We start from the raw sequence: 115,343 nt of genomic DNA, 5'->3' as shown, positions 1-115,343 counted from the left end.
CGCATCCGTCATCAGCGCTGAGGTCAATACCATGAGCACTCCAACATCCTCAGTAGCCACCGCCACGCCCGTCGTGGATCAGAGCCTGCTGTACCCGTCGCCGTACAAAGAATTCTGGCAAGCGTTCTCCAAGAACAAGGGCGCCGTCGCCGGCCTGATGTTCATGCTGCTGGTGATTTTCTGCGCCATCTTCGCCCCGTGGGTTGCGCCCCATGATCCGAGCGAGCAATACCGCGACTTCCTGCTGACCCCGCCGGCCTGGCTGGAAGGTGGGCAGATCCAGTTCCTGCTCGGCACCGATGAGCTGGGCCGCGATTTGCTGTCGCGCCTGATCCAGGGTTCGCGGTTGTCCTTGATGATCGGCTTGTCCTCGGTGGTCATGTCGCTGATCCCGGGCATCCTGATGGGCTTGCTCGCCGGGTTCTTCCCGCGCGTACTCGGCCCGACCATCATGCGTTTGATGGACATCATGCTGGCCCTGCCCTCCTTGCTGCTGGCTGTGGCGATCGTCGCCATCCTCGGCCCTGGCCTGATCAACACCGTAATCGCCATCGCCGTGGTGTCCCTGCCGTCCTACGTTCGTCTGACCCGCGCGGCGGTGATGGGCGAACTGAACCGCGACTACGTGACTGCCGCCCGCTTGGCCGGTGCCGGTCTGCCGCGCCTGATGTTCATCACCGTGCTGCCCAACTGCATGGCACCGCTGATCGTTCAAGCGACCCTGAGCTTCTCCTCGGCGATTCTCGATGCCGCCGCCCTGGGCTTCCTCGGCCTTGGCGTACAACCGCCAACCCCTGAGTGGGGCACCATGCTGGCTTCGGCCCGCGACTACATCGAACGCGCGTGGTGGGTCGTGAGCCTGCCGGGTTTGACCATTTTGCTCAGCGTGCTGGCAATCAACTTGATGGGTGACGGCCTGCGCGATGCGCTGGACCCGAAACTCAAGAACGCCGCCTGAGGAGATTCCCATGTCACTGCTAGAAATCAAGAATCTCAACGTTCGCTTCGGCGACAAGAACGCCGTGCCGGTGGTCGACGGTCTCGACCTGAAAGTGGACAAGGGCGAAGTGCTGGCCATCGTTGGCGAGTCGGGTTCGGGCAAGTCCGTGACCATGATGGCGCTGATGGGCCTGATCGAGCATCCCGGCATCGTCACCGCCGACTCGCTCAGCTTTGACGGCAAGGACATGCTCAAGTTGAGCAACCGTCAGCGTCGGCAAATCGTCGGCAAAGACCTGTCGATGGTTTTCCAGGACCCGATGACCGCGCTGAACCCGAGCTACACCGTGGGTTTCCAGATCGAAGAAGTGCTGCGCCTGCACCTGAAAATGTCCGGCAAGGCCGCCCGCAAACGCGCCATCGAACTGCTGGAAAAAGTTGAAATCCCGGGTGCCGCGAGCCGCATGGACGCTTACCCGCATCAACTCTCCGGCGGTATGAGCCAGCGTGTCGCCATTGCCATGGCGATTGCCGGTGAACCGAAACTGCTGATCGCCGACGAACCGACCACCGCCCTCGACGTGACCATCCAGGCGCAGATCATGGACCTGCTGCTGGCGTTGCAGAAAGAGCAGGACATGGGCCTGGTGCTGATCACCCACGACCTCGCCGTCGTGGCTGAAACCGCCCAGCGCGTGTGTGTGATGTACGCCGGTCAAGCCGTCGAAGTCGGCCAGGTGCCGCAACTGTTCGACATCCCGGCACACCCGTACAGCGAAGCGCTGCTCAAGGCGATTCCGGAACACAGCCTCGGCGCCGCGCGCTTGTCGACGTTGCCAGGCATCGTGCCCGGTCGCTACGACCGTCCGCAGGGTTGCCTGCTGTCGCCGCGCTGCCCGTATGTGCAGGACAACTGCCGTGCGCAGCGTCCGAGCCTTGATCCGAAAAGCCACAGCCTCGCCCGCTGCTTCTACCCGCTGAACCAGGAGGTGGCGTAATGGCCGTCGTTCTTACCGCCCGCGACCTGACCCGTCACTACGAAGTGTCCCGTGGCCTGTTCAAGGGACACGCGACCGTACGCGCCCTCAACGGTGTGTCGTTCGAACTGGAAGCCGGCAAGACCCTCGCCGTCGTCGGTGAATCGGGCTGCGGCAAGTCCACCCTCGCCCGTGCCCTGACCCTGATCGAAGAGCCGTCCTCCGGTTCCTTGAAAATCGCCGGACAGGAAGTCGCCGGCGCCGATAAGGCCCAGCGCAAGCAACTGCGCAAAGACGTGCAGATGGTGTTCCAGAGCCCGTACGCCTCGTTGAACCCGCGGCAGAAAGTCGGTGATCAATTGGCCGAGCCATTGCTGATCAACACCAACCTCAGCGCCTCGGAACGCCGCGACAAAGTCCAGGCGATGATGAAGCAGGTGGGTTTGCGGCCTGAGCATTACCAGCGCTATCCGCACATGTTCTCCGGCGGTCAGCGCCAGCGGATTGCGCTCGCCCGGGCGATGATGCTGCAACCGAAAGTGCTGGTGGCGGACGAACCGACCTCGGCGCTCGACGTGTCGATTCAGGCACAGGTGCTGAACCTGTTCATGGATTTGCAGCAGGAATTCAACACGGCCTACGTGTTCATCTCGCACAACCTGGCGGTGGTGCGTCACGTCGCCGATCACGTGATGGTGATGTACCTCGGCCGCCCCGTGGAAATGGGCCCGAAAGAGGACATCTACACCCGCCCTCTGCACCCGTACACCCAAGCCCTGTTGTCGGCCACGCCGACCATCCACCCGGATCCGGACAAGCCGAAAATCAAGATCGTCGGCGAACTGCCCAACCCGCTGAACCCACCGTCCGGCTGTGCTTTCCACAAGCGCTGCCCGTACGCCACCGAGCGTTGCAGCACTGAAGAACCGGCCCTGCGCCTGCTCGACAGCCGGCAGGTGGCTTGCCATTACGCCGAGCAATTCCTCGACGGCGCGGCGTAAAAAATGCGGGAGCTAGCCTGCTAGCGATTGCGGTGTGCCAGTAACCACAAATGTTGACTGGTATGCCGCTATCGCCAGCAGGCTAGCTCCCACAGGGTTTCTGTTGACCAAACCCCTTCCACTTCACTGGAAGGGGTTTTATTTTGTCTGTGATTTACGTCTGGCTGTCGCCCTCTTCCTCTTCATCGGAGTCCGGCTCGTCGGTGGTCGAATCGTCATCGCTCGCAGCACCACCCTGCCCCTGATCGCCCGGTTCGGACTCGGACTTGGCGATCATCAGCTCGCCATGCGCCCCCTGCCCGCTCGATGCCTGTGTCTCGTGCTCCTCACACTCAGCCCAAACCGCCGAACTGCCCAAGGTCAACATCACCAGCACCTTCAACATCAATAAAACGCGTAGCCATCTGTTCATAGTCGAATCCCTCCTTCATAGAGTGCCTTTCTGGCGCTGATTAAAATCTAGTTCCGATCAGCCGGGTTCTCCAGATAGGACGCTAACAGATGAGAGAAAATGCCAATGCCTGGCAGATTGGTTTTGAATAATAGTTATGCCGAAAAGGTCAAAGCGTGTTCCGCCTTCCAGAACGCTTGTGCACCCACAGAATCCCTCGCAGGATTCGCGGGATTCGCGGGATGTACGCAGGACAGGACTTCCCGTGATCGACACGTTTAATCAAAGGACACAGCATGATCAGCAACGCCTTCGCACCGATGCAATCACTCGCCACCACCCTGCTACCTCACGCCCTGGAACCCTCGGAAGACGGCGCTCACGACCTTTCGCACCTGCAACGGGTTTGGCACAACGCCCACTTGATTCAGGCACAGGAAGGTGGCGATCTAGAGGTGCTGCTGGCGGCGGTGTTGTTGCATGATTGTGTAGCAGTGGAAAAGAACTCGCCGTTGCGCTCGCAGGCATCGCAATTGGCAGCGCGCAAAGCGTCAGGGGTATTGGCGAAGTTGGATTGGCGCGAGACAAAAATCGCCGCCGTCGCCCACGCCATCGAAGCCCATAGCTTTTCCGCCAACATCTCGCCGACCTCGCTGGAAGCGAAAATCGTGCAGGACGCCGACCGCCTCGACTCCCTGGGTATGCTCGGCGTCGCCCGCACCTTTTACGTTGCCGGGCGCATGGGCAGCGCCCTCTACGACCCGCAGGACCCGCAGGCCAATGACCGCGACTATGACGACACTCGCTTCTGCATCGACCATTTCCAGACCAAGCTGCTGCACTTGGCAGACGGCTTCCAGACTGCGACAGGGCAACGTCTGGCACAGGTTCGTCATGAGCGTTTGAAGGGGTTTCTGGAACAGTTCAAGGAAGAGATCGGGATTGGCTGATACGCCAGGAGCACTGAACCGGCATAACTCAGGAAAGGACAAGCGCCATGGATCTGTCGCAAACACTGCTGCAACTTGAACGACGCCTCCTGTCACACACGACTCGACGGAATGCTGAAGAAATCTCACGCCTACTCGCGGATGACTTTATCGAGTTCAGCGCCAGTGGCGGCATCTGGAGCAAGGCCGAAGTGGTCGAGCAGTTGCCCCATGAGTCGTTTATCCAACGGAGCATCAGCCACTTTGCCATCAAGCCATTGTCAGAAGAGACCGCCTTGGTGACTTATCATTGTTACGTCGACAGCCACGACCATCCCGGCGCAGTCCACAGTCTGCGCAGTTCCATCTGGCGTAATCGGGGCGAGCAGTGGCAGATGGTTTTCCACCAGGGGACATTGATTCCCAGTGAACAATGACGCAGGCATTCATGGCGAATCCGGATCCCTCGCGAGCAAGCTCGCTCCTACAGTGCCCGCGGCGAGTCAGAGAATGTTGTGAACGTCCCGGATTACTGTAGGAGCGAGCCTGCTCGCGATGGACGTCAACGATGACGTGCGCAGCCTGGATAAACGCGGTGCGCTTGAAATCACCGTCGGAACGCCGCCCGGAGCAGGCTCGCGCCTACAGAGGGTTGCGTCAGGCAACAAAAAACCCCGCAGCTTTCGCGACGGGGTTTCTGGCCTTTCAGCTCAGCGCTTAATGATGCTCACGCGTCGCACGGAATTTCACGTCCGGCCAGCGCTCTTCCATCAGTGCCAGGTTGACCCGCGTAGGCGCGAGGTAGGTCAGGTGACCACCGCCGTCCAGTGCCAGGTTTTCCACAGCCTTGTTGGAGAATTCCTCAAGCTTCTTCTTGTCGCCGCATTCGATCCAGCGTGCCGAATACACAGTGATCGGCTCGTAGGAGCACTCGACCTTGTATTCCTCTTTCAGGCGGCTGGCGACCACATCGAACTGCAGCACACCAACGGCGCCGAGGATGATGTCGTTGCTGCGTTCCGGGAAGAACACCTGGGTCGCGCCTTCTTCGGCGAGCTGTTGCAGGCCCTGACGCAGTTGCTTGGATTTCAGCGGATCCTTCAGGCGAACGCGGCGGAACAGTTCCGGGGCGAAGTGCGGGATACCGGTGAAGCCCAGGACTTCGCCTTCGGTGAAGGTGTCGCCGATCTGGATGGTGCCGTGGTTGTGCAGACCGATGATGTCGCCAGCGAAGGCTTCTTCCAGTTGCTCACGTTCGGAGGAGAAGAAGGTCAGCGCGTCGCCGATTCGCACGTCCTTACCGGTGCGCACGTGGCGCATCTTCATGCCTTTTTCGTACTTGCCGGAGCAGATACGCATGAAGGCGATGCGGTCGCGGTGTTTCGGGTCCATGTTTGCCTGGATCTTGAAGATGAAGCCCGAGAACTTCTCTTCCACCGGCTCCACGGTGCGCTCGTTGGCCACGCGGGCCAGTGGGCGCGGTGCCCAATCGACGACGGCGTCGAGCACGTGATCGACACCGAAGTTGCCCAGTGCCGTACCGAAGAACACCGGGGTCAGCTGACCGTCGAGGAACTCCTGCTGATTGAACTCGTGGCAGGCGCCCTGCACCAGTTCCAGCTGTTCGATGAAGCGCTCGTACTCGTCGCCCAGGTGCGCACGCGCCTCATCGGAATCGAGCTTCTCGATGATCTTGGTTTCGGTGCGCTCGTGGCCGTGACCGGCGGTGTACACGATGATGTAGTCATCGGCGAGGTGATACACGCCTTTGAAATCACGGTAGCAACCAATCGGCCAGGTGATCGGCGCTGCCTTGATCTTCAGGACGGCTTCGATTTCGTCGAGCAGTTCGATCGGGTCGCGGATGTCACGGTCGAGTTTGTTGATGAAGCTGACAATCGGCGTGTCACGCAGACGGCAGACGTCCATCAGGGCGATGGTCCGTGGCTCTACACCCTTACCGCCATCGAGGACCATCAAGGCCGAGTCGACCGCCGTCAGGGTACGGTAGGTATCTTCGGAGAAGTCTTCGTGGCCCGGGGTGTCGAGCAGGTTGATCATGTGCTCGCGATACGGGAACTGCATGACCGACGTGGTAATGGAAATACCACGCTGCTTTTCCATTTCCATCCAGTCGGAGGTGGCATGGCGGTCGGATTTACGCGATTTCACCGTGCCGGCCACCGCAATCGCCTTGCCCATCAGCAAGAGCTTTTCGGTGATGGTGGTCTTACCGGCATCGGGGTGGGAAATAATGGCGAAAGTGCGGCGTTTCGCGACTTCGGCGGCCTGTTTGGTCATGGGAAATCGCCTGGCAGGTGATTCAAAAAAGGGCGGCGAGTATAGCTTAAAAAGTAACCGACGGACCACCGTCCGTAGGGGGTGAGCACCTGCAGGAACTGCCGAAGGCTGCGATATTTTGGCGATTCAAACCACGCCAAAGATCAAAGGATCGCAGCCTTCGGCAGCTCCTACGGGTGGCAAAATGGTGTCGAACGTGGGAACCTTTTAAAGCACGGAGACGTCCACTCCCCCGTTACGACCACTCGTCGGGGGCCAGAAACACCTGCAAATCGGCCTGACGAGGCTGTGCTCATGGCTCGATTGCTGCGCGCCTAACCCCTGTAGGAGCGAGCCTGCTCGCGATGGACGTCAACAATAACGCTGGGTACCTGAAGGTACGCGTTGTCTGGACGTTTTTCGCGAGCAGGCTCGCTCCTACAGTGGAACGCGCTCGGCATGAGCTGCTTATCGCGATCATTTTTTCGGCAGCCAGGAATGGCGTTGCCACACGAGAAAGTGTTCGCCGACTGAAAAAAGGAGTCCGCCTGTGGCTATCCACTATGGCAAAGGGCTGATAGGAGGCGCGCTGGTAATCGCCCTTCTGGCCCTGCTGATCCACTGGATCGGCATCAATACGATCGAACTTTACCGCGACGATTTATTGTTTTACCTGCAAGCTCATCTGATTCTCGTCCTCGCTTCCATGCTGGCCGCCCTTGTCGTGGGCATTCCTGCCGGTATCCTCCTCAGCCGCCCGTCCATGGTCGGCCGCGCCGAACGCTTCATGCAGTTCTTCAACATCGGCAACACCGTTCCGCCCCTCGCCGTCCTGGCCATCGCCCTCGGCTTCCTCGGCATCGGCAGCGGCCCTGCCATCTTCGCCCTGTTCCTCGCCTCGCTGCTGCCCATCGTGCGCAACACCTACGAAGGCCTGAAAAACGTTCAGGGCTCGCTCAAGGAAGCCGCCGTCGGCATCGGCATGACCCCGCGCCAGGTGCTGTGGAAAGTCGAGTTGCCCAACGCCGTGCCGATCATCATCGGCGGTGTGCGCGTGGCCCTGGCGATCAATGTCGGGACGGCGCCGCTGGCGTTCCTGATCGGCGCCAACAGTCTCGGCAGCCTGATCTTCCCCGGCATCGCCTTGAACAATCAGCCGCAATTGCTGCTCGGCGCCGCTTGCACCGCCCTGCTGGCCTTGTTGCTCGACGGCCTGGTGACACTCGCCAGCCGCCTCTGGCTCGAACGCGGCTTGCGCCCGTCTTAAGCCTCGGCAAAGGAATCGTCATGAAAACTTCTAGCTTTTTACTAGGCTGCGTCCTGCTGTTCGCAGGATTTGCCCAAGCCGCGGAAAAACCCTTGATCCGCATCGGCGCCCGGGTGTTCACCGAACAAACCCTGCTCGCGGAAATCACCGCTCAATACCTGCGCACCAAAGGCTACGACGCCAAGGTCACCGGTGGCTTGGGCAGTAACCTGGCCCGTAGTGCCCAGGAAAGCGGACAACTGGACATGGTCTGGGAGTACACCGGCGTATCGCTGGTTTCCTACAACCACGTCACGGAAAAACTCGACAGCCAGCAGTCACTGGCACGAGTCACCGAGCTGGATGCGAAGAAAGGCCTGACCTGGCTCTCACCGTCGAAATTCAGCAACACCTACGCCTTGGCACTGCCGGAAAAAATCGCAGCCAAGTACCCGCAGATCCAAACCATCAGTGACCTTGACCGGGCCTTGCGCGACGAAGCCAAAGACAATCCACTGGTGGCGCTGGACACCGAGTTCGCCAACCGTTCCGACGGCCTGGCCGGCATGGTCAAGCTCTACGACATGGACCTGACCCGCCGCAATATCCGTCAAATGGACGCGGGACTGGTCTACACCGCCCTGCGCAATGGCCAGGTGTTTGCCGGTCTGGTCTACACAACCGACGGACGCTTGAGCGCCTTCAAGCTCAAGTTGCTGGAAGACGACAAACACTACTTCCCCGACTACACCGCCGCACCGGTGGTGCGCCAAGAGTATCTCGACGCGCACCCGCAACTGGCCGCGCAACTCAAGCCGCTAGCCGACCTGTTCGATGACGAAACCATGCGCCAGCTCAATGCACGGGTCGATGTCGATCACCAAAGTCCTTCATCCGTTGCCGCCGATTTCCTGCGCCAACACCCACTGAACTGAGAAGGAGACGACATGGATTTTCTCAATGCCTTTTCCCATCTCGACTGGGCCCAAGTGCTTCACCTGACCTGGCAACACATCACGCTGGTCGGTGTCGCCGTGACCCTGGCGATTCTGGTTGGCGTGCCGCTGGGTATCCTGATGACACGCTTCCCGAGCCTCGCCGGTCCGTTGCAAGCCAGCGCCACCGTATTGCTGACCGTGCCGTCGATTGCCCTGTTCGGCCTGCTGCTGCCGCTCTACTCCAAGTTCGGCCAGGGTCTGGGGCCGATGCCGGCGATTACTGCGGTGTTCCTGTACTCGCTGCTGCCGATCATGCGTAACACCTACCTGGCGCTGACCAACGTCGAACCGGGCATTCGCGAAGCCGCACGCGGTATCGGCATGACCTTCGGCCAGCGCCTGCGCATGGTCGAGTTGCCCATCGCCGTACCGGTGATCCTCGCCGGCGTGCGCACCGCCGTGGTGATGAACATCGGCGTCATGACCATCGCCGCCACCATCGGCGCCGGTGGCCTCGGTGTGCTCATCCTCGCTTCCGTCAGCCGCAGCGACATGTCGATGCTGATCGTCGGCGCTGTGGTGGTCAGTGTGCTGGCCATCTTCGCCGACCTGCTTTTGCAATGGCTGCAACGTTCGCTGACTCCAAAAGGATTACTCAAATGATCGAACTTCAAAACCTCAGCAAGACCTTCCAAAGCAACGGCAAAGACGTCAAAGCCGTGGACTCGGTAAGCCTGACCGTCAATGAAGGCGAAATCTGCGTGTTCCTCGGGCCATCGGGTTGCGGCAAAAGCACCACGCTGAAAATGATCAACCGCCTGATCAAACCGACCTCGGGCAAGATCCTGATCAACGGCGAAGACACCACCGAGCTCGACGAAGTGACCCTGCGTCGCAACATTGGCTACGTCATCCAGCAGATCGGCCTGTTCCCCAACATGACCATCGAAGAGAACATCGTGGTCGTACCGAAACTGCTCGGCTGGGACAAGCAGAAATGCCACGACCGTGCCCGCGAATTGATGAGCATGATCAAGCTTGAACCCAAGCAATACCTGCATCGTTATCCACGGGAATTGTCCGGTGGCCAACAACAGCGGATCGGCGTAATTCGCGCACTCGCGGCGGATGCGCCGTTGCTGCTGATGGACGAACCCTTCGGCGCGGTCGACCCGATCAACCGCGAAATGATCCAGAACGAATTTTTCGAAATGCAGCGGGCGCTGAACAAGACGGTGATCATGGTCAGCCACGACATCGACGAGGCGATCAAGCTCGGCGACAAGATCGCGATCTTCCGCGCCGGCAAGCTGTTGCAGATCGATCACCCGGACACGTTGCTCGCGCACCCGGCGGATGAGTTTGTCAGCAACTTCGTCGGCCAGGACAGCACGCTCAAGCGTCTGCTGCTGGTGAAGGCCGAAGATGCAGCGGACAACGCGCCATCCGCAAGCCCGGAAACGTCGGTGGCCGATGCGCTGGAATTGATGGACGAGCATGACCGCCGCTATGTGGTGGTCACTTGTACCGAGAATAAAGCCCTGGGTTATGTAAGACGTCGCGACCTGCACCGTCAGACCGGCACCTGCGCGCAGTACCTTCGCGAGTTCAACGCCACCGCGGCGTACGACGAGCATTTGCGTATCCTGCTGTCGCGGATGTACGAGTTCAACCGGGCGTGGCTGCCGGTGATGGATGCCGAGCGGGTGTTTCTGGGCGAGGTGACGCAGGAGTCGATTGCGGCTTATTTGAGTTCGGGTCGTTCGCGGGGGATGAAGACCAGCATCGTTTCGCCTGCCGAGGCAGTGGTCGCCTGATCACACCAATCGCCCGGTAAAAACGCAAAACCCTGTGGCAGCTAGCCTGCTAGCGATAGGGAAATACCAGTCAACACTGTGGTGATGATGAAATTGTCATCGCCAGCAGGCTGGCTCCCACAGGTTCGGTGCGAAAGCTGAATACTTTCAAGGCCGGAAAAAAATATCAACAGCTGCGCCTGTAACAGCGCCTCAAAAACACCTACTGCAACAGCCAAAATCCCCCACAACAAACCTTTTCGCAGCCAACGTCGCCGATGTTGACGCTATCGTACTTCCAAGGGACTTGGCGCACAAAAGCGTCGAACGTGCAGGTATTTTTAACACTTCAAAATTTCAAGGGAACATCTGTCCGTCATCTCGGTCGGCTACAAAGAGTGATGCGCACGACGCACGTCAGAAGCGTGCAAAAACGCGACATTTTTTGTTGATCTCAAGCCCCTCACGCCCTAAAGTTCGCGCCGAACGTCCATGCTGGAAACGATCCATCCGGCTCAAGTACTGACGACGAGACAGCAAGGCCAAGGGAAAAGCAGCACTTCCCATGGCCTTTTTGCTTTCGGCGACATGCCTTGGGAAGTAGGCGAACCAAAGTGGGGATACGGAGGACGTTCATTTGCACCCATTGATTAACGACGTTTGCCACTAGGAGTCCCAAGTATGTCGATTCAGGTCGAAGATTATTTCGCGCGCGCCACTTTTGACAAAATGAAGGCGTTCGCCGACAAGCACGAAACCCCGTTCGTGGTGATCGACACCGCGATGATCAGCCAGGCCTACGACGACCTGCGCGCCGGTTTCGAATTCGCCAAGGTCTACTACGCGGTCAAGGCCAACCCGGCCGTTGAAATCATCGACCTGCTCAAAGAGAAAGGCTCGAGCTTCGACATCGCCTCGATCTATGAGCTGGACAAAGTAATGGATCGCGGCGTCAGCGCCGACCGTATCAGCTACGGCAACACCATCAAGAAATCCAAGGACATTCGCTACTTCTACGAGAAGGGCGTGCGCCTGTTTTCCACCGACTCCGAAGCCGACCTGCGCAACATCGCCAAGGCCGCGCCGGGCTCGAAAGTCTACGTGCGCATCCTGACCGAAGGCTCGACCACCGCTGACTGGCCGTTGTCGCGCAAATTCGGTTGCCAGACCGACATGGCCATGGACCTGCTGATCCTCGCCCGCGACCTGGGCCTGGTGCCTTACGGCATCTCGTTCCACGTTGGCTCGCAGCAGCGCGACATCAGCGTCTGGGACGCGGCGATTGCCAAGGTCAAAGTGATCTTCGAACGCCTGAAGGAAGAAGACGGCATCCACCTGAAGCTGATCAACATGGGCGGCGGCTTCCCGGCCAACTACATCACCCGCACCAACAGCCTGGAAACCTACGCCGAAGAAATCATCCGCTTCCTCAAGGAAGACTTCGGTGACGACCTGCCGGAAATCATCCTGGAACCAGGCCGTTCGCTGATCGCCAACGCCGGCATCCTGGTCAGCGAAGTGGTACTGGTTGCACGTAAATCCCGTACGGCCGTCGAGCGTTGGGTGTACACGGATGTGGGCAAGTTCTCCGGCCTGATCGAAACCATGGACGAAGCCATCAAGTTCCCGATCTGGACCGAGAAGAAAGGCGAGATGGAAGAAGTGGTCATCGCCGGCCCGACCTGCGACAGCGCCGACATCATGTACGAAAACTACAAGTACGGCCTGCCGCTGAACCTGGCCATCGGTGATCGCCTGTACTGGCTGTCGACCGGTGCCTACACCACCAGCTACAGCGCTGTTGAATTCAACGGCTTCCCGCCGCTGAAGTCGTTCTACGTGTAAAAACTGCGTAGAAAACAAAAAGCCCATGACCTGTCATGGGCTTTTTTGTGGGTGACCCTGTAGGAGCCGGTTTGCTGGCGATCCAGGCACCGCCGTTAACCAGATGCACCGCGCCGCGTGACCGTTAATCGCCAGCAAGCCGGCACCTACAGAGGTTTGATGCCCTGTTCGAGTTCGGCGGAGCGCTGGGCGTACGCCGGTGCCAACGCTCGAATTTGCGGATCGGTTGCGTTTAACAACGCTTTGCTCGCGACCCGCAGGAAATTCAGATTGCCGCCGGTCAGCGCCCTGCGCAGCCATTGCAATGCCTCGTCGATATTCCCTTGATCCGCCAACACTGCTGCAAAACTGAACTGGCCACGAAAGTCACCACCCTCGGCCGAACGCCGATACCAGTCATGCGCGGCTTTCAAATCCTTCGGGCAGACCCGCCCTTCTTCCAGATACCGTCCCAACAGATTCATCGATTTTGCATGGCCCAACTCGGCAGCGCGGCGATAGAGACTCAGCGCTTGAAGCTGATCCTCAACCACCCCGCGCCCGGTCGCCAGCAGATTGGCGTAGTTGTACATCGCCCAATCCAGCCCGGCGGTGACGGCCAGTCGATAATGCCTGGCCGCTGACGATACATCAGCCGCACAGCCCCAACCATGCTCATGACAACGGCCGAGCATGTTGCGCGCCATCACATGCCCACGACGCGCAGCGATGTCGAACCAGCGCACCGCCAGCGGCTGATCCTGAGCGATGCCCTGCCCGTCCAGCAGAATCTGCCCGAGCAGCGCCTGGGCATCGAGGACGTCTTCGCGAGCCGCGATCAGAATCGCCTGGGCTGCACGCGCCGGGCTTTCGTCGAGCATGGATTTGAGCCGCTCACCGTCGAGCACTTCCTCGCGGCGTAACCGAAAGTCCGCCACTTACACCTCGACCCAGCGACGCAACAGGTTGTGATAAGTGCCGGTGAGGCGGATCAGCGAGGGGTGATCCGGCAGGTCCCGGGTCAGTTGCTGGATCGCGCCGTCCATCTCGAACAACAGTGCACGCTGGCTGTCTTCACGCACCAGGCTTTGGGTCCAGAAGAACGAGGCGTATCGCGTTCCGTGCGTGACGGCATTGACCTTGTGCAGACTGGTGCCGGGGTACAGAACCATGTCACCCGCCGGCAACTTCACCCGCTGGGTGCCGAAAGTGTCCTGGATTTCCAGTTCGCCGCCGTCGTAGTCCTCGGGCTCGCTGAAGAACAACGTGGCCGAGAGGTCGGTGCGCACCCGCTCCATACTGCCCTTGGGCTGACGCACGGCGTTATCGATGTGGAAGTCGAAACTGCCGCCGGCTGTGTAACAGTTCAGCAACGGAGGAAAGACTTTGTGTGGCAGCGCCGCTGACATGAACAGCGGACTTTTCCACAGCCGCTCCAGCATGGCCGCACCGATTTCCTTGGCCAGAGGGTGGTTTTCCGGCAACTGGAGATTGTGCTTGGCCTTGGCCGACTGAAAGCCCGCCGTGATCTTGCCATCCGCCCAATCAGCCTGCTCCAGCGCTTCGCGAATGCGCTGTACTTCGTCTTTTTCGAACAGGCCGGGTATGTGCAGCAACATGACAACGACACCAGATGGCAAAGGGACGGCAATGGTATTGATTCTTATTGCCCGTGTAAAACCCGCCAGACGAATGAAGTAGTAAAAACCGTAAGGGTAAATTGTAAAGAATGTAAATTCAGTACGAATAGTAATGTTTCGCAATTGATACAAATACGTGTTTACCCTATATTCCGCCGCCTCAAATCCTTGGGGAGGGGAAGTCCAAATGTCACGTTCACAACCACAAGTACCGGTCAGTTCACCACGTTTGCTCGCATCGGCCATCGGCATGGCAATTACTGCCGGTTCGGCGGGACACATGGTTTTCGCGGCGGAAAAGGCCGACGAAAAAGCTCCGGATAACGTGATTTCCCTGGGCGCTACCGCCATCACCGGCGAAGCTCAGGACGAGACTTCCTACAACGTTGAGAAAGCCTCCTCGCCCAAGTACACCGCACCGCTGGTGGACACACCGCGCTCGGTCACTGTCATTCCGCAACAAGTGTTGAAAGACACCGGCGCCATGAACATGCAGGACGCCCTGCGCACCATTCCAGGCATCACCTTCGGCGCCGGTGAAGGCGGTAACCCACAGGGCGACCGTCCGTTCATTCGCGGCTTCGACGCCCAGGGCGATACTTATCTGGACGGCGTGCGCGATACCGGTTCGCAGAGCCGCGAGATCTTCGCCGTGGAATCGATCGAAGTCAGCAAAGGCCCGAACTCCGCTATCGGCGGTCGTGGCGCTGCTGGCGGCAGCATCAACCTGGTGAGCAAAAAAGCGCACCTGGGCGATTCGCTTGACGGTGGCTTCACCTGGGGTTCCGACCAGACCCAGCGCTACACCTTCGACGGCAACTACCAGTTCACCGACACCGCCGCTGGCCGTCTGAACCTGATGAGCCACGAAAGCAACGTCGCCGGCCGTGAAAGCGTCGATTACGACCGCTGGGGCATCGCGCCATCCCTGGCCTTCGGCCTGGGCACCGCCACCCGCGTCAACCTCGATTACTACCATCTCGAGAGCAACGACACCCCGGACTCGGGCATTCCGTACTCGATCCCGACTGCAGGTTCGGCAGCGCGCACCAAGTCCAACCCGGACAAGCCGAACGACGGTGGCGACAGCAGCAACTTCTACGGCTTGAACGACCGCGATTTCCGCAAGGGCCGCACCGACACCGCGACCATCGCCGTCGAGCACGACCTGAACGACGCGCTGACCGTCAAGAACACCCTGCGTCACGGCAACAGCATGCAGGACTACATCCTGACCCAGCCGGACGACAGCAAGGGCAACGTCAACAACGGCAGCGTCTGGCGCCGGGCCAACACCCGTGTCAGCAACACCGAAACGACGACCAACCAGACCGACCTGTTTGGTGACGTCTACATCGCCGGGTTCAAGAACAGCTTCGCCACCGGTATCGAGTTGAGCCGCGAGGAAAGCCAGAAGTCTTCGTACACCGTCAACACCGACACCACGCCAAGAACCGCTGCGGCGACCAATACCTGCAATCCGGCGCAGATCGGTGCGCCAAGCGGTTACAACTGCACCTCGCTGTCCAACCCGAACCCGAACGACCCATGGAACGGTTCGATTACACGCAACTACGCCGGCACCGACACCACGGGTAAAACCTACGCGCTGTACGTGTTCGACACCCTGACCTTGTCCGAACAGTGGCTGGTGAACATGGGCCTGCGCTACGACCATTTCGACACCGACTACAAGACCTACAACGCCGCAGGCACCACGACCTCCAAGGGCGATGACGTCAGCGAGTTCGTCACCGGTCAATTCGGTGTGGTCTACAAACCAGCCGAAAACGGCAGCATCTATGCGTCCTACGCGACGTCGGCAACGCCACCGGGCGCAACCCTCGGCGAAGGCCAGGACGGCAACCCGCTGGGCGGCACCCCTGATCGCAACGGCAACTTGCTGGGCAGCGACATGGAGCCGGAAACCACCAAGAACTACGAAATCGGTACCAAGTGGGATCTGCTGAATGATCGTCTGTCGCTGACCGCTGACATCTTCCGCACCGAGAAAGACAACGCTCGTGTGCAAACCAACACCACCACGTACGAAAACGTCGGCAAAACCCGCGTTCAAGGTTTCGAACTGTCGGCCAGCGGCAAGCTCACCGACAAATGGCAGGTCTTCGCCGGTTACGCCTACATGGACAGCGAGCAAGTTGACGGCGGCGACATGCCGGCCAACAAAGCCAACGACGGTAACGAACTGCCGAACACACCGAAAAACAGCGCCAGCCTGTGGACGACTTATCAAGTCACGCCGAAGCTGACCCTCGGTGGCGGTGCGTTCTATGTCGACGACGTATTCGGCAGTGCCGCCAACACCACCATGGTCGAATCCTACGTTCGCTACGACGCGATGGCGGCTTACAAGCTGACCAAAAACGTCGACCTGCAACTGAACGTGCAGAACCTGACCGACGAAACCTACTACGACAAGGCGTTCTCGACTCACTTCGCCAACCAGGCGGCCGGTCGTACCGCGCTGCTGAGCACCAACTTCCACTTCTGATCAATGTAGGAGCGAGCCTGCTCGCGATGGTCGTCAACGATAACGCGCCTAGCCTGACACCCCGCGTCGTTCTCGAGTTTTTCGCGAGCAAGCTCGCTCCTACATAGTTGGTGTTGGACCAGGCCCCGTTCATCCAGATGAGCGGGGCTTTTGTACGTAAAAAAGAATGCTTCTCGACAACCCCACGGCATAATGCGCGCCGTGATGACAATTTCGAACGAACAAGGCGAGTGACGTGTTGAAGAAAACCCTGTTCCAGTTGCACTGGTTTTTCGGCATCAGCGCCGGGTTGGTCCTGGCCCTGATGGGTATCACCGGGGCGAGCGTGTCGTTTCAGGATGAAATCCTGAGCGTACTCAACCCCTCTGTGTTGCAGGTCGAAAAAACGGTGGCTGGCGTACTGCCGCCCGCCGAACTGGTAGAGAGAATCGAAGCCGCCTCCGGCAAGAAAGTCTCGATGCTCACGGTGGAAACCGACAGTGGCAATGCCGCCAAAGTGTTCTTCACCCCGCCACCGGGTGAACGCCGCGGCGAGATGCGCTACTTCAACCCGTACACCGCCGAGTTCCTGGGCGATGCCACCGGCCAGGACTTCTTCGGCCTGATGCTGCGCCTGCACCGCTTCCTCGCCATGGGTGACACCGGGCGGCAGATCACCGGTGCCTGCACGCTGATTCTGGTGTTTTTCTGCCTGTCCGGTCTCTACCTGCGCTGGCCGCGCCAGTGGAAAAGCTGGCGCACCTGGCTGACCCTGGACTGGAAGAAAAAGGGCCGCAGCTTCAACTGGGACCTGCACTCGGTCGCCGGTACGTGGTGCCTGGTGTTTTACCTTCTGGCGGCGCTGACCGGGTTGACCTGGTCTTATGAGTGGTACAACAAGGGCCTGACCCGCTTGCTCTCCGATTCGCCGCAGAACGAACGCGTTCGCGGCGGACGCGGTCCCGGGCCAAGCGGTCCGGCACCGACCGCCGATTACGCAGCAATGTGGAGCAGCATCTACAGCGCCGCCGGTCCGCAACTCAGTTCCTACAACGTGCGCATGCCACCCGTGGCCGGCCAACCTGCGACGGTTTACTACCTGCTGAGCACTTCGCCTCATGACCGTGCGCTCAACCAGATCACCCTCGACCCGGCCACCGGCGTGGTCAAGCGAGTGGAGCGCTACAGCGACAAGAGTTTCAAGGCACAACTGCTGACCAGCATCTACGCGCTGCACGTCGGCAGCTACTTCGGCATTGTCGGGCGCATCCTCCTGATGATCACCTCCCTGACCATGCCGCTGTTCTTCGTCACTGGCTGGCTGTTGTACCTCGATCGCCGCCGCAAGAAACGCCAGATCAAGGACGCTCGCAGCGGTCTCGTGCAAACGGGCAGCGATGGGCCGGCCTGGCTGATCGGTTTCGCCAGCCAGAGCGGTTTTGCCGAACAACTGGCGTGGCAAACCGCCGGGCAATTGCAGGCCGCCGGTTTACCGGTGAAGGTGCAGCCACTGGCCGACATCAGCGAGCAGGATTTGCATGATTCGGACAATGCGCTGTTCGTGGTCAGCACCTTCGGCGACGGCGAAGCACCGGACAGCGCCCGCGGGTTCGAACGCAAAGTGCTGGGCCGCACGCCTAGCCTTGGCCGCCTTAACTATGCCGTCCTCGGACTGGGCGACCGTCAATATCAGCACTTCTGCGGTTTCGCCAAACGCTTGCACAGCTGGCTCGGTGAACACGGCGGCAAGACGCTGTTCGCCCCGGTGGAAGTCGACAGCGGCGATCCTTACGCCCTGCGTCACTGGCAGCAGCAACTGGGCCAACTGACCGGTCAGGCACCGGTGGATACCTGGCAAGCGCCAAGCTACGACAACTGGACCCTGACCCGCCGCGATCTGCTCAACCCGGACAGCAGTGGTTCGCCGGTGTACCTGCTGGGCCTCAAACCGCCCTCCACCAGCAGCTGGCTGGCGGGCGACCTCGTCGAAGTGATGCCGCGCAATTGCCTGTGGGCCATCGAGCACTTCCTTGATGGTCTGGGCATTCACGGTGAAACCAAGGTGCGGATCAACGGCCTGGAGGAAACCCTCGAACAGGCTCTGGCCAGTCGCCAACTGCCGGAAAACCGCACCCATCTGGTCGGCCTGCACGCGCAAGCGCTGGCCGATGCCCTGGTGCCGCTGGCCATGCGCGAATACTCAATCGCCTCGATCCCGGCCGATGGTGTGCTGGAGTTGATCGTGCGTCAGGAAGTGCATGCCGATGGCAACCTCGGCGTCGGCTCGGGCTGGCTGACCGAACACGCTCCGGTAGGCAGCGCGATCAGCCTGCGCGTGCGCCGCAACAGCGGCTTCCATCTGCCGGCCGAACCGGTGCCGATGATTCTGCTGGGCAATGGCACCGGACTCGCCGGGTTGCGCAGCCTGCTCAAGGCGCGGATTGCCGATGGTCAGCAGCGCCAGTGGCTGCTGTTTGGAGAGCGCCATCGCGAACACGATTACCTGTGCCGCGATGAGCTGGAAGAATGGTTGATTGCCGGGGACATCGAACGCCTCGACCTGGCGTTTTCCCGCGACCAGGCCGAAAAAATCTACGTACAGGATCGCCTGCGCGAGTCGGCCGACGAGTTGAAACAATGGCTGGCGGACGGTGCGGTGATCTACATCTGCGGCAGCCTTCAGGGCATGGCGTCAGGCGTGGATCAGGTGCTCAACGACCTACTTGGCGCCGCCGAAGTCGAACGGCTGATAGAACAAGGCCGCTACCGCCGCGACGTCTACTGATTCACCGCATCCCACTGTAGGAGCGAGCCTGCTCGCGAAAGCGGAATGTCAGCAACGATGATGTTGACTGACACGACGCCTTCGCGAGCAGGCTCGCGCCTACAGGGATTCAAGGGTTAATCAAACCGGTTGTAGCTTCTGCTCGAACACCGACACCCCATCCAGATCCCGCAACACCACACTCAACTCCCCTGTTTGCCCGTCAATGTTCACCTCGCCAAAAAACTGAAACCCGGCAAACGGCGAGGCGTTTTGCACTGGCGCCGCCTTCTCGAACACGACCTCCGGGCCGAAGGTTTTATCCAGCGCATCAGGCCCGAAACTGCCGGCATTCAGCGGTCCGGCAACGAACTCCCAGAACGGTTCGAAATCCTGAAACGCGGCCCTGTCCGGATGGTAATGATGCGCCGCGCAGTAATGCACATCCGCCGTAATGAACACAAAATTGCGCACTTGCTGCGCCCGCAGAAAACCGAGCAGTTCAGCGACCTCCAGCTCTCGTCCCTGGGCCGGTCCGGGATCACCATTGGCCACCGCTTCCCAGCGCGGCACACCGGGGCTGACTTCTCCGTCGCCCACACCCAGGCCAATCGGCATGTCGGCGGCGATGATTTTCCATTGGGCTTTCGACGCTTTGAGCGACGTCTTCAGCCAGTCCAGTTGCTCGCGCCCAAGGAACGGTTTTGCAGCACCGAGATTGTCGTCATTGGCACCGCGATAACTGCGCATGTCGAGCACGAACACATCAAGCAGCGGCCCGTAACCGAGCTGACGATACATCCGCCCGCCACCATCGGCACTCTGCAACCGCATCGGTGCATATTCGAGCCAGGCCTGACGTGCACGGCCCACCAGGCTGTGGATATCTTTACTCAGGTAGCGCGCGTCCAGTTGTTTTCCCGGCGACCAGTTGTTCACCACTTCATGGTCATCCCACTGCCAGATCTGCGGGACCTCGGCGTTGAAACGACGGATGTTTTCGTCCATCAGGTTGTAGCGATAATTGCCACGGTAATCATCCACGGTCTCAGCCACTTTGCTCTTGGCCTCGGTGGTGATGTTGCGCCACACCCGGCCGCTTTCGGTGGTGAGCTGAGCTGGCACGGGACCGTCGGCGTAAATGCTGTCACCGCTGTGGATAAAAAAGTCCGGCAGGCGCCGACGCATGGCTTCATAAATGCGCATGCCGCCAATGTCCGGGTTGATGCCGAAGCCTTGGCCGACGGTATCGCCGCTCCAGACAAAACGGATGTCGCGGCGGGTCTGCGGCACACTGCGCAAGTGACCGAACCAGGGCTCACTGGTCACGCCGGTCTGGGCATCTTCAAACTGCACACGATAGAAAATCGCCTGATCGGCGGGCAGCCCGGTGAGTTCGACCCGGGCGGTGAAATCAGTGCGGGCATCGGCCAGGGGAGAGACGAATCGTCGGGGGTTGGTGAACACGCTGCGGGTGTCCCACTCGACCACCATCCGCGCAGGACGGTCGCTGCGACTCCAGATAATCGCCCGGTCGCCCAAAAGGTCACCGGACTGCACGCCATCCGTGAGTTGCGGCCGATCCTTGACCGACGCAATCACCGCCGGCGCCAGCCCCGGCAACAGCAATCCGGCACCAACCGCTTGCATGACCCGGCGACGCCCGGGATCGAATTCGCTCATGGTGTTCTCCCTGAAATGGAAAAACTAAAGCATGGCTGGATGAAGTAGAGGTGACAGGAACCGAACTCTGTGGCGAGGGAGCTTGCTCCCGTTGGACTGCGCAGCAGTCCCATTCTTTTGATAAAGAGGGGCCGCTTCGCGACCCAACGGGAGCAAGCTCCCTCGCCACAGATCACTCCACCTGAGAGATCAGGCTTTGACAGGCTCCAGCGCCAGCTCCACCGTCTCCGGCCGTTTGACCACGGCATACGCCACCGCCGTCAACAGACTCCCCGCGACAATCGCCAGCAAATACAACAAGGCATGATTGATCGCATTCGGAATCGCCAGCACAAACAAACCGCCGTGGGGCGCCATCAGTTTGCAGCCGAAATACATCGACAACGCACCGGTCAGCGCACCGCCGGCAATGCTCGCGGGAATCACTCGCAGCGGGTCTTTCGCCGCGAACGGAATAGCCCCTTCGGAGATGAAACACAGCCCCAACACAAACGCCGCTTTACCGGCCTCGCGCTCGGTCTGGGCGAACTTGTGCCGGGCGATGAAGGTGGCGATGCCCAGGCCAATCGGCGGCACCATGCCAGCGGCCATGGTCGCCGCCATCGGTGCATAACTCTGCGACGCCAGCAGCCCGACCGAAAACGCATACGCGGCTTTGTTGATCGGTCCGCCGAGGTCGACGCACATCATGCCGCCCAGCAACACACCGAGCAGGATCGCGTTGGTGGTGCCCATGCTGTCGAGAAAATGCGTCAGCCCGGCGAGCATTCCGGCCACCGGTTTGCCGACCACGTAAATCATCACCAGACCGGTGAACAGGCTCGCCAGCAACGGGATGATCAGGATCGGTTTCAGCGCCTCAAGGCTTTGCGGCAACCGTGCATAACGGTTGATCGCCTTGGCTGCATAACCGGCGAGAAAACCGGCAATGATCCCGCCGATAAAACCGGCGCCCAGGGTACTCGCTAGCAAGCCGCCGATCATCCCCGGCGCCAGGCCCGGACGGTCGGCAATGGAATAGGCGATGTAACCCGCCAGCAACGGCACCATCAATTTGAACGCGGTGTCGCCGCCAATCTGCATCAGCGCCGCCGCCAGCGTGCCCTCCTCTTTGAACGCCGTGATGCCGAACACGAACGACAGCGCAATCATAAGACCGCCCGCCACCACCATCGGCAGCATGAACGACACACCGGTCAACAGGTGTTTGTAGACGCCGGTTTTCTCAGACTTGGCCGGCGCGCTGGTCCCAGTGGACGCGCTTTCCTGCTTGCCTTCGGCCAAGGCTTTTTTCAGGGTCGCTTCGGCTTGCTTAAGTGCAATCCCGGTGCCGCAACGGTAAATCTTTTTGCCGGCGAATCGCTCGGTGGCGACTTCGATGTCCGCCGCCAGCAACACCACATCCGCCTCGGCAATCGCCGCGGCGCTCAGCGGATTGCGCGCACCGACCGAGCCCTGGGTTTCCACTTGCAGGTCATAACCCAAGCGTTTGGCCGCTTGCTGCAAGGCTTCGGCGGCCATGAAGGTGTGCGCCACGCCGGTTGGGCAGGCGGTGACCGCGACCAGTCGCGGGATGCTGTGGGCAACGGCAACGGATTCGACAATTGCTTCGGGCGCCGCGTACACCTGCGCTTCCTGGGCTCCGCGTCGCAGCAGCGCATCAACATCTTGCAGGGCCTGGGCCGGCGCGCTCTGGAACACCCGCTTGCCAACAAATCGGGACATGTCCACTGGCGCGCTGGTCACCAGCAATACCCACTCGGCATCGTCGATAGTCGCGGCCGACAATTGGCGTTCAGGGTGTGCGGCATCGCTGACTTCGACGCTGGTGCTCCAGCCCTGACGCTGGGCCGCGGCATCCAGCAACCGGGCGCACAGCACACTGGTGACCATGCCGTTCGGGCAGGCCGTAACAATGGCTAATTTCATGACAAACCCTCTTATTGTTCTGTCAGGGGACGCACGCGCACACCCTGTTCGAGCCGCGCCAGCTGCGCCGCATCGTCAATGCCGAAACCGATCTGGGTCACCGCCATCGCGGCAATCGCCGTGGCCGTGCGCAAGGTTTGCTCGGGCGTGTCGGCACTGAGCAAACCGTGAAGCATCCCCGCGAGCAACGAATCGCCTGCGCCCACCGTGCTGGCGACGCGGACCTTGGGCGGCGTGGCATGCAGCGCCGAGCCAACACTGAACCAGTTCACACCTTCGGCACCGTGGGAAATCACCACATGCTCGATGCCCTGGGCGTGCAAACGCTCCGCCGCTTCAGCCTGGGCAACGACCGACACCACGTCGCAGCCCAACACTTCTGCCAGTTCTTCAGTGTTGGGCTTGATCAGCCACGGCGCCGCGTTGAGCCCGGCACGCAGCGCATCGCCGCTGGTGTCGAGGGCAACGTTCAAACCCAGGCTTTTCAATCGCACAATCAGCGCCTGCAACCATTCAGGGCTGACACCCTGCGGCAGGCTACCGGCGACAACGACCGCGTCATGCCCCGGTGCGATCTGCTCCAGTCTTTCGATCAACGCCTGCTGCGCCGCTGCATCGACGTGTGGGCCGGGGCCGTTGATGTCAGTGATGCGTCCATCGCTTTCCGCCAGTTTGATGTTGCTGCGAATCTCGCCGGGAACACGGATGAAAGCATCGACAAAGCCGCGTTTGGCGAACAGGGTTTCGAACGCTTGCAGGTTGTCTTCGCCGAGAAAACCGCTGACGGTCAGTTGATGCCCGAGGTCGGCCAACACCTGTGCCACGTTCACGCCTTTACCGGCCGCGTGGGTGTGCATGACGTCGCTGCGGTTGACCTGACCAGCGTCCAGGCGTGGCAGCTGGACGGTGAGGTCCAGCGCCGGGTTGAGGGTCAGGGTGAGAATCCGGGCCATTACAGGGCCTCCACTAATGCGCGCACTTCATCGGCGCTGCCCACGGCCAGGGCCTGTTGGGCGAGGGTTTGAGTCTGAGTGAAGCTGAGTTCGCGAATCCGCGCCTTGACCTCGGCGATGCTGCGACCGCCGACACTGAGTTCATCCACACCCAGCCCGACCAGCACCGGCACCGCCAGCGGATCAGCCGCCAACTCACCGCACACACCCACCCATTTGCCATTGGCATGGGCTGCTCGCACGGTGATGTCGATCAGTTGCAGCACGGCTGGATGCAAGCCATCCGCCTGGCCTGACAGGGTCGGATGGCCGCGATCGATGGCCAGGGTGTATTGCGTCAGGTCGTTGGTGCCGACGCTGAAGAAGTCGACCTCTTTGGCCAAAACAGGCGCCAGCAATGCGGCGGACGGAACTTCGATCATGATCCCCAGTTGCAGGTCGGCGACCGGGATTTCCAGGCGCAGGCGCTCCGTCATGTCTCGGGCCTGCCGCCACTCGTCAACGCTGCCGACCATCGGGAACATGATCCGCAATGGACGGTTGTCGGCCGACCGCAGCAAGGCGCGCAACTGCGCTTCCATGATCTTCGGGCGCTGCAAGGTCAGGCGAATGCCGCGCACGCCGAGGAACGGGTTTTCTTCCTTGGCGATCGGCCAGTACGGCAGCGGTTTGTCACCGCCGACGTCGAGGGTGCGCACCACCAGCGGGCGCCCGGCCAAACCATCGAGAACACGGCGGTACTCGGCTTCCTGGGTCGCTTCGTCCGGCGCTTGCGGATGCGCCATGAAAATCAGTTCGGTGCGCAGCAGGCCGATACCTTCGGCGCCCTGCTCCACCGCGCGGGTGACACCGGCGCTTTCACCGAGATTGGCGAACACTTCGACAGCGTGGCCATCGCTGGTCAGCGCCGGTAGATGACGTTGTTCGGCGGCGGCCGTCAGGCGTTGTTCACGTGAGTCACGTTCGGCGGTGGCGCGTTGCAAGGTCGCGGCATCGGCATCCACATGCAGGCGACCGCGCTGTCCATCGAGCAACAACGGCGTGCCCGGCGCCAGTAGCAACACCGCCGGCCCGGCGCCCACCAGCGCCGGAATCCCCAGCGCCCGGGCAACAATCGCGCTGTGCGCTGTCGCACCGCCGCGGGCCGTGAGAATCCCGGCCACACGCGCCGGATCCAGACGTGCCACATCGGACGGGCCGACTTCATCCATCACCAGAATGTAGGGCTGATCGGGTTCGCTCGGAGTTTCGATGCCGCACAGTTGCGCCAGCACGCGGCGACCGATGTCGCGCAAATCAGCGGCGCGCTCGGCGAGCAACGCATCGTGCAGCGCTTCCTGTTGCCTGGCGGCCGCTTCAATCACGGCCATCCACGCAGCTTCGGCGCTTTCGCCCTGCTTGAGACGGGTGTCGACTTCGTCGGTCAGTTCCGGATCGTCGAGCATTTCCTGGTGGGTGATGAAGATCTCGCGGATCGCCTTGGCCTGGCTGCGCTCGATCAAGCCCTGAATGTCCTGGCGTACTTGCGCCAATGCGTGCTTGAGTCGCTCGCGCTCGATGGCGGCGGACTCACCGCGCAGCGGGTAATCGATGGTTTGCAGCACTTGGATGTGAGCCGGGCCGATGGCGATGCCCGGCGCGGCGGCGATGGCCTGGACCTGGCTGCCGGAGGCCGGTGCGAGCAGTACCTCGGCGATATCGGCCGGCACTTCGGAGGGCGCAATCACTGCCGGCAATGGCTCGACCTCTTCACCCAGGCCTTCTTCGATGGCGGCCAGCAATGCGGGCAATGCATCGGCAGCGATGCTCGGCTCGGCGATGATTTCCAGCACCTGACCGCGGCGGGCGCCGAGGCTGAGCAACTTGCTCAAACTCTTCACCGACACGGCGCTGTCCTGACCATCGACAATGCGCACGCGGATTTCACCGTCAAAACTTTTCGCCAGTTGCGCGAGGATCTTCGCCGGGCGTGCATGCAGACCGTGGGCGTTGGCCAGCGCGATGCGTGCGCTCGGCCAATCGGCCGGCAATTCACCGCCGAGCACTTCCAACACCTTGCGACTGCTGGTGGCGCGGCCCAGTTCGTGGCCACGGCCTTCAATCAGCAACGCGCACAAACGCTCGAGCAACGCCTGATGGGCTTCACCCAGGCTGGCCAGGCAGAACAAACCATTGAGCGGCTGGCCGAGATAGCGCAGCGGTTTGTCCGGCGTCACGAAAGCCAGGCCCGGACGCTTCACCGTTTGCTCGCTGTGCAACCACCACAGCCCCTCGCCCAGCGGCAGCGCTTCGACCTGCTGCAACACGGCGGCAAAACCGTTGCTCACGCAGTCGGCGTGGCGCAACAGACGTGCGCCACGCCAGACCAACTCTTCGAAGTCTTCAGCGGCCACACCGAGGCCGATCATCTGCGCATCCAGCGCCAGTTCCTGCGGCGCGCCCTGGAGCAATTTCAGCAACGCTTCAGCAGAGCTGGCGCGGCGCAGGGCCTGGCCCAGATCCGTCTCACCGAGCGCGCGGGTCAGCAGTTGCAAGAGACGCAGGTGCTCGTCGGACTTGGCGGCAATTCCAATCGCCAGATAGACGATATGACCATCGCCCCAATCCACCCCTTCAGGGAACTGCATCAGCCGCACGCCTGTGGTGAACACCTGATCGCGGGTTTGTGGCGTGCCGTGGGGGATGGCAATGCCTTGACCGAGAAAGGTCGAGCCCTGGGCCTCCCGCGCCTGCAATCCGGCGAGATAACCTTCGGCAACCAGGCCGTCGGCGACCAGATGCCCGGCCAGCAACTGCAACGCTGCGGACTTATCCACAGCCGATTGGCCCATGGATATCTGCTCTACAGTGAGCTCGAGCATGCGTTCTCCTTTTTGGCGCCTTGGGGCACCAGGTATTGTTTTGAATGGATCAGCTTAGGCGCTTGGTCGTTACATTTGGCGGTTTTACGGCAGCACCGGCCAAAGGCGCTTAAAGCGTAGAAAATACGCTTGCTGAAACGTTTAATCTAGAATAAATGGCACGTTACTCGATAATGACCCATCCTTGAAGCTCAACTTGTCGGATGCATTGCAACCGGGTCGCCTGGCTGAATCGGTTAGGATTGACGAAAATCTCGAGGCTAGCTCGAAAAAACAAGGAAACAGCGGGTTGAAACTCAGTGATATTGCCCAGTTGGCCGGTGTGTCCGTTACCACCGCCAGCTACGTCATCAATGGCAAGGCCGAACAGCAGCGCATCAGCCGTGCCACCGTTGATCGCGTGCGCGCCGTCGTCGAACAACACGGCTTCACGCCCAATCCTCAAGCGGCCGGTTTGCGCAGCCGACACACCCGAACATTGGGCTTCATTCTGCCGGATCTGGAAAACCCCAGTTACGCGCGCATCGCCAAATTGCTGGAACAAGGTGCACGGGCTCGGGGCTATCAGTTGCTGATCGCCAGTTCCGATGATGCACCAGACAGCGAACGGCAATTACTGCAACTGTTCCGTGCCCGGCGCTGCGATGCCTTGATTGTCGCCAGTTGCCTGCCGGCCGGTGACGACAGCTATCGTCAGTTGCAAGCCAAGGGCATTCCGATCATCGCCATCGACCGGGTCATGGATCCTGAGCACTTTTGCTCGGTGATCAGCGACGACCGCGAGGCCAGCCTGCAATTGACCCGCAGCCTGCTCGATCCTTTGCCCAAACAGATCGTGCTGATCGGTGCCCGCCCTGAGCTGAGCATCAGTCAGGAACGCGCCGCCGGGTTCAAAGAGGCTCTGGCCGGTTTCAACGGTGAGGTGCTGATCGAAGAAGGCGAGTCCTTCAGCCGCGAGTGCGGCAAGCAACTGATGGAAGATCTGCTGCAGCGCCTGGGGCACTTGCCCGATGCGTTGGTGACGACTTCCTACGTGCTGCTCCAGGGTGTGTTCGACGCCTTGCACGACTTCCCGCTGAAAAACCGTCCGCTACGCCTCGGCACGTTCGGTGACACGCAACTGCTGGACTTCCTGCCGCTGCCGGTCAACGCCATGTCCCAACAACATCAGCTGATTGCCGACAAGGCCCTCGCGCTGGCACTGGCCGCCATCGAACAGTCCGATTACCAGCCTGGCGTGCAAGCCATCGGGCGGACGTTCAAGCAGCGGATTCGTCAGGACTGAGCCGTGGAACTGATCGACACCCACACCCATCTGGATTTTCCGGATTTTGACGCTGACCGCCAGGCGCTGATGGCCGAAAGCCGCGCACTCGGGGTGCGGCGAATGGTGGTGCTGGGGGTTTATCAAGGCAATTGGCAACGGGTCTGGGAGCGGGTGCAAAGCGATCCCGACCTGTATGCGGCGTTCGGTTTGCATCCGGTGTATCTGAACGATCATCGCCCTGAAGACTTGAGCGAACTCGGCGATTGGCTGACCCGTCTGGCCGGCCATCGGCAACTGTGCGCTGTGGGCGAAATCGGTCTGGACTATTTCATCGAAACCCTCGACCGCGAACGCCAGCAGGCATTGTTCGACGCACAGCTACAACTGGCGGCGGACTTCAATCTTCCAGCACTGATCCATGTACGGCGCAGTCATGCCGCGGTGATTGCCACGCTCAAACGCTTCAAGCTCAAACGCGCCGGCATCATCCACGCCTTTGCCGGCAGCAAGGAAGAAGCCCGGGAATACATCAAGCTGGGTTTCAAGCTGGGGCTCGGCGGTGCCGCGACCTGGCCTCAAGCACTGCGCATGCACCGCGTGCTCGCCGAGCTGCCGCTGGATGCTGTGGTATTGGAAACCGATGCCCCGGACATGGCGCCCGCCATGTTCCCCGGCCAACGCAACAGCCCGGCGCATTTGCCGGCGATCTGCGCGGCACTGGCCGACATCATGGCGATCACCCCCGAGCAATTGGCCGTAGCCAGTACGGCCAATGCTTGCGAGTTGTTTAACTGGTCATAACTGCCAGCACCAGCCAACTGTGGGAGCAACTGTCTTAACCATGTCCTTCGTCGCCTGACACGCCACCATCGCTGGCAAGCCAGCTCCCACAGGGTCCCGGGACACTTTTCAAACCCTAAACGCGCTGATCAACTGCTTCAACTCCACCACCTGCGCCGATAACGCTCGGCTGGCATCTTCGGTCTGGTGCGCGCCTTCAGCAGTACGCTCGCCGGCGCGGTTGATCTCGACGATGTTCTGGTCGATGTCGTGAGCCACAGCGGTTTGCTGTTCCACCGCCGCTGCGATTTGCTGGTTCTGGTCGACGATCATGCCGACTGCACCGAGGATATTTTCAAGCGCCTGCTGGACCTTCTCTGACTGGCTCACCGTGCCATTGGCCATCTGATGGCTGGTGCCCATGGCCTTGACTGCTGCGCCGACGCCACCGTGGAGCTTGGTGATCATCTGCTCGATTTCTTCGGTCGATTGCTGGGTGCGTTTGGCCAGGGTCCGGACTTCGTCCGCCACCACCGCAAAACCACGGCCCTGCTCACCGGCCCGTGCGGCTTCAATCGCCGCGTTGAGCGCCAACAGGTTGGTCTGCTCGGCGATGCTCTTGATCACTTCCAGCACGCGGCTGATGGACTGACTGTCACTGGCCAGTTGATTGATCACCACCACCGATTGATCGATTTCACTGGCGAGCGCCGCAATACTGCCTTGCTGGGACTCGACCAGGCCGCGCCCGCTGATGGTCTCGTCATTGACGCTGTGGGCGCTGCTCACCGCCGCGGCGGCACTGCGCGCAACCTCTTGGGAGGTCGCCGACATCTGGTTCATCGCCGTCGCTACTTGCTCGATCTGCGTGCGCTGGCCGGCGACGGCCTGGTTGCTCTGCGCGGATACGTTTTCCACCTGCCCGGCCTGACGCTCGACTTCGCTGACGGTGTGTCCGACCCGCTCGATCAGGTCATGGATTTTTTTCACCGTGCCGTTGAACACCTCGCCCAACTCGCCCAGTTCATCGCGACTGTTGGCACTGAAGGTCACGGTCATGTCGCCCGCCGCCACTTTGTCCATCACCGCCCCCAAGCGTTTGAGCGTGGTGCGGGTCGAGGCATAGAACGCGCCGTAGAGATAAAAAATCAACACGAACACCACCGACAGCGCCACGGCCTGCAGGATCATGTGCGTGCGGTTCTGCTCCAGCCGTTGCTGCAATTGAGGGCCGAGAAACTTCAGGGTCGCTTCGTTGAGCTGGTAGGTCTGATCGATCAAGACCGTCACTTGATCGTAAAAGCCCTGCCATGGCGTATCGAGGGTGTCGGCCATGACCACCTGTTCTTCGAACAGCTCACTGGCCTTCTTCAAGGATGCCCGGCTGCTATCGGCCTGGGCGGCCAGGGTCGCGCGCGCCGCCGGGCTGGAGCTCAAAGCGTCCTGCAACTTCAGGCCATACTCGGCCTGGAGCTTTTCAATCTGCGCCAGTAACTCATCGAAACGGGTACTCGAAGCCGAGTTGATAAACCCCTGCCCCAGCGAATAAGAACCCATCGCCCGACCTTCTCCCAGAATCTGAGTGACGCGCGGGGTGACGAGGGTAACGAGTTCGCTGAGTTGACGAATGTCGCTCTGGTTATCGCGGCTCAGACCGGCCTGACCGGTGATGACCTGGCTGAAAACCTGGGCATTGCTCACCAGTTTGCCGATCAGCGCACTTTTGCTTTGCAGGGAGCTTTCCGCTTGCTGGGTCTTGAATGCGGCGATCATTTCATCGCGTTTGCCATCAAACACCGCGACCTGCTCGGGGTCGGTGGTCATCGCCGTCAGCCCTTGCAGGCGCGTCAGAATATTTTGTTCAAGGGCACTGATTTTCGACTCGACGTTACTGGCCTTGCCGGACTGACCCAGCGTGACGTTGATCTGCACCAGATTGTTCAGGGTTTCCAGATCGCGACGCAATGTCAGGCTGCTGCCCAACAGGTCCAGGCTTTGCAGTTCGACCTGCGTACCCTGGAATTCGCGATAGGAGTCACGCACCAGATAAAAGTTGGTCACCAGCATCGGCACCAGGAACAGTACGCTGATCAGACTGAACTTCATGCCGAAACTCAGCCGATTCATCAGCGCGACAGCGGGATAGAGCAAGCTCTTCACTGGGTGTCTCCCTTCGATTTCTTATTTTTTTTATAAGCAGGCGCAGAACGACAGCAGATAGCCACTATGCGGCGCTATCTCTGTATAACTTAAATCGGCGGAAGGTTTTGTAACTTAAGGTAAACGGCAAAAGATCGCAGACACCGGCAGCGCCAGATGAATGCGATCTTTTATTTCCAGGCGCAAATCAGGGCCGAAAAACAGTCCATAGCGCAAATCCGGCATACCACAGCACGGCGGCACGCAGCAGCAGTTCCCAGAGCCGGTCCAGGTTGTTGATGCCCTCAGGCCCCACCACCGGAGCCGGGATTTCACCCGCTACCAGCCCAACCTTTTCGATCAGCTGCGCGGCGCTGATGTTCCAGTTCAGCAACTCATGCAACATCACCCGGCTGACCGCCACGAAATTGCCGACCAGGGCAACGCTCGCCGCCAGCAGGCGTACCGGCACCCAATCGAACGCATGACGCAGCTGGGCCGCACGCTCGACGACGGCCGGGTTCCGGGAATGCTCTTGCGCCAGTGCCAGCAATCGATAACTCAGCGCCGCCACCGGGCCGAGCAGGAAATACCAGAAAATCACCGCAAAGAAGCTCTGGTACGCCTCCCAGAGCAAATGCCCCTCGACCTTTTCCAGCAGTTGCTCGGCACTGTCTGCGCAAATGCCGAGATCTCGATTGGCCACATGAGCCGCGCCTTGCAGATCCTCTCGACGCCAGGCATCGCGAAACGGTCCAAGATCCGCCAGCAAATCACCCCGCCCCAGGCTGTAGATAACCACCAGCAGGTGAATCGGCAACGCCAGCAATCCATAGGCCACCGGTTCCAGTACCACCAGCAACAAGCCCAGCAACGCGACCGGCAGCAGCACCAAGACCGTCAATACCAGCCACGGGCGGTTCTCCAGTCGCGGGTTGGTTTCAAGCTTGTTCAGCTCGCGTACCCAGCCACCATCGTGCTGAATCCTGTGGCGCAGGGCCGAGAACTTCTCGATCCAGACCGCCAACAGCAACACCAGAAAACTCATTGTCCTTCCTCTTGTGCCAGGGCGGTACGATAGCGTGCCCAGTCGAACGCCGGCCCCGGATCGGTTTTGCGCCCGGGTGCAATGTCGCTATGCCCGCAGATGCGCTGTGTCGTAATGGCCGTGTAGGTCTTTTGCAGTTGTCGGGTCAGGGCGGTCAATGCGCGGTATTGCGCATCGGTGAATGGCAGATCATCCGTGCCTTCAAGCTCGATGCCCACCGAAAAATCGTTACAGGTTTCCCGCCCTTCGAAACACGAGATACCCGCGTGCCATGCCCGCTCAAGGCAAGAGACAAACTGGGTGACGGCCCCATCACGCTCGATCAAAAAGTGCGCAGACACACGCAGGTCAGCAATCCCCTCAAAGTAGGGATGTTCCGTGACATCCAGACGATTCTGGAAAAACTCCTGCACCTTGCCGGTGGCGAACTGCGCTGGCGGCAGGCTGATGTTATGGATCACCAACAGGGAAACTTCGCCCTCAGGGCGCGCATTGAAGTTGGGCGAGGGGCATAACTTCGCGCCCTGACACCAACCGCTCGCGGGGTCCAACTGCATACCGGTTCCTTCTACGACGACAGTGTTGGCAACAGTATGCCGCGATAGACCCTCCGGGCGCGATCACTTGCCGCGATTGAGGTGTTTGAGAGGCCTGTCACCACAAGCGATTGGTCACGCATTCGACCAAATGCAGAACTTGAGCCCATCGGGTGTCTTGGGTCGAGGCCCGCCATGCCCCTATAATCGAGCCACTTTGTTTGTGGAGTCCGTTATGCCGAATCTACGTCTCGCCGATCTGACCGCCGAAATCGAAGCCAACGTACGCCGTGCGTTGCGTGAAGACATCGGCAGCGGCGACATCACCGCGCAGTTGATCCCGGCCGAACGCCTGGCTAAAGCCACCATCATTACCCGGGACGCGGCCGTCATCAGCGGTACTGCCTGGGTAGATACCGTGTTTCGGCAACTGGACCCTCGGGTGGCGGTGCACTGGCAAGTCGCTGATGGCGAACGGGTGGTACCCAATCAGGTGCTGTTCCACCTCGAAGGTCCGGCGCGCTCACTGCTGACGGGCGAACGCAGTGCCCTGAACTTCCTGCAAATGCTCTCGGGCGTGGCCACTCGCGCGCAATACCTGGCGGATTTCGTCGCCGAAACCCAGGTCAAGCTGCTCGATACCCGCAAGACCCTGCCGGGGCTGCGCCTGGCGCAAAAGTACGCCGTGACCTGCGGCGGGTGCCACAACCACCGCATCGGCCTGTATGACGCCTTCCTGATCAAGGAAAACCATATTGCTGCCAGCGGTGGCATCCCTGAAGCCATCGCTGCCGCACACAAGATCGCACCGGGCAAACCGGTAGAGATTGAAGTTGAAAGCCTGGACGAACTGAAGGAAGCGCTGGCGGCCGGTGCCGACATCATCATGCTCGACGAACTGAGCCTGGATGACATGCGCGAAGCCGTACGCTTGAACGCAGGCAAGGCAAAACTGGAGGCCAGCGGCGGAATCAACGAAAGCACGTTGCTGCCGATTGCGCAGACCGGGGTGGACTACATCTCGATTGGTGCGATGACCAAGGACGTGAAGGCGGTAGACCTGTCGATGCGCCTGAGTATCTGAATGCTTCTTGCGAAATGAAAAACGCCAGCCCTTTCGAGGCTGGCGTTTTTGTCAGACCACCAGATTGTTCATCTCGCAGTACTCTTCCCACGCGACACCCAGGACTTCGGCCGCTTCCTTGTGCAGAGCAAGGCGTTTGGCTTCGAACTCTTCAGGGGTTGAGGTGTACTTGAGTGTCAGCTCCCACGGCTGCAAGCCCTGAGCCTCCGCTTCGTCCTCGAACGCCCACTGGATCTGGTCTTTCTGATCGTCGGCAGGCAAGTCCTTGATCTCTTCCATCAACTCGGGCGCGTCCAGCACATACTTTTTCAGCGCTTCTTCGTGACGGGCTTCTTGGGTCAATTCTTTAACGGTCATGGCGTTCTCGCTGATCTGGGGAATGGAAGATGGATCTGGATCATCAAGGATCTCTCTGACGCAAAAAACCGTATGAAGCGCGGTTGTCTGGCCTTCAGAACCATTCGGGATCATCTGAAAACAAGTGTTGCTGGTGCCGAGACAGGAACCAAACCAACCCACTCAACACCCTATATTTGCTGACAACAGAATCGTTCAATTACAAAATGGGTACTCACTTGGGAACTCAGTTGCAAAAAAACAGACGCCTCCCAGCCATCACGACAATAGTTCCGATCAGCGCGGATAACAATCATGACCGACACAAATACAGAGCATCGCCCGAACGCGACAAGCGACGCCAGCCAAAAACCACTCAGCGGCTTTGATGGGTTGGTGCACAGGCTTGGGGCCGACAAAGCGCTTGGATTGGTTGAGAGGCTGGGTGGGACCACATCAGGGTGCCCGTGGGATTACAGCAGCGCCCGCTGGAACAATTCGCAAAGACCGTTGGAAACATGCATCTGGCAAAGCTGCTGGTGCAGCATTACGGCGGCACGTCGCTGTATCTCTCGTCGCGCACCGCTGCCAGAAAGCTGTTACGCAATAGGTCCATATGTCTGGCCGTCGAAAACGGCGTTGCCCAGGGGCGTTCAATTGGTTCAATCGTGACGGGAATAGCGCTCGAGTACGCCCTGTCTGAGCGTCAAGTTTGGGTAATCCTGGGGACGGCGCCAAGCGACTAACAACCCGAAGCCATCCCGCCTCCCCCCACTTTAAAAACCGTAAATACACTACAGAAGCCGGTGCATTTCATCCCGGCCAGCGCATTTAGTGTGCTTGATGCCCGCTCATGATCGGCGTTGCTATGCTCGTACTCCGATGAATAGGTCCAGACTCGTCGGCAATTGCTCATTGATTGCTACGGCAATCTGCTGCACTTGCGTTCTGGTTAGCGGAAGCTCGCCATCAGCCTCTGCCGCTAAATCCTGCCAGCCCAGCACCGCCATAACTGCTTGCTCAAACTCAGGACTTATATCGAGTTCAAATTTGATGGAATCATCTTCGTCGTGTTCCGCCAGAAAACCCGTAATCTCTAAAAACATTTTTGCTCTCCGATATCACTTTGATGTAGTGCGCCCCGGTTCAGCATCTTTGGTTTGCACCCCCGTGTCAGGGTCGAATTCTCCCAAATGCTTACCTTGCTTGTCGTATAGCTCAACCCTGCCGTTTTCATAATCCCATTCATAAATTTTGCCCTTACGATCTTTCCAACGACTTCGTTTTTTGCCTCCACCTTGGACGCTCGACATCTGTTTTGCGCGTGTTGCGTCTGGAAACGCAGTCAGTCCCTTGGGCGCGGGGTGATAGCTGTGATCGCCGCCAATAGGTCGAGCGAATACCACATACAGCGACTTCAGGCCGGTCTCAACAGGGAACACCAGAATGCAGTCATCAGTGGTGATGTTCTCGCCTGGCAAGCCTTCAACCTGACTGTCAACACCATCAGCAATCGGGTGTACTAGGATGGTGCCCAGGTGCGCGCCGCTGTTGTCGGGATAGGTCAACGGCGGCATCAAACCCAATGGCCCGCGCTGAGGCGTCCAGAGAATGGTGAGGCCATTGAGCGTGGCTTCCATTGCGGTTTTGGTGGCGTTCCATTTGACCTGCACGGTACGCACGGAATCATCACCTGATGCGCCAGTGTGGATGCCATACACCTGTAGCACGCCCTCGGCATCACGACGGAACTGGAAACGTACACGGGTGGTGGCTTGAGTCATGGTGCGCAGCTGCTCATCAGTGTGCAGCGTGCCGTCTCCCATTTTGCTGGGGAGCATGCCCAAAATAAAAACACTGGCCGGACCGGCTGCCCCGCGCAACACCCAATTCATGCGGTTTTGCATGATGCCACCACCGGCCATTCGACCTAGCCCGGCGTCGGCGCCGATGGCCATTGCAATCGCCGTAGAAGCATCAGGCAGCAGCATCGAAGCTGCCACCATGACCGTCCCAAAATTGGAGGCAGGCTCCGGGGTCGCGCCTGCCTCGGTGCGACACCAGTTTTCAGAGGTGCAGGACTTCGCAAAAACTTGGTCGGTGCGTGCTTTCGGACGCGCCAATCTTCCTTGGCTGACCGTCAGGTTTGGGTAATCCTTGGGGTGGCGCCAAGCGATTAACACCAGGCGCCATCCCGCCTCATCCCGTTTTATCCCGGCTCATCCCACTTTGACAGCCGCCAGTACCATACGAACGCCGGAGCACAGCAGTGCACTTCATCCCGGTTCAATGCACATCAGTGCAGTTGTTTGAGGTACTGATCCAGGTCTCAACAGGCGCCCGCAATGCGACTTAAGCCTCTACAGCGATGAATAGATCTAGATCGCTTGGTAGCAGCTCATCAACCGCAACCGCAATTCTTTGAGATTGCTCGTCCGTTAGCAGCCACTCGCCATCAGGGCTTTCTGCAAGGCTTTTCCACCCCATTACCTCCAGTACAGCTTGTTCAGAGCCTAGCCCTACGTCTAACTCATACTTCAGCGCGGTGTCGTCGCTGTCGCCCTTCAAAAAACCAGTGATGCATAGATGCATGATTTTCCCCTTTAATTACTTCGGTGTTTTTCGGCCAGGCTCGGCGTCTTTTGTTCGCTCTCCCGTTTCAGGGTTGAACTCTCCGAGATGCTTGCCTTGCTTGTCGTATAGCTCAACCCTTCCATTCTCGGAGTCCCATTCATAGATCCGGCCCTTGCGATCTCTCCAGCGTCTGCGCAGGCCGCCGCCGCCCTTTACCGAGTTTTTTGACTTGTCCCTCACTGCATCTGGGAAAGCCGTCAGCCCTTTGGGGGCTGGGTGATAGCTGTGGTCGCCGCCAATAGGTCGTGCGAACACCACATACAGCGACTTCAGGCCTGTATGAACAGGGAACACTAGAATGCAGTCATCAGTGGTGATGTTCTCGCCTGGCAAGCCTTCAATCTGACTGTCGATACCATCGGCAATCGGGTGTACCAGGATCGTGCCCAGGTGCGCGCCGCTGTTGTCGGGATAGGTCAACGGCGGCATCAAACCCAATGGCCCGCGCTGAGGCGTCCAGAGAATGGTGAGGCCATTGAGCGTGGCTTCCATTGCGGTTTTGGTGGCGTTCCATTTGACCTGCACGGTACGCACGGAATCATCACCTGATGCGCCAGTGTGGATGCCATACACCTGTAGCACGCCCTCGGCATCACGACGGAACTGGAAACGTACACGGGTGGTGGCTTGAGTCATGGTGCGCAGTTGCTCATCAGTGTGCAGCGTACCGTCCCCCATTTTGCTGGGGAGCATCCCCATAACAAAAATGCTGGCTGGCCCAGCCGCCCCGCGCAACACCCAATTCATGCGGTTTTGCATGATGCCACCACCGGCCATTCGACCTAGCCCAGCATCGGCGCCGATGGCCATTGCAATCGCCGTAGAAGCGTCAGGCAGCAGCATCGAAGCTGCCACCATGACCGTCCCAAAATTGGAGGCAGGCTCCGGGGTCGCGCCTGCCTCGGTGCGACACCAGTTTTCAGTGGTGCAGGACTTCGCAAAAACTTGGTCGGTGCGTGCTTTCGGACGCGGCCAATCTTCCTTGGCTGCCAGGTAAATGGGTTCTGGCTCTGGCTCCGGTCTGGCGTAATAGCCGCCGCTACCCCCGCCACCTCTGGGGGGATCGTCGACCAACAGAAAATCCCCACGACGGACGGCCTCAATGATTTCGTCTTTGCTGGCGAAACGAGATCCAATCCGTACATTACTCAGCCCGTCAATGGTGAGGCCGCCCCGATCCAAACCGTCACGCACCATTTTGGCGGCGGTGTCTGGATCGACGGTGCGTTGCAGGCCTCCATCTGATTTATTTATCAAACGCATTGCAGTCCCTTTGATTTTGTCCCGTCGGCGACTTTGCGGGCGAAGGACAGACGCCATCAATGAAAGGACTATTGCGGCGCGTTACTGGCGGACGCCACGAAAACCACACCATAGCCACCGTGCAGAAAATCGCGCTCCTTTTTTGGATTGAAGCCATACGAATTCAGCGCGGCCATTGCACTTCACCCCGGCTCATTGCGGCTCATTGCATTTAAACGCGCCCCCAGTCGACCGAATCGACTAGGAGCCGCTCAACACGTCATAGCCGCGGCGCAAGACGGTCCGGGCTTCGCAATGGATGGTGTTGTGCAACCGATGGGCAATGCAATCAGGACACTTCATCAGATGCCCCAGGTACGCGTCACGGGCGGCGCACCAGGTCGCGGAAAATCTCGGCGCGCTGGGCGGTGCTGGCTGCTCTAGGCGTGGGCCTCGCTCAATTGGCGGCGGTGAGGTCCAGCCATTGGAGCGGATCAGTTCAACTGCCAGGTACGGCGCGGCAATTGAGCACTGTTCGGCGTCTTCGTTGGTGAGTTTGCCGGTTGCCGCCAGTTGCTCTGGCGAGCATTCCAGCAGCCACGCTACGCGGGCCAGTGACATCCCAGCTTGAGGCGAATACCGCGGGATCGCCCCATACCGTGGCGCTGATGAGTTACGCCAGGGACTTGCCCTTGGAGCTATCACCGACCAGGTGCACGCCGCCACCGTTGACACCGACCAGGCTCAACAGCGGGCCAGCCAGGGCGCAACCGATGGCCAGGGTTAACACCGGATTGCCCAAACACTTGGTGGCAATCCGTGCCTGCCACTGCACCAAGTCGCCCTTGGCCGTGAACAGTGCCGGAGCCTGGCCGCTGGATTGAAAGCGCACAGTGTCGCTGCCAATGGTGCGCCCTGGCAGCACAAACGCGCCGGACTCATGCCAACCTGGCCGGGTGGTGGTGGCCAGTGTTAACGGCGGCTCTTGCTCCATCAGATACTCCATGAACGCGCCGCGCTTTTTAAGCGCGATCAGTACGCCCATGGCAAACAGGCTGCGCCTGGCGTCTTCACCGCTGCGCGCTGTTCGCCCCGTCGGGCTAGGCTGGCCGTGATTGATTCTATCCTGTTGGCTGCCTTTCCTGGCGGCTTGTCAGGCGCGCCGCCCAAAGTTTCCTGGCACGACGTTGCTGCCGCTTTCCAGGGTGTCCAGGTAGTCCGCGTACCACTGGAGCATTTTTTGACGCCCTTCCAGGTACTGCGCATGGTTGTAGGTGCCGCGCACTGTGTTTTTGTCGGTGTGTGCGAGCTGAGTTTCAATCCAGGCGCTTAAGTAGCCTTGGTCGTGCAGGATGGTTGACATGGAGTGTCGGAAGCCATGGCCGGTGGCCTTTCCGTCATACCCGCACGCTTTCAAAAGCTGATTGATTGCGGCCTCGCTCATTGGCTTGGCCGGATCGTTTCGGCCAGGGAAAGCCAACGTATATCCGCCTGAAATAGTCTGCAATTCACGCAAGGTTTCGAGCGCCTGGCGAGACAACGGCACGAGGTGCGTGCGACGTTTTTTCATGCGCTCGGCGGGTATCGTCCAAGTCGCGGCTTCAAGGTCGAATTCGGCCCACGGTGCGGCGCGAAGCTCGGACGTGCGGACCCCTGTCAACATAAGCAGGCGCGCGGCGAGTCTTACCAACTTGCTCCCGGCATAAGCGTTGATTGCTTTCAGAAGCGGGGGCAACTCGTTGGCGCGTAGGAACGGGTAGTGCTCGGCGGTGGGGGCTTGTAGCGCGCCGCCAATGTCGCCTACGGCGTTATATGTGGCCCGCCCCGTGGCGATGGCGTACCGATAAACCTCGGCGCATCGCTGGCGAACTTTTCGCAGTTTCTCCAGCGCGCCACGGGCCTCAATCTTGCGAAACACTGCCAGCCATTCAAGCGGCTTTATTTCGTCGATTGGCCTGGCGCCGATGTGAGGGAACACGTCGTTTTCAAATGCGGTCATTGTGTCCGCCGCGTATCCCTCGGACCAATTGGCCGACTTGTGCTGGTGCCATTCCTTGGCTAGCGCTTTGAAGGTGTTTGCACGGGATGCGGTGACTCCCAGGCGTGCGAGCTTGCGTTCTTGTCCGGGGTGTTTGCCTTGCTTGACCAGTTGGCGAGCATCGGCTGCCATTTGGCGCGCCTGAGCAAGTGTCACATGGGCCAGGGTGCCTAGTGATATGTGGGCCTGTTTGCCGTCCAGCCGAAAGCGGAACCGCCAAGACTTTCCACCGGCTGGGCGTATCCATAGAAAAAGGCCGTCACCATCAGGCAGGCCGTAATCAGTTGCGCGTGGCGTTGCCGCCTTCACTTGCAAGATGGTCAGGGGCAACCAGTGAGTACCTATAAACATTATTGAACAGGCAACGTGCTCACTAGAGCACTCATTTAGCAAGCGCACGCTATGCACCGCTATGAACCCCCAGAAACAACAAACCCCGCACTAGGCGGGGTTTTGCGTGGTGCTTGGAGCCGCTGGAGCCTTCCAAAAACACTTGATTGGTGCCCGAGACAGGAATCGAACCTGCGACCTTCGCGTTACGAGTGCGCTGCTCTACCGGCTGAGCTACACGGGCGGTGGGCTAAACCTAGCACTGACCATAGAGTCAGGCAACTTCGCTCGCTGTAAAAACAAAAAGATCGCAGCCTTCGGCAGCTCCTGCATGAGACCGCGCGTAGGCGCTGCCGAAGGCTGCGATCTTTTGATCTTCCCGCACACATAAAAAAATGCCCCGCAGCTTTCACTGCGGGGCATTTTTTACAACGTTGAAGCGGTCAGGCTGGGGGTCGATTAAACGCCCGAAGCCTTGGCTGCTGCTACGTCTTTGATGGACAGCTTGATACGGCCGCGGTTGTCCACGTCCAGTACCAGTACTTCCACTTCCTGGCCTTCTTTCAGGATGTCGGTCACTTTCTCAACGCGAGCGTCGCTCAGCATGGAGATGTGAACCAGACCGTCCTTGCCCGGCAGAATGTTGACGAATGCGCCGAAGTCGACGATGCGCTCAACCTTACCGACGTAGATCTTGCCGATCTCGGCCTCGGCGGTGATACCCAGAACGCGCTGACGAGCAGCTTCTGCCGCTTCCTTGGTTTCGCCGAAGATCTTGATCGAACCGTCGTCTTCGATGTCGATCGAAGCCTTGGTTTCTTCACAGATCGCACGAATGGTCGCGCCGCCTTTACCGATGACATCACGGATTTTGTCGGTGTCGATCTTCATCGCGATCATGGTCGGAGCGTTGGCCGACAGTTCGGTACGCGACTGGCCAATGATCTGGTTCATCTGGCCGAGGATGTTCAGGCGCGCTTCCAGGGCTTGGCCCAGAGCGATCTCCATGATCTCTTCGGTGATGCCCTTGATCTTGATGTCCATCTGCAGTGCGGTGACGCCTTTGGCGGTACCGGCTACCTTGAAGTCCATGTCACCCAGGTGGTCTTCGTCACCCAGGATGTCGGTCAGGACGGCGAATTTCTCGCCTTCTTTAACCAGACCCATGGCGATACCGGCAACCGGCGCCTTCATCGGTACACCAGCGTCCATCAGGGCCAGGGAAGCGCCGCAAACGGAAGCCATCGAGCTCGAACCGTTGGATTCGGTGATTTCCGATACCACGCGGATGGTGTACGGGAACACGTCAGCGGCAGGCAGCATGGCCGAAACCGAACGACGGGCCAGACGACCGTGACCGATTTCGCGACGACCAGCACCACCCATGCGACCACACTCGCCTACCGAGAACGGAGGGAAGTTGTAGTGCAGCATGAACGGGTCTTTTTTCTCGCCTTCCAGGGTGTCCAGCAGTTGTGCGTCACGGGCGGTGCCCAGTGTTGCAACGACCAGAGCCTGGGTTTCGCCACGGGTGAACAGGGCCGAACCGTGGGTCTTTGGCAGAACGCCGACTTCGATGTTCAGCGGACGTACGGTCTTGGTGTCGCGACCATCGATACGTGGCTTGCCGTTTACGATGTTTTCGCGAACGGTGCGGTATTCGATTTCGCCGAATGCCGCTTTGACTTCGCTGGAAGAAGGCTGGCCTTCTTCACCGGACAGCTTGGCAACCACCTGATCCTTCAACTCACCCAGGCGAGCATAACGGTCGGCCTTGATGGTGATGGTGTAAGCCTGGGAGATAGCGTCGCCGAACTCGGCGCGGATAGCGCCCAGCAGTTCGGTGGCTTCTGGAGCCGGAGCCCAGTTCCAGGTTGGCTTGGCAGCTTCAGCAGCCAGTTCTTTAACGGCGTTGATCACAACCTGGAACTCGTCGTGAGCAAACAGTACCGCACCCAGCATCTGGTCTTCGGTCAGCTCTTTGGCTTCCGATTCAACCATCAACACAGCGTCCGAAGTACCGGCAACGACCATGTCCAGGCTCGAAGCAGCTTGCTGCTCGTAAGTCGGGTTCAGCAGGTAGCCGGTGCTTTCGTGGAACGCAACGCGGGCAGCGCCGATCGGGCCATCGAAAGGAATGCCGGAGATAGCCAGGGCTGCCGAGGTACCGATCATCGCAGCGATGTCCGGATCGGTCTTCTTGCTGGTCGAAACGACGGTGCAGACTACCTGCACTTCGTTCATGAAACCTTCCGGGAACAGCGGACGGATCGGACGGTCGATCAGTCGGGAAGTCAGGGTTTCTTTCTCGGAAGGACGGCCTTCGCGCTTGAAGAAACCGCCAGGGATCTTACCGGCAGCGTAAGTCTTTTCCTGGTAGTGAACAGACAGAGGGAAGAAGCCCTTGCCTGGATCGGCTTGTTTTGCACCGACTACAGTCACCAATACGCTGACGTCGTCGTCAACGGTGACCAATACTGCGCCGGAGGCCTGACGGGCGATACGGCCAGTCTCGAGGGTAACGGTCGACTGACCGAACTGGAATTTTTTGATTACCGGGTTCACGGTGTCCTACCTTCTTTGTGGCTCTTGGGGAACTGGTTTCTTGCGAAATTCTTGGGCAACGCCGGGAATCGGCCCGACTGGATTGTCCAGGTGTTACTCGGGTAAAGCAGGTATCCAGATAAAACTTGAGGCTGGGAGCCTGCCATGCGCCAGCGGGAAACCCACTGGTGCACGACAGACAACCAACCTCTAGCGCAATCGCTTATTAGCGACGCAGACCCAGGCGACCGATCAGAGTCTGATAGCGACCCAGATCCTTGCCTTTCAGGTAGTCCAGCAGCTTACGACGCTGGTTAACCATGCGGATCAGACCACGACGGGAGTGGTGATCTTTACCGTTGGCCTTGAAGTGACCTTGCAGCTTGTTGATGTTGTGGGTCAGCAGTGCAACTTGCACTTCTGGCGAACCAGTGTCACCAACAGCTTGCTGGTAGTCAGCTACGATTTGAGCTTTTTCTTGAACGTCGAGAGCCATGAGGCAATCCTTTTATCAGGAAACTGTTTCAGAAAAACAGTTTCAACAGGCCAGGGACAAATCCCTGTATCTAAAAATGAGTAGTGACCGTGCCTGTTAACAGCCACCCTCGCCAGCCCGCTGTTACACAGGCTGGTTCCGGTCATTCTGACCGAATCAGTCGACGCGGCGCGATGCGCCCGTCTTCGCTCACTTCACCGATACCGATGAAGCGACCATTGTGATCCTGTACCCGTACCATGCCGAACTTCGGAGCATCCGGGGCACGTACCGGCTGGCCGTTGAGCCAGTAGAACGCGCTCGCTTCCGAGAACTGCAGCAGTGGCCAATCCAGCAGGCCGCTGTCCGATGGCATCAGGAAGCGATCGACCGCTTCATTGCCGCCTTCGGCATGTACCGCTTCCAGCTCTTCGAGAGTCACCGTCTGCGCCAGGGTGAATGGCCCGGCCTGGGTACGTCGCAGTTCTGCAACGTAAGCGCCACAACCGAGTTGCTCACCGATATCCTCCACCAGGGTGCGGATATAGGTGCCTTTAGTGCAATCCACCGCCAGCCGCGCAGTATCACCTTCGAAGGCCAGCAATTCCAAGCGCGTAATAGTAACAGAACGCGGTTCGCGCTCCACTACTTCGCCTGCACGAGCCAGCTTGTACAGCGGCTGGCCATCACGCTTGAGTGCCGAGTACATCGGCGGTATCTGACTGATTTGCCCACGAAATTTCGGCAATACAGCCTCGACATCGGTGCGACCAACGGTCACCGGGCGCTCCTGCAAAACTTCGCCCTCGGCATCCGCCGTGGTCGTGGTCTTGCCCAGTTGCGCCAGGGTTTCGTAACCCTTGTCGGAATCAAGCAGGTACTGCGAGAACTTGGTGGCCTCACCGAAGCACAACGGCAGCACGCCGGTGGCCAAGGGATCGAGACTGCCGGTGTGGCCTGCTTTCTCGGCATTGAGCAGCCAGCGAACCTTCTGCAAAGCCGCGTTGGAGGTAAACCCCAGCGGCTTGTCGAGCAGGATGATGCCGCTGACGTTACGACGGATACGTTTGACCTGAGCCACCGATTACTCCTTGGTGTCTTCGGGTTCTGCGGCAACCAGGTTCTGGTTGTCTTCAGCCACTGCGCGCTCGATCAACGCCGACAGATGCGCACCACGCACGACGCTTTCGTCGTAGTGGAAGTGCAACTGTGGAACGCTGCGCAGCTTCATCTCACGGGCCAACTGCATGCGCAGGAAACCGGCGGCGGAGTTGAGCACCTTGATGCTTTGTGCAATTTCTTCAGCGCTGTCCTGGCCCATCACAGTGATGAAAATCTTGGCGTGACCAACGTCACGGCTGACTTCCACAGCGGTAATGGTGACCAGGCCGACGCGCGGGTCTTTGACTTCACGACGGATCAGTTGTGCCAGCTCGCGCTGCATCTGATCGCCGATACGTTGGGTACGGCTATATTCTTTTGCCATGTCTTGTTACCTGTTACTGCCCCACGGTGAAACCCGTGTGGTCTGAAAGCGGCAAACGCCCGGCCTGACAGAAGCCAGACCGGGCGTTGCGTTTAGAGTCCGGGTGACGAACTGCGCATTTGCATGCGCATGCCCATCACGGCTCTTGAAGTGCGCGAGTTAGAGGCTGCGAGCAACCTGCACCTTCTCGAAGACTTCGATCTTGTCACCGACTTTAACGTCGTTGTAGCTCTTCACGCCGATACCGCATTCCATGCCGGCACGTACTTCGGAAGCGTCATCCTTGAAGCGGCGCAGGGATTCCAGCTCGCCTTCGAAGATAACGATGTCTTCACGCAGTACACGGATTGGACGGTTACGGTGCACAACACCTTCGATAACCATGCAACCGGCGATCGCACCAAACTTCGGCGAACGGAACACGTCACGCACTTCGGCGATACCCAGGATGTTCTCGCGAACATCGCTGCCGAGCATACCGGTCAGGGCTTTCTTGACGTCTTCGATGATGTCGTAGATCACGTTGTAGTAACGCATATCCAGACCTTCCTGCTCGACGATCTTGCGCGCGCCGGCATCGGCACGCACGTTGAAGCCGAACAGTACAGCGTTGGAGGCCAGTGCCAGGTTGGCGTCGGACTCGGTGATACCACCGACACCGCCACCCACTACACGCACTTGCACTTCGTCGTTACCCAGGCCGTTCAAGGCACCGTTCAACGCTTCCAACGAACCACGGACATCGGATTTGAGGACGATGTTGAGCGTCTTCTTCTCCTCCTGACCCATGTTTTCGAAGATGTTTTCCAGCTTGCCTGCGTGAGCACGGGCCAGCTTGACTTCGCGGAACTTGCCTTGACGGAACAGAGCCACTTCACGGGCTTTCTTCTCGTCGGCAACCACGCTCATCTCGTCGCCAGCGTCCGGGGTACCGTCCAGGCCGAGGATCTCGACAGGGATGGCCGGACCGGCTTCCTTGATTGGCTTGCCGTTCTCGTCGAGCATGGCACGTACACGACCATAGTTCGAACCGACCAGGACCATGTCGCCTTGGCGCAGGGTACCGTCTTGAACCAGCACGGTAGCCACCGGGCCACGGCCCTTGTCCAGACGGGACTCAACCACGACACCACGGCCAGGAGCCGATGGCGTTGCGGTCAGTTCCAGGACTTCGGCTTGCAGCAATACAGCTTCGAGCAGCTCGTCGACGCCAGTACCCATCTTCGCCGAAACCGGTACGAACGGCGTGTCACCACCCCACTCTTCCGACGTCACGCCGTGAACCGACAGTTCGCTACGGATGCGATCGAGGTCAGCACCAGGCTTGTCGATCTTGTTCACTGCAACAACCAGTGGAACACCGGCCGCTACTGCGTGCTGGACAGCTTCAATGGTCTGCGGCATCACGCCGTCGTCCGCTGCAACCACCAGGATCACGATGTCGGTCGCCTTGGCACCACGGGCACGCATTGCGGTAAACGCGGCGTGACCCGGGGTGTCGAGGAACGTCACCATGCCACGGTCGGTTTCAACGTGGTAAGCGCCGATGTGCTGGGTGATACCACCGGCTTCGCCAGCAGCAACCTTGGCACGACGGATGTAGTCGAGCAGGGAAGTCTTACCGTGGTCAACGTGGCCCATTACGGTCACGACTGGCGCACGGGAAACGGCCTCGCCTTCAAACTTCAGGGACTCGGCCAGGGAATCTTCCAGGGCGGTGTCGCTGACCAGGGTCACTTTGTGGCCCAGCTCTTCCGCAACCAGTTGGGCAGTTTCCTGATCCAGTACCTGGTTGATGGTCGCTGGAGTACCCAGTTTGAACATGAACTTGATGATTTCAGCAGCCTTGACCGACATCTGCTGAGCGAGATCGCCAACAGTGATGGTCTCGCCGATCTTCACTTCGCGCACAACAGGGCCGGTTGGGCTCTGGAAACCGTGGGCGTTGCGTTTCTTCAGCTTGGCCTTGCCGCGACCACCACGACGGAAGCTATCGCTTTCTTCGTCGGTAGTACGTGGGGCAACGCGTGGAGCCGGAGCCTTTTCCTTGACCGAAGCACGATGCGGAGCGTTTTTGCGCTCGCCATCGCCGCTACCGCGACGACTGTTATCGTCGGCACGTGGCTTGTCCGGGCGACGCTGTTCGTCACGCTTGCGGGCATCGGCCGCAGGTGCCGGAGCGGCTGCCGCAACCGGCGCGCTGTCACGCACTGGCTCGGCCACCGCAGCAGGCGCTGCAACAGGTTCGGCTTGAGCGTTTGACGCACCAGCAGGCTGGCGACGCGCTTCTTCTTCGGCGCGACGCTTGGCTTCTTCTTCAGCCTTCTGACGTGCAGCATTTTCTACTGCGCGACGTTCGTCCATTTCACGCTTGCGCTCGGCTTCGATTTCTTCCGGGCTGCGCTGCACGAAGACTTTCTTCTTGCGCACTTCAACGCTGATGCTTTTGCTGCCAGCAACACGCAGGGTGCTGGTGGTTTTACGCTGCAGCGTAATCTTGCGTGGTTCTTCCACTTTCGCCTTGTGGCTGCTTTTCAAGTGAGTCAGCAACGATTGCTTCTCACTGTCAGTCACATTTTCTTCGGCGGCGGTGTGCGGCAGACCTGCCTCACGCATCTGCTGCAACAGGCGCTCTACCGGTGTTTTGACCTCATCGGCCAGTTGTTTCACCGTGACTTGCGTCATGCACTTCTCTCCTCAGGCCGCGCCTAATTACTCGAACCAGTGGGCTCGGGCGGCCATGATCAACTTGCCGGCACGATCATCGTCAATGCCGTCGATGTCGAGCAGGTCGTCAATAGACTGCTCGGCCAGGTCTTCGCGGGTAATTACGCCGCGCACCGCCAGTTCCATCGCCAAATCCTTGTCCATACCCTCAAGCGAGAGCAGGTCTTCGGCCGGATGGGCGTCTGCCAGCTTTTCCTCAGTAGCGATGGCTTTGGTCAACAAACGATCCTTGGCACGAGCGCGAAGCTCGTTGACGATATCTTCGTCAAAGCCGTCGATGTTGAGCATTTCTTCCAACGGTACGTAGGCAATCTCTTCCAGGCTGGTGAAGCCTTCATCAACCAGAACCTGAGCCAGTTCTTCGTCGACTTCCAGCTCGTCGATGAAGTTGCGCAGGATGTCGCCGGTTTCTGCTTGCTGCTTAGCCTGGATGTCCGATTCGGTCATCACGTTCAGGGTCCAGCCAGTCAACTGGCTAGCCAGACGCACGTTCTGACCACCGCGACCGATGGCCTGAGCCAGATTGTCTGCGCCAACGGCGATGTCCATTGCATGGGCATCTTCGTCAACGATAATTGCCGCAACCTCCGCCGGGGACATGGCGTTGATCACGAACTGAGCCGGGTTGTCGTCCCACAGGACGATGTCCACACGCTCACCGCCCAACTCGCCCGACACTGCCTGGACGCGCGAACCGCGCATACCAATACAAGCGCCCTGCGGGTCGATGCGTTTGTCCTTGGAGCGGACGGCGATCTTGGCGCGCGAACCCGGATCACGGGAGGCAGCCATTACTTCGATCAGGCCTTCAGCAATTTCCGGCACTTCGATACGGAACAGCTCGATCAGCATTTCCGGCGCGGTACGCGACAGGATCAGCTGCGGGCCGCGGTTCTCGGTGCGGATTTCCTTGAGCAGCGCACGCAGACGCACGCCAACCCGGAAGGTTTCACGAGAAATGATGTCTTCACGGGCCAGCAACGCTTCGGCGTTGTTGCCCAGATCGACGATCACGTTGTCGCGGGTCACTTTCTTCACGGTGCCAGAGATGATCTCACCCAGGCGCTCGCGATAAGCGTCAACAACCTGGGCGCGCTCGGCTTCGCGAACCTTCTGCACGATGACTTGCTTGGCAGTCTGTGCAGCGATGCGACCGAATTCGATGGACTCGATTTTCTCTTCGACGACATCACCCACCTTGGCGCCAGGATGCGTTTCAGCAACCTTGCTCGGCCAGGTTTCGATAGCTGGATCGTCCAGGTCGTCTTCTTCGACGACTGTCCAGCGACGGAAAGTCTCATAAGCACCGGTGTGGCGATTGATTTCCACACGCAGATCGACTTCGTCCTCAAAACGCTTTTTGGTAGCGGTGGCCAGAGCCAGCTCCAGCGCTTCAAAAATCACGTTTGCCGGTACACCCTTTTCATTGGATACCGACTCAACAACCAGCAGTACTTCTTTGCTCATCGTACGCCTCGCCTTTCGCAAGCCATTGGATCCGCGGGATCCGCAGTATCTGGCACGCCTCAGTCAAAACTGGGAATAATGTTGGCCTTGTCGATCATATCGATCGGCAACAGGAACTCATGGTCTTCCACCTGCACCACGACATCCTGCTCTTCTACGCCGCGCAGAAGGCCCTGAAAGTTGCGTCGTCCTTCAAAAGGCGAGCGCAGCTTGATCTTCACTTGTTCACCGGCAAATTTTGCAAACTGCTCAATAGTGAACAGAGGGCGTTCCATGCCAGGCGAGGAAACTTCAAGGGTGTACTCAACGGAGATTGGATCTTCAACATCCAGTACACCGCTGATCTGACGGCTGACAATGGCGCAATCGTCCACCAGCACACCGCCCTCTTTATCGATATAAACGCGCAACATCGAGTGACGACCCTGAGCCGAAAACTCGATACCCCAGCATTCATAGCCTAGGGCCACGACCACCGGGGCCAGCAAGGCCTGCAACTCTTCTAGCTTGCTCGACACCTGAACCCCCTAGTGCATGTATGTGCATGCTATGCAAAATAAAAAAATGGGCGAAACGCCCATCCTTGAAACGCCGTCGAACAGCGGCGTTGAAAGTGTCCAGCTAACAAAAAGCCCCTTAAAAGGGGCTCCTTAAACTGGTTGCGGGGGCCGGATTTGAACCGACGACCTTCGGGTTATGAGCCCGACGAGCTACCAGACTGCTCCACCCCGCGACAAAGCTGGGGCGGAAGTATACGACCGATCCCCTACAGGGTCAATGTAACCTTCCACCTGCAAGAAAGCCCGCAACAGCGGGCTCTCCTGACTAATTGGTACCGAGAAGGGGACTCGAACCCCTACACCCTATGGGCACAACCACCTCAAGGTTGCGTGTCTACCAATTCCACCACCTCGGCAAAACTACGTTTGAAACCCTTCTTACTTCTGCTCTTGAGCTGGAGGTACGTCAGTCGCTGGAGTAGCCGACTTTTGCTCTTGAAGCACCGGGACATCATCAGAAGCCGGTTGTTGCTTTGGAACTTCCAACACTGCTGGATTTGGGAGACCTACTTGAGTCAGCTGGTGAGCTTTCTCTTTAGCAAAGTAACCTAACCCTAAGCTGGTTATGAAAAAACCTGCGGCAAGTATAGCAGTAAACTTACTAAGAAAGGTAGAGGAACCTTGGCTTCCGAACACAGTATTTGAAGCACCTGCTCCGAAAGACGCGCCAGCATCCGCACCTTTACCCTGCTGCAGCAAAACCAGAGCAACTACGCCCAATGCACCCAGCAGATGAAAAACGACTACGACTGTTTCCAGCATTTTTTCAGTTTCCCGCGGCGCGACAGATCGCACCGAACTCATCTGCATTCAGGGAAGCCCCACCAATGAGACCCCCATCGATATCCGGCATGCCGAACAGTTCGACCGCATTGGCCGCCTTCACGCTGCCGCCGTATAGAAGCCGCACACCTTGTGCGACTTCAGAATTCTCTGCCGCCAACTGAGCGCGGATGGCTGCGTGCACATCCTGCGCCTGTTGCGGCGAAGCAGTCAGCCCGGTGCCAATGGCCCAGACCGGCTCGTAAGCGATTACTGCCTTTGCAAACACACCGACACCCAGCTCCTCGATGATGCTGCCAAGCTGACGCGAGACAACCTCTAGAGTTTTTCCGGCTTCACGCTGCTCCAGGGTCTCCCCTATGCACAGCACCGGAATCAAGCCACTTGCCTGTGCCGCTGCGAACTTGCGAATCAGCATTCCGTCCTGCTCGCCCATAATCTGGCGGCGCTCGGAGTGCCCAACAAGCACCAGGGAACAACCTGCATCCACTAACTGACTCGGCGCAATCTCACCGGTCAACGCACCTTGCATGGCTTCCACCGCAGCATTCTGCGCGCCGACCGAAATCGACTTTCCTTCCAAACCATCAATCACTTGATTGATATGCAGGCAAGGCGGGAATACCGCTACATCAACATCGCTCGGCAAGGCCAATTGACGAAGGCCATTGATCAGCTCAGCGACGCTGGCGCGGGTACCGTGCATCTTCCAGTTACCAGCTACCATAGGGCGACGCATGCTGTACCTCGTCGGTCAAAGTGGGCGCAGATGTTACCCAACACAATCAAGACTGGCAAGCCGAATTCAGGCAGAAACTTCAGCAACCAGTTTCGCCAGCTCTTCGGCATAGCCACGAACCTGTGTTTCGTCTTCGCCTTCGACCATGACACGCACCAGCGGTTCGGTCCCGGACTTGCGCAACAGTACTCGCCCACGCCCCGCCATGGATTTCGTCACTCGCTCACTGGCCTCTTTGACCAATGAATGCTCAAGGGGGTTTGCACCGCCATCGAAACGCACATTGATCAGCACTTGGGGACACTTGCGCAGTGTCTGGCGGGATTGCGCCAGACCTTCTTCGCGAGTCTTCAACGCCATCAATACCTGCAACGCTGCAATGATCGCGTCACCGGTGGTTGTATGACTGAAGCACACGACATGCCCCGAGTTTTCGCCACCCAAAATCCAGTTACGCTCAAGCAGCTCGGCAATCACATACCGGTCACCGACATTCGCGCGCACGAATGGAACACCCAGATCCGCCAGGGCCAGCTCCAGCCCCAGATTACTCATCAGCGTTCCAACCACGCCACCTTGCAGCTTGTCGCGCTCATGAAGATCACGGGCAATGATAAACAGCAACTCATCGCCATCCACTACAGCACCTGTGTGATCAACCATCTGCACTCGATCGCCGTCACCATCGAACGCAATACCCAGATCAGCCTGCTCAGCCACGACAGCAGCCTGCAATTGACCCATATGGGTCGATCCGCAGTTTTCGTTGATATTCAGACCATTTGGTTGCGCGGACAGGACGACAACTTCGGCCCCCAGCTCACGAAAAACACTCGGCGCCACTTTGTAGGTTGCACCGTGCGCACAATCGATCACGATTTTAAGGCCGGTAAAACTGGTACCGGTTGGCACGCTGCTCTTGCAGAACTCAATGTATCGACCGGACGCGTCGTTGATTCGCGAAACCTTGCCGATCTTGCTCGACTCCACAACGGTCATTGGAGTGTCGAGTAGTTCTTCGATCATATGCTCGATTTCATCCGGCAGCTTTGTGCCCTTGCCGGAGAAAAATTTGATGCCATTGTCATCATGCGGGTTGTGCGACGCACTGATCACGATGCCGGCTTCGGCATGAAAAGTACGTGTGAGGTATGCAATCGCCGGCGTCGGCATCGGACCCAGCAGCAACACATCAGCGCCAGCCGACGTAAGACCGGCCTCAAGCGCGGATTCAAACATGTAACCGGAGATCCGCGTGTCCTTACCTACCAAGACCTTGCAGGCACCCATTTTCCGGAATGCCATGCCGGCAGCCCAGCCGAGCTTAAGCATGAAGTCAGGAGTAATCGGATACTCGCCGACACGGCCACGAATACCATCGGTGCCAAAGTATTTTTTGCTCATAAGGACTCCATCATTCTTATTCGGCTGATTCCACTGCGGCAATCATCCGCACCACATCCACTGTTTCGGCGACATCATGGACGCGCAATATACACGCCCCCTTTGTTGTAGCCAGCGCCGCGAGCGCCAGACTACCAAACAGTCGCTCTCCTACCGGACGACCCAACGCCTGCCCAATCATGCTCTTTCGCGAAACCCCGACCAACAGGGGCCGCCCCAAGGCATGCAAGGCCTCCATATGCTTGAACAAGCTTAGATTGTGCTGCAACGTCTTGGCGAAGCCAAAGCCAGGATCGAGGATGATCCGCTCTGGAGGAATACCCACCAAAGAGCACTGCACCATGCGCTCGGCGAGAAACGCACCCACGTCTTTCGTAACGTCCTGATAATGCGGATTGTCCTGCATATCGCCAGGCTCACCGAGCATATGCATCAGGCAAACCGGCAGTCCGGTGGCTGCCGCGGCATCCAGCGCGCCATCACGACGCAACGAACGCACATCATTGATCAAACCGGCACCCAAGCGTGCCGTTTCGCGCATGACCGAAGGCGTGGACGTGTCGACCGAGATGATCACATCCAATTCGCGACTGATGCGCTCAACGATAGGCGCTACGCGCTCAAGCTCCTCAAGTAGCGATACCGTCTTCGCACCTGGACGCGTGGACTCGCCCCCGACGTCGATCAGCGTTGCCCCAGCTAAAACCATGGCTTCAGCGTGACGCAGCGCCGCGTCGAGCTGGCTGTACCGCCCACCGTCGGAGAAGGAATCGGGAGTGACATTGAGAATGCCCATGACATGCGTCTGGGCCAAATCAAGAACCCGGTTGCCGCAAGGCAACCGGGTCGAGGACTGAACAGAAGTCATTTCAAACCTTAAACGTCAGCAGCCGGACCGCCAATAGGTGTTTCCGGACGCTCGTCTTGCACGACCGGAGGGGTTCCGGAAGTGCCAGTGCCACCCGACCAGTCGCGAGGTTCGCGAGGTGGTCGACCTGCCATGATGTCGTTGATCTGCTCAGCATCGATCGTTTCATACTTCATCAGGGCATCGGCCATGGCATCAAGCTTGTCACGGTTGTCCGTGAGGATCTGCTTGGCAGTGCCGTAACACTGATCGATGATGCTGCGCACTTCGGAGTCGATCAACTTGGCGGTCTCACCGGAGAAGCTCGCGCCCTGACCACCACCGCCACGACCGAGGAACACCTCGCCCTCTTCTTCGGCGTACATCAGCGGACCGAGTTTTTCCGATAGACCCCACTTGGTCACCATGTTCCGCGCAATCTGGCTGGCGCGCATGATGTCGTTGGAAGCACCGGTGGTAACACCATCGACGCCCAAGGTCATTTCTTCAGCGATACGCCCCCCGTACAACGAGCAGATCTGGCTGATCAGTGCACGCTTGGACAGGCTGTAACGATCTTCTTCCGGCAGGAACATGGTCACACCCAGCGCGCGACCGCGCGGAATGATCGACACCTTGTAAACCGGATCATGCTCTGGCACGACGCGACCGACAATGGCATGGCCTGCCTCGTGATAAGCGGTGTTCTGCTTTTCTTTCTCGGACATGACCATGGACTTGCGCTCAGCGCCCATCATGATCTTGTCTTTGGCCAGTTCGAACTCTTTCATCTCGACGATGCGCTTGCCGGCACGGGCAGCGAACAACGACGCCTCGTTCACCAGATTGGCCAGATCGGCACCGGAGAAACCAGGCGTACCACGAGCGATCACTGCCGGAGCGACGTCGTCACCCATTGGCACTTTGCGCATGTGGACTTTGAGAATCTGCTCACGACCACGGATATCCGGCAAACCGACCACGACCTGACGGTCGAAACGGCCCGGACGCAGCAATGCAGGGTCGAGTACGTCAGGACGGTTGGTCGCTGCGATCACGATGATGCCGTCATTCATTTCGAAGCCGTCCATCTCTACCAGCAACTGGTTGAGTGTCTGCTCCCGTTCGTCGTGACCGCCGCCCATACCGGCACCACGGTGGCGACCAACAGCGTCGATTTCATCGATGAAGATGATGCATGGCGCGTGTTTCTTGGCCTGTTCGAACATGTCGCGAACGCGGCTGGCACCAACACCGACGAACATTTCGACGAAGTCGGAACCGGAAATGGTGAAGAACGGCACTTTGGCTTCGCCGGCGATGGCCTTGGCAAGCAAGGTTTTACCGGTACCCGGAGGACCGACCATCAGTACGCCACGAGGAATCCGGCCGCCCAGACGCTGGAACTTGCCCGGATCACGCAGGAACTCGACCAGTTCACCTACTTCTTCCTTGGCTTCGTCGCAACCGGCAACGTCAGCCAGGGTAGTTTTCACCTGATCTTCGGAGAGCAGGCGTGCCTTGCTTTTGCCGAAACTCATCGGCCCGCCCTTGCCACCAGCGCCACCCTGCATCTGGCGCATGAAGAACATGAACACGGCGATGATCACCAGGATCGGGAAGCTTGCGACCAGGAGCTGGGTCCAGATGCTTTGCTGTTCAGGCTGCTTGCCTTCGACCACGACATGGTTATCCACCAGGTCGCCGATCAGGCCATTGTCCTGGATCGCCGGACGAATGGTCTTGAAGCTGTCGCCATCGCTGCGCTTGCCGGTAATCACGTAGCCGTCAACCGCTACGCGCTCGACCTTGCCATCCTTGACCTGCTGGATGAAGTCGGAATAGTTGAGGGTCTGCGGCTCATTAGGGCTGGAGAAGTTGTTCATCACTGTCACCAGGACAGCCGCGATGATCAACCACAGGATCAGATTCTTTGCCATATCGTTCAATTAACTACCCTCTGAAGCAAGCGCCGCTGATGGCGCGCGCTTCGCATGATATTCACCGGCCTAACTTACTACATTACCTACAACTTGGCAGGCGCCGTCTGTAACCCTTTGTGAAACACTTCCTACACAATATTCGCTAATTCTTACAAGGCGAAATACGAAAATCCTATCGCCCCGGTCGAAAAACCTCGTTTTACTCGCTACGACCGCGGTAACCCCAAGCCAGCATGTATTGCTCGCGGGAACTGCCACGGGAAGAGTCTGGCTTGATCATCTGGACCTTGTCGAATTTCTGACGAGTGCCTTTCACGTAAGCATCGAACCCTTCGCCCTGAAAAACCTTGATCACGAAATTGCCACCCGGCTTGAGTATCCGCTCCGCCAAATCAAGCGCCAGCTCGCAAAGAAACATGGCTTTTGGCATGTCTACTGCAGGCGTACCACTCATATTGGGGGCCATATCGGAAATCACAAGGTCCACCTGCGAATTACCCACGGCCTCAAGGATCTGGGCGAGCACTTCATCCTGAGTGAAGTCACCCTGGATGAAAGTGACGTCCGGAATGCTGTCCATTTCCAGTATGTCCGAGGCGATCAAACGCCCCTGGCCACCAATCAGCCGGCTAGTGACCTGCGACCAGCCACCGGGGGCCGCACCCAGGTCGACAACGCTCATACCTGGACGGATCAGCTTGTATTTCTCCTGGACCTCCAGGAGTTTGTAACTCGCACGCGAGCGGTAGCCATCCTTCTGCGCCTGCTTCACATAAGGATCATTGACATGTCTTTTCAGCCAACCAAGGCTTGTCTTGGAACGCGCCATTGGGCACCTCGATAATAAGGGTCGTGATTAATTGGGCGGATCCACGAGCCCTCGGGTAAAATGGCCGCCATTTTACAGAATCCAGACGAAAGGGTCAGATTATGCCGCTCACTCAAGAGCAGAAGAAACAGTACAAATCCATTGGCCACCATCTGAAACCAGTTTTGATTGTGGCTGACAACGGTTTGACTGAAGGTGTGTTAGCCGAACTTGAACGCGCTTTGGCGGATCACGAGCTGATTAAAATCAAGCTCAACATCCTCGATCGCGAATCGCGCCTGGCGTCCATTGCAGAACTCTGCAAGGTCGGCAAAGCGGATCTGGTTCAAGTCATCGGCAAGATGGCACTGATTTACCGCAAGAACTTCAGCGTCAACAAGCAGCTGTCGAACGTTCATCGCTTCAAGTGATGGCAAGGGTCAAGGGTGTGCTTCGCGCACCCTGCCACTCCACCCACGAAAATCCCGCCATAGACTGACAAGGCCCTCGGCCTCGATCAGCACCAAAGCCTGAAAAATCACGCACGCTGCGGCTAACCTCACCATCAGCGCCTTCAGCATGCCGTAAATTCGTCGATCAGCAGCGGCGCCAGGCCAATTCGGCCCAGCACCGGTAGCAAACCGATGTGCAACAACCATAAGCCGCCGACCCACAACATCTGGGCCAGCTGCCAAAGCATGGCACCCGCAAGAAGCGAGCGCCGGCCTTCAGATGTGGCGAACTTCGACAATCTCGTACTCGATAACGCCACCAGGCGTCTTCACCGCCACGACATCACCCTCTTCCTTGGCAATCAAGGCGCGAGCCAATGGCGAACCGACCGAAATCTTGCCGAGTTTGAAGTCAGCCTCGTCCTCACCCACGATGTGGTAAGTGACGCGCTCATCCGTCTCAACATTGGCGATCTCGACGGTCGTGCCAAAAATCACTTTGCCGGTGTGAGGAATGGTCGTGACATCGATGACAACCTGATTCTGAATCCGGCCTTCAATGTCACGGATCCGCGCCTCGACCATGCCCTGCTGTTCGCGAGCAGCGTGGTATTCGGCGTTTTCCTTCAAGTCACCCAACTCGCGGGCCGTACCGATGTCTTGGCTGAGCTTCGGACGGACGACCTTGGTCAGGTGAGCATGTTCTTCTTCCAGGGCGCGAGCGCCCTGAACAGTCATTGGGTACTTGGTTATGCTCATGCCTTCAATCCTGCGTGTAGATCCTGCAAGCGACGCACGGTCTTCTCTGGACCGAACTTGAGCGCTTCGCAGATGGCTTCGCCAGCAGCAATGGTGGTGGTGCAGTAGATCTTGTGCTGCAGGGCATTTCGACGAATGGAGTACGAATCAGCGATCGACTGACGACCTTCGGTGGTGTTGATGATCAGCGTGACTTCGTCATTCTTGATCATGTCGACCACGTGCGGACGCCCTTCCGTCACCTTGTTCACACGACGCACTTTCAGGCCTGCGGCTTCGATCAGCTTGGCAGTACCGGCAGTGGCAACCACTTCGAAACCCAAGTTGATCAGATCACGGGCTACGCCTGCAACCAGTGGCTTGTCGTCATCACGTACGCTGATGAACGCAGTGCCGCCAGTTGGCAGTACTTCGCTGGCACCCATCTGGGCCTTGGCGAATGCTTCACCGAAAGTGTCGCCCACGCCCATCACTTCGCCGGTCGACTTCATCTCTGGGCCGAGGATCGGGTCAACGCCAGGGAATTTGGCGAATGGGAACACCGCCTCTTTCACGCTGTAGAAGTTCGGAATGATTTCCTTGGTGAAGCCGATTTCCTTCAGGGTCTTACCGGCCATGACGCGAGCCGCGATCATTGCCAGGGAAACACCGATACACTTGGACACGAACGGCACAGTACGGGAAGCACGCGGATTGACTTCGATGACGTAGATGTCGTCGCCTTGCAGCGCCAGCTGTACGTTCATCAGGCCGACCACGCCCAACTCCAGGGCCATTTTCTTGACCTGGTCACGCATCTCGTCCTGGATGTGCGCAGGCAGCGAGTACGGCGGCAGCGAGCATGCGGAGTCACCGGAGTGAACGCCGGCCTGCTCGATGTGCTGCATGATCGCGCCGATCACGACGTCTTTACCGTCGCAGACCGCATCCACGTCCATTTCGATGGCGCAGTTGAGGAAGTGGTCGAGCAGCACCGGGCTGTCGTTGGACACTTTCACCGCGTCACGCAGGTAGCGCTTGAGCTCTTCTTCTTCGTAAACGATTTCCATCGCGCGTCCACCCAGTACGTAGGATGGGCGTACGACCAGCGGGTAACCGATCTTGCTGGCGGCACGAATTGCTTCGTCTTCGCTGCGCACGGTGGCGTTTGGCGGCTGACGCAGGTTCAGACGTTCAACCATTTGCTGGAAACGCTCACGGTCTTCGGCACGGTCGATCGCGTCAGGGCTGGTGCCGATAATTGGCACGCCAGCGGCTTCCAGGGCACGAGCCAGTTTCAGCGGAGTCTGGCCGCCGTACTGGACGATCACGCCTTTCGGCTTCTCGACGCGGCAGATTTCCAGCACGTCTTCCAGGGTTACCGATTCGAAGTACAGACGGTCGGACGTGTCGTAGTCAGTGGAAACAGTTTCCGGGTTGCAGTTGACCATGATGGTTTCGTAGCCGTCTTCGCGCAGTGCGAGGGCAGCGTGTACGCAGCAGTAGTCGAACTCGATACCTTGACCGATACGGTTCGGGCCACCGCCCAGAATCATGATCTTGTCGCGACCCGACGGCGCGGCTTCGCACTCTTCTTCGTAAGTCGAATAGAGGTAAGCGGTGTCGGTGGCGAACTCGGCGGCGCAGGTGTCAACGCGCTTGTAGACCGGGAACACTTCCAGCTTGTGACGGTGAGTCCGCAGGTTCTTCTCGGTCACGCCCAGCAGCTTGGCCAGACGCTGATCGGAGAAGCCTTTGCGCTTGAGGCGGAACATCAGGTCTTTGTCGATAGCCGACAGACCCAGGGTCTTGACCTTCTCTTCGTCCTTGATCAGATCTTCGATCTGCACCAGGAACCAAGGGTCGATCATGTTCATGCCGAAGATTTCTTCGACAGTCATACCGGCGCGGAAGGCGTCAGCCACGTACCAGATACGCTCGGCGCCCGGCACGGTCAGTTCGCGCTTGAGCACGCTCATGCTTTCCGGATTGCTCAGGTCGAGCTTCTCGTCCAGACCGCAAACACCGACTTCCAGGCCGCGCAGGGCTTTCTGCAGGGATTCCTGGAAGGTACGGCCGATGGCCATGACTTCACCAACCGACTTCATCTGAGTGGTCAGGCGCGCGTCAGCTTTGGCGAACTTCTCGAAAGCGAAGCGCGGCAGCTTGGTGACGACGTAGTCGATGGATGGCTCGAAGGACGCCGGGGTCTTGCCGCCGGTGATGTCGTTCGACAGCTCGTCGAGGGTGTAACCCACGGCCAGCTTGGCCGCGACCTTGGCGATCGGGAAACCGGTGGCTTTCGAGGCCAGCGCCGAGGAGCGGGATACACGCGGGTTCATCTCGATCACGACCATGCGGCCGGTATCCGGGCAGATACCGAACTGCACGTTGGAACCGCCGGTTTCAACGCCGATCTCGCGCAGTACCGCCAGGGAGGCGTTACGCAGGATCTGGTATTCCTTGTCAGTCAGGGTTTGCGCTGGAGCCACGGTGATCGAGTCACCGGTGTGCACACCCATCGGGTCGAAGTTTTCGATCGAGCAGACGATGATGCAGTTGTCCTTCTTATCGCGGACAACCTCCATCTCGTACTCTTTCCAGCCGATCAGCGATTCGTCGATCAGCAGCTCTTTGGTCGGCGACAGGTCCAGACCACGGGCGCAGATTTCTTCGAACTCTTCACGGTTGTAAGCGATACCGCCACCGGTGCCGCCCATGGTGAAGGACGGACGGATGATGCACGGGAAGCCGAGCTTCTCGAGGACCGCATTGGCCTCTTCCATGCTATGGGCGATACCGGACCGCGGGCAGTCCAGGCCGATGGATTTCATCGCCTTGTCGAAACGCGAACGGTCTTCAGCCTTGTCGATGGTGTCGGCGTTGGCACCGATCATTTCTACGCCGAACTTCTCCAGAACGCCTTCGCGCTCCAGGTCCAGGGCGCAGTTCAGAGCGGTCTGGCCGCCCATGGTCGGCAGCAGCGCGTCCGGACGTTCTTTCTCGATGATCTTGGCGACGGTCTGCCACTTGATCGGCTCGATGTAGGTGGCGTCAGCCATGGCCGGGTCGGTCATGATGGTGGCCGGGTTGGAGTTCACCAGGATGACGCGATAGCCCTCTTCGCGCAGGGCTTTACAGGCCTGGGCGCCGGAGTAGTCGAATTCGCAGGCCTGGCCGATTACGATCGGGCCAGCGCCGAGAATCAGGATGCTTTTAATGTCTGTACGTTTTGGCATGGGTTTGTCACTCAAATCCGCAGGTCAGTCGGCAAGCCGTCTTGTTCAATCTCTGAAGCCTTGAGGGGGCCACCGGTGTCGGGACCACCCTCAAGCTTTGCTACATCAGGGCGAGCGATCAGCGTCGCTTGGCCATCTCGTTGATGAAGCGATCAAACAATGGCGCTACGTCGTTCGGGCCAGGGCTGGCTTCCGGGTGCCCCTGGAAGCTGAAGGCGCTCTTGTCGGTACGCTCGATCCCTTGCAGGGTGCCGTCGAACAGCGATTTGTGGATCGCGCGAACGTTGGCTGGCAGGGTCGTTTCGTCTACGGCAAAACCGTGGTTCTGGCTGGTGATCATCACCACACCGCTGTCCAGATCCTGGACCGGGTGGTTGGCACCGTGGTGACCATGACCCATTTTCAAGGTCTTGGCGCCGGAGGCCAGGGCCAGCAGTTGGTGACCGAGGCAGATACCGAAGACCGGAATCTCGGTTTCCAGCACATCCTTGATCGCCTGGATCGCGTAGTCGCAAGGCTCCGGATCGCCAGGGCCGTTGGACAGGAACACGCCGTCCGGCTTCAGCGCCAGCACATCGGCGGCAGGGGTTTGCGCAGGCACGACGGTCACACGGCAACCTCGCTCAACCAGCATGCGCAGGATGTTCACCTTGACGCCGTAGTCGTAGGCCACCACGTGGTACGGCAGCTCGGAGGCTTCGATAGTCGCGTGGCTGTCGGTTTTCAGATCCCAGACAGTCGAGCGCCACTCGTAGCTTTCCTTGGTGCTGACGACTTTCGCCAGGTCCATGCCTTTGAGGCCTGGGAAACCTTGGGCGGCGGCGATCGCAGCGGCTTCGGAAATGTTGTCACCGGCCATGATGCAGCCGTTCTGCGCGCCTTTTTCACGCAGGATGCGCGTCAGGCGGCGGGTGTCGATACCGGCGATGGCCACAACGTTGTTGGCCTTCAGGTAATCGGACAGGGACATCGTGCTACGCCAGTTGCTCGCAACCAGTGGCAGGTCACGGATGACCAGGCCGGCAGACCAGACGCGGTTCGACTCGGCGTCTTCCGGCGTGGTGCCGGTGTTGCCGATGTGCGGGTAAGTCAGGGTAACGATCTGTTGGGCGTAGGAAGGATCGGTAAGGATTTCCTGATAGCCGGTCATTGCGGTGTTGAACACCACCTCACCAACGGTTTGACCGTCGGCTCCAATGGCTTCGCCGCGAAAAATGCTGCCATCAGCAAGGGCGAGTATGGCTGGCTTAGTCAAGAAGACCTCCCGTAAATAAAGCCTGAAAGGGCGATCGCAGGTTGTAAAAAAGCGGAGTGACGTATGGACACGTCACCCCGCTTCTTCACTGAATTATTCTGCGCGCTTTTAGTGGACACACTAAAGCTGTAGCTTACAGAAAAAGGCCTTTTTGGTCTACCGCCAATGAGCCTTAAAGGCTGGAGAATGCGACAGGACGTCGCTGGCGGAGTAAAACCGGGCTCAAACGCTGTGCGCGAGCCCGATTTCGGGTGCATCTTAACGCAGGTCGAGCACGTCTTGCATGTCATAAAGACCAGGCTCGCGCCCATCCAGCCACAACGCGGCGCGCACCGCGCCCTTGGCGAAGGTCATGCGACTGGACGCCTTGTGCGTGATTTCGACACGCTCGCCGTCAGCGGCGAACAGCACGGTGTGATCACCGACGATGTCACCTGCGCGCACGGTGGCGAAACCAATGGTCTCGCGTTCGCGAGCGCCGGTTTGCCCTTCGCGACCGTAGACGGCCACTTTCTTCAAATCACGACCCAACGCATCGGCAATCACCTCGCCCATGCGCACGGCAGTGCCGGACGGGGCATCGACCTTGTGACGATGGTGAGCCTCGGTGATTTCGATATCGACATCGTCACCCAGTACCCGGGCAGCCGTGTCGAGCAGCTTCAGACACAGGTTGACGCCTACACTGAAGTTGGCCGCAAAAACAATCGGAATGTCCTTGCCCGCTTCCGCCAGCAACTGCTTTTCTTCCACGCTGAAACCGGTGGTACCGATGATCATGGCCTTGCCGTACTTACGGCAGAAAGCCAGGTTCTTCAGGGTTACGGTCGGGTGCGTGAAATCGATCAGCACGTCGAACTCGTCGACCACCCGATCCAGATCACCGGACAACGGCACGCCGATGCGACCGATAGCCGCCAGCTCGCCGGCATCCGCACCGACCAGCGTGCTGTCAGGGCGATCCACCGCCGCCGTCAGACCCGCGCCCGGTGCTTGCTGTACCGCTTCAATCAGGGTTTTACCCATGCGCCCGGCGGCGCCCATCACTGCAATACGTCGCATGCCCGTCTCCTTACAAATCGCCGAAGAAGCGCTTCACGCCTTCGAACCAACCAGTGGTTTTCGGCGAATGGCTGTTGTCATCAGCCAGGGAACTGCGGAATTCTTCGAGCAGTTCGCGCTGACGACGACCCAGATTGACCGGCGTCTCAACCGCCACACGGCACATCAGATCACCGGCACCGCCGCCACGCACGGGCGCAACACCCTTGCCGCGAACTCGGAACTGCTTGCCGGTCTGAGTCCCCTCAGGGATCTTCAGCTTGACCCGACCATCAAGGGTCGGAATCTCCAGCTCGCCACCCAACGCCGCATCAACGAAGCTGATCGGCACTTCACAGAACAGATGCTTGCCATCGCGCTGGAAAATCGAGTGCTCGCGCACATTGATGACCACGTACAGGTCGCCGGTCGGCCCACCTTGGGCACCCGCCTCGCCTTCGCCGGACAGACGAATGCGGTCGCCAGTATCGACACCGGCCGGCACTTTCACCGACAGGGTCTTGTACTCTTCGACACGACCTTCGCCGTGACAGGAGTCGCACGGATCGGAAATGATCTTGCCCTGGCCATGGCAGCGCGGACAGGTCTGCTGCACCGAGAAGAAGCCCTGCTGCATGCGCACCTGGCCGATACCGCCGCACGTCGGGCAGGTCACCGGCGCAGAACCTTTCTTGGCACCGGAGCCGTCGCAAGGCTTGCAGTTGACCAGCGTCGGAACGCGGATATTCACGGTCGTACCACGTACCGCTTCTTCAAGGTCCAGTTCCAGGGTGTAGCGCAAGTCACTGCCGCGCTGAGCGCCGCCACGGGAACCGCCGCGACCACCACCGAAGAAGTCACTGAAAACATCACCAAAGATGTCAGAGAAATTCTGCCCGCCGAAACCGGCACCGCCGCCACCCATGCTCGGGTCGACACCGGCATGGCCGTACTGGTCGTACGCCGCACGCTTGCTGGAGTCGGACAGCACTTCGTAGGCCTCATTGGCCTCTTTGAACATTTCTTCCGACGCTTTGTCATCGGGATTACGGTCCGGGTGATGCTTCATCGCCAGGCGACGGTAGGCCTTTTTCAGGTCCGCTTCGCTTGAGCCACGCTCAACACCCAATACTTCGTAATAGTCACGCTTTGCCATAAGTCTTTGCACTCTTAAGGACGTCCGACAAACCCCTCCTGAGCCTTGCCGAACTCGTTGAGCCCCAATACAGGCCCGGACCCAACTCACGTCAATTCAACGATCCTGGTCTTTGTTTCGATTTGGCACTTTCAGCTCGGAAAGCAGGAGCATTCCCGGCCATGCCAACAACGCGCGAACCTTGTCGCATGCTGTAAAAATTCGCGTATTCCAGATACGCCAACGCGGGAGCAAGCTCCCGCGCGGCGACATCCTACCAGTCACCGCCTGAAGGCAGTCAACCGGCCGACCAACAACTTACTTGTGGTCTTTGACTTCTTCGAACTCGGCATCGACAACGTCGTCAGCCTTTTCAGCCGATTCGCCCTGCGGTGCAGCGCCTTCAGCAGGCTGAGCCTGTTCGGCGTACATCTTCTGCGCCACTGGAGCGGAGACTTTCGACAGCTCTTCAACCTTGGCGTCGATAGCAGCCTTGTCGTCGCCTTTAACGGCGGCTTCCAGGGCAACTACGGCCGCTTCAATTGCAGTCTTCTCTTCAGCGCTCACTTTATCGCCGGCATCGGCAACCATTTTGCGCGTCGAATGAACCAGTGCATCACCCTGGTTACGGGCAGCGGCCAGCTCTTCGAACTTGCGGTCTTCCTCGGCGTTCGCCTCGGCATCACGCACCATGCGCTCGATTTCTTCGTCGGACAGACCGGAGTTGGCCTTGATCACGATCGACTGAGTCTTGCCGGTGGCCTTGTCCTTGGCGCCTACGTGCAGAATGCCGTTGGCGTCGATGTCGAAGGTCACTTCGATTTGTGGCACGCCACGTGGTGCTGGTGGAATCTCGGCCAGGTCGAACTTGCCCAAGGACTTGTTCTGCGCCGCTTGCTTACGCTCACCTTGCAGCACGTGAATGGTCACGGCGCCCTGGTTGTCGTCGGCAGTCGAGAACACTTGCGATTTCTTGGTAGGAATCGTGGTGTTTTTCTCGATCAGCGCGGTCATCACGCCACCCATGGTTTCGATACCCAGGGTCAGCGGGCTAACGTCCAGCAGCAGAACGTCTTTCACGTCGCCAGCCAGTACGGCGCCCTGGATAGCAGCACCCATGGCAACCGCTTCGTCCGGGTTAACGTCTTTACGAGCTTCTTTGCCGAAGAACTCGGTTACCAGCTTCTGAACCAGTGGCATACGGGTCTGACCGCCTACCAGGATCACGTCGTTGATAGCGCCAACGTCGATACCGGAGTCTTTCAGAGCGATGCGGCAAGGCTCGATGGTGCGTTGAACCAGGTCTTCAACCAGCGCTTCCAGCTTGGCGCGCGAGATTTTCACGTTCAAGTGCTTAGGACCGGTGGCGTCTGCAGTGATGTACGGCAGATTCACGTCGGTCGACTGAGCGGAAGACAGCTCGATCTTGGCTTTTTCAGCGGCTTCTTTCAGGCGCTGCATGGCCAGCGGGTCGCCCTTGAGGTTCATGCCGCTTTCTTTCTTGAATTCGTCGACGAGGTAGTCGATCAGACGAATGTCAAAGTCTTCACCGCCCAGGAACGTGTCACCGTTGGTGGCCAGTACTTCGAACTGGTGCTCGCCATCGACTTCAGCGATCTCGATCACGGAAACGTCGAAAGTACCACCGCCCAAGTCGTAAACGATCACGGTGTGATCGCCCTTGGCCTTGTCCATACCGTAAGCCAGAGCGGCTGCGGTTGGTTCGTTGATGATACGTTTTACGTCCAGGCCCGCGATGCGGCCGGCGTCTTTGGTCGCTTGACGCTGGCTGTCGTTGAAGTAGGCCGGAACGGTGATCACCGCTTCGGTCACGGTCTCGCCGAGGTAGTCTTCGGCGGTCTTCTTCATTTTCTTCAGGATTTCAGCCGAGATTTGTGGCGGCGCCATTTTCTGGCCGTTCACTTCAACCCAGGCGTCGCTGTTGTCAGCCTTGACGATCTTGTAAGGGACCATCTGGATGTCTTTCTGTACGACTTCTTCGTCGAAACGACGACCGATCAGACGCTTCACCGCGTACAGGGTGTTATGCGGATTGGTCACAGCCTGACGCTTGGCCGACTGGCCAACCAGAATTTCGCCATCGTTGGCGTAAGCGATGATCGACGGCGTGGTACGCGCGCCTTCAGCGTTTTCAATAACTTTTGCCTTGCCGTTTTCCAGCACGGAGACGCAGGAGTTGGTAGTCCCCAGGTCGATACCGATAATTTTGCCCATGTTCACTCTCCCGAAACTTTGGATTTGGTTGCCGCAGCAGTGGTGGCTAACTGCGGTAGCACTTAAACGCTTGACTTATAAATGGGGGCCTTGCGGCGGATTTCAAGCCTGCTCATCAATCGAAGGCGAAACCGGCGCAGGCGCCTTGCTGACCACGACCATCGCCGGGCGCAGCAGGCGACCATTGAGCTGATAGCCCTTCTGGAACACCTTCAAAACACTGTTCGGCTCGACATCAGCGCTTTCCTGCATGGCCATCGCCTGATGGTGAACGGCGTTGAACGGTTCGCCATGCGGATCGATCGCTTCAAGCTGATAACGCTTGAGGGTGTCGTGGAACATTTTCAGGGTCAGCTCGATGCCTTCGCGCATCGGACGGATGCTTTCGTCATCCGGGCTGGACAATTCCAGACCACGCTCCAGGCTGTCGACGATCGGCAGCAGGTCGCTGGCGAATTTTTCCAGCGCGAACTTGTGAGCCTTTTCCACATCCTGTTCGGCGCGACGGCGGACGTTCTGCAGATCGGCGGCTACACGCAAAGCCTGATCCTGAGCGCCTGCCAGTTGCTCTTCGAGCACTTGTACACGAGCCGCCAGGTCATCACCCGAAGCCTCGGGCGCCTGGTTGGCGTCTGGGTTTTGCGTATCCACTGTCTGTTCGTCAGCCATAGATTTCTCCTTTCAATTTCTTCCGCGAGCTCAACTCGCGCTTCTGCCCAGCTATATGGGGCCGCAAAATCGGGCTTCAAGGGGTACCTATCATTAACCCCACAAAAATTAACTGCATTGTCATTCCCCTGCGCGCCAGGGCTTTCGTCGGATCGAGCAAATCGAGCTAACGAGGGGCATTGTCAGCCAGAAACAAAACACTGTATAAATAACCAGACCTAACACCTGGGAGCGGCCCACATGCTGGTGCACCTGTCCGTACACAACTACGCCATCGTTGAACATCTCGACCTCGAACTTGATCGCGGAATGAGCGTGATCACAGGGGAAACCGGTGCGGGCAAGTCGATCATGCTCGATGCATTGGGCCTGACCCTGGGTGATCGCGCCGACAGCGGCGTGGTGCGCCCCGGCGCCGACAAGGCCGACATCCTGGCCACGTTCGATCTGGCCGACATTCCGGAAGCCAGCGCCTGGCTGGCCGAGCGCGATCTCGAGAACGACGGCCCGTGCATCCTGCGCCGGGTCATCACCTCCGAAGGGCGCTCTCGCGGCTACATCAATGGCACGCCCTGCCCCCTGGGCGACCTCAAGGCGCTGGGCGAGCTGCTGATCGACATCCACAGCCAGCACGAACACCAATCCCTGCTCAAGACCGACACCCACCGTCGCCTGCTCGACGAGTACGCCGGCGCTACTGACCTTGCCCGACAGGTTCAACTTGCCGCCCAGCGCTGGCGCCAAACCCGCCAGGAACTGGAGCGTCTCTCCAATTCCGGTGACGAACAGCGCGCCCGCCATCAACTCTTGAGTTATCAGCTCGAAGAGCTGGAAAACCTTGGCCTAGGCGACAATGAGCTGGAGAACCTGGAACAGGAACACAAGAACCTGACCAATGCAGAAACCCTGCTGGGAATCTGCCGCCAAGTTGTCGAGCAATGCAGCGAAAGTGATTCAGGAAATGTGCTGAACGCCCTTACTGCCAGCCTCAATCGACTGTCGAGCGTGAACAACTCCATCGGCGCACTGGGCGAAGCCAGCAGCTTGCTGACCAGCGCGCAGATTCAGGTCGAAGAAGCGGTCGGCGAGCTGAACCGCTTCCTGGACAACTTCGACGCCGATCCGTCGCGACTTCAATACCTCGAAGAGCGGCTTGATGCGATCTACACCCTGGCCCGCAAGCATCGAATCCAGCCAACTGAACTCGCCGAGATGCAGCAGAAGCTGCTGGATGAAATCGAAACCCTGAATGCCAATGACGAATCCATCGAGCGATTGAGCGACGAATTGTCGTCCTACGCCCGCCACTATCAGGAAAAGGCTCGGGAGCTGAGCGATCTGCGCCATCAAGCCTCAAGCAGCCTGGCCAGTGCCGTGGAGCAGGAAATCCAAAGACTGGGTATGCCAGGCGGACGCTTCACCATCGAGCTTCGCCCCAACACCAGTGCCGAATTGCTGCCGAATGGCCTGGAACAGGTCGAATTACTGGTCAGCGCCAACCCCGGCCAACCACTGAAAGCCCTGGCGAAAGTGGCATCCGGAGGCGAGCTGTCGCGGATCAGCCTGGCGATTCAGGTGATTACTGCACAGACCTCCCGCATACCGACCCTGGTGTTCGACGAAGTGGACGTCGGTATCGGCGGCCCGACGGCGGAAATTGTCGGCCAGTTACTGCGTCGACTCGGCGAGCGCGGACAGGTGCTGACCGTGACCCACTTGCCGCAAGTGGCGGCGCAGGGCCATCAACATTTGTTTGTGCACAAGGTTCGCGGCGAGGATGCGACCCGCACAGCCGTGTCGAAGCTGAGCAAGAACGATCGTATCGAAGAAGTCGCGCGGATGCTGGGAGGCATCGACCTCACCAAGGAATCCCTGGCTCACGCGAAAAAGATGGTCGTTACCGCAAAGGCATAACGCGGACAAGGACCACGTACAATCCGTACAGCAGAAAGCACGAAGGCGACCCTGGGGTCGCCTTCGTTCGTTTCGCGAACTGAATGTTCGCGCGACATGCTTACTTTTTCTTGCGTACGTACAGCACCAGATTGTGATCAACCATCTCGAAGCCATACTTGTCGACGATTGCTTTCTGAAGCCGCTCGATTTCTTCGTCGAAGAATTCGATCACTTCGCTGGTTTCGACGTTGACCATATGGTCGTGATGCTTGCCGTCGTCCAGCTCGAAGACCGCATGGCCTCCATCGAAGTTATGTCGCACCACAAGGCCAGCTGCCTCGAACTGGGTCAGAACACGGTAAACCGTGGCCAGACCGACGTCCTCACCAGCCTCCATAAGGGCCTTGTAGACATCCTCGGCACTCATGTGGCGTTGCTCGGCGGAATCGAGCATTTGCAGAATTTTGACCCGTGGCAGGGTCACTTTGAGGCCGGCTTTGCGTAGTTCGCTATTTTCAACCATGGTCAGCTTTCTCGCGATGCTGCTTCGCAGCTTCTCTTAATGCGGGTATGATCGGCGTTTACGTTGTCCCAGCCAAGATAGTGGAAGTCGCCCACCGATGCAAAACACCAAGCTCTTGCTAACCAGTTTCACCTTTGTGGGACTGCTCGCACTCGCCGGTTGTTCATTCCCCGGGGTTTACAAAATCGACATCCAGCAGGGCAATGTCGTCACGCAGGACATGATAGACCAGTTACGCCCGGGAATGACCCGTAAGCAAGTACGGTTTATCATGGGCAACCCTCTGCTGACCGACACGTTCCATGCCGATCGCTGGGATTATCTGTACAGCCTGCAACCGGGTGGCGGTGAACGCCAACAGGAACGCATTAGCGTTATCTTCAACCCAAATGATCAGCTTGTCAGCCTCTCTGGCGATTTCATGCCGGGCGTGAGCCGCGACGAAGCCATTCTCGGCAAAGACGCTGACACGAGCGTCAGCGCGCCGGCAGAAGTCGTCGAGAAGCCAAAACCGGAAAAACCGGTCAAGCCAGGCTCGTTGCTGGATCAGATCCAGAAGGACGTCGACGGTGTAGAAACCGTTCCGGTCCCGACACCAGAGCCTCTGGACACCACGCCGCAATAATTTGCGACGCAATAAAAAACCCGGTTAATCCGGGTTTTTTATTGCCTGCGATTTGAGCGGCTCACTGATTCCGGGATTTGGCCTCGGCAGCCTTGGCGGCACGCAGTCGACGGACCTCTTTGGGATCGGCCAACAACGGTCGATAGATCTCGATGCGATCCCCCGCTTGCACCATGCGGCTATCAGGGTCCGCAATCACTTTGCCGAAAATCCCCACGGGACAATCGGCCAGATCCAATTTCGGAAACTCGCCACCTACCCCGGACTTGAGTAAAGCCGCCCGCAGCGTCGTCCCGGCGGGCACCGTCACCGTGATCAAAATCTGCCGGTCAACAGCGGCATACACCACTTCGACCTCGATCATGGCATTAACCATAGATCTGTTTGGCCCGCTGGCAGAACGCATCCACCAGGGTATTGGTCGCCTGATTGAACAACGGCCCCAAAGTCGCGCGAACCAGCGGCCCGGCGTAGTCGAACGACAAATCCAGGCTGATCTTGCAGGCCTTTTCACCCAAAGGCTTGAACGTCCACACACCATGTAACTGGTTGAATGGACCCTCCTCAAGATTCATCTCGATCGACTGCCCCGGCACCAGCGTATTGCGCGTCACAAAATGCTGGCTAAGACCGCCCTTCGCCACGCCTACACTGGCGCGCATGTGTTCAGGAGAGCTTTCCAGAACTTCTGCCGTCGAGCACCACGGCAGAAACTCCGGATAACGCGCCACGTCGTTGACCAGGTCATACAGCGCTTGCGCCGGATACGGCAGCAAGGCCGAACGTGAAATATGTGTCGTCATGTCAGCGTCATTTCCACAACTGGGCGGCAAACACTACGAGAATGCCGATGGGCGCCACATAGCGCATCAAGAACAAGGACAGGGCAAACAGCGCAGGGTTGCGAATCGACAACTCGTCACGCACCGCTTCACGCCCCATGATCCAGCCTGCGAACACCACGAAACACAAACCGCCAAGCGGCAACATGAGTCGCGAGGTGAAGAAATCGATCACACCGAAGAAGTCGAGACCACCGGCCGCGCCCCATTGGTAGAGGTGGAACATGCCGCCTTCGTTCACGAAGAACTTGGCTTCCTTCCAGATATTGAAGGAGAACACCGTGCCCAGTCCCACAAACCAGCAACTGAAGGCCAACCAGAAAGTCACCCACGCTCGACTGACTTTAGTGCGCTCAACCAGGTAAGCCACCATGGGTTCGAGCAGGGAAATTGCCGAACTCCAGGCCGCCACCGCCACCAGCACGAAGAACACCACGCCCATCAACTGTCCGAACGCGACGTTACCGAAGGCAAAAGGCAGGCTGACGAACATCAGGCCCGGCCCTTCGCTCGGATTCAGGCCCGCAGCGAACACAATCGGAAACAATGCCAGACCGGCAACCAGAGAAACGAATGTATCCAGCAGCGCCACACCGACGACGGTCCCGGAAATCGAAGAGTTCTTCGGCATGTAGGCGCCGTAGATCATGATCGAACCGACACCTACGCTCAGGGAGAAGAAGGCATGCCCCATCGCGGGCAGCAAGCCGTCCATGACCTTTTCCGGGTGGAAGTCGAACATGAAATGCACGCCCTCCATGAAATGCCCGGTGGTCATGCTGTAACCCAGCAATACAAGAATCATCACGAACAGCAGCGGCATCATGATGCGCAAACTGCGCTCAAGCCCGGCAACCACGCCCTTGGCGATCACCACCGCGGACAACAGCATGAAAATCGTGTGCCAAAGTGTCAGGCGCCACGGATCGGCGATCACATTGCCGAAGTAAGCCCCCACCTGATCTGGCGTCGCGCCCTGAAAATCGCCACGCCCCATGTCGATGATGTAGTCCAGCGACCAGCCGCCGACCACACTATAGAAAGACAGGATCAGCAACGCCGTGATCATCCCGGCAAAAGCCCCCCACGACCACTTCGCCGAATGCCCTGCCTCGGTCGCCAGGATCTTCAAGGCGTTGGCCGGGCTCTGCCGCGCACGCCGGCCGATCAGGGTTTCCGCCAACATGACTGGCACACCGATCAGCGCAATGCAGGCCAGAAACATCAGCACAAAAGCACCACCGCCATAGACGCCGACCATGTAGGGGAATTTCCAGATACTACCCAGACCCACGGCCGAACCGGTCGCGGCGAGTATGAAGACCCAGCGGCTAGCCCAACTGCCGTGGACAGAAACCTTGTCTGTCGACATCGTTATCACGCCCAAGCGTTCAAAAAAGAGGCCGCATTGTCCGGGATTCAATCAACCTGCTCAAGCACGTAGCGATACCGTAGCCGACTCGCGTGCAACTCCCTATAATGCCGCCCCTATGGCTAAACAGAAGAAACACCCAACAGGGACCATCGCGCAAAACAAAAAGGCGCGACACGATTACTTCATCGAGCATAAGTTCGAGGCTGGTCTGGTCCTGGCCGGCTGGGAAGTAAAAAGTCTGCGGGCGAGCAAGTTGCAGCTGGTGGACAGTTACGTGCTGCTCAAGGATGGCGAAGCCTGGCTGCTCGGCAGTCACATCACGCCCCTGACGACCGCCAGCACCCACGTCATCGCGGATCCGACCCGCACCCGAAAATTGCTGCTCAACCGGCGCGAGCTGGAAAAGCTGGCCACGGCCGTACAGCAAAAGGGTTACGCCTGCGTGTGCCTGTCCTGGTACTGGAGCAAGCACATGGTCAAGTGCGAGATCGCTCTGGGCAAGGGCAAGAAGGAATACGACAAGCGTGATACCGAGCGCGAACGCGATGCCGGTCGCGAGTTGCAGCGTGCGGTGCGCAACAAGGGCAAGGAAGACTGATTTTTCTGCCTGAGTTTCGCGGCGCCATCGAAAAGATCGCAGCCTGCGGCAGCTCCTACGTTAGGGTTTTTGTTTCCCTGTAGGAGCTGCCGCAGGCCGCGATCTTTTGCTTTAACGATCAAGTCCCCTTGCGCCGCTCCGCCCGGGCCATGCGTTGCACTTCCTGACGCACTTCTTCCAGCACTTCCTGCACATACAAAATGTGTCGGCTGGAGACTTCCCGCGCCTGCTCTGCCCGCCCTTCGATAATCGCCTGGTACAACTCCCGATGCTGTGTGATCAGCATGTCGCGGGTTTCCGTGCGCTGCTTGTACATGCCGCCGATGTTGGTGACGACGTTGCGCTTGAGCAGGTCGAACAGCCCACGAATGGTGTGCAACAACACCGCGTTATGACTGGCCTCGGCGATTGCCAGATGGAATTTCGCATCTGCTGCCCCCTCTTCGGCACGGCTCACTTCGTCGTGGCGTGTGTAACAGTCCTGCAATTCATTGAAAGCGGCAGTCAGCCGTTCGCGGTCGACATCAGTGGCACGCAGCGCCGCGTAATAGGCGCAGGACGCTTCCAGCGTGTGGCGAAACTCCAACAGGTCGCGCTGAGCCTCGGGATTGCTTTCCAGTAGGTGCAGCAATGGATCGCTGAAGGTCGTGCCCAACGACTCCACCACGTAATTGCCGCCGCCCTGGCGACTGATCAGCAGCCCCTTGGCCGTCAGCTTTTGAATGGCTTCACGCAAGGAAGGACGCGACACACCGAATTGCTCGGCCAGCGCACGTTCGGCCGGCAAACGCTCACCCGCCTTCAGCGTGCCCTCGAGGATCATGCCCTCAAGCTGCTCGACAATATCGTCAGACAAACGGCGCTGACGAATCTGATCAAACCCCATAACTCGATTTCTCCACGATCCGACGGCTCGCCGGCGCTCTATTCTGGTCTATCGGCAGCGCATCAGCACCTACCGGACAGCACTTGATCCAACACGGTGAATAACCCTGCGGGCACTCGCATTCGACAAAAGTTTTAGGGCGGCAAATTGACACACCACCTACAAGGCTTTTACCCTAGCGAACAGCGATTGTAAATTGGTATTACCAATTATCCAAGAACGCTGATCAGTGCCTGACCAACAACAATTAGGGGCCACCCCATATGCAAACCTGGCAACAGCTCTATAGCCCGCTCGGCAGCCTCGGCCTGTCCGCACTCGCGGCTGTTATCCCCATCGTATTTTTCTTCCTGGCTTTGGCGGTGTTCCGCATGAAAGGTCACGTGGCCGGCAGCATCACGCTGGCCTTGTCGATCCTGGTGGCGATCTTTGCCTTCCAGATGCCGGTCGACATGGCGTTCGCCGCCGCCGGATATGGCTTCGCCTACGGCTTGTGGCCGATTGCCTGGATCATCGTTGCAGCGGTATTCCTCTACAAACTGACGGTCAAGAGCGGTCAGTTCGAGGTCATCCGCAGTTCAGTGCTGTCGATCACCGACGATCAGCGCCTGCAAGTGCTGTTGATTGGTTTCTGCTTCGGCGCCTTCCTCGAAGGTGCAGCCGGTTTCGGCGCACCGGTAGCGATTACCGCGGCACTGCTGGTAGGCCTGGGGTTCAACCCGCTGTACGCCGCAGGCCTGTGCCTGATCGCAAACACCGCGCCGGTAGCCTTCGGCGCCTTGGGCATTCCGATCATCGTTGCCGGGCAAGTCACCGGCATCGACGCCTTCAAGATCGGCGCCATGACCGGTCGCCAGCTGCCGCTGCTGTCGCTGTTCGTGCCGTTCTGGCTGGTGTTCATGATGGATGGCCTGCGCGGCGTGCGTGAAACCTGGCCGGCGGCGCTGGTCGCGGGCTTGAGTTTTGCCGTCACTCAATACTTCACCTCGAACTTCATCGGCCCTGAACTGCCGGACATCACCTCGGCCCTGGCCAGCCTGATTTCCCTGACTTTGTTCCTGAAGGTCTGGCAACCCAAACGCGCCGCAGGCCAACACATCGTCGGTGCTGTTTCCGCCTCGGTGGTCAGCGCCAGCGTCGGCGGTTTTGGCCAGAAGCGCACCACCGTGGCGTCGCCCTACAGCCTCGGGGAAATTTTCAAGGCCTGGTCGCCGTTCCTGATCCTGACCGTACTGGTCACCATCTGGACCCTGAAGCCGTTCAAGGCGATGTTCGCCGCCGGCGGCTCGATGTACAGCTTCGTATTCAACTTCGCTATCCCGCACCTGGATCAACTGGTGATCAAGGTCGCACCGATCGTGGCCGCGCCAACCGCCCTTCCGGCAGTGTTCAAGCTTGACCCGATCTCCGCGACCGGCACGGCGATTTTCTTCTCTGCACTGATCTCGATGCTGGTGCTGAAGATCAATATCAAAACTGGTCTGACCACTTTGAAAGAGACCTTCTACGAACTGCGCTGGCCGATCCTGTCCATCGGTATGGTGCTGGCCTTCGCCTTCGTCACCAACTACTCGGGCATGTCTTCGACCATGGCCCTGGTATTGGCAGGCACTGGCGCGGCGTTCCCGTTCTTCTCGCCATTCCTCGGCTGGCTGGGCGTGTTCCTGACCGGTTCGGATACCTCGTCCAACGCGTTGTTCAGCTCGCTGCAAGCAACCACCGCACACCAGATCGGCGTCAACGACACCTTGCTGGTGGCGGCGAACACCAGCGGCGGCGTGACCGGCAAGATGATTTCGCCACAGTCGATCGCGGTGGCCTGCGCGGCGACGGGCCTTGTGGGCAAAGAATCGGATCTGTTCCGCTTCACCCTCAAGCACAGCCTATTCTTTGCAACAATCGTCGGCCTGATCACACTGGCCCAGGCCTACTGGTTCACCGGCATGCTGGTGCACTAAGGACTACAAGAAACACAGAAAAAACCGACGCCGGGCCACGACCCCGGCGTCAGCTATTCACACCCCGGTCTGTAAGGCCGCTGAAAGTTTCCCTCTCTATATTCAGCGGCCTCAACGGACGAATAACCGGGACCACCCGGAGACCGCCTGATGAGCGAGCTTTTTTACAACGCTGTGCCGAATGCGACCCGTGTCGCCCCGCCACTGCCCGAGCCTCGGCAATATCCCAGCGAAAAACCGGCCCGGGTCTACCTGTTCGGGACTTGCGTGGTCGACTTGTTCTACCCGGAAGCCGGGATGGACGCGATCCACTTGCTGGAACGCGAAGGCATTCGTGTCGAGTACCCGCAAGGGCAAAGCTGCTGCGGTCAACCGGCCTACACCTCGGGTTACACCGAACAGGCAAGGACCGTGGCGCGCTCACAACTGGCGCTGTTTGCCGGTGACTATCCGGTGGTGGTGCCGTCAGGTTCTTGTGCCGGCATGTTGCGCGAACACTATGCCGACTTGTTCAAGGACGAGCCGGACACGTTGCAACAGGTTCAGGCCCTGGCGGCCAGGACCTATGAACTCGCCGAGTTCCTGCTGTTCGTCTGCAAGGTGCAACTCAAGGACAGCGGCGAGCCGGTAAAAGTAGCGCTGCACACGTCGTGCTCGGCACGTCGCGAGATGAACACCCACCTGCACGGCCGTGAGTTGTTGGCGCAGTTGAACAACGTGGAGCGCGTCAACCACAGTCACGAAAGTGAATGCTGTGGCTTCGGTGGGACTTTCAGCGTCCGTATGCCAGACATTTCCGGCGCGATGGTGGCTGACAAGACCCGGTCGTTGAAGGAATCCGGCGCACACAAGATTTTGAGCGCCGATTGCGGCTGTCTGATGAACATCAACGGCTCGCTGGAAAAACAGAAAGAAGCGCTGCGCGGTCAGCATCTGGCCAGTTTCCTCTGGCAGCGAACCGGGGGTGCCCAATGAGCACTTCCTCGATTATTCCTACGGTCGCCGTAGAAGAAGATTTTCGCACCCGCGCCCACAACGCGCTGGGTGATGCGCAATTGCGAGGCAACTTTCGCAAGGCGATGGATTCACTGATGACCAAACGGGCAGCCGCTTTCAGCGATGCCCACGAAAGAGAACACCTGCGCGCGCTGGGCAATGCTGTCCGCGCCCGTGCGTTATCCAAGTTGCCCGAGCTGCTCGAACAACTGGAACAGAACCTGACCCGCAACGGTGTGACAGTGCACTGGGCGGAAACGGTGGACGAAGCCAATGGCATCGTCCTCTCGATCATCCGCGCTCACGAGGGGCGGCAAGTGATCAAGGGTAAATCGATGGTCAGCGAAGAGATGGAGATGAACCATGTCCTCGCTGAACAGGGCATTGAATGCCTGGAATCGGACATGGGCGAGTACATCGTCCAGCTCGACCACGAGAAACCTTCACACATAATCATGCCGGCGATCCACAAGAACGCCGGTCAGGTCGCGTCCTTGTTCCACGACAAACTTGGCGTGGAATACACCAAGGACGTAGACCAACTCATTCAGATCGGTCGCAGGGTCCTGCGGCAGAAATTCTTTGAAGCGGACATCGGCGTTTCCGGCGTCAACTTCGCCGTCGCCGAAACCGGCACCCTGCTGTTGGTGGAAAACGAAGGCAACGGCCGCATGACCACCACGGTGCCGCCGGTGCACATTGCCGTCACCGGCATTGAGAAAGTCGTGGAAAACCTGCGCGACGTGGTGCCGTTGCTGTCATTGCTGACCCGCTCGGCGCTTGGCATTCCAATCACTACCTACGTCAACATGATCTCTGGCCCGCGCAAAGAGCATGAACTCGACGGCCCTCAAGAAGTGCACCTGGTCTTGCTGGATAACGGTCGCAGCCAGGCGTTTGCCGACAGCGAACTGCGCCAGACCCTGAACTGCATTCGTTGCGGCGCCTGTATGAATCATTGCCCGGTGTACACCCGAATCGGCGGTCACGCCTATGGGGAGGTTTACCCTGGGCCTATCGGAAAAATCATCACCCCGCACATGGTCGGCCTGGCAAAAGTGCCGGATCATCCGAGCGCATCGTCGCTGTGCGGTGCCTGCGGTGAAGTTTGCCCGGTGAAAATTCCGATCCCTGCACTGTTGCGGCGTCTGCGGGAAGAAAACGTCAAAGCCCCGGACAGCCCTCATCAAGTGATGCGCGGCCAGGGCAGCAAGTACTCGCGCAAAGAGCGGTTCATCTGGAATGCCTGGGCCAAGCTCAACAGCTCGCCGACGCTCTATCGCCTGTTCGGTTTCTTTGCCACGCGCCTGCGCGCCCTCACGCCGAGCAATGTCGGCCCGTGGACGCAAAACCACAGCGCACCGAAACCCGCTGCCCGCTCGCTGCATGACATGGCCCGTGAACATTTGGCCAAACAGGGAGACCGTTGATGAGTGCCAAGCAAAATATCCTCGCCAAGCTGAGCAAAAGTCTGACAGGCACCACACCGGTGGCTGACGACTTCGATGTCGATCTGGTGACGCAGCCTTACACTTACACGCCGGAACAACGTATCCCGCAGTTGCGCAAGTTGATGGAAGCGGTACACACGGAAATTCATCTGACGTCCGGCGAAGAGTGGCCGACGCTACTCGCGCAATTGCTGCGGGACCGCCAGTTGCCGAGTCTGCTGATCGCACCGACAACGCCCCACGGTCAACGGATCACGCAGCACTGGACGAACAATCCCGGCCTGCCAATGCTAAAAACCTACGACCGTCCGGTTGAAGAATGGAAAGCCGAGTTGTTCAACGACACCCCGGCGAGCCTGACCGGCACCCTCGGTGCCATCGCGGCCACGGGCAGCCTGATTATCTGGCCGACCCGGGAAGAGCCCCGCTTGATGAGCCTGGTGCCACCCGTGCATTTCGCCCTGCTCAAGGCCAGTGAAATCCGCGACAACTTCTATCAGGTGCAGCAGGAATTCGAATGGGCGCAAGGCATGCCGACCAACGCGTTGCTGGTGTCCGGCCCGTCGAAAACAGCCGACATCGAGCAAGTACTGGCGTACGGCGCCCACGGTCCGAAGGACATGGTGGTGCTGATTCTGGAGGACCAATGAGTCTACCGGCCGCTTTCCTGCGTGATGTGCAACAACTGATTCCTCAGGTGCGACGTTTCGACGACCCGTTATCAACCCTCGCCTTCGGCACCGACGCGAGTTTCTACCGGCTGATTCCCAAACTGGTGATACGCGTCGAGTCCGAAGATGAAGTGGTGGCACTACTGAAACTCGCCCAGCGCGATCAGGTCCCGGTGACCTTTCGCGCCGCTGGCACCAGCCTGTCCGGCCAGGCCATCAGCGACTCGGTGTTGATCGTGCTGGGGGATAACTGGAACGGTCGCGAGATTCGCGGGCAAGGCACACAAATTCGATTGCAACCGGGCGTTATCGGCGCCCAGGCCAACGCGTGGCTGGCACCGTTCGGACGCAAGATCGGCCCGGACCCGGCTTCGATCAACGCCTGCAAAATCGGCGGGATCGTCGCCAACAATGCCAGCGGCATGTGCTGCGGTACGGCACAAAACACCTATCACACCCTGGCCGGGATTCGCCTTGTGCTGGCTGACGGCAGCCGTCTCGATACTGAAGACGCTGCCAGTGTTGCAGCCTTTCGTCAGTCTCACGCCACATTGCTGGAACGTCTGGCGACATTGGGTCGCGAGACCCGCGCAAACGCCGAACTGGCTGCAAAAATTCGCCACAAATACCGTCTGAAAAATACCACTGGCCTGTCACTCAATGCCCTGGTGGATTTCGACGAGCCTGTGGATATCTTGAGCCACTTGCTGGTCGGCTCCGAGGGCACGCTCGGCTTCATCAGTGCGGTGACCTACGACACCGTGATCGACCACCCGAACAAAGCCTCGGCGTTGATCGTGTTCCCGGATGTGGAAACCTGTTGCAACGCTGTGACTGTGCTGAAAAGCCAACCAGTGGCGGCCGTGGAACTGCTGGACCGCCGTAGCCTGCGATCAGTGCAGGACAAACCTGGCATGCCCGCTTTCGTACAGCATCTGTCGAACAATGCCTGCGCCTTGCTGATCGAATCCCGCGCCGCGTCGCCCACCTTGCTGCACGAACAACTTGCGCAAATCATGGCGTCGCTGAAGGCGTTTCCGGTGGAAAAGCAGGTCGACTTCACCGAAGACCCGCAGGAAAACGCCCGTCTCTGGGCCATCCGCAAAGACACCTTCCCGGCCGTCGGCGCGGTGCGCAAGACCGGCACCACGGTGATCATCGAAGACGTCACCTTCCCGGTCGAACAACTGGCTATCGGCGTCAACCGTCTGATCGAGTTGTTCGACAAACATCACTACGACGAAGCGATCCTTTTCGGACACGCTCTGGAAGGTAATCTGCACTTCGTCTTCACCCAAGGCTTCAATAACCCGGAAGAAGTCGCACGCTATCAGGCGTTCATGGACGACGTGGCGCAATTGGTGGCGGTAGAGTTCGGCGGTTCGCTGAAGGCCGAACACGGCACCGGGCGCAACATGGCACCTTTCGTCGAGCTGGAATGGGGCAGTGATGCCTACCAGTTGATGTGGCAGCTCAAGCGCTTGCTCGACCCCAATGGCATTCTCAATCCGGACGTGGTGCTCAGTGACGATCCGCAGATCCACCTCAAACACCTCAAGCCGCTGCCGGCCGCTGACGAGATTGTGGACAAGTGCATCGAGTGCGGCTTCTGCGAACCGGTCTGCCCGTCGAAAGGACTGACCCTGAGCCCGCGCCAGCGCATCGTGATCTGGCGTGACATTCAAGCGAAAAAGCGCGCAGGCATCGACACGTCAGAACTCGAAGCCGCTTATGAATATCAAGGCATCGACACCTGTGCCGCGACCGGCCTCTGCGCACAACGTTGCCCCGTAGGCATCAATACCGGCGAGCTGGTGAAAAAGCTCCGCAGCCGGAAAGCGACGCATACGAAAACCGCCAACTGGCTTGAAAGCAATTTCGCCACAGCGCTGCAAAGTGCACGTTTCACCTTGCACGTGGCCAATGGTGCGCGAATGTTGTTGGGCGCACCAAGACTGGCGAAGTTGTCGGCGACCTTGACGCGCCTGTCCAAAGGACAGGTCCCGCAGTGGACCAACGCGATGCCGCAACCGGAAAAAGCCATTCGTTTCAGTCCAGCGGTGACCGATGCGCGCCCTCGAGTGGTCTATCTGGCGGCGTGTGTATCCCGCGCCATGGGCCCGGCTGCGGGTGACACGGAACAAATGTCGCTGCACGACAAGACCCGTGGCCTGCTGGAAAAGGCCGGTTACCAAGTGGTGTTCCCGGATAACCTGGACAGCCTTTGCTGCGGCCAACCCTTCGCGTCCAAAGGCTATGCCGAACAAGCCGAGCACAAACGACAGGAATTGATCGGTGCCCTGCTCCACGCCAGCCGTGGCGGGCTCGACCCGATCTATTGCGACACCAGCCCCTGCACCTTGCGCCTGGTTCAGGACCTGGGTGAGGCCCGCCTGGACCTGTACGACCCGGTGCGTTTCATCCGCACTCACTTGATGGATCGCCTGGCGTTCACGCCACAGGACGCACCGATTGCCGTGCACGTAACGTGCAGTACGCAGCACCTGGGGGAAAGCCAGGCGCTGATCGATCTGGCGCGCAAGTGCAGCAAAAACGTGGTGATTCCCGAAGGCATTCACTGCTGCGGCTTCGCCGGTGACAAAGGTTTCACCACGCCGGAGTTGAACGCCCACTCGTTGCGCACGCTCAAGGATGCGGTACAACAATGCAGTGAAGGGATCTCCACCAGCCGCACCTGTGAGATCGGTCTGACGCAACATGGCGGCATTGACTACCACGGACTAGTTTATCTGGTGGACCGCGTTACCCAGGCTAGGGAGCCCTGAAATCTGGACCTCATGGCAGGCGCATCAATGCGCCTTCCTTAATACTTCTTGCCGGAATCAACAGTTCTACAGCAGAAAAATAGAACCCTGCCGTGCCACCGCAGTCCACTGATCAAGTCCTGCAAAACGTGGGACATCAAAAACTCGGCAGCCCGTTTTGACGGCCAGCGACGCCTGGCCTTTAAGCCCAAGGAGAAATATATGAATCGTTCCGTTCTATTAGGTCTGTTCGTTACTGCTTCGCTTATGGCTTCCCCTTCGTTCGCCGCAGAAGACCTTTGCGCGGTCAACCTGAAAACCATCGAAAACGGCAAGGCACAGATTCCTCCAGAAATGGCTGATCAGGTAAAAGCCTCCGTCGAGCAAGCCAAAGCCGACCAGGCAAAAGGCACCAAGGAAGGCACTGATGATTGCATCGCCGAGACCAACGACATCATCAAGGCCGTCTCCGACTCGAAAAAAGGCGGGAAGTAACTCGGCCTAGGGCCACGTTGGCGTACATCGACAACGGAGCATTGGCAGCCGGGAGCTCAAAGCCCGGCTGCGCTCGCTACGAAGCAAACCAAAACCCGCCAGTTGCGGGTTTTGTTGTATCTGGGGTTTGGAACTGTGTAACCGCTGCATCACTGGAAAAGCTCGACACGCCTTCAGAAAAAACCGAATTCTTGCGTTGAATCGTAGTCTTTGAGATAGGCCCCGTCAGATCGCGACTGATTTTTCGGGCTCGGCTTGGCCGTCCGCTCATACGGCAGCACCGAGACCATCAGCTCAAGGAGATACCCATGAAACGCACCACACTCGCGGGCCTGTTCATAGCTGCTGCCATGCTGGCCTCTCCTGTATTTGCTGCGGACAACAACCTTTGTACGAGCAAGTTGCAAGAGCTCAAAGGCAAAGTGAATGCGCTGCCGGCGACCGCCACAAACACCTCAATGGAGATCAAAAGACTGATGTCCAGCGCCGAAGCCTCACAAGCCTCCGGAGACGACAATAAATGCGTCACCGAGGCCACGCAGGCGTTGGCACTCGTTGACAAACAGAGCACCCAACCAAGCCCATGATCGGTGGTAACCAACCTTCGGGTTGGCCTTCCCGGGCGTGATGACGTACACTGTGTACGCCTGCTGCTCACTTGATTCACAGAGCATCAGGCTCGGGGCCGTTTAGGATTCGACGCCGGTTGCGAAACTTTAGGTGCATGCCGAGTTGGTAACAGAACTCGTAAATCCACTGTTGCAACTACTTATAGTTGCCAATGACGAAAACTACGGCCAGGAATTCGCTCTCGCTGCGTAAGCAGCCTTAGCCCTGAGCTTCTGGTACCTTCGGGTCCAGCAATCACCAGGGGATGTCTGTAAACCCAAAGTGATTGTCATATAGAACAGAATCGCCGTGCAGTACGTTGTGGACGAAGCGGCTAAAACTTACACAACTCGCCCAAAGCACCCTGCCCGTCGGGTCGCTGAGGGTTAACTTAATAGACACGGCTACGCATGTAGTACCGACAGCGGAGTACTGGCGGACGGGGGTTCAAATCCCCCCGGCTCCACCAAATATACATCTAAGGGCGTCCACGGACGTCCTTTTTTGTGCCTGAAATCCAGCAAATACGGGGCTTTCAGCGCCATCAGTGTCCGCAATCGTCCAACAAGATCTATGTCTTTCGGTATTCCAAATGGTATTCCAAGCCCACAGGTGCTAATTTTTGGAATACCAAAACCCTCCATGGAATACCAATGTGCGCTCAAGCTACTCGCCTTTCTGAACTCAAGATCAAAGCCGCCAAGCCTTTAGAGAAGGATTACGTCCTGGTCGATGGCGACGGCCTGCAGATGCGAGTGAGAATCAATGGCTCTAAGCTATGGAACTTTAACTACTACCATCCTGTAACCAAGAAGCGCATCAACATGGGCCTTGGCGCATACCCTGAGCTATCTCTTGCCCGAGCAAGGAAAATGACCATTGAGGCAAGGGAGCTCCTTGCTACTGGTATTGATCCGAAAGAGCAGCGAGATACCCTGAAGCAGGCTAAGAAGGCTGAAACCGAACATACTTTTCAGAACGTAGCGACGGCTTGGTACGAGCTCAAAAAAGACTCAGTAACGCCAGCTTATGCTGAGGACATCTGGCGTTCGCTGACGCTGCATGTTTTTCCGGATTTAGGCACCACACCGATCTCAGCCCTCAGCGCACCACAAGTCATCAACCTGCTTCGGCCACTCGAAACCAAAGGCAGCCTTGAAACCGTTAAACGGCTGTCACAGCGCCTCAACGAGATCATGACCTATGGGGTCAACTCAGGACTCATTCACGCAAATCCGCTCAGCGGGATTCGCTCAGTCTTCAAGAAGCCGAAAAAGAAAAACATGGCTGCACTCGCTCCCGATGAGCTGAAAGAGCTCATGGTGGCAATTGCCAATGCCAGCATAAAAAGGACGACACGCTGCCTAATCGAATGGCAGCTCAACACCATGACCCGTCCAGCAGAAGCAGCCACCACCCGCTGGGCCGATATCGACTTCGAAAAGCGTATTTGGACGATCCCAGCTGAACGCATGAAAAAGCGCCGCATACATATCGTGCCGCTCACTGAGCAAGCACTGGCGCTTTTGGAGGCAATCAAACCCTACAGCGGACACCGGGAATACGTGTTTCCTGCAGACCGGAACCCTCGAACCCACTGCAACAGCCAGACTGCCAACATGGCATTAAAGCGTATGGGCTTCGAAGGGCGCCTGGTAAGCCATGGCATGCGCTCAATGGCCAGCACTATCCTCAACGAACACGGCTGGGATCCTGAGTTGATTGAAGTAGCACTTGCCCACGTCGACAAAGACGAGGTTCGCAGCGCCTATAACCGGGCGGACTACATCGAACGCAGACGACCGATGATGGCCTGGTGGAGCGAACACATTCAGGAAGCAGCAACCGGAAATCTGTCAGTGTCAGCAATGACGGAAAATCGGGACAGGAAAGTCGTTTCGATACGCTGACAAGCTTATCCCTGACCAGGAGCAAGCAGTGCCGTTCCAGGTCAGGGACACCCAACAAGTGCTAAGTATCTGGCACGGAATGGATAGTACTCACCAGACGCCTGACAGCATGCAAGAAGTTATCAAATGCGCGGTAATCGCTTGGAGTGGAAGGCACGCTGACAAAACCTCTTCCTTCGGGCGGGCGAATGCGGCCATGAGAGCGCCCCGACTGATATGACCAACCCTCAGCGAGAAGACTCCTAATCAGCAGATTGATGTCCTTGGATGAGCTGTATCTTCTCATTATCGCCCCACCACCAATGCATCCCGATACCTCGCAGCATATGCGCCGGCCGAAAAGCGCCATTCGCTGAACGCACGCTCCACACCAATCACATCAATAGGGTTGCTGTAGTGGTAACCCTTCTGGCCGGCTGTGTTCTGAAAGAAGCGGCCCAGCGGGTCGATCATAATGTACGACTCAGTCATGTCATCATTACCCTCAACACACATCACGTCATGAAAAGCGTCATGCCGCGCAACGAAGGCGAGAAAGTCCTCAGAAGAAACCGCCAGATCACTGGTTACTACCTGCAGCATGCGCAACACTTTCCATCGATGTGGCACAAGCGCATGCATGATCGGCGACATGTCTTCTTGGTGGTTCAGCGCATTGACCACTGTATTGACTTTCAATCGCAGAGCCGAATTCTGCGACTTTGCGCGCACTAGCATTTCCGGGAGCGAGTCCACGTCCAGCAAAGAACCACGGCTGTCGACGCGACCAATGCCGATGTTCTTGGTAGGATCCGCTGAATCCAGACTCAGTCCGAGCATGGAAACCAGCGGTGCGAGTCGGTCAATCAAGTCGTTAGTGAGCCGGCTACCATTGGTGATAATGGAAGTCGTCATTCCCTTGCTCCTCGCGTAATCCAGCACGCGAAGCGAAGCATCTTGATACAGCAGCGGCTCTCCACCGGCCAGGTTCAAACGAATGCTGGACCACGACATGTGCTGAGTGAGCGGATTGGCATCGTTCCCCGGATGAAAGAATGCCTGCAGTTCATCGAGCAAATTACGGACGCGACTCCAGTCATGCAGCAACTCCCCGCCGGCACCATCCCATTTCGCGTAGCAGTAGCGGCACTTGTAGTTACAGGCTTCAGTGATGTGCCAGTTGATAACCAATTCGGAGACCTGAGGACACACAGTCCCCTCTTCACGTCGGAGATACACCATTATTCAGCTCCTAGTGAAAGAGGGTTAGGCGTCGAGATGAGCGACGTAGCAAAGTCGGAACCCGACCTTGACGCCCTTGTAGCTCATCGTCATATGAACAGGGCAGAGATTGCGCTCAATTGAGCCACCAACAATAGATTGACCGGTTGCTACAGAGGCAATCGGCGCAGATCCATGCTGATAGTCAGACAACCACTCGCCGAAACCCGGTACCGAGAGGAATGGGACTCCTTCGTCGTTATCGACCCACTTCAGGTTCGGCCCGTAGTGCATGGAGCCGTCGGGGCGGTATCGATGCGAAGAGTTACCGCCCAGCTTGCCATCGCCACCAACAATGCCCCAGCCCAATTGCCCGTAGATGGGGTCGTCAGGCATCTCTCCATTCTTGACGACAAAGGAGCGCACTGATGAAACATGACTGAAGTCCATCGGTGGAGGGGCAACCTGCTGCCAATCTTCGATGGTCAGCAGCCGAACAGGAAGCCCCATCCGCTGCTCGTAGTCATGGCAATACGCGACAGCATCCAGCCAGGTTACGCTCACTGGAAGATCACTCAACTCCATGTTGATAGCGCCCAGATCACCGATTTTCTTGTTACGTGTTTTTTGAGCTTTCTCTTGCCTGGTGTGCCCCCAGTCTGACCTGCTACAAAAATCAAAAAAATCAGCGATCGTAACGAGGGGTGACACCATCAAGCAGCTCTCGCCAAGCCGATGCGGGATAAATTCATCGGATGCGACCCCGGTTTCAGTGCGTGGAAACCGGTACCCCTGGCTCGCAATAAGCTCGCGCTGAATAAGCTTCGCATAACCAGGCCAATTGGCCGCCGTTCCCCCTTCTGCGTAATGACGCGACTCCGCATCGTGCTCCAGCTTTTCCGCCCATGTGCCGGTTGCGAAATACAAATGCCCATCCAGCTTGCTTTGGTCCATCGCCTTGGGCACCTCGTCCTTCTTGAAGAACGGGTGAAGCGGGTTGGAGGAAAATTCCTTGTCGCGCTGATCACGAATGACCCAGTCAAAAGTGCCGTTAGCACCTTTCAGGAAGATGAGATTGGAATTTCCAGGAACAGGCAGCACGTCCACCCAACCATCATCGGAGCCTTCAATCTCTTTACGGAACAGCCGCAACAGTTGCAGCTCAAACGCCAGATCCTCCTCGGACATGTTGTAACTGCGCATCACCGGGTCACCCGCTGCAGGCTCCATGAGGTTACTGCCCATCATGTTGTACATACAGCCGATAAACTCGCTTACCGCGTTGAGCATCAACATCCGGCCTGTCATATCGAGATAATCGAGACCGCAACCATCCTGCATGTACTCTGCACGCAAGAGGATCTCATCCTCATGCTGCTCACAAAAAGCGTATCTCTGCTGGTCTGTCCACAATGCGCAACTAGCTACCTGGTCAAGATCCAGGCGACCGTATGCACGAGGGGCAAACAGGCAAGATCCCACACCGGTAAAGATTCGCTTTGGCAGTGGCAGACCCGAATTGAAAAGCCGATCCGCAACCTGTCGAGCCGTTAGAAATCCACCACCCCTCGGAGAATATGGCCACTTAATGAGATCGCTAGGCACTGACAAACCGTGCGCGGACAGAAGGTCAGTAATCTTATGTTGCTCGACCTCACGCCAGTCGCAGTACGACTTGGCGCCAAGGCTACGAGCAAGTGAGTCCTGAAGCGCAACCGACTTCATGGAGCGTGCGAGATGTTTAGGGATAGGGCGAGGCCAACGGCTGCGCAGCTGGTCTACAGCAAGACGGATATGGTCATGGTGAAGACCTTCGAGTCGCATAGACCAGAAGCGATCAGAACAACCTACTTTGGTGTTCGGCTTCTCAGTCAGGACATAGATGTCACGCGATGCGTGTAACAGATCAGAAATATTCACAGCTCTCTCCAACAAAGCCACGGCAACAAAGTACCGTGCTGCCTCAGGCAACAGGTCATAGTCAGCAAGGGATTTGGAGAGAGAGGGCAAGGCCCTTTGAGCCGATCAACTGAGGAGGCAACTGCTCAGCCGTGGTTGCTCAGGCACCACACGCACTCAAGCGATGGCCAGATCTTATTATCGAATATGACCCAATTACAAGACCTAGATTGTTAGCGATTCGATTCGAAAAATTCTCAGCCCCATATAACCGCAATGACATCACCACTAAAAAGGTTCCAACCATGTCATTGCAATGCCCCCGCTGTCACTCCCCCAAAATCACTGCTTTTCATCACGCCATGAAGATCGCCGCCGCAGTCGGCACCGTTGGCGGTGCTGCGCTTGGCGTCAGTACTGCACTGGCTGGCGGTCATCCAGCAAGCCGCTACCGGTAGCTTGTCGGTCTCAGCCGTTCAGGGAACAAGAGGTCTGAAAGTGGTATCGATGCGCTAAACGGGTAATAGTAACGACTTGCCTACTGAACTTGCCCCTATCAGACCAGACACCAACTCCCCGTTAATTTGATGCCGCCGCCAAGCTCCGAAACTCCATCGGTGAGAGGTATTTCAACGCACTGCGCGGATGCTCCTCGTTGTAATGTTCGAAGGCAATCGCCAGGTTTGCGACGGCTCCAGCCTATCAGGTGCATTCGACTCAACAAAATCTCAGTCATACATCACGAACCTGCACCCATCCGCATCAGGCATCCCCCAGACTCCATAGTCTCTCCATTTAAGCAGATCGCTCAGGCGACCTGCTTGATGGGCTCTATGCCCGTGCAATGACTTCATCCCGACTTTCTCGACAGGAACCCTGCACATGACCACTCAATGCCCACGCTGTCACTCCACCGCAGTCATCACCAAAGATTTGGGCAGGAAAATCGGCGCCCTGATTGGCACTGTTGGTGGCGCAGCCCAAGGCGTCACCGGCGCCATGGCCGGTGCCGAAATTGGCGCAGTAATCGGCGTAGTCGCTGGCCCCGCCGGTGTTGCTGCTGGTGGCATGGCTGGGGCCATTCTCGGGGGGCTATCGCCTACGTCGTCAACGCCAAGGGCGAACTCACGCTCAAGGACGCAAAACCACAGGAACAGACAGCGACACAACGCTGGCGTACCAGTGAACGGGTGGAATACAACAGCAAGGGGTTGGCGATCCGGACCTACCGCCCTTACTTCGCCGATCAGCACCGCTACATCAACGATGTGTCGATCCGAGCGTTCGGCCACTGCGATCTCCAGTTCTACGATGCGTTAGGTCGCCCGACGCTCACGCGTCTCGCAAAACTGGATGACGTTTCCTACATGCGGCGGCAAACGCGTCACCCCTGGTACACGCTGGAGGAGGACGAGAACGACACACTGCAAGAGGTCCTGCCTGCACAATCCTCGACCACCGGAGGTGAGCTATGAACGCACGCCTTCATCACAAGACACCCACGATCAGCGTCATCGACAGCCGAGGCCTGTCGGTGAGGCAAGTCGCCTATTGCCGACGCAACGCAGACGATAAACCCCAAGCGCGCATGACCCAGCAACACTACGACACTGCCGGACGGCAGGTGGCGCAGTGGGACCCTCGACTGTTTGCCACAGCACCTGACGCTAATCTGACGACCGTCTATAGCCTGTCAGGCAAAGCGCTGTTGATGAACAGTGTCGACGCGGGGTGGCGACTGAGTCTGCCTGGCGACGCCGGACAGCTACTGCGCTCCTGGGACCAGAGAGGACATCATTGGCGAACGACCTATGACAATCAGTTGAGACCGACAGCCATCGATGAGCAAACCGCAGAACACGGTTTGCACCGGGTCGAGTGTCTGCGCTACGGCGACAATTCGCCAGACTCTGCGGCGAACAACCTGTGTGGCGCACTCATCCGTCATGACGACAGCGCCGGTACCTTGCTCATCAAAGAATATGCGCTTTGCGCCAAACCGCTGAGCCAGACAAGGCGCTTCCTTGTGGACACCGGTCAACCAGACTGGCCACTCGATGACAGTGCCTGTGATGCGCTGCTTGAAGAGGGCGATGGCTACAAAACAAGCTGGCAGTACGATGCGCTCGGAATGCTCATTCTGCAAACCGATGCCGCTCAGCACCAGCAGCGCTATTCGTTTGATATCGCCGGGCAACTCAAGTCCGTGAGCTTGAAAGTAAACGACGCAACGACCGAAAAAACCATCGTGAAGGATCTCGTCTACAACGCGTTTGGCCAGGTCGAATCCCAGACCGCCGGGAATGGTGTTATCAGTCGCGCCGAGTTCAATCCGGCCAGCGGTCGACTGACCTCACTCAGCGCTTCGGTGTCTGCCAATACCTTGCAGGATTTGCACTACACCTATGACGCGGTGGGCAACGTGACGCAAATCGAGGACAAGGCTCAACCGATACGATTCGGCAGCAACCAGCGGGTCGACGCCATCAGCACCTTCACCTACGACAGTCTCTACCAACTCACCAGCGCGACAGGCCGTGAAGCTGCGGGGCAGAACACCCAGCCGCAAATCCCCCTCTCCAGCAGAACACCGATTGACGCCAACCAGTTGTTCAACTTTATCGAGCACTACGAGTACGACAGCGGTGGCAACCTGACCGAACTGCGGCATGTTCGCGACGGCAACAACTACACGCGCAAGCAGAACGTTGACACTGCAAGCAATCGGCTCCTGTCCTGGAACAAGGGTAGCTCGATGCTGGATGTGACTGCGCACTTTGATGCTGGCGGTAACCAACAGGCGCTATTCCCAGGACAGGCGCTGCAATGGAGTGCTCGCAATCAACTCAGCAGCGTGGTGCTGGTGAAGCGCACAGATGGCCCCGACGACAATGAACACTATTGCTACGACAGCAGCGGTCAGCGTGTTCGCAAGATACAAACAACCCACACGGCGTCGGTGATTCACACCCGAGAGAACCGGTATTTACCAGGCCTGGAAATCCACACCCGTCAAAACGAACGCCTGGAAGTCATCACCTTGCAAGCCGGCCGTTGCAGCGTTCGCTACTTGCACTGGACCCAGGGCCGACCGACCGGTATCGCGACAAACCCGTTGCGCTACAGCCTTGACGACCATCTGGGTTCCAGCTCGCTGGAGCTCGATGAGCAGGCGTGGCTGATCAGTCAGGAAGGTTACCTACCTTATGGGGGAACGGCCTGGTCTGCATCGCGCTCGGACGTGGAAGCCGATTACCGAACCATCCGTTATTCCGGCAAGGAGCGTGATGCCAGTGGCCTCTATTACTACGGGCATCGATATTACGCACCGTGGTTGCAACGCTGGATCAGCGCCGACCCGGCGGGGGCGGTTGATGGGTTGAATCTGTATTGCATGGTGGGGAATAACCCCGTCAGATTCACAGACGCACGAGGCCTGAATAAAGAAGATCGCCTGGGTTATCTGGATTTGGCAGAGTCGAAACTAGAAGGGATTACCGGCTACATAGAAGGGATGTCTCGCGACGAGCTTATGGATCAAAGAAGAAGACAATTGCCCATCGTGCAAACGCAGTACAGAAATTTCACCGTGGAAACAACGAGAATCATCAGAGAAGCGGAAGCTAATAAAAACAAAAAATTCAATCAACTGAAGCAACTGGAAGAGTCAAAGAAGTGGAAATACCCCGAACCGATAAGATTTTCAGACCCGGTCTATACCTCTGGCACGCTGGATAAGCTGACCGCATTCTCGGGTATTGCGGATGAAGACGATAAGCACCCATTTACCGGCTTTCACAACATCCCCGGGAGTCTGAGTCCGAATGATCTCTTCCCCGGCGTTACCCTGAATGATCCCGTAGACGGAAAGGAAGATACCTACCGGGTTTCAAATACCGCACGGTTTATGAGTGCCATAAAATCCGCCTACAGGGGCCAGGACATGCGCCTTCATTACTTCTTTCGGAAACGCATCATGCGTCATGTTTCCCGTCACCAGCAGATTCCCGTAAATGCGGGGATCGCGGGGCTGCATGCCGAAGTGGTCGCGGCCAACTACTGGGTGCAGACAGGCAATCGTAGAAGCCACCCTTACCGGCGACTTTCACAGACATACATTTACACAGCACGCACGCAAAAACGCGGACGAGGTGCAGACTTCCCGGCATGCTTCAACTGCAGTTCAGTTCTGCCGCCCTTCATTAACGTCGTTACGGGACGCAAAGCCCGCTCCACCTGATTCGTGTACAGATGATCCCCTCTGAGGTTTTTTTCAAACACAGATCGCATTGGTAAACACCAACCGATTTCCAAACGGATCACTGATGGTCATGTCCTGGCTTCCCCAGGGCATGGCCTGAATCTGCGGATGCGCAAATTTGTATTCCTTGGCCAGCAACTGCTGCTGGAAGGCTTCCAGCTCATCGGTCTCGATGCGCAATGCCGAACCCGGCGAGCAGTCGCCGTGGTGCTCGGACAGATGCAGCACGCAATCGCCACGGGAAACCTGCAAGTACAGCGGGAAGTTGGCCTCGAAGCGGTGCTGCCAGTCGATTTTGAAACCCAGGAAGTCGACGTAGAACTCCACGGCCTTGGCTTCATCGAAAATACGCAGGATCGGAGTGGTTTTACCGAAACTCATCGGGTTGCTCCCAGACAATGAAAGACCTGTAGGAGCGAGCTTGCTCGCGAGGGTCGTTAACGATGACGCGTGTCTACTGGGTAAACGCTGCGCTCTTTTGTCCATCGCGAGCAAGCTTGCTCCTAAAAAATACGTAACCAAACAGCAATGGTAGCGGGCTTGATATCAGTCCTTCGGCCCGAAAATGTCATTCTTTAACATCGAAGTGCCACCATTGTGACGCACCGCTCAACCGTCACCGGAACCCTTCGCGCAAATCCCCTTCCCGCGCCAGGAACCGCCCTGCCCTGCGACCGTTGGCCTGACCGTCACGGTAACTCAAAACACCGTTGACCCACACGCCTTCGATGCCTTGCGCCGCACGTTGCGGATCATTGAAATCCGCGACATCACGAACCGTCGCCGGGTCGAACAACACCAGGTCTGCCCAATAACCTTCGCGGATCTCGCCTCGCGCTTTCAAACCGAATCGCGCCGCCGACAACCCGGTCATCTTGTGCACGGCGGTGTGCAGAGGGAACAGTCCTACGTCGCGGCTGAAATGTCCGAGCACCCGAGGGAATGCGCCCCACAATCGCGGGTGCGGGAACGGGTCTTCCGGCAAGCCGTCGGAACCGACCATCGATAACGGATGCGCGAGGATTCGTCGCACATCCGCCTCGTCCATTCCGTAGTACACCGCGCCAGCCGGTTGCAATTGGCGAGCGGTATCGAGCAGCGACAGGTTCCATTGCGCAGCGATGTCCACCAGGTCGCGCCCACCCATTTCCGGGTGCGGCGTGGACCAGGTGATGGTGATGCGATGGGCCTCGGTGACTTGCTTGAGATCCAGCGTCGAGGAGCTCGCCGCATAGGGATAACAGTCGCAGCCCACCGGATGGGTTTTCGCCGCCTCGTCCAGAGACGCCAGCAGTTGCGGACTGCGTCCCCAGTTACCGGCGCCGGCACATTTGAGGTGGGAAATGATCACCGGGGATTTTGCGTGACGGCCAATCTGGAACGCTTCGTCCATGGCCTCCAGCACCGGCTCGAATTCGCTGCGCAAGTGCGTGGTGTACACCGCGCCGAACGCCGTCAGTTCTTCGGTCAGTTGCATCACTTCGTCAGTGGTAGCCGAGAAGGCGCTGGCGTAGGCAAGACCGGTGGACAGGCCCAAAGCACCCGCCTCCAGACTCGCGCGCAGCTGTAAGCGCATCGCGGTGATTTCATCGGCGCTGGCGGTACGGAACAGGTCATCGAGGTGATTGCTGCGCAACGCGGTATGACCGACCAGCGCGGCAACGTTCAACGTGGTGTTCGCCATTTCGACCGCTGCGCGATAGTCGCGGAACGTCGGGTAAACAAACGCCGCAGCCGTGCCGAGCAGGTTCATCGGGTCCGGCGGATCGCCACGCAGACTGACCGGCGATGCGCTGATTCCGCAGTTGCCGACAATCACCGTGGTCACGCCCTGGCTGAGCTTGGGCAGCATCTGCGGTTGACGGATGACCACCGTGTCGTCGTGGGTGTGTACGTCAATGAAACCCGGCGCCAGCACATGGCCCGCCGCATCGAATTCTTCCTCGACGCACGCATCTTGCAAATCGCCAATACGCTCGATATGACCGTTCGCAATGGCCACGTCGGCGCGATAGCCGGGGCTGTTGCTGCCGTCGATGATCAGGGCGTTGCGAATCAGCGTGTCGTACTGCATGTCAGTCTCCCGGCGGCAAGTGATCGTCGCCGCCGCAATAATCGTCGAGGGCGAGTTTGATCCGCCGCAGACGCTCTTGGTTGTCTTCAGGACTGGCCCTGATTTGCTTTAGTCGTGATTCACCCGGGCGCGTTTCAACAGCTTCTTGCAGCGCTCAGACAAGCCCAGCACCCGCAGGTGTTTACCGGCCTTGTTGTAGCGTTCGCGCAGGGTGTCCAGAGCGGCAATGGCCGAGTAGTCGACGAAGCTCAGGTGACGGCAATCGAGCGTCACTTGCGCGGGATCGTTGGCCGGGTCGAACTGGTTGAGAAAGGGTGTCGTCGAGGCGAAGAACAGCGTGCCATGGAGGCGGTAAAGCTTGCTGCCGTCGTTTTCCAGATGACTGTCGGCGTACAGCTGCCGGGCCTGCTGCCAGGCAAAGTTCAGCGCCGCGATGATGATCCCGCAGAGCACCGCTGTGGCCAGATCAGTGAACACGGTGACCACCGTTACCGCGATGATCACCAGCACATCGTTCAGCGGCACTTTGTTCAGCACTCGCAACGACGCCCAGGCAAATGTCTGCTGCGACACCACGAACATCACCCCGACCAGCGCAGCGAGAGGAATGCGTTCGATCAGCGGCGACAGAAACAGAATAAACAGCAGGATCGACACCCCGGCCACCACGCCGGACAAACGCCCGCGACCACCGGAACTGAGGTTGATCACGGTCTGGCCGATCATGGCGCAACCGCCCATGCCGCCAAACACCCCGGACACCATGTTCGCCGCACCGAGCGCCACGCACTCGCGGTCCGGATAGCCGCGGCTCTCGGTGACTTCGTCGGTGAGGTTCAGGGTCAGCAGGGTTTCCAGCAAGCCGACCAGCGCCATCAGGATCGCGTAAGGCGCGATGATGCGCAGGGTTTCCAGGGTCCACGGAATGTCCGGCAGCGCCAGCATCGGCAAGCCACCGGCAATGTGCGCCATGTCACCCAGGGTGCGGGTCGGCAGGCCGAGCAGATAGACCGCCAGCCCCACGCCGAGAATCGCCACCAAGGCCGGCGGCACCGTGCGGGTCAGGCGCGGCAGTACGTAGACAATGGCCATGGTCACGGCAACCAGGCCGAGCATCATGTACAGCGGTGTTCCGCTCAGCCAGGTCTCACCGTCCTTGAAGTGTTCCAGTTGCGCCAGCGCAATGATGATCGCCAGGCCGTTGACGAAACCGAGCATCACCGGATGCGGCACCATGCGCACCAGTTTGCCGAGCTTGAGCAACCCGAACGCCATCATGATCAAACCGCCGAGCAGAACGGTAGCCAGCAGGTACTGGACACCGTGCTGCACCACCAGCGCGACGATCACCACCGCCATCGACCCGGCCGCGCCGGACACCATGCCCGGCCGCCCGCCGAACAGCGCGGTCAGCGTGCAAATGATGAACGCACCGTAAAGCCCCATCAGCGGATTGAGATGGGCCACCAGCGCGAAGGCGATGCATTCGGGCAACAGGGCAAAAGAGGTGGTGAGCCCGGCCAGGACATCGGCGCGTAGACGTTTTGGTTTCATGGAAGACCGCATGCAGGAAGTCGCGAAAAGAGTGTGCGGATGTTACGGAATCGTGGGCGACCCGGCCAGTTGTTGAGACCCTGGAAACGCCATCGCGAGCAAGCTCGCTCCTACAAAGAACGCGAGTTCCTGTGTGTGGCTTGCCCGCGATGAACGATGACGCGGTCTCAAGCGAAAGTAAAATCAACCACTGAAATCTGCCGACGCATACGCCGCCAATTTGCCCTGAATAAAGTCCAGGAAACACTGAATCCTCAGCGCCAGTTGCGAGTTGCGGTAATACACCGCGTTGATCGGCTGGCGATAACCGCTGTTGAACTCGGCCAACAACACTTTCAGCCGCCCGGCACGTATGTCCTCGATGGTCATGAAGTGCGAAAGACTGGCGATGCCCTGCCCCTCCAGAACGAGATGACGAATGGTCTCGCCGCTGGAGGCACTGAGCGATGTCTGGATCGGCCAGCGATCGCCATGCACATGTCGCAGCGGCCATTGATTCAAGCCTTCGTTCTGGGTGAAGCCCAGCAGTGTATGTTCGGCAAGCTCCGCCACCGCTGTCGGTGTGCCGTGTTTTTCCAGATAGGCCGGGCTGGCGACGATGTGCAGCGGACTGCAACCCAGGGATCTGGCGTGCAACGTGGAATCGGTCAGGGTGCCGATGCGGATGGCGATGTCGGTGCTTTGCTCCAGCAGATCGATGATCAGGTCGTTGCTGTTGAGTTCGAGCTGGATGTCCGGGTAGAGGCGGCGGAACTCATCGACGTAAGGCACGATGGCGTGAAGCATGAACGGCGAAGCGGCGTTGATCCGCAAGCGCCCGGACGGTGTTTGCTGGCGTGAAGTCAGGCGTTCTTCGAGTTCGTCCATCTGATCGAGAATCCGCTTGGCATGCTCGAAGAAATACTTGCCCTCCTCGGTCAGGTCCATGCGTCGCGTGGTGCGGTTGATCAGCGTGGTGTCGAGCTTGGCCTCCAGCCGCGAGAGCGTGCGGCTGACGGCCGAAGGTGTTTGCCCAACCTGCTCCGCCGCCGCAGAAATCGATCCGCACTCAATCACGCAGACGAAAATCTGCAACTCATCGGATCTGGCTTTCACGTGTGTCCTCTTTTCCGGATCGGCAAGATCGCAGCCTTCGGCAGCGCCTACAGGGCTGCGCTGAAGGCTGCGATCTTTTCAGCCGTTGTACCGGATAGTAGCCGAGTGTCAGGCCTTGAGACCAAACACCTCGGTCAAATGCTGCTCGTAGCGAACCACATCGGCTTCGATGTTCGGGCGTTTCATCACATCGACACACAGGAATGTCGGCAAACGGGTCATGCCCAGAAATTCGTTGGCCTTGTGAAACGGGAAGTACACCGCATCCACACCCTTGGCTTCGAAGAAGTCGGACGGGTCGTCGAAGGCTTGTTGCGGTGCGTTCCAGGTCAGCGACAGCATGTATTGCTTGCCGTGGATCAGGCCACCGCTGCCGTACTTCTGCGAAGCATCCGAACGGGTGCGGCCGTCACTCGCATAAAGGCTGCCGTGACCTTCGGTGAAGACTTCATCGATGTATTTCTTCACGGTCCATGGCGCGCCCATCCACCAGCCTGGCATTTGGTAAATGATCACATCGGCCCAGAGGAATTTCGCCACTTCTTCGGCGATGTCGTAGCCCTCGTCGATGAACGTGGTCTTGATATCCATTCCGCCACGGTCCAGCACGCTCAACGCCGCTTCGTGCAGGGTGGTGTTGTAGCGGCCATCGGAGTGGGCGAACTTTTTACCGCCATTGAGCAACAGGACTTTTTTCATGAGGGATCTCGGGAAGAGTTGAATTCGATGGCGGCAGAATATCGATCCGACTCACGCGGAATAAGCACCCGGCCCGCAAAACTCATTTGACCAATACGCACGAATCAATCATCAATTATTGACTTAGAATTTGGTCAATTCTGAATTCAAGGTGATTTTCTGATGAGTGAAATCCAAGGCTTCATCCTGCACGCCAAGACCCGCCCGGAAAAATCCGACGCCTTTGAAGCGTTTTTCAGTCGTCATGTAGAAGCGAGTCGCGCCGAGCCCGGCTGCATCGAATACCACATGCTGCGGGACAAACAGGACCCGTCGCTGTTCATCTTTTATGAGATCTGGCAATCCCAGGCCCATCTCGATGTGCACTCGAATCTGCCGCACATGAAGCAGTTTCTCGATCAGCGCGATGAGTACCTGGAACGGGACTTCGAGATCCGCGCCATCGAAATGATCAGCCCGTCATCCGCTAGCCGCTGATCAGCAAATGGCCGCCAAGCACACCAAGGCCAATAAAGAACACGCGCTTGAACAACACGGCGCTGATCCGCTGGCGCAGCGATTGCCCCAGCCACATGCCGAGCATCGCCGGGATCAGCGCCAGCATTGACGCACTCAACTCGCCGCCACCGAGTTCGCCGCGCCATAACAGCCCGCCCGCGAGGGCAAGGGTCGAGACGGTGAACGACAGGCCGAGCGCCTGCACCAGCTCATCCTTGCTCAATCCCAACGCTTGCAGATACGGCACCGCCGGAATCACGAACACGCCCGTGGCCGAAGTGATGGCGCCGGTCAGCACGCCACACAGCGGGCCGAGCCAGCGCTCATTTCGAGCGCTGACACGCAAAGTCGGCAGGAACAATCCGCTCAACGCATAGAGCAACAACGCCGCGCCCAATCCCCGCACCACCCAATGTCCACCGACCATGCCGATCCACAAGGTGCCTGCCCCGGTGCCGATGAAGATCGCCAGCAACATCGGCCACAACCGTTTGATCAGCCCCGGCAAATGCCCGCCGAATGCCAGTTGCCAGACGTTGGTCAAGGTTGCGGGAATGATCAACAACGCCGCAGCCTGCGACGGCGCCATAGCCAGACCGAGCAAGCCCATGGCGATGGTCGGCAGGCCGAGACCGATAACGCCCTTGACCATGCCGGCCAGCAGGAAAGTCGCGACCACCAGCAGTGACAGGGCCAGACCGAGGTTTTGGTAGAACGATGCGAAGGTATTCATGGGCCAATGATGAGCCCGGCCGGGACGGTTGAAAATCTGCCATATACTGAGGCTGCCTCTTGTTTTTAAAGAAGCTGGAATACTATTGCGGCTTCTGACGTCTTCGCCGGCAAGCCAGCTCCTACATTTGATCGCCTCGCCCTGTAGGCGCTGGCTTGCCAGCGAAGGTGCCGATCCGTCCAACAACGATCCCGAGGTTGCCAATGCACTTCGACCTGACCGACCTGCGTCTTTATCTGCACATCCTCGACACCGGCAACATCACCGCCGGCGCCGTCCGCAGTCATTTATCCCTGGCGGCGGCCAGTGCGCGGATCCGGTCGATGGAAGCATCGCTGGGCATCGAATTTCTCGAGCGCAATCGACGCGGCGTCAGTCCGACGCCGGCCGGTAAAGCCCTGGCGCAACACGCTCGGGTTTTGCTGCAACAGGCCGAACGCATGCAACAGGAACTGGCCGAATACGCCAAGGGTGTCAAAGGCCAGGTTCGATTGCTGTGCAACACCACCGCGATCACCGAATACCTGCCGGAGCTGCTCGCGGATTTCCTGCGCGACCATCCCAACCTCGACATCGACCTGCAAGAGCTGCCCAGCACACGCATCACCCACGCCTTGCGCCAGGGTGCGGCGGACCTCGGCATTGTCTCGGACGCGGTAGACACCCATGACTTGCAGACCCGCCCGTTTCGCGACGATCCACTGGTGCTGATCATGCCCCGGGATCATCCACTCGCAAACGCCGCCCGCCTGAGTTTCGCCAATACGCTGCATCACGACTACATCGGCCTGAACGCCAACAGTGCGCTGGCCGTGTACCTGGAGGAACAGGCCCTGCACACCGGGTTGCGCATGCAGATCCGCATCCGTACAGACGGGTTCGAAGGGATCATGCGCATGGTCGCAAGAGGCGCCGGGCTTGGGATCGTGCCGGTTGCAGCCCTCGAACGCTGGGGCGATGAAACTTCGCTCAAGCAAATGGCCCTGCAAGAGCCTTGGGCGCAGCGAAAACTTCTGCTCTGCGCACGAGACTTCACGACGCTTCCTCCATACGCCAAGGCATTGCTGGATGTCCTGACACTGCGTGGAACACAGGCTCACTGCGTTTCTGGATAGCTCAGTGTCGAGCACAGACAACTGCTGGCCAGACCGGCGCTATAGGGTGCGACTTCAGTTCCAGCACCCACTGCCTCGGAGTCATCATGACCGCACCGATTACCGTTCTTCGCGATACCCATCCATTGCCCGTACTCGACGCCTGCAAATGGGAAAAGCTCGAAGGTGACCCGCACACCGTCAACCTCAATGCCTACACCAGCGAAGACGGCAGCAAGATCATGGGCACCTGGATCTGCACGCCGGGCAAGTGGTACGTGGAATACGTGAAGTGGGAGTACTGCCATTTCCAGGAAGGCTACTGCATCATCACCCCGGAAGGCATGGCACCGATTCATCTGCGCGCCGGCGATATTTTCGTCGTCGAGCCCGGAATGAAAGGCACGTGGGAAGTGATGGAAACCGTGCGCAAATATTTCGTGTTTGCCTGATACAAAAAAACCGGGAAATCACCCGACGTGATTTCCCGGTCAGTATCTTTGGATACATGCTCTCTCTGTAAGAGTGAGCTTGTGTGGCGAGGGGGCTTGCCCCCGTTCGGCTGCGAAGCAGTCGTATCATCAGCAACCGCGATTCACCTGAAACACCGCATTGACCCTACTGGGGTCCGCTTCGCGAACCAACGGGGGCAAGCCCCCTCGCCACAACAGCCCTTACTGCATTCAATGAATCGCTTTACTGCGGCTTGCGATACCCGTTGATGATCGCCGAGAAGTCCTGCCCTCCCTCCCCGCGCAAGCTCATCGCCTGATACAACTGCTGCGCCACTGCGCCGAGCACCACCGGTTGGTGCGCCTGTCGTGCAGCTTCGGTCGCCAGCCCCAGATCCTTGAGCATCAGTTCAGCACCGAACCCACCGGTATAGCCGCGCGAAGCAGGCGCTGTTTCGACGATGCCCGGCCACGGGTTATACATTTCCGAACTCCAGCACCGCCCGGTGGAACTGTTGATGATCCCCGCCAGCACCTTGGTGTCGATGCCCAATGCATCGCCAAGCGCCATGGCTTCGCTGACGCCGACCATGGAAATCCCCAGCAGCAGGTTGTTGCAGATTTTAGCGATTTGCCCGGTGCCGACTTCCCCACAATGGACGATGTTGCGGCCCATTTGTGCGAGTACCGGTTGCAGCGTGGCGAACAGTTCCGGGGTGGCGCCGACCATGAAGGTCAACGTCCCGGCCGCCGCACCACCCGTACCACCGGAAACCGGTGCATCGGCCATGGCCACCCCCTGTTTGGCAGCGGCAGCGGCCACATCGCGTGCAGTCTGCGGATCGATGGTGCTGCAATCCACGGCCGGCACGCCGTTGCCGATACCCGCGAGCACACCGTCCTCACCCAACCACACGCTGCGCACATGCACCGCAGCCGGCAGCATGGTGATCACCAGTTCCGCGCCTTCTGCCGCTTCCCGGGCCGACGCGCTGATGCTGCCGCCCAGTTGCTCAAGCTCTGCCAGCACGGTTTTGTTCAGGTCGACCATACGCAGTGCGTGGCCAGCCTTGATCAGGTTGCGCGCCATCGGCGCGCCCATGTTGCCGAGACCGATAAAAGCGATTTTCATGTTCGGCTCCTCAACGCAAATTGATGGTGGTGTTCACACCGTCGTTGACGCTGTCATCGTCGAACCAGCGGCTGGTGACGGTCTTGGTCTGAGTGTAGAACTGCACCACTTGCTTGCCATACGGACCGAGGTCGCCCAGCTTGGAACCACGGGAACCGGTGAAGCTGAAGAACGGCACCGGCACCGGAATCGGGATGTTGATGCCAACCTGGCCGACGTCGATTTCGTTCTGGAATTTTCGCGCCGCTGCACCGCTCTGGGTGAACAGGCCCGTGCCGTTGCCGAACGGGTTGGCGTTGACCAGGGCGATGGCCTCGTCGAGGGTGTTCACTTCCAGCACCACCAGCACCGGGCCGAAGATTTCCTGGGTGTAGATCTGCATGTCGGTGGTCACGCCGGAGAACAAGGTCGGGCCGACAAAGTTGCCCTTCTCGTAACCGGGAACCGAGATCTCGCGACCGTCCAGCTCCAGTTTGGCGCCTTCCTTGATGCCGCTTTCGATCAGATCAAGAATCCGCGCCTTGGCCTTTTTCGAGATCACCGGACCGACGTCGGTGCCCGCCTCGTTGCCCGCATTCACTTTGAGTTTCTGCGCCAGCGCTTTCAGATCAGGCAGCCATTGTTTGGCCGCACCGACCAACACCACCACCGAAGTGGCCATGCAACGCTGACCGGCAGCACCAAAACCGGCGCCCACCAGTGCATTCAGCGCTTGCTCGCGGTTGGCGTCCGGCAGCACCACGGCGTGGTTCTTGGCGCCCATCATCGACTGCACGCGCTTGCCATGTTTACCAGCCAGGTCGTAGACGTGCGTGCCGACCGCAGTCGAACCAACGAACGAAACAGCCTTGATGTCCTTGTGGGTGCAGAGTCCGTCCACCACGTCTTTGCCACCGTGCACGACATTGAGCACACCGGCCGGAATGCCGGCTTCAATCGCCAGCTCCACCAGCAGCATGGTCGACATCGGGTCCTGTTCGGACGGTTTGAGTACGAAGGTGTTGCCGCAAGCGATGGCCATCGGGAACATCCACAACGGAATCATCGCCGGGAAGTTGAACGGCGTGATGCCGGCACACACACCGATCGGCTGGCGCAGGGTATAGGTATCAACGCCACCGGCGACGTTTTCAGCGAACTCGCCCATTTGCAGGCTACCAATGGAGCAAGCGTGCTCGACCACTTCCAGGCCACGAAAAATGTCGCCTTCAGCGTCGGCAATGGTCTTGCCCTGTTCGGCGCTCAGCACCACGGCGATGCGCTTGGAGTGCTCGCGAATCAGCGCCTGGAGCTTGAGCATGATGCGCATCCGCGCGCCGATGGGCGTCAGCTTCCAGGTCTGGAAGGCGCGATGGGCGGCGCTGATGGCTGCGTCGACTTCTTCAGCGGTGGCAAACGGCACTTTGGCCAGAACTTGCTGGGTCGCCGGGTTGATGATGTCGTGCCACTCGGTGGATTTGGACTCGACCCACTCGCCGTCGATCAGCAGTTTGACCTTTTGCACGGTGGTGTCGTTGGGCGTGAGCGATACGTTCATGTGGGTCTCCTGGACGTTGTTGTTATCAGGGGAGCCAAGGCGAGAAAGTCGCCTTGAGATGAGGCGTGTGCCGTGAATTGGTTAACGGACTGTTTTTGGAGTATAGATGTGCAAACTTCTAATAAGAACGCACATAAAAACCGGTCCAACATGCAAAAAAACATCACCTCCCTCGGTTCGCTGAACTGGGATGACCTCAAGTTTTTTCTGGAAGTCGCCCGCACCCGCAAGGCCAGCACGGCTGCCAAGCGCCTGGCGGTCGACTACACCACCGTGTCGCGGCGCATCAGTTCGCTGGAAACCGCACTGGGCACGTTGCTGTTCGAGAAATCCCGGACCAGCGGCTTCGTCCTGACCGCTGAAGGCCAGCGGTTGATGGGGTATGCGGAGTCGATTGAAAGCACCCTGCACATGGCGTGCGAGCAGGTTTCCGGGTCTGGCGTGGCGCTATCGGGTCATGTGCGCATGGGCTGCACCGAAGGCTTCGGCACGTTTTTCATCACACCGCAGCTGAGCCACTTCATCGACACTTACCCGGCGATTTCGGTGGATATCCTGCCGTTGCCGCACTTCATCAGCCTGTCCAAGCGCGAAGCCGACATCGTCATTGCCCTGGAGCGCCCGGAGCATGGCCCATACGTCTGCTGCAAACTGTGCGACTACCGATTGCAGCTGTACGCGACCCAGGACTATCTGGACAACCACCCACCGATCCGCCGCCCGGCAGACTTGGGGAAACATTCATTCATCAGTTATGTCGACGACCTGGCGTTCAGCTCGGAGCTGCTGTATCTGGCCAACGTAGTGCCCAGTGCCAGCGCCAACCTGCGCAGCACCAGCGTGATCGCGCAGTTCGTGGCGGCGCAGCAAGGGCGCTCATTGGCGATCCTGCCGTGCTTCCTCGCCGCTCAGGATCCGCGCTTGCTACCGGTGTTGCCGCAGGAGATCAACATCACTCGACAGTTCTGGATGTACTGCCGCGAAGACCTGCGCAAGCTCAAGCGGATCACCCTGCTGTGGGATTACATCAGGGAGGTGACGGAGCAGAATCAGGGTCTGTTGATGGGTGAGAGTCGGGCGATGTTGTTCGCCGATTAGTCAGTCGGCGCTCACCACGATCGCTACCCGACGGTTTTCGGTGCGACCGGTCGCGGTGGTATTGGTGGCCACGGGCTCGCTGCTGCCCAGACCGCGCAGCTGGATGTTTTCCTGCTTCATGCCGACCGTGTTCAAGACCTTGGCAACGCTTTTCGCACGGCGCAAAGAAAGCTGTTCGTTGTAGGCCTCTTTACCCGACGCATCGGTGTGACCGTCGACACGCACGCGGTCGATACCCACGCCGAGCAGCGCCTTGCCAATGCGCTCGACGATTTCGCTGCTCTGCCGGTTCAGGCTGTCATCGTCGCTGCCAAACAATACTTTGCCGGACAACCCAAACTCCCAGCCATCATCGGTCAACTCGAAACCTTGCTGCTTGAGCACTGCGACTTGCGCCGGGGTCAGGCCTTTTTGCGGGGCTGTCTGGCATCCGGTCAGGCTGAACAACGCCATCAGCAGAGTCACGGTAACGAAACGCAGGGAACGCTGGGTAAAAGTGAACACGAAAAGTTAGCTCCTGTTTTGAACATCGGCGGCAGGGTACTCCGACCCTACCGTGTACTGTGCGCCTCGGGAGAGGCGTTTGGCCTGGTACATGGCACTGTCGGCAGCGCTGAGTAACGCACCGGGTGTCGTTCCATGATCGGGGTAAACGGCGACGCCGATACTGAGTGAGGTCAGCACTTGTGCATCCCCCGGCACCAGAATCGGTATCTCCATGCTGGCGAGAATCTTGTCGGCAATCCGTTCGGCATCTTCGGTTTTGTAAAGCGGCGTCAGCAGCACGGCAAACTCATCGCCGCCCAAACGCGCCACCAGATCCTCTTCACGCAGCTGCGCGCGAATCCTGTTGGCCACAGCCATCAGCACCGCATCGCCCGCCGCGTGGCCGAAGTTGTCGTTGATTTCCTTGAACCGGTCGCTGTCCAGGAACAGCACTGCAACGCGCTCGCCAAGCTTGTTGGCGTTACGTAACGCGCGCATCAGGCGGCCCTCGAAAAATGCCCGGTTGGGCAGCCCGGTAAGACTGTCATGACTGGCCTGGTGCGCCAGGGATTCGTTTTCGCTTTGCAGGTGCGACTGCCAGGCTTCGAGCTCATCCAGCAGGGCATTGAAGTCATTACCGAAGTCGTCGAGTTCGACAATGTCCGCCGGTGGCACGCGTCGATCGAACGCTCGCTCGCTGCGAGCGGCATGGGCGACAGCGGCCAGGTTGCGCAATGGCTTGGTGATCCCGCGAAGCTGTCGGCGCGCCAGAAACAGCGCAACCCAGGCACTGATAGCCGTGCATAACACGATGCCCATCAAGCCGCTGAGCAGGAAACGCATCAGGCTGCCACCGTGCCCAGTGAGCACGATGCTGCCGATTTCTCGCCCCTGATGGAGGATCGGCATGTTGATGGGTTCTTCCAGAAAGGTTTTGGCAATGTGCAGTTCGAGCCTGGACAGCAAGCCGGTGTCCGGTCGCTGCCAGCGCGCCAGCAATTGGCCCTGCTGATCAAACACCTGGGCGTCTGCCACTTCTTCGGTGGACGCAATCAACGCCAACGCTTCGGTGGCCGCCGCTTCATCGTTGAACACCACCGCGGCTTCCACGGTGTAATTGATCGACCGTGCGATCAGATGCAGGTTGTGATCGGCATAGACCCGCAGAGCCAAAACGCCGAGCAATGTCATAGAAACGCTGGCCATGGCAACGCCCACCAGGGCCACGATCAAATTGCCGCGGCCGATGACCGAACGCAAAGTTGGGCGACCGCCCGGTTTAAGTAGGTTCATGGCGCCGCCGGCTTGCGGCGTGACAGTTGCAGCACGCTCGGATGAATGCGCACACCACTGCGGGCAACGGAGTCGAGATTGACCTCGAAAGAAACCTGTTCATCACTGACCCGCAGACAAAACAGGCTACCGACGGTGCAAGGGTCATCGCTTTCACTGATGCTCAGTACGGGGTGCCCGATCAGTGCTGCAAACAGTCGGGTGCGCTCCTCGGCGGTCAACTTGCCGACGTACACCGCATCACAGCCGCTGGCAATCGAGGGGTTGTCGGCCAACAGCCGTTGCACCGACACCGGTCGACCGGTCGCCTGGGTCGTACCTTTGACCAGGTCGTCGGTGTATTCGGTAGGTCCCACCAGGCACAAACGCAGCAGCACAGGCTCGACGGGCCAACGGGCGTAACTGAGAATGCCAAGCACCACCTGAGTGACCGCTTTGGCGCGTTGATCCGCCATGCTCACCGGGGTTTGCGATTGCGCGGACACAACGTTGGCCATCAGGCAAAGAAGAATGGCAAGCAGCGCTTTTCTACCGCCAACGACGCGCTCTGTCGTCCAGACAGCCACCTTCATGCAGGGATACTCTTTGACCGGAGCGAAATGATGCCGCAACGATAGCACAGCGGCGAAACGCCAGCGAGGCCACGGACTACGGCACTTTGGCCAACTTCCTACGACCCTCCGCCAAATTTCACCCTGCGGCTTCGATGTTTTCCTTCAGCTCCAGCATCAATCCGCTCAAGCGTTTGACCTTGCGCCGTACCGCTTCTTCAAATACCCCTGCCCGCGGTTCGATCAAGGTAAACCAGTCTTTGGCACGGGTTATCCCGGTGTAGACAAGCTCCTTGGTCAGTACCGGGTTCAACGCATCGGGAAGAATCAATGCGGTATGCGCAAATTCCGACCCCTGGGATTTGTGCACGGTCATGGCGTAGACGGTTTCCACATCATTGAGTCGACTTGGCAGCACAAAACGCACACCGCCCTGCCCGTCGTTACGGGGAAAGGCCACCCGCAGGACATGCTTGCCGGCTTGAGAGCCTTCGCGTTCTGGCAGTTTGAGCGCAATGCCGATGTCGCCGTTCATCAAGCCCAGACCGTAATCGTTGCGCGTCATCAGCACGGGTCGTCCCTCGTACCACTGCTGGTCGCTGTCAATCAGCCGCGCCTTCAGCAACGCCGCGGTCACTCGCTGGTTCAACCCTTCCACACCCCACGGCCCTTTGCGCACAGCGCACAACAACTGGAAGGCGTCGAAGGCCTGCAGGACCTGTCTAGCCCACTCGGTCCAGCACGAATCTTCAAGCGGTCTATCGAGTGGTGGTCGTTGATTGCGCAGCAGGCTCAAGTAATGGCGATAACCTTGTGGTCCCTCACCATGACCTTCGAGCAACAAGCGCTCCAGCGCGCGATCCTGTTCATTCTTGAGGGACAGGCAAAACACATCGTCGTGGCTGCGTACCGCCAACAATCTGCGGGCTTCCTCGGGCTGCTGTTGGTTGACCCATCGGGCCAACTGGCCAATACCGCTGCCCTCACCGAATCGCCGCGAGTGCCGCAGCATGACCACTTGCTGAGCCAATGGATGGGTGCCTTGGCTATCTTCCTGCAACCCGCTGGTCTCCAGGCTTTCACCGCTGGCGGCCTCGAGCCACTGACGCGTCTGCGGGCTGTACCATCCGGCTTCGGCGTCGCGACACAGATCCCCGAGAACGGCACCCGCCTCCACCGACGCCAACTGATCCTTGTCACCCAGCAGCACAAGGCGAGCATGAGGCGGCAACGCGTCGAGCAGGTTGGCCATCATTTCCAGGTCGATCATCGATGCTTCGTCCACCACCAATACGTCCAGCGGCAAACGATTAGCCGCGTGATGCCGGAAATGCCGCGTCCCGGGACGGCTGCCCAACAGGCGGTGAACGGTGGTGACGTCGGACGGGATTTTATTGCGTACGGCTTCCGTGACCTTCAGCGTCCTGACTTGCTGGCTGATGGACTCGGTGAGGCGCGCTGCCGCTTTACCGGTCGGAGCGGCGAGGCGAATACGCAGCGGCTTTCCAGCCTCCACGGCAGGTGCCTGAAGCAGTGCCAGCAAGCGCACGACTGTCGTGGTTTTACCCGTTCCCGGACCACCGGTAACGATACTGAAGGCGCCGCGAGTCGCCAGTGCGCAGGCCAGCTTTTGCCAGTCGATGACCTCACCGGGCCTGGCCGGACCGAACAGCTCGGTGAGCCGCTGCAACAAGTCACTCGGTGTAGCTTCATGCGCGGCCAGACGTTCGCGCAACGAATTGTCGATACGCCGTTCGTAGGCCCAATAGCGGCGCAGATACAAGCGTTTGCCTGACAGCACCAAGGGCCGATGCTGCACCGCTTCACGCTCGTCAGCCGCCAATGCAACCAGACCGCTGGACGCCAGCACTTTGCACCAATGGGCACCGTCCACCGCTTCCAGCAACTGCGACGGCAGCAACATCACGCCACTCTGCTGATCACCTTCCGGAGGCAGCGACAGGGCGAAGTCCGGCTCCTTGAGTGTCTCGAACAAATCAAGGCAAACGTGGCCGTGACCCAACTGGTGGCTGGTCAACGCAGCCGCCAGTAACACCAAAGGATCATCTGCTGGCGCCAGCTCATGAAGAAAGGACACGAAGGCCTTGTCCAGCGCCCGCAGCCAGCCACGTTCGACCCAACGCGTCAGCAATCTCAACAAGTCGTCGGCGCGCTCCAACGGTTTGAGATCCGTGAGGCTGTCGGTAACCGTCAGCACGTCGGCGAAGGTACGGCTCATAGCAATACTCCTTGTTCCCAGGCGGGTTCGACCCTGGGCTGCGGTTTACCCTGGAACAGACGGTCCAGTTGCTCGATCAGCTCCCTTGGCGGCCGGGCGAAGTACGCACCCTGGCTGGGCGCCCGCGTACCCCGCAGGAACAGATACAGCGCACCTCCGACATGCCGGTCGTAGTCGTAATCGGCAAGCCTGGCTTTGAGTTGGCGGTGCAGCGCCAGAAGGTACAACACGTATTGCAGGTCATAGCGGTTGTCGAGAATCGACTGCTCCATCGCCTGCTCGGTATAGGCCGCATCGTCGACGCCGAGCCAGTTGGATTTGTAATCGGCGACGTAATAGCGGCCGTCATGCTCGAAAGTAAGGTCGATGAATCCCTTGAACATGCCGTTAAGCAAAACCGGTTCGGCCGCCACACGGGCCACGCCGTTTTGGGTGTATTGGCAGACCAGTGCATCGAGTTTGAGCACGTCGACTTTGTGGCTGGCAAACCAGAATTCCATTTCGACCTGGTACTGACTCAACGCTTCGAATATCACGGGCGCCTGCCCGCTACCGACAGGCAGCGGGGACTTGAGCAGATGCTGCAGCCAGTCACTGAGCGTGGTTATCCAGCCCTCCCAGCCCCGGCGGTTACAGCGACGGGCAATGGCCTCTTCCACGGCTTTGGGCGTGGCAGCGAAACCTTCGTTGCCGGCCCACTCAAGCAAACCGTGGAGAAAAGTACCGGGGTTCGGCCCCCGCGGGAATCGATGGATATCGGCACCACCCGCGATCATTTCCCGTGGTGCCTGTGGATCGAGACGTTCGTCGTCGAAGAGTTTCTGGGCCTGCGGGCTCTCAGGCGCTTCATCGCTGCCGATGCTCAGACTGTCACCAATACGCAACGCGCTGTAGGAGGCGATCCACCAGTTTTCACTGGCCTTGCGTTGTGGAATCAGCGGAGCCAGCAACGCCGCAGTGTTCTGCGGCGGGTGGTAAAGCTCGGCACTGGCTTCTGGCATGTCACTGCAGCCTATCGCGGGGCAACCCTGCTGCAGGTCGCGCAGCCAGACGCTCAGCCCCGCCGATTCACCCAGAGAAGACCCGCCGCCCAATAGATAACCCAATGCCGACAGATGCAGCACCGAACTGTTGTTATTGCCGCGTTTGAGATCGGTCACGCCGAGCCAACAGGCATGTTGCGCCCGGGTCAAGGCCACATAGAGCAAACGCAGATCTTCCGCCAGACGTTCGTCGTCGGCCAGGGCGATCAACTCGGGCGTCGGTTTCAACGTCACTTGAGCCTTACCCGTCGCGTCGTGGTAATGCAACGGCAGACGGCTGCCATCCACCGGCTTCGCCGAACAAATGAACGGCAGAAACACCAAGGGATATTCAAGCCCTTTGGACTTGTGAATGGTCACGACCTTGACCAGTTGCTCGTCGCTCTCCAGACGCAGGATCTGCTCTTCACCGGCCTGCCCGGACAACGCCAGATGCTCGGATAAATGTCGGATCAGCGCTTGCTCGCCATCCAGTTCGGCGGCGGCCTGTTGCAGCAGCTCGGACAGGTGCAACAGATTGGTCAGTACCCGTTCGCCATCGCTGCGGGCAATCAACGCCTGGGGCAGCCGGAAGTCGTGCAGCAAGCGGCGAAGCATTGGCAAGACGCCCTGCTTGCGCCACAGCTCGCGATAGCTGCGGAACTGCATGACCCGCGCTTCCCAGGCCAGCTCGTCCTGGTTCAGCTGTTCCAATTCTGCCAGCGACAGGTTCAACGTGATGCTGGCCAATGCGGCCCGCAGCGGTCGCTCGACATCCGGCTCGGCACAGGCTTTGAGCCAGGTCAGGACGTCGTGGGCTTCCTGCGCGGCGAACACTGAATCCTTGTCCGACAGATAAACACTGCGCACGCCTCGGGCCGCGAGTTCAGCGCGCACGGCCTGCGCCTCCTTGCCATCGCGGACGAGGATCGCGATGTCCGCGGGCATCAGGCCTTTGAATTCGTTGTCGCGCAGGAAGCCCGCTCGACCTTGTTGTCCACCGTTGAGCAATGCTGTGATTTCACTGGCACACGCCGCGGCCAGTTGCTGGCGGTACACCGCACCGGACAAGGGCTGTTCGGCAGGCAAGTGCCAGATATTCAGCGCCGGGACGGGTTGATGGTTGATCTGCAGAACTTCTTTGCGCCCCTGCGAATCGACCGGCAGGAACGGGACAGGGTTATCACCGTCTTTCTCGCGAAACAGAAAAGCTCCGCGCCCGGATTCGCGGCACTCGGCATATTCAAATACATGGTTCACGGCATCGACCATGCCGTGACTGGAACGGAAGTTGGTCCCTAATGTATGCAGGCGCCCGGTGGTTGCCTGACGGGCGCGAAGGTAGGTGTAGATGTCGGCACCGCGAAAAGCATAGATCGCCTGTTTCGGGTCGCCGATCAGGAACAGACCGCTTTCTGGATTGTTGTCCTCAATGCGGTAGATGCTTTCGAAGATCCGGTACTGCACCGGGTCGGTGTCCTGGAACTCGTCGATCAGCGCTACCGGGAACTGTTCGCGGATCAAGGTCGCCAGGCGCTCACCACCCTCAGACTGCAACGCGGCATCGAGGCGCAACAGCATGTCGTCGAAACCCATTTCCGCACGACGACGTTTTTCCTCCTCGAAGCGCGCACCGACCCAATGGGCAGCGTGTTGCAACACCACGGCATCGGGCGTCGGCAAACTGTCGAGACAGGCTTTCAGACCCGGCATGGCGTCCAGGCCTGGATGATTGGGCGCGTCTCCCTTCTTCCAGGCTTCAGCCATACCGTCAGGTGTGAGGCGCGTGAAACCGGTACCGATGTCCAGTTGCTCAACGGCTTCGTCTCCAGCCCAGGCTTTGATTTTTTCAAACCAGGGTTCGAAGTAGCGGGCCTGCATCTTGCGGCCGTCGACACTTTTACTGGCAACCCCTTCGTGACAGATCGCCAGCAGCTCGTCGGCCCACTGACACCAGGGTTGCTTGAGCTCAAGCAAAGCGGCTCGCCGCTCTTGTAAACATTCGCTGATCAACTCTGCGGGCTCTTTACCGGGGAGGGTCTCCCGCTCGCTGGCAAACAATCCGCGAATTCGCGGTAGCAAAGCAGCGGGCCCGCCCCAATTGCCGCGTACCCAGTTCAGCGCATCGCCTTGCATGGGGTAGCAAAACAATCGCCAATAGTCGCGCAACACTTCACCGAGCAGATCGCTGTGATCGGTTTCCAGGGTCTGGGTGAACAGGCTGCCACTGTCGAACGCGTGCTCACGCAACATGCGCTGACACCAACTGTGAATGGTCGAGACCGCTGCTTCGTCCATCCATTGCGCGGCGATATCCAGGCGATTTGCACATCCGGCCCACTGCTCGGCCGGATACTGATCACGCAACTCGGCAATCAGTCCGTCCGGAGCGGGAGTTTCATCGCGGAAGAATCGAGCCGCTTCGGCCAGTCGTGTACGAATGCGCTCACGCAGCTCTTTGGTAGCGGCATCGGTAAAGGTCACAACGAGGATCTGCGGAGGCAACAGCTCACGCCCAAAACCGTCGGACTCCCCACCATGGCCGAGGACCAGGCGCAGGTACAGCGCTGAAATCGTGAAGGTCTTGCCGGTCCCTGCGCTGGCTTCGATCAACTGGCTGCCGCGCAGCGGGAATGCCAGGGCCAGAGGTATTTTGGTGGTCATGGGCGGACCTCCGCGCTGGACAATGAACGCCAAGAGGCCTCAAGTAACGGTCGATACAGTGCATCGCACCAGTCGAAGAATGTTTCATCGGCGGTCAACGCATCGTAATCGGCAAACTGCCTTGCAAGCGCAATGCTCTCTCGTCGCTCCCCGTTGGTAGTCAGCCCATCCCCTTCATAGGCTTTTCGAGCGGCTGCTTCGGCTTTGACCGTATCGGTCTGCCCCAACCAGGCGAAGGCCGTTTTGACCGCAATCGGAAGTGGCTGACGCATACCCGATTGCCAGGCGAGCAACAGGTCTCCCAGAATTCGCTGTGCTGAATTCACGTCCATTGGCGCGAGCACCAGACTGTCATCGCTGGCCACCAACGCGGTGGTCATCGACAGACCGCTGGCGCAAGCGGCCAGATGATTGACCCACGGCCGGGTCAGGCGATGCCATTTGCGGGACTTGATCGAACCGATGCTGTTGGGGATTGTGGTCACCGACAGCAAACCACCGTCTGCCCGTTGATGCAGCCCACTGAGCCATCCCTCGATGCGCAACTCATGCAACTCCAGGCTCACCGGTAATGCGCTGGTCAGCGGCGTTGGCCATAGCGCCAGGAGCTGTTGATAACGTTGCAGCAAATCCGGCAACGGTTCGATCAACTCTCGCTGGAGGCATTCGCCAAAACCTGCCATGGGCAGCAATCCACTGTTCTGTAGACGCTGGGCTTGTAGTTGCAACGCCTGATCGGTGTCATCCAGATCGGCCATGGCGGCTTCAAGCAAACGGTCACTCAAGTTGTAGCGTTGCAAGGCATCAAGGACAAAGGGTTCTTCATCGGCCAGAGGCACTTCGGCAGCCTCGAAGTACACTTTCAGCCGCTGACTGAAGAAATGTCGCACCGGGTTGCGCAGGAAATCCTGCAACTGACCGAGCGTCAGCGGCTCATCCTGAATGTGGGCATCAAGCAACTCGATATCAGGTGTTTGCACAGTGATTTGATGCAGCACTTGCCACTCGTTGGCATAGCTGAACAGGTCATCGCCTTCGTGGAAATAACGGGCGCTAAATGGTTGCAGGGGATGTTCCTGAGTAATGGCTTCAAGCAGGTCTTCGTCGGACTTGGTGAGTCGCCAACCGCTTGCGAGATGATCCCGTAGCTGACCGATCAGCACTGACGCGGGGCGTTCGCTGTTGTCGCGAATGCTGCGTCCGACCCAACTGATGTAGAGCTGCTCACGTGCTGACAACAGAGCCTCCAGCAGCAAGTAACGGTCGTCTTCGCGTCGCGAGCGATCACCGGGACGGTAGTCGCTGCCCATGAGGTCGAAGTCCAGCGGCGGTTGTGCCCGCGGGTAGTCGCCATCATTCATGCCAAGCAAGCAGACCAATTTGAACGGAATCGCACGCATCGGCATCAGCGTGCAGAAATTCACCGCTCCCGCCAAAAAGCGTTGAGACAATCGCCCCTGATCAAGACCCGCAAGCCAGGCTTCGCGGACGACGGTCAGCGGCAGTTCGTCTTGCAGACCTACAGATTCACAACTCTCAAGCCACGCTTCGCGCAACGCTTCCAGCTGGGTCAGCAAATAGTCGTCGTGCTCGTTACTGGCCTGAAAGAAGAGTGACAGCAACGCCTGCAAGCGCAGGCTCCATTGCAGGGGCGATGCTGGCTGTGTCAGTTCCTGGTGAGCAACCTCCAGTGCATCCAGCAACGCAACCAATGGACCGATGAGCGCAGCATCCAGTCCGCCGATCTCGTCGTAGGGTTCGATTTCGCCACAGGCACTGCCGTTGCCGACCGCGTAACCGAGCAACATTCGCCGCAGACCGAAACGCCAACTGTTTTGCTCCAGCGCTGGCGGCAAACCAAGACCTGCGCGCTGTTGAGCATTTATGCCCCAACGAATGCCAGCGCCTTCGATCCAGCGGTGCAGCGTCGGCAGGTCACGTTCCTCTACGCCAAAGCGGGCGCGCAATGCCGGAACGTCCAGCAAATCGAGAATCTCGCTGACAGGAAAGCGACTGTCAGGCAGCTTGAGCAAGTGTTCGACAGCAATCAGTAACGGATCACGACCACGCTGCCCTTGGTCAGACAGTGTGAAAGGGATGAATCGCGGATCATGCCGCTCAAGCTGACCGAACACTGCACGAATATGCGGTGCGTAGCTGTCGATGTCGGGGACCATCACAATCACGTCACGAGGACGTAGCTGTGGATTTTCGCTGAAGCGCGCGAGCAACTGATCGTGAAGGATCTCTACTTCGCGTTGAGCGCTATGAGCGATGTGGAAACGGATCGACTCGTCCTCCTCCAGGCTCACTGCTGGCCATAGCTCGCGGGTTTCGTTCAGGGGGCGTAGTTCGAGGATGTCATCCTGCAACTGATTGAGCATATTCAGTGGCTGACTATCACTGAACAAATCGATCCTGCCGTCACGAAATGCCGAGCGATAGCTGTTGGGATCGTCATAGCTGTCGAGCAGATTGATGTAGTCACGCCCCTGCTTGCCCCATGCGGCCAATAGCGGATGGGCATGTTGATGAAGCGTTTGGGAGTCGAGTACGACCGGCATGCCACTCTTGCGCGCCTGTCGTTTGTATTGATGCCGTAACAGGTCTTTATCGGCGACGATGTCTGCCCAATGGTGACGACAGGGATTATGTACACACAGTAGAACCTGGCTGAATCGAGCCAGCCCGGCTAGAGCTTCAAGGGCTTGAGCGGGAAGAGAGGAAATACCAAAAACGATCACCCGCGAAGGCAACCCCGGTGGGGCAACCTCGAGGTTGTTGATGCGCTCGATGAACCGCTGATGGACGCCGGCACGGCTTTGCGCCATGCCCTCTTCACCAACATCCAATAGAAGTGCACGCCATAGCTCGGCCTGCCAGCAATTGGCCGCAGTCAGTGGCCTGGTTTCTCCTCTGCCACTGCGCAATTGGTGCCGACCTTCTGCCCAGTCTTCGAGCCAGTCGGCGCGGTACACCTGATACTGGTCGAACAAATCCGCCAGCCGTTCAGACAATTGATAGCGTTTTCGCAGATCGCTGTCATTGGTCAGGAAGCGCTGTAGCGGTTCGAAGTGTGGTTCATTGATCAACTGCGGAAGCAGGCGCATCAGACGCCAGGTCAGTGGCGTCTTATCAAGCAGGGACTTGACCGGAATTTCGTCACGACCCAGGACCATGCGATAGAGCTGCCACATGAAACTGCCGGGCAACTGCACATCGATGGCCGCGGCGATTCCGCAGCCACCCATATCGTCATCTTCAGCATCTTCAGCCAGTGCCAGTTTCAGCCATTGGGCGATGCCGTTGCTCTGCACCAGGGCGATTTCATTTTCCAGGGGGGCCAGCGGGTAACGCCGCATCCAGCTCACCACCAGGCTGCGTAACTCGTCCAGGCGGTTACCGTGAACCACCATAAAACCAGCACTGAGGGACGTTGCGTCCGGCATAAAGGCTTCCTTGGAAAATACAAACGCTAGGGCCGAACCTTAGCATTGTCGGGAGACGCTGACAGCGGGGACCTGTCCGTCATTGCTGTA

General features: G+C 58.8%; 93 protein-coding genes, 3 tRNA genes, 1 other RNA gene and 4 pseudogenes (1 of these 101 running past the window's edge). 36 read left to right on the top strand and 65 right to left on the bottom strand.

All coding sequences use genetic code 11. The features are described from left to right. The 4 genes in view from QYH43_RS00505 to QYH43_RS00490 are tightly spaced (at most 10 nt apart) and all read left to right on the top strand, a layout consistent with a single transcriptional unit that may run on beyond the window. Nucleotides 1–21: the end of an ABC transporter permease subunit gene (locus tag QYH43_RS00505; protein ID WP_095058407.1), read on the top strand. 990 nt of this gene lie to the left of the window's left edge; only the last 21 of its 1,011 coding nucleotides appear in the window; the start codon falls outside the window, past its left edge; its stop codon occupies nucleotides 19–21. Between the two features lie 10 nt (nucleotides 22–31). After that, nucleotides 32–958 (top strand): ABC transporter permease subunit, encoded by a 927-nt coding sequence (locus QYH43_RS00500; protein WP_095058406.1) that lies wholly within the window; start codon nucleotides 32–34, stop codon nucleotides 956–958. Nucleotides 959–968: 10 nt separating this feature from the next. Continuing rightward, the gene (locus QYH43_RS00495) at nucleotides 969–1,937 is read left to right on the top strand and encodes an ABC transporter ATP-binding protein (RefSeq protein WP_095058405.1); all 969 of its coding nucleotides are present in this window, start codon (nucleotides 969–971) and stop codon (nucleotides 1,935–1,937) included. Beyond that, nucleotides 1,937–2,917 carry a peptide ABC transporter ATP-binding protein gene (locus tag QYH43_RS00490; RefSeq protein WP_095058404.1) on the top strand — a complete coding sequence of 327 codons (981 nt, stop codon included), beginning with the start codon at nucleotides 1,937–1,939 and terminating at the stop codon, nucleotides 2,915–2,917. The genes QYH43_RS00495 and QYH43_RS00490 overlap by 1 nt, the downstream gene beginning before the upstream one ends. A gap of 154 nt (nucleotides 2,918–3,071) precedes the next feature. On the opposite strand, the gene QYH43_RS00485 is transcribed toward QYH43_RS00490, so the two are convergent. Next, the gene (locus QYH43_RS00485) at nucleotides 3,072–3,329 is read right to left on the bottom strand and encodes a hypothetical protein (RefSeq protein ID WP_095058403.1); all 258 of its coding nucleotides are present in this window, start codon (nucleotides 3,327–3,329) and stop codon (nucleotides 3,072–3,074) included. Between the two features lie 275 nt (nucleotides 3,330–3,604). Between QYH43_RS00485 and QYH43_RS00480 the strand changes: the two genes are divergently transcribed. After that, nucleotides 3,605–4,258 carry an HD domain-containing protein gene (locus tag QYH43_RS00480; protein ID WP_095058402.1) on the top strand — a complete coding sequence of 218 codons (654 nt, stop codon included), beginning with the start codon at nucleotides 3,605–3,607 and terminating at the stop codon, nucleotides 4,256–4,258. A gap of 47 nt (nucleotides 4,259–4,305) precedes the next feature. Further along, the gene (locus QYH43_RS00475) at nucleotides 4,306–4,674 is read left to right on the top strand and encodes a DUF4440 domain-containing protein (RefSeq protein WP_095058401.1); all 369 of its coding nucleotides are present in this window, start codon (nucleotides 4,306–4,308) and stop codon (nucleotides 4,672–4,674) included. A gap of 280 nt (nucleotides 4,675–4,954) precedes the next feature. On the opposite strand, the gene QYH43_RS00470 is transcribed toward QYH43_RS00475, so the two are convergent. Continuing rightward, a complete protein-coding gene (locus QYH43_RS00470) occupies nucleotides 4,955–6,538 on the bottom strand; it encodes a peptide chain release factor 3 (protein ID WP_053154472.1) in 1,584 nt (527 codons plus the stop codon). A 529-nt stretch (nucleotides 6,539–7,067) separates the two neighbouring features. Between QYH43_RS00470 and QYH43_RS00465 the strand changes: the two genes are divergently transcribed. From QYH43_RS00465 to QYH43_RS00445, 5 genes are all read left to right on the top strand, one after another. Then, nucleotides 7,068–7,784, top strand: a complete 717-nt coding sequence (locus tag QYH43_RS00465) for an ABC transporter permease (RefSeq protein WP_095058400.1) — start codon at nucleotides 7,068–7,070, stop codon at nucleotides 7,782–7,784. A 20-nt stretch (nucleotides 7,785–7,804) separates the two neighbouring features. After that, the gene (locus QYH43_RS00460; RefSeq protein WP_095058399.1) at nucleotides 7,805–8,698 is read left to right on the top strand and encodes a glycine betaine ABC transporter substrate-binding protein; all 894 of its coding nucleotides are present in this window, start codon (nucleotides 7,805–7,807) and stop codon (nucleotides 8,696–8,698) included. A gap of 12 nt (nucleotides 8,699–8,710) precedes the next feature. Beyond that, nucleotides 8,711–9,364 (top strand): ABC transporter permease, encoded by a 654-nt coding sequence (locus QYH43_RS00455; protein ID WP_301155874.1) that lies wholly within the window; start codon nucleotides 8,711–8,713, stop codon nucleotides 9,362–9,364. Beyond that, nucleotides 9,361–10,518, top strand: a complete 1,158-nt coding sequence (locus QYH43_RS00450; protein ID WP_095058397.1) for a betaine/proline/choline family ABC transporter ATP-binding protein — start codon at nucleotides 9,361–9,363, stop codon at nucleotides 10,516–10,518. Before QYH43_RS00455 ends, QYH43_RS00450 begins: the two co-directional genes overlap by 4 nt. A 660-nt stretch (nucleotides 10,519–11,178) precedes the next feature. Then, nucleotides 11,179–12,342 carry a type III PLP-dependent enzyme gene (locus QYH43_RS00445; protein WP_053154457.1) on the top strand — a complete coding sequence of 388 codons (1,164 nt, stop codon included), beginning with the start codon at nucleotides 11,179–11,181 and terminating at the stop codon, nucleotides 12,340–12,342. A 146-nt stretch (nucleotides 12,343–12,488) separates the two neighbouring features. Here QYH43_RS00445 and QYH43_RS00440 read toward each other — a convergent pair whose 3' ends face one another. Together QYH43_RS00440 and QYH43_RS00435 are read right to left on the bottom strand one after the other, a co-directional pair. After that, nucleotides 12,489–13,202 carry a tetratricopeptide repeat protein gene (locus tag QYH43_RS00440; RefSeq protein ID WP_095058454.1) on the bottom strand — a complete coding sequence of 238 codons (714 nt, stop codon included), beginning with the start codon at nucleotides 13,200–13,202 and terminating at the stop codon, nucleotides 12,489–12,491. A 57-nt stretch (nucleotides 13,203–13,259) separates the two neighbouring features. Further along, entirely contained in the window at nucleotides 13,260–13,940 is a 681-nt protein-coding gene (locus QYH43_RS00435) for a Fe2+-dependent dioxygenase (RefSeq protein ID WP_095058396.1), read from the bottom strand. Between the two features lie 208 nt (nucleotides 13,941–14,148). Here QYH43_RS00435 and QYH43_RS00430 point away from each other — a divergent pair, with 208 nt between their 5' ends. The 3 genes and pseudogenes from QYH43_RS00430 to QYH43_RS00420 all read left to right on the top strand — a co-directional run bounded on the left by QYH43_RS00430 (nucleotide 14,149) and on the right by QYH43_RS00420 (nucleotide 19,237). Next, a complete protein-coding gene (locus tag QYH43_RS00430) occupies nucleotides 14,149–16,473 on the top strand; it encodes a TonB-dependent siderophore receptor (RefSeq protein WP_095058395.1) in 2,325 nt (774 codons plus the stop codon). Nucleotides 16,474–16,499: 26 nt separating this feature from the next. Continuing rightward, a pseudogene (locus QYH43_RS00425) lies at nucleotides 16,500–16,577 on the top strand (YqgE/AlgH family protein); the annotation flags it as partial. Nucleotides 16,578–16,708: 131 nt separating this feature from the next. After that, nucleotides 16,709–19,237 (top strand): sulfite reductase flavoprotein subunit alpha, encoded by a 2,529-nt coding sequence (locus QYH43_RS00420; protein WP_095152083.1) that lies wholly within the window; start codon nucleotides 16,709–16,711, stop codon nucleotides 19,235–19,237. Between the two features lie 120 nt (nucleotides 19,238–19,357). Here the strand turns inward: QYH43_RS00420 and QYH43_RS00415 are convergent, their stop codons facing one another. The 4 genes from QYH43_RS00415 to ptsP all read right to left on the bottom strand — a co-directional run bounded on the left by QYH43_RS00415 (nucleotide 19,358) and on the right by ptsP (nucleotide 26,642). Continuing rightward, a complete protein-coding gene (locus tag QYH43_RS00415) occupies nucleotides 19,358–20,899 on the bottom strand; it encodes an alkaline phosphatase (protein ID WP_095058393.1) in 1,542 nt (513 codons plus the stop codon). Between the two features lie 189 nt (nucleotides 20,900–21,088). After that, nucleotides 21,089–22,828: a PTS fructose-like transporter subunit IIB gene (locus QYH43_RS00410; RefSeq protein ID WP_095058392.1), complete on the bottom strand. Its 1,740-nt coding sequence runs from the start codon at nucleotides 22,826–22,828 to the stop codon at nucleotides 21,089–21,091. A gap of 11 nt (nucleotides 22,829–22,839) precedes the next feature. Next, nucleotides 22,840–23,781, bottom strand: a complete 942-nt coding sequence (pfkB, locus tag QYH43_RS00405) for a 1-phosphofructokinase (RefSeq protein ID WP_095058391.1) — start codon at nucleotides 23,779–23,781, stop codon at nucleotides 22,840–22,842. Continuing rightward, nucleotides 23,781–26,642 carry a phosphoenolpyruvate--protein phosphotransferase gene (gene ptsP / locus QYH43_RS00400; RefSeq protein WP_095058390.1) on the bottom strand — a complete coding sequence of 954 codons (2,862 nt, stop codon included), beginning with the start codon at nucleotides 26,640–26,642 and terminating at the stop codon, nucleotides 23,781–23,783. Before ptsP ends, pfkB begins: the two co-directional genes overlap by 1 nt. A 289-nt stretch (nucleotides 26,643–26,931) precedes the next feature. On the opposite strand from ptsP, the gene cra reads away from it, so the two are divergent. Continuing rightward, nucleotides 26,932–27,927 carry a catabolite repressor/activator gene (gene cra, locus QYH43_RS00395; protein ID WP_095058389.1) on the top strand — a complete coding sequence of 332 codons (996 nt, stop codon included), beginning with the start codon at nucleotides 26,932–26,934 and terminating at the stop codon, nucleotides 27,925–27,927. Nucleotides 27,928–27,930: 3 nt separating this feature from the next. Then, nucleotides 27,931–28,710, top strand: coding sequence for a TatD family hydrolase (locus tag QYH43_RS00390; protein WP_095058388.1), 780 nt, complete (start codon nucleotides 27,931–27,933; stop codon nucleotides 28,708–28,710). A 108-nt stretch (nucleotides 28,711–28,818) separates the two neighbouring features. Here QYH43_RS00390 and QYH43_RS00385 read toward each other — a convergent pair whose 3' ends face one another. From QYH43_RS00385 to ampD, 3 genes are all read right to left on the bottom strand, one after another. Beyond that, nucleotides 28,819–30,849, bottom strand: coding sequence for a methyl-accepting chemotaxis protein (locus tag QYH43_RS00385; RefSeq protein WP_095152082.1), 2,031 nt, complete (start codon nucleotides 30,847–30,849; stop codon nucleotides 28,819–28,821). Nucleotides 30,850–31,036: 187 nt separating this feature from the next. Further along, nucleotides 31,037–31,876, bottom strand: coding sequence for a regulatory signaling modulator protein AmpE (ampE, locus tag QYH43_RS00380; RefSeq protein ID WP_095058386.1), 840 nt, complete (start codon nucleotides 31,874–31,876; stop codon nucleotides 31,037–31,039). Next, nucleotides 31,873–32,433: a 1,6-anhydro-N-acetylmuramyl-L-alanine amidase AmpD gene (gene ampD, locus QYH43_RS00375; protein WP_095058385.1), complete on the bottom strand. Its 561-nt coding sequence runs from the start codon at nucleotides 32,431–32,433 to the stop codon at nucleotides 31,873–31,875. The genes ampE and ampD overlap by 4 nt, the downstream gene beginning before the upstream one ends. A 214-nt stretch (nucleotides 32,434–32,647) precedes the next feature. On the opposite strand from ampD, the gene nadC reads away from it, so the two are divergent. After that, complete coding sequence (gene nadC, locus QYH43_RS00370) at nucleotides 32,648–33,496, top strand: carboxylating nicotinate-nucleotide diphosphorylase (protein WP_095058384.1); 849 nt, start codon at nucleotides 32,648–32,650, stop codon at nucleotides 33,494–33,496. A 51-nt stretch (nucleotides 33,497–33,547) separates the two neighbouring features. Here the strand turns inward: nadC and QYH43_RS00365 are convergent, their stop codons facing one another. The 24 genes and pseudogenes from QYH43_RS00365 to rlmE all read right to left on the bottom strand — a co-directional run bounded on the left by QYH43_RS00365 (nucleotide 33,548) and on the right by rlmE (nucleotide 55,880). Then, the gene (locus tag QYH43_RS00365) at nucleotides 33,548–33,853 is read right to left on the bottom strand and encodes a DUF6388 family protein (RefSeq protein WP_095058383.1); all 306 of its coding nucleotides are present in this window, start codon (nucleotides 33,851–33,853) and stop codon (nucleotides 33,548–33,550) included. An 845-nt stretch (nucleotides 33,854–34,698) separates the two neighbouring features. Continuing rightward, nucleotides 34,699–34,938, bottom strand: coding sequence for a pyocin S6 family toxin immunity protein (locus tag QYH43_RS00360; protein ID WP_095058381.1), 240 nt, complete (start codon nucleotides 34,936–34,938; stop codon nucleotides 34,699–34,701). Between the two features lie 15 nt (nucleotides 34,939–34,953). Continuing rightward, the gene (locus QYH43_RS00355; RefSeq protein ID WP_095058380.1) at nucleotides 34,954–36,015 is read right to left on the bottom strand and encodes an S-type pyocin domain-containing protein; all 1,062 of its coding nucleotides are present in this window, start codon (nucleotides 36,013–36,015) and stop codon (nucleotides 34,954–34,956) included. A 169-nt stretch (nucleotides 36,016–36,184) separates the two neighbouring features. Beyond that, on the bottom strand, nucleotides 36,185–36,424 hold the full coding sequence (locus QYH43_RS00350) for a pyocin S6 family toxin immunity protein (RefSeq protein ID WP_095058379.1): 240 nt from the start codon (nucleotides 36,422–36,424) through the stop codon (nucleotides 36,185–36,187). A gap of 15 nt (nucleotides 36,425–36,439) precedes the next feature. After that, on the bottom strand, nucleotides 36,440–37,729 hold the full coding sequence (locus tag QYH43_RS00345) for an S-type pyocin domain-containing protein (protein ID WP_301155869.1): 1,290 nt from the start codon (nucleotides 37,727–37,729) through the stop codon (nucleotides 36,440–36,442). A 240-nt stretch (nucleotides 37,730–37,969) separates the two neighbouring features. After that, the gene (locus QYH43_RS00340; protein ID WP_256580340.1) at nucleotides 37,970–38,329 is read right to left on the bottom strand and encodes a hypothetical protein; all 360 of its coding nucleotides are present in this window, start codon (nucleotides 38,327–38,329) and stop codon (nucleotides 37,970–37,972) included. After that, nucleotides 38,322–38,786: pseudogene (locus QYH43_RS00335) on the bottom strand (DUF927 domain-containing protein); the annotation flags it as partial. The pseudogene QYH43_RS00335 and the gene QYH43_RS00340, both read right to left, overlap by 8 nt. A gap of 75 nt (nucleotides 38,787–38,861) precedes the next feature. Next, the gene (locus tag QYH43_RS00330; RefSeq protein ID WP_095058453.1) at nucleotides 38,862–40,076 is read right to left on the bottom strand and encodes a tyrosine-type recombinase/integrase; all 1,215 of its coding nucleotides are present in this window, start codon (nucleotides 40,074–40,076) and stop codon (nucleotides 38,862–38,864) included. 168 nt (nucleotides 40,077–40,244) lie between these two features. Next, nucleotides 40,245–40,320, bottom strand: a tRNA-Thr gene (locus QYH43_RS00325). Nucleotides 40,321–40,535: 215 nt separating this feature from the next. After that, nucleotides 40,536–42,641, bottom strand: a complete 2,106-nt coding sequence (gene pnp / locus QYH43_RS00320) for a polyribonucleotide nucleotidyltransferase (protein WP_008088348.1) — start codon at nucleotides 42,639–42,641, stop codon at nucleotides 40,536–40,538. 205 nt (nucleotides 42,642–42,846) lie between these two features. Next, nucleotides 42,847–43,116 (bottom strand): 30S ribosomal protein S15, encoded by a 270-nt coding sequence (gene rpsO, locus QYH43_RS00315; protein ID WP_003177875.1) that lies wholly within the window; start codon nucleotides 43,114–43,116, stop codon nucleotides 42,847–42,849. 142 nt (nucleotides 43,117–43,258) lie between these two features. Then, nucleotides 43,259–44,176, bottom strand: a complete 918-nt coding sequence (gene truB / locus QYH43_RS00310; RefSeq protein WP_095058377.1) for a tRNA pseudouridine(55) synthase TruB — start codon at nucleotides 44,174–44,176, stop codon at nucleotides 43,259–43,261. Between the two features lie 3 nt (nucleotides 44,177–44,179). After that, nucleotides 44,180–44,581: a 30S ribosome-binding factor RbfA gene (gene rbfA, locus QYH43_RS00305; protein WP_053154395.1), complete on the bottom strand. Its 402-nt coding sequence runs from the start codon at nucleotides 44,579–44,581 to the stop codon at nucleotides 44,180–44,182. A gap of 159 nt (nucleotides 44,582–44,740) precedes the next feature. Next, the gene (infB, locus tag QYH43_RS00300) at nucleotides 44,741–47,266 is read right to left on the bottom strand and encodes a translation initiation factor IF-2 (protein WP_095152081.1); all 2,526 of its coding nucleotides are present in this window, start codon (nucleotides 47,264–47,266) and stop codon (nucleotides 44,741–44,743) included. A gap of 27 nt (nucleotides 47,267–47,293) precedes the next feature. Beyond that, a complete protein-coding gene (nusA, locus tag QYH43_RS00295) occupies nucleotides 47,294–48,775 on the bottom strand; it encodes a transcription termination factor NusA (RefSeq protein WP_093226792.1) in 1,482 nt (493 codons plus the stop codon). 59 nt (nucleotides 48,776–48,834) lie between these two features. After that, nucleotides 48,835–49,293, bottom strand: a complete 459-nt coding sequence (rimP, locus tag QYH43_RS00290; RefSeq protein WP_038843818.1) for a ribosome maturation factor RimP — start codon at nucleotides 49,291–49,293, stop codon at nucleotides 48,835–48,837. A 138-nt stretch (nucleotides 49,294–49,431) separates the two neighbouring features. Beyond that, nucleotides 49,432–49,508, bottom strand: a tRNA-Met gene (locus QYH43_RS00285). A 97-nt stretch (nucleotides 49,509–49,605) separates the two neighbouring features. Further along, a tRNA-Leu gene (locus tag QYH43_RS00280) sits at nucleotides 49,606–49,691 on the bottom strand. A gap of 22 nt (nucleotides 49,692–49,713) precedes the next feature. Continuing rightward, the gene (gene secG, locus QYH43_RS00275; protein ID WP_017336473.1) at nucleotides 49,714–50,097 is read right to left on the bottom strand and encodes a preprotein translocase subunit SecG; all 384 of its coding nucleotides are present in this window, start codon (nucleotides 50,095–50,097) and stop codon (nucleotides 49,714–49,716) included. Between the two features lie 4 nt (nucleotides 50,098–50,101). Then, entirely contained in the window at nucleotides 50,102–50,857 is a 756-nt protein-coding gene (gene tpiA / locus QYH43_RS00270; protein WP_095058375.1) for a triose-phosphate isomerase, read from the bottom strand. Nucleotides 50,858–50,923: 66 nt separating this feature from the next. Then, a complete protein-coding gene (gene glmM / locus QYH43_RS00265; RefSeq protein WP_095058374.1) occupies nucleotides 50,924–52,261 on the bottom strand; it encodes a phosphoglucosamine mutase in 1,338 nt (445 codons plus the stop codon). Between the two features lie 16 nt (nucleotides 52,262–52,277). Then, nucleotides 52,278–53,129: a dihydropteroate synthase gene (gene folP, locus QYH43_RS00260; protein WP_095058373.1), complete on the bottom strand. Its 852-nt coding sequence runs from the start codon at nucleotides 53,127–53,129 to the stop codon at nucleotides 52,278–52,280. An 8-nt stretch (nucleotides 53,130–53,137) separates the two neighbouring features. Further along, nucleotides 53,138–55,048 (bottom strand): ATP-dependent zinc metalloprotease FtsH, encoded by a 1,911-nt coding sequence (ftsH, locus tag QYH43_RS00255; RefSeq protein ID WP_095058372.1) that lies wholly within the window; start codon nucleotides 55,046–55,048, stop codon nucleotides 53,138–53,140. A 202-nt stretch (nucleotides 55,049–55,250) separates the two neighbouring features. Next, nucleotides 55,251–55,880 (bottom strand): 23S rRNA (uridine(2552)-2'-O)-methyltransferase RlmE, encoded by a 630-nt coding sequence (gene rlmE, locus QYH43_RS00250; RefSeq protein WP_095058371.1) that lies wholly within the window; start codon nucleotides 55,878–55,880, stop codon nucleotides 55,251–55,253. Nucleotides 55,881–55,981: 101 nt separating this feature from the next. Between rlmE and QYH43_RS00245 the strand changes: the two genes are divergently transcribed. Beyond that, a complete protein-coding gene (locus tag QYH43_RS00245) occupies nucleotides 55,982–56,290 on the top strand; it encodes a YhbY family RNA-binding protein (RefSeq protein WP_007942889.1) in 309 nt (102 codons plus the stop codon). A gap of 45 nt (nucleotides 56,291–56,335) precedes the next feature. Here the strand turns inward: QYH43_RS00245 and QYH43_RS00240 are convergent. The 8 genes and pseudogenes from QYH43_RS00240 to grpE all read right to left on the bottom strand — a co-directional run. Next, a pseudogene (locus tag QYH43_RS00240) lies at nucleotides 56,336–56,559 on the bottom strand (MFS transporter); the annotation flags it as partial. A 28-nt stretch (nucleotides 56,560–56,587) separates the two neighbouring features. Then, entirely contained in the window at nucleotides 56,588–57,064 is a 477-nt protein-coding gene (gene greA / locus QYH43_RS00235) for a transcription elongation factor GreA (protein WP_053154907.1), read from the bottom strand. A gap of 2 nt (nucleotides 57,065–57,066) precedes the next feature. Beyond that, entirely contained in the window at nucleotides 57,067–60,288 is a 3,222-nt protein-coding gene (gene carB / locus QYH43_RS00230; RefSeq protein ID WP_095058370.1) for a carbamoyl-phosphate synthase large subunit, read from the bottom strand. A 118-nt stretch (nucleotides 60,289–60,406) separates the two neighbouring features. Beyond that, on the bottom strand, nucleotides 60,407–61,543 hold the full coding sequence (carA, locus tag QYH43_RS00225) for a glutamine-hydrolyzing carbamoyl-phosphate synthase small subunit (protein WP_095058369.1): 1,137 nt from the start codon (nucleotides 61,541–61,543) through the stop codon (nucleotides 60,407–60,409). Between the two features lie 258 nt (nucleotides 61,544–61,801). Continuing rightward, nucleotides 61,802–62,605: a 4-hydroxy-tetrahydrodipicolinate reductase gene (gene dapB, locus QYH43_RS00220; protein ID WP_095058368.1), complete on the bottom strand. Its 804-nt coding sequence runs from the start codon at nucleotides 62,603–62,605 to the stop codon at nucleotides 61,802–61,804. Nucleotides 62,606–62,615: 10 nt separating this feature from the next. Then, nucleotides 62,616–63,740, bottom strand: a complete 1,125-nt coding sequence (dnaJ, locus tag QYH43_RS00215; RefSeq protein WP_095058367.1) for a molecular chaperone DnaJ — start codon at nucleotides 63,738–63,740, stop codon at nucleotides 62,616–62,618. A 297-nt stretch (nucleotides 63,741–64,037) separates the two neighbouring features. Continuing rightward, the gene (dnaK, locus tag QYH43_RS00210; protein ID WP_095058366.1) at nucleotides 64,038–65,954 is read right to left on the bottom strand and encodes a molecular chaperone DnaK; all 1,917 of its coding nucleotides are present in this window, start codon (nucleotides 65,952–65,954) and stop codon (nucleotides 64,038–64,040) included. 102 nt (nucleotides 65,955–66,056) lie between these two features. Continuing rightward, nucleotides 66,057–66,623, bottom strand: a complete 567-nt coding sequence (gene grpE / locus QYH43_RS00205) for a nucleotide exchange factor GrpE (protein ID WP_056728221.1) — start codon at nucleotides 66,621–66,623, stop codon at nucleotides 66,057–66,059. A gap of 240 nt (nucleotides 66,624–66,863) precedes the next feature. Here grpE and recN point away from each other — a divergent pair, with 240 nt between their 5' ends. Next, complete coding sequence (gene recN, locus QYH43_RS00200; protein ID WP_095058365.1) at nucleotides 66,864–68,537, top strand: DNA repair protein RecN; 1,674 nt, start codon at nucleotides 66,864–66,866, stop codon at nucleotides 68,535–68,537. A gap of 100 nt (nucleotides 68,538–68,637) precedes the next feature. Here the strand turns inward: recN and fur are convergent, their stop codons facing one another. Further along, the gene (gene fur, locus QYH43_RS00195) at nucleotides 68,638–69,042 is read right to left on the bottom strand and encodes a ferric iron uptake transcriptional regulator (protein WP_003197684.1); all 405 of its coding nucleotides are present in this window, start codon (nucleotides 69,040–69,042) and stop codon (nucleotides 68,638–68,640) included. A 97-nt stretch (nucleotides 69,043–69,139) separates the two neighbouring features. Between fur and QYH43_RS00190 the strand changes: the two genes are divergently transcribed. Further along, nucleotides 69,140–69,667: an outer membrane protein assembly factor BamE gene (locus QYH43_RS00190; RefSeq protein ID WP_095058364.1), complete on the top strand. Its 528-nt coding sequence runs from the start codon at nucleotides 69,140–69,142 to the stop codon at nucleotides 69,665–69,667. 61 nt (nucleotides 69,668–69,728) lie between these two features. On the opposite strand, the gene QYH43_RS00185 is transcribed toward QYH43_RS00190, so the two are convergent. The 3 genes from QYH43_RS00185 to QYH43_RS00175 are packed head-to-tail and all read right to left on the bottom strand — an operon-like array spanning nucleotide 69,729 to nucleotide 71,881. Beyond that, on the bottom strand, nucleotides 69,729–70,043 hold the full coding sequence (locus tag QYH43_RS00185; protein ID WP_095058363.1) for an RnfH family protein: 315 nt from the start codon (nucleotides 70,041–70,043) through the stop codon (nucleotides 69,729–69,731). Then, nucleotides 70,036–70,470 (bottom strand): type II toxin-antitoxin system RatA family toxin, encoded by a 435-nt coding sequence (locus QYH43_RS00180; protein ID WP_095058362.1) that lies wholly within the window; start codon nucleotides 70,468–70,470, stop codon nucleotides 70,036–70,038. Before QYH43_RS00180 ends, QYH43_RS00185 begins: the two co-directional genes overlap by 8 nt. A 7-nt stretch (nucleotides 70,471–70,477) precedes the next feature. Beyond that, nucleotides 70,478–71,881 carry a sodium-dependent transporter gene (locus tag QYH43_RS00175; protein ID WP_095058361.1) on the bottom strand — a complete coding sequence of 468 codons (1,404 nt, stop codon included), beginning with the start codon at nucleotides 71,879–71,881 and terminating at the stop codon, nucleotides 70,478–70,480. Between the two features lie 118 nt (nucleotides 71,882–71,999). On the opposite strand from QYH43_RS00175, the gene smpB reads away from it, so the two are divergent. Then, on the top strand, nucleotides 72,000–72,482 hold the full coding sequence (smpB, locus tag QYH43_RS00170; protein WP_095058360.1) for an SsrA-binding protein SmpB: 483 nt from the start codon (nucleotides 72,000–72,002) through the stop codon (nucleotides 72,480–72,482). A gap of 118 nt (nucleotides 72,483–72,600) precedes the next feature. On the opposite strand, the gene QYH43_RS00165 is transcribed toward smpB, so the two are convergent. Then, nucleotides 72,601–73,368 (bottom strand): FCD domain-containing protein, encoded by a 768-nt coding sequence (locus QYH43_RS00165; RefSeq protein WP_095058359.1) that lies wholly within the window; start codon nucleotides 73,366–73,368, stop codon nucleotides 72,601–72,603. Nucleotides 73,369–73,631: 263 nt separating this feature from the next. Here QYH43_RS00165 and QYH43_RS00160 point away from each other — a divergent pair, with 263 nt between their 5' ends. The 9 genes from QYH43_RS00160 (at nucleotide 73,632) to QYH43_RS00120 (ending at nucleotide 84,223) form a co-directional block, all read left to right on the top strand. Next, nucleotides 73,632–75,326: a lactate permease LctP family transporter gene (locus QYH43_RS00160; RefSeq protein ID WP_095058358.1), complete on the top strand. Its 1,695-nt coding sequence runs from the start codon at nucleotides 73,632–73,634 to the stop codon at nucleotides 75,324–75,326. 150 nt (nucleotides 75,327–75,476) lie between these two features. Further along, entirely contained in the window at nucleotides 75,477–76,301 is an 825-nt protein-coding gene (locus tag QYH43_RS00155; RefSeq protein ID WP_095058357.1) for a (Fe-S)-binding protein, read from the top strand. Beyond that, on the top strand, nucleotides 76,298–77,752 hold the full coding sequence (locus QYH43_RS00150) for a LutB/LldF family L-lactate oxidation iron-sulfur protein (RefSeq protein ID WP_095152080.1): 1,455 nt from the start codon (nucleotides 76,298–76,300) through the stop codon (nucleotides 77,750–77,752). The genes QYH43_RS00155 and QYH43_RS00150 overlap by 4 nt, the downstream gene beginning before the upstream one ends. Next, nucleotides 77,752–78,423 carry a lactate utilization protein C gene (locus QYH43_RS00145; RefSeq protein ID WP_301155847.1) on the top strand — a complete coding sequence of 224 codons (672 nt, stop codon included), beginning with the start codon at nucleotides 77,752–77,754 and terminating at the stop codon, nucleotides 78,421–78,423. Before QYH43_RS00150 ends, QYH43_RS00145 begins: the two co-directional genes overlap by 1 nt. Beyond that, nucleotides 78,420–81,230 carry an FAD-binding and (Fe-S)-binding domain-containing protein gene (locus tag QYH43_RS00140; protein WP_095058354.1) on the top strand — a complete coding sequence of 937 codons (2,811 nt, stop codon included), beginning with the start codon at nucleotides 78,420–78,422 and terminating at the stop codon, nucleotides 81,228–81,230. The genes QYH43_RS00145 and QYH43_RS00140 overlap by 4 nt, the downstream gene beginning before the upstream one ends. Nucleotides 81,231–81,431: 201 nt before the next feature. Next, entirely contained in the window at nucleotides 81,432–81,704 is a 273-nt protein-coding gene (locus QYH43_RS00135; RefSeq protein WP_095058353.1) for a hypothetical protein, read from the top strand. A gap of 308 nt (nucleotides 81,705–82,012) precedes the next feature. Next, nucleotides 82,013–82,291 (top strand): hypothetical protein, encoded by a 279-nt coding sequence (locus QYH43_RS00130; RefSeq protein ID WP_095058352.1) that lies wholly within the window; start codon nucleotides 82,013–82,015, stop codon nucleotides 82,289–82,291. 94 nt (nucleotides 82,292–82,385) lie between these two features. Further along, nucleotides 82,386–82,782: a transfer-messenger RNA gene (ssrA, locus tag QYH43_RS00125) on the top strand. A 184-nt stretch (nucleotides 82,783–82,966) separates the two neighbouring features. Then, complete coding sequence (locus QYH43_RS00120; protein WP_095058351.1) at nucleotides 82,967–84,223, top strand: integrase domain-containing protein; 1,257 nt, start codon at nucleotides 82,967–82,969, stop codon at nucleotides 84,221–84,223. A 285-nt stretch (nucleotides 84,224–84,508) separates the two neighbouring features. Here the strand turns inward: QYH43_RS00120 and QYH43_RS00115 are convergent, their stop codons facing one another. Further along, a complete protein-coding gene (locus QYH43_RS00115; protein ID WP_218232090.1) occupies nucleotides 84,509–85,393 on the bottom strand; it encodes a viperin family antiviral radical SAM protein in 885 nt (294 codons plus the stop codon). Between the two features lie 75 nt (nucleotides 85,394–85,468). Further along, the gene (locus tag QYH43_RS00110; RefSeq protein ID WP_143498528.1) at nucleotides 85,469–87,343 is read right to left on the bottom strand and encodes a hypothetical protein; all 1,875 of its coding nucleotides are present in this window, start codon (nucleotides 87,341–87,343) and stop codon (nucleotides 85,469–85,471) included. 1,169 nt (nucleotides 87,344–88,512) lie between these two features. Between QYH43_RS00110 and QYH43_RS00105 the strand changes: the two genes are divergently transcribed. Further along, entirely contained in the window at nucleotides 88,513–88,797 is a 285-nt protein-coding gene (locus QYH43_RS00105) for a hypothetical protein (RefSeq protein ID WP_367316856.1), read from the top strand. Then, nucleotides 88,794–91,562, top strand: coding sequence for an RHS repeat-associated core domain-containing protein (locus QYH43_RS00100; protein ID WP_095153012.1), 2,769 nt, complete (start codon nucleotides 88,794–88,796; stop codon nucleotides 91,560–91,562). The genes QYH43_RS00105 and QYH43_RS00100 overlap by 4 nt, the downstream gene beginning before the upstream one ends. Before the next feature lie 33 nt (nucleotides 91,563–91,595). On the opposite strand, the gene QYH43_RS00095 is transcribed toward QYH43_RS00100, so the two are convergent. The 6 genes and pseudogenes from QYH43_RS00095 to QYH43_RS00070 form a co-directional block, all read right to left on the bottom strand. Next, nucleotides 91,596–91,964 carry a glyoxalase superfamily protein gene (locus QYH43_RS00095; protein ID WP_095058347.1) on the bottom strand — a complete coding sequence of 123 codons (369 nt, stop codon included), beginning with the start codon at nucleotides 91,962–91,964 and terminating at the stop codon, nucleotides 91,596–91,598. A gap of 235 nt (nucleotides 91,965–92,199) precedes the next feature. Beyond that, nucleotides 92,200–93,657 carry an amidohydrolase family protein gene (locus tag QYH43_RS00090; protein WP_095058346.1) on the bottom strand — a complete coding sequence of 486 codons (1,458 nt, stop codon included), beginning with the start codon at nucleotides 93,655–93,657 and terminating at the stop codon, nucleotides 92,200–92,202. A gap of 1 nt (nucleotide 93,658) precedes the next feature. After that, nucleotides 93,659–93,754 (bottom strand): annotated as a pseudogene (locus QYH43_RS00085) (MurR/RpiR family transcriptional regulator); the annotation flags it as partial. Nucleotides 93,755–93,765: 11 nt separating this feature from the next. Next, nucleotides 93,766–95,211: a SulP family inorganic anion transporter gene (locus tag QYH43_RS00080; protein WP_095058345.1), complete on the bottom strand. Its 1,446-nt coding sequence runs from the start codon at nucleotides 95,209–95,211 to the stop codon at nucleotides 93,766–93,768. A 183-nt stretch (nucleotides 95,212–95,394) separates the two neighbouring features. After that, nucleotides 95,395–96,306, bottom strand: coding sequence for a LysR family transcriptional regulator (locus tag QYH43_RS00075; RefSeq protein WP_095058344.1), 912 nt, complete (start codon nucleotides 96,304–96,306; stop codon nucleotides 95,395–95,397). Between the two features lie 108 nt (nucleotides 96,307–96,414). Next, complete coding sequence (locus QYH43_RS00070; RefSeq protein WP_095058343.1) at nucleotides 96,415–97,005, bottom strand: NAD(P)H-dependent oxidoreductase; 591 nt, start codon at nucleotides 97,003–97,005, stop codon at nucleotides 96,415–96,417. A 162-nt stretch (nucleotides 97,006–97,167) separates the two neighbouring features. On the opposite strand from QYH43_RS00070, the gene QYH43_RS00065 reads away from it, so the two are divergent. Continuing rightward, on the top strand, nucleotides 97,168–97,482 hold the full coding sequence (locus QYH43_RS00065) for a putative quinol monooxygenase (protein ID WP_095058342.1): 315 nt from the start codon (nucleotides 97,168–97,170) through the stop codon (nucleotides 97,480–97,482). Here QYH43_RS00065 and QYH43_RS00060 read toward each other — a convergent pair. After that, entirely contained in the window at nucleotides 97,472–98,236 is a 765-nt protein-coding gene (locus QYH43_RS00060; protein WP_095153013.1) for a sulfite exporter TauE/SafE family protein, read from the bottom strand. The two genes, QYH43_RS00065 and QYH43_RS00060, sit on opposite strands and share 11 nt — an antisense overlap. 203 nt (nucleotides 98,237–98,439) lie before the next feature. On the opposite strand from QYH43_RS00060, the gene QYH43_RS00055 reads away from it, so the two are divergent. Beyond that, nucleotides 98,440–99,351, top strand: coding sequence for a LysR substrate-binding domain-containing protein (locus tag QYH43_RS00055; RefSeq protein WP_095058340.1), 912 nt, complete (start codon nucleotides 98,440–98,442; stop codon nucleotides 99,349–99,351). Between the two features lie 86 nt (nucleotides 99,352–99,437). After that, nucleotides 99,438–99,782 (top strand): cupin domain-containing protein, encoded by a 345-nt coding sequence (locus QYH43_RS00050; protein ID WP_095058339.1) that lies wholly within the window; start codon nucleotides 99,438–99,440, stop codon nucleotides 99,780–99,782. Between the two features lie 244 nt (nucleotides 99,783–100,026). Here the strand turns inward: QYH43_RS00050 and mmsB are convergent, their stop codons facing one another. Both mmsB and QYH43_RS00040 read right to left on the bottom strand, forming a co-directional pair. Beyond that, nucleotides 100,027–100,914, bottom strand: a complete 888-nt coding sequence (mmsB, locus tag QYH43_RS00045; protein ID WP_095058338.1) for a 3-hydroxyisobutyrate dehydrogenase — start codon at nucleotides 100,912–100,914, stop codon at nucleotides 100,027–100,029. A 10-nt stretch (nucleotides 100,915–100,924) separates the two neighbouring features. Beyond that, nucleotides 100,925–102,451, bottom strand: coding sequence for a CoA-acylating methylmalonate-semialdehyde dehydrogenase (locus tag QYH43_RS00040; RefSeq protein ID WP_095058337.1), 1,527 nt, complete (start codon nucleotides 102,449–102,451; stop codon nucleotides 100,925–100,927). Nucleotides 102,452–102,601: 150 nt separating this feature from the next. On the opposite strand from QYH43_RS00040, the gene QYH43_RS00035 reads away from it, so the two are divergent. Then, nucleotides 102,602–103,549: a LysR family transcriptional regulator gene (locus QYH43_RS00035; RefSeq protein ID WP_095058336.1), complete on the top strand. Its 948-nt coding sequence runs from the start codon at nucleotides 102,602–102,604 to the stop codon at nucleotides 103,547–103,549. Here QYH43_RS00035 and QYH43_RS00030 read toward each other — a convergent pair whose 3' ends face one another. The 6 genes from QYH43_RS00030 to recC all read right to left on the bottom strand — a co-directional run bounded on the left by QYH43_RS00030 (nucleotide 103,550) and on the right by recC (nucleotide 115,253). After that, the gene (locus QYH43_RS00030; protein WP_256580337.1) at nucleotides 103,550–104,053 is read right to left on the bottom strand and encodes an OmpA family protein; all 504 of its coding nucleotides are present in this window, start codon (nucleotides 104,051–104,053) and stop codon (nucleotides 103,550–103,552) included. A 6-nt stretch (nucleotides 104,054–104,059) separates the two neighbouring features. After that, nucleotides 104,060–105,328: a diguanylate cyclase gene (locus QYH43_RS00025; RefSeq protein WP_095058335.1), complete on the bottom strand. Its 1,269-nt coding sequence runs from the start codon at nucleotides 105,326–105,328 to the stop codon at nucleotides 104,060–104,062. Further along, entirely contained in the window at nucleotides 105,325–105,900 is a 576-nt protein-coding gene (locus QYH43_RS00020) for a YfiR family protein (RefSeq protein WP_095058334.1), read from the bottom strand. Before QYH43_RS00020 ends, QYH43_RS00025 begins: the two co-directional genes overlap by 4 nt. Before the next feature lie 118 nt (nucleotides 105,901–106,018). Next, nucleotides 106,019–108,118 (bottom strand): exodeoxyribonuclease V subunit alpha, encoded by a 2,100-nt coding sequence (gene recD / locus QYH43_RS00015; RefSeq protein ID WP_095058333.1) that lies wholly within the window; start codon nucleotides 108,116–108,118, stop codon nucleotides 106,019–106,021. Continuing rightward, nucleotides 108,115–111,804: an exodeoxyribonuclease V subunit beta gene (gene recB, locus QYH43_RS00010; RefSeq protein ID WP_301155846.1), complete on the bottom strand. Its 3,690-nt coding sequence runs from the start codon at nucleotides 111,802–111,804 to the stop codon at nucleotides 108,115–108,117. The genes recD and recB overlap by 4 nt, the downstream gene beginning before the upstream one ends. Continuing rightward, a complete protein-coding gene (gene recC, locus QYH43_RS00005; RefSeq protein ID WP_095153024.1) occupies nucleotides 111,801–115,253 on the bottom strand; it encodes an exodeoxyribonuclease V subunit gamma in 3,453 nt (1,150 codons plus the stop codon). The genes recB and recC overlap by 4 nt, the downstream gene beginning before the upstream one ends. Nucleotides 115,254–115,343 lie beyond the last annotated feature (90 nt).

The organism is Pseudomonas sp. C32 (assembly GCF_030417915.1).
Classification (GTDB): Bacteria; Pseudomonadota; Gammaproteobacteria; order Pseudomonadales; family Pseudomonadaceae; genus Aquipseudomonas.
Note: the sequence above shows the minus strand (reverse complement) of the source record. Positions and strands in the feature narration are given on the sequence as shown.

Bases quoted from the DNA above. Each gene is read 5' to 3' on its own strand.
- QYH43_RS00500 (WP_095058406.1), top strand. From the start codon at position 32: ATGAGCACTCCAACATCCTCAGTAGCCACCGCCACGCCCGTCGTGGAT.
- QYH43_RS00495 (WP_095058405.1), top strand. From the start codon at position 969: ATGTCACTGCTAGAAATCAAGAATCTCAACGTTCGCTTCGGCGACAAG.
- QYH43_RS00490 (WP_095058404.1), top strand. From the start codon at position 1,937: ATGGCCGTCGTTCTTACCGCCCGCGACCTGACCCGTCACTACGAAGTG.
- QYH43_RS00485 (WP_095058403.1), bottom strand. From the start codon at position 3,329: ATGAACAGATGGCTACGCGTTTTATTGATGTTGAAGGTGCTGGTGATG.
- QYH43_RS00480 (WP_095058402.1), top strand. From the start codon at position 3,605: ATGATCAGCAACGCCTTCGCACCGATGCAATCACTCGCCACCACCCTG.
- QYH43_RS00475 (WP_095058401.1), top strand. From the start codon at position 4,306: ATGGATCTGTCGCAAACACTGCTGCAACTTGAACGACGCCTCCTGTCA.
- QYH43_RS00470 (WP_053154472.1), bottom strand. From the start codon at position 6,538: ATGACCAAACAGGCCGCCGAAGTCGCGAAACGCCGCACTTTCGCCATT.
- QYH43_RS00460 (WP_095058399.1), top strand. From the start codon at position 7,805: ATGAAAACTTCTAGCTTTTTACTAGGCTGCGTCCTGCTGTTCGCAGGA.
- QYH43_RS00455 (WP_301155874.1), top strand. From the start codon at position 8,711: ATGGATTTTCTCAATGCCTTTTCCCATCTCGACTGGGCCCAAGTGCTT.
- QYH43_RS00450 (WP_095058397.1), top strand. From the start codon at position 9,361: ATGATCGAACTTCAAAACCTCAGCAAGACCTTCCAAAGCAACGGCAAA.
- QYH43_RS00445 (WP_053154457.1), top strand. From the start codon at position 11,179: ATGTCGATTCAGGTCGAAGATTATTTCGCGCGCGCCACTTTTGACAAA.
- QYH43_RS00440 (WP_095058454.1), bottom strand. From the start codon at position 13,202: ATGCTCGACGAAAGCCCGGCGCGTGCAGCCCAGGCGATTCTGATCGCG.
- QYH43_RS00435 (WP_095058396.1), bottom strand. From the start codon at position 13,940: ATGTTGCTGCACATACCCGGCCTGTTCGAAAAAGACGAAGTACAGCGC.
- QYH43_RS00430 (WP_095058395.1), top strand. From the start codon at position 14,149: ATGTCACGTTCACAACCACAAGTACCGGTCAGTTCACCACGTTTGCTC.
- QYH43_RS00415 (WP_095058393.1), bottom strand. From the start codon at position 20,899: ATGAGCGAATTCGATCCCGGGCGTCGCCGGGTCATGCAAGCGGTTGGT.
- QYH43_RS00410 (WP_095058392.1), bottom strand. From the start codon at position 22,828: ATGAAATTAGCCATTGTTACGGCCTGCCCGAACGGCATGGTCACCAGT.
- pfkB (WP_095058391.1), bottom strand. From the start codon at position 23,781: ATGGCCCGGATTCTCACCCTGACCCTCAACCCGGCGCTGGACCTCACC.
- ptsP (WP_095058390.1), bottom strand. From the start codon at position 26,642: ATGCTCGAGCTCACTGTAGAGCAGATATCCATGGGCCAATCGGCTGTG.
- ampE (WP_095058386.1), bottom strand. From the start codon at position 31,876: ATGAGTTTTCTGGTGTTGCTGTTGGCGGTCTGGATCGAGAAGTTCTCG.
- ampD (WP_095058385.1), bottom strand. From the start codon at position 32,433: ATGCAGTTGGACCCCGCGAGCGGTTGGTGTCAGGGCGCGAAGTTATGC.
- nadC (WP_095058384.1), top strand. From the start codon at position 32,648: ATGCCGAATCTACGTCTCGCCGATCTGACCGCCGAAATCGAAGCCAAC.
- QYH43_RS00365 (WP_095058383.1), bottom strand. From the start codon at position 33,853: ATGACCGTTAAAGAATTGACCCAAGAAGCCCGTCACGAAGAAGCGCTG.
- QYH43_RS00360 (WP_095058381.1), bottom strand. From the start codon at position 34,938: ATGTTTTTAGAGATTACGGGTTTTCTGGCGGAACACGACGAAGATGAT.
- QYH43_RS00350 (WP_095058379.1), bottom strand. From the start codon at position 36,424: ATGCATCTATGCATCACTGGTTTTTTGAAGGGCGACAGCGACGACACC.
- QYH43_RS00345 (WP_301155869.1), bottom strand. From the start codon at position 37,729: ATGCGTTTGATAAATAAATCAGATGGAGGCCTGCAACGCACCGTCGAT.
- QYH43_RS00340 (WP_256580340.1), bottom strand. From the start codon at position 38,329: ATGTCACTGGCCCGCGTAGCGTGGCTGCTGGAATGCTCGCCAGAGCAA.
- rpsO (WP_003177875.1), bottom strand. From the start codon at position 43,116: ATGGCTCTCGACGTTCAAGAAAAAGCTCAAATCGTAGCTGACTACCAG.
- rbfA (WP_053154395.1), bottom strand. From the start codon at position 44,581: ATGGCAAAAGAATATAGCCGTACCCAACGTATCGGCGATCAGATGCAG.
- infB (WP_095152081.1), bottom strand. From the start codon at position 47,266: ATGACGCAAGTCACGGTGAAACAACTGGCCGATGAGGTCAAAACACCG.
- nusA (WP_093226792.1), bottom strand. From the start codon at position 48,775: ATGAGCAAAGAAGTACTGCTGGTTGTTGAGTCGGTATCCAATGAAAAG.
- secG (WP_017336473.1), bottom strand. From the start codon at position 50,097: ATGCTGGAAACAGTCGTAGTCGTTTTTCATCTGCTGGGTGCATTGGGC.
- tpiA (WP_095058375.1), bottom strand. From the start codon at position 50,857: ATGCGTCGCCCTATGGTAGCTGGTAACTGGAAGATGCACGGTACCCGC.
- glmM (WP_095058374.1), bottom strand. From the start codon at position 52,261: ATGAGCAAAAAATACTTTGGCACCGATGGTATTCGTGGCCGTGTCGGC.
- folP (WP_095058373.1), bottom strand. From the start codon at position 53,129: ATGACTTCTGTTCAGTCCTCGACCCGGTTGCCTTGCGGCAACCGGGTT.
- ftsH (WP_095058372.1), bottom strand. From the start codon at position 55,048: ATGGCAAAGAATCTGATCCTGTGGTTGATCATCGCGGCTGTCCTGGTG.
- rlmE (WP_095058371.1), bottom strand. From the start codon at position 55,880: ATGGCGCGTTCCAAGACAAGCCTTGGTTGGCTGAAAAGACATGTCAAT.
- QYH43_RS00245 (WP_007942889.1), top strand. From the start codon at position 55,982: ATGCCGCTCACTCAAGAGCAGAAGAAACAGTACAAATCCATTGGCCAC.
- carB (WP_095058370.1), bottom strand. From the start codon at position 60,288: ATGCCAAAACGTACAGACATTAAAAGCATCCTGATTCTCGGCGCTGGC.
- dapB (WP_095058368.1), bottom strand. From the start codon at position 62,605: ATGCGACGTATTGCAGTGATGGGCGCCGCCGGGCGCATGGGTAAAACC.
- dnaJ (WP_095058367.1), bottom strand. From the start codon at position 63,740: ATGGCAAAGCGTGACTATTACGAAGTATTGGGTGTTGAGCGTGGCTCA.
- dnaK (WP_095058366.1), bottom strand. From the start codon at position 65,954: ATGGGCAAAATTATCGGTATCGACCTGGGGACTACCAACTCCTGCGTC.
- grpE (WP_056728221.1), bottom strand. From the start codon at position 66,623: ATGGCTGACGAACAGACAGTGGATACGCAAAACCCAGACGCCAACCAG.
- recN (WP_095058365.1), top strand. From the start codon at position 66,864: ATGCTGGTGCACCTGTCCGTACACAACTACGCCATCGTTGAACATCTC.
- fur (WP_003197684.1), bottom strand. From the start codon at position 69,042: ATGGTTGAAAATAGCGAACTACGCAAAGCCGGCCTCAAAGTGACCCTG.
- QYH43_RS00190 (WP_095058364.1), top strand. From the start codon at position 69,140: ATGCAAAACACCAAGCTCTTGCTAACCAGTTTCACCTTTGTGGGACTG.
- QYH43_RS00185 (WP_095058363.1), bottom strand. From the start codon at position 70,043: ATGGTTAATGCCATGATCGAGGTCGAAGTGGTGTATGCCGCTGTTGAC.
- QYH43_RS00180 (WP_095058362.1), bottom strand. From the start codon at position 70,470: ATGACGACACATATTTCACGTTCGGCCTTGCTGCCGTATCCGGCGCAA.
- QYH43_RS00175 (WP_095058361.1), bottom strand. From the start codon at position 71,881: ATGTCGACAGACAAGGTTTCTGTCCACGGCAGTTGGGCTAGCCGCTGG.
- smpB (WP_095058360.1), top strand. From the start codon at position 72,000: ATGGCTAAACAGAAGAAACACCCAACAGGGACCATCGCGCAAAACAAA.
- QYH43_RS00165 (WP_095058359.1), bottom strand. From the start codon at position 73,368: ATGGGGTTTGATCAGATTCGTCAGCGCCGTTTGTCTGACGATATTGTC.
- QYH43_RS00160 (WP_095058358.1), top strand. From the start codon at position 73,632: ATGCAAACCTGGCAACAGCTCTATAGCCCGCTCGGCAGCCTCGGCCTG.
- QYH43_RS00155 (WP_095058357.1), top strand. From the start codon at position 75,477: ATGAGCGAGCTTTTTTACAACGCTGTGCCGAATGCGACCCGTGTCGCC.
- QYH43_RS00150 (WP_095152080.1), top strand. From the start codon at position 76,298: ATGAGCACTTCCTCGATTATTCCTACGGTCGCCGTAGAAGAAGATTTT.
- QYH43_RS00145 (WP_301155847.1), top strand. From the start codon at position 77,752: ATGAGTGCCAAGCAAAATATCCTCGCCAAGCTGAGCAAAAGTCTGACA.
- QYH43_RS00140 (WP_095058354.1), top strand. From the start codon at position 78,420: ATGAGTCTACCGGCCGCTTTCCTGCGTGATGTGCAACAACTGATTCCT.
- QYH43_RS00135 (WP_095058353.1), top strand. From the start codon at position 81,432: ATGAATCGTTCCGTTCTATTAGGTCTGTTCGTTACTGCTTCGCTTATG.
- QYH43_RS00130 (WP_095058352.1), top strand. From the start codon at position 82,013: ATGAAACGCACCACACTCGCGGGCCTGTTCATAGCTGCTGCCATGCTG.
- QYH43_RS00120 (WP_095058351.1), top strand. From the start codon at position 82,967: ATGTGCGCTCAAGCTACTCGCCTTTCTGAACTCAAGATCAAAGCCGCC.
- QYH43_RS00100 (WP_095153012.1), top strand. From the start codon at position 88,794: ATGAACGCACGCCTTCATCACAAGACACCCACGATCAGCGTCATCGAC.
- QYH43_RS00095 (WP_095058347.1), bottom strand. From the start codon at position 91,964: ATGAGTTTCGGTAAAACCACTCCGATCCTGCGTATTTTCGATGAAGCC.
- QYH43_RS00090 (WP_095058346.1), bottom strand. From the start codon at position 93,657: ATGCAGTACGACACGCTGATTCGCAACGCCCTGATCATCGACGGCAGC.
- QYH43_RS00080 (WP_095058345.1), bottom strand. From the start codon at position 95,211: ATGAAACCAAAACGTCTACGCGCCGATGTCCTGGCCGGGCTCACCACC.
- QYH43_RS00070 (WP_095058343.1), bottom strand. From the start codon at position 97,005: ATGAAAAAAGTCCTGTTGCTCAATGGCGGTAAAAAGTTCGCCCACTCC.
- QYH43_RS00065 (WP_095058342.1), top strand. From the start codon at position 97,168: ATGAGTGAAATCCAAGGCTTCATCCTGCACGCCAAGACCCGCCCGGAA.
- QYH43_RS00060 (WP_095153013.1), bottom strand. From the start codon at position 98,236: ATGAATACCTTCGCATCGTTCTACCAAAACCTCGGTCTGGCCCTGTCA.
- QYH43_RS00055 (WP_095058340.1), top strand. From the start codon at position 98,440: ATGCACTTCGACCTGACCGACCTGCGTCTTTATCTGCACATCCTCGAC.
- QYH43_RS00050 (WP_095058339.1), top strand. From the start codon at position 99,438: ATGACCGCACCGATTACCGTTCTTCGCGATACCCATCCATTGCCCGTA.
- mmsB (WP_095058338.1), bottom strand. From the start codon at position 100,914: ATGAAAATCGCTTTTATCGGTCTCGGCAACATGGGCGCGCCGATGGCG.
- QYH43_RS00040 (WP_095058337.1), bottom strand. From the start codon at position 102,451: ATGAACGTATCGCTCACGCCCAACGACACCACCGTGCAAAAGGTCAAA.
- QYH43_RS00035 (WP_095058336.1), top strand. From the start codon at position 102,602: ATGCAAAAAAACATCACCTCCCTCGGTTCGCTGAACTGGGATGACCTC.
- QYH43_RS00025 (WP_095058335.1), bottom strand. From the start codon at position 105,328: ATGAACCTACTTAAACCGGGCGGTCGCCCAACTTTGCGTTCGGTCATC.
- QYH43_RS00020 (WP_095058334.1), bottom strand. From the start codon at position 105,900: ATGAAGGTGGCTGTCTGGACGACAGAGCGCGTCGTTGGCGGTAGAAAA.
- recD (WP_095058333.1), bottom strand. From the start codon at position 108,118: ATGAGCCGTACCTTCGCCGACGTGCTGACGGTTACCGACAGCCTCACG.
- recB (WP_301155846.1), bottom strand. From the start codon at position 111,804: ATGACCACCAAAATACCTCTGGCCCTGGCATTCCCGCTGCGCGGCAGC.
- recC (WP_095153024.1), bottom strand. From the start codon at position 115,253: ATGCCGGACGCAACGTCCCTCAGTGCTGGTTTTATGGTGGTTCACGGT.